The following is a 106,583-nucleotide window of genomic DNA, read 5'->3' as shown; positions in this document are numbered from 1 at the left end:
CCTACCTTTCTTTCGGGCCTTACTGGCCGAATCTCTCAGCGCCCCTCCGTAACGGGCACTGCTTGCTGACAGCTCTAGTTATATCCAAATTCCACTCGCAATTCCACATCGCCCCCGAACGGTCAACAAAGTACGATGAACGGTATATCACATGTGATTCCCCCATGATGTACTTCGGCGTTCTAAAGTAGATTTTCTAAGGTAAACGCTCTTTTTTCTCAAAAATCATTCGCAATGACAACTCCAATCTTTCGATTAATAATTGCATATCTACAACGCTTTTATGTATATAAATGACGCTTGTTCGTGTTACTGTCTGTCTTCGATGATATTCAGCTACCTATCATTCTTATTCACATATGCTCACCTGTTGAGTGAGGATATAGACCGTTTTTCACAACGCGACGGGCGTCAGCTCTATGGCTTGTCAGCGTAAGAAATAGGTAAAGATACCGTTCACGCGATACGTCCGTGCCATAGGTCGACTAAATTGAGACAATAGTGAATAGTGTTAGGCTACCGTCCCCTGTGGGGACTGAACGGACAGATGCATATGCCGAGCAAAATCGAAAAGAAGCAAGCCGCCGCAAAGCTGCGCAAACCGCCGCGGGACTTCTCGTACACGCAAAACCGAGAGCTCAGCTGGCTGCGCTTTGACAACCGCGTGCTCGACGAAGCTTTCGATGAGACCGTTCCGCTGTTCGAGCGTCTAAAGTTCGTGTCGATTTTCGAGTCTAACCTCGACGAATTTCTCATGGTGCGCGTGGGCGGCCTGTCCGATCTGGCAGAGCTCAAAATACAGCCTGTCGACAACAAGAGCAATATGACCGCCTCCGAACAGGTCGATGCTGTCATGGCCGAAATGCCTGGGCTCCTTACCCGATGGGAGTCCATCTTCAAGAGCATCGAGGGCAAGCTCGACACCCTGGGCGTTCACCGCGCCCGCATCGATTCGCTTACGCCCGAGGAGCGCACCTTTGTAGCCCGTTACTTTCAGGCCTACGTGTCGCCGGTCATCTCGCCGTTGGTGATCGACCCGCGCCACCCCTTCCCCAACCTGCGCAACGGTGCGCTCTACCTGGCTTGCGGCCTGGACGGCGTCACCGACGAGGAGAGCCTGCTGGGCCTGATCGAGATTCCCGCCTCGATGAACCGCGTGGTCGAGATCCCCTCGCCCACCGGCACCTACTCCTACATCTTGCTCGAGGACGTCATCCTCGCCTGCCTGGATAGCTGCTTTGGCTCTTATAAGCCGCTGGATCGCGCGCTCATCCGCGTCACCCGCAACGCCGACATCGATCCGGACGGCGAGGGCGTCGAAGAGGAAGAGGACTACCGCCAGCACATGAAGCGCATTCTCAAGAAGCGCCTGCGTCTGCAGCCGGTCGTGCTCGCAGTCTCGGGGTCGCTCGAGAAGGCGACGCTCAAGACCATCCGCAAGGCGCTCGAGCTTTCGCGCCGCTCTGTCTTTACCTGCGATATTCCGCTCGACCTAGGCTACGTCTTTGGCATTGAGGGCAAGATTCCCGAGCATCTGCGCAACGAGCTGCTCTTTACGCCGTTTAAGCCGCAGCCCAACCCCAACATCGACATGACCCGCTCCATCCGCGAGCAGGTGCTGCAGCACGACAAGCTGCTCTTTTATCCCTATGAGGCCATGAATCCGTTCTTGGACCTGGTGCACGAGGCCGCCTATGACCCCGAGTGCATCTCGTTGCGCATCACGCTCTACCGCGTGGCCAAGCAGAGCCGCCTGTGCGAGTCGCTGATCGATGCCGCCGAGAACGGCAAAGAGGTCACGGTGCTCATGGAGCTCCGCGCGCGCTTCGACGAGCAGAACAACATCGAGTGGGCCGAGCGCCTGGAAGAAGCGGGCTGCACCGTTATCTATGGCTCCGAGGGCTTTAAATGCCACTCAAAGATCTGCCAGCTCACCTATCGTGAGGGTATGGCGCTCACCCGCCTCACGCTGTTGGGCACCGGCAACTTTAACGAGAAGACGGCCAAGCTCTACAGCGACTTTATGCTCATGACCGCCCATCCCGGCATCGGCGAGGACGCCAACTTGTTCTTCCGCAACCTGTCGCTGGGCAACCTTCGCGGCGATTACCGATTCCTGGGCGTGGCGCCGGTCGGCCTGAAGCCGCTCATCATGCGCGGCCTGGATCGCGAGATCCAGCGCGCCCTCGCTGGCGAGCCCGCCCGTGTGTTCTTTAAGCTCAACTCGCTCACTGACCGCGAGGTCATCGACAAAATCGCCGAGGCATCGTGTGCAGGAGTCCGTGTGGACATGATCATCCGCGGCATCTCGTGCCTCAAGCCCGGCGTTCCGGGCAAGACCGAGAACGTACATGTCCGTTCTATCGTCGGACGCTTTTTGGAGCATGCGCGCGTTTACGCCTTTGGCGTGGACTCGGACATGATCTATCTGAGCTCGGCCGACATGATGACGCGCAACACCGAGCACCGCGTGGAGATCGCCTTCCCCGTGCTCGACCCCACCTGCCGCGCCATGGTGCACGAGTACATGGGCATGCAGCTGCGCGACAACGTGAAAGCCCGCAGCCTCACGAGCGACGGCACCTGGGTCCCCGTGGAGCGTGCAGAGGGCGAGAAACCCTTCAACTCGCAGGAAGCCCTGCTGGAGCGTGCCTATCGCAACGCCGAGGCCGCCGCGCAGCAGCGCGCACAGGAGAAGGAGCGTATGGTCGAAAAAGCTATTCAGGCCGAGGTTGAACATGGGGCAGTTGCCAAACCGGAAGCGGTTGCTGCTCCCCCGGTGAATGAGCCCGAGGCGGCCGCAGAGGACGGCGTGGAGAAAGCGACCGAGGCCGCTACCGCAACTCCGAAGCCCGCCGCCGAGGCAAAGCCCGCCCCTGCTCCTGAGCCGCAGCCGGCCACACCCGAGGTTCAGAAGGTCCAGGCGACCGTCATTGAGCCCGAGCCTGCACCTCAGCCCGAGCCGCAGGTCACCAAGCCCGCACCCGAGACGAGCGCCCGTCGCGATAAGCCCGCCGGCAAGACTAAGGCCATCGAGCGCCATCGCCCCGGTCGCGTGCGCATGGGCCTGGGCCTGATCGGTCTGGGTCTTAAGACGCTCATTACCGGCAAGACGAAATAGTCGTTTGTTGAAGCGGTTTGTAGAAGCGCCCCGTATTTGAGGAAAGCCTCGGATGCGGGGCGCTTTTCCCTGCTACCATGGTGCGAACAACAACGCGAATGACAGGCAGGAATATGAAGCTCACTATAGAATCGATGACCTACGGCACCGACGGGCTGGCGCACGCCGACAACGGCAAGGCCGTCTTTGTGCAGGGTGCCGTGGCAGGCGACACCGTCGAGGCCGAGGTCGTACAGGACGACAAGTCGTTCATGCGCGCCCGCACCACCGAGATTCTGGAGCCAAGCCCCGATCGCATTCAGCCTCCCTGCCCCTTCGTGGGCATCTGCGGCGGCTGCTCGTGGGGCAATCTCTCGCGCACGGCACAGCTCGCCGCCAAAGAGCAAAACCTGCGCTCCACACTCGAGCGCATCGGCAAGTTCGCTCCTGAGCAGGCAGATGAGTTGGTACAGCCCATCTGCCACACCAAGGACGACTGGGGCTACCGCAATAAAATCGAGCTCGAACCGACTGTCGTCAACGGTCGCGTGCGCCTTGGCATGCACGGTGTCGACCCCAGCAAAATCGTGACCGTCGATACGTGCCCGCTGTTCGACAAGCGCTTCCCGAAGGCGCTCAAATCGGTCGTCGGCGCACTCAACTATCTAAGCGGCAGCCATGACTTGGGCCTGGAGCGCGTGGGCATTCGCGCATCGCGCCGCACCAAGGCACTCGAAGTCGCACTCTGGACGCCCACAGGCTCTTTTCCGCGCTCGCAGGTCTCCCGCGTGCTGGCGGACGCCGTTCATCCCACGAGCATCGTGCGCGTGATGAGCAAGGGCGAAAAGAAGGCCCGCCGTGTCTCCAAGGTCGAAATGCTCGCCGGAGAGGGCTCATGGACCGAGAATATCGCCGAGGGTCAGATGCGCTTGTCTGCCCCGTCTTTTTTCCAGGTCAACACCAAGGGCGCCGAGATTTTGATTGAGCTCGTTATGGACGCACTCAATCCGCAGCAAGACGAGCTAGCCGTGGACCTGTACTGCGGCGCCGGACCCTTTACCCTTCCGCTCGCCCGCCGCTGCGATTATGTCGCCGCCGTCGAGGCCTACGGCCCGGCCGTGCGCGATCTACGCCGTAACCTGGAGATCAACAAGATCGATAACGTCGACGTCATCGGCGGCGACGCGGTGCGCGAGTTCCCCGATCAGGACGCCGATGTCCTGGTAGTCGATCCGCCGCGCGCAGGATTGGCGCCCGAGGCCGTCGACCTCATCGCGAGCACGAGTGCCCGCGATGTCGCCTACGTGAGCTGCGACCCGGCGACTCTGGCCCGCGACCTCAAGCGCTTTGTCGAGGAGGGCACCTTCTCCCCCGTCAAGATCACGCCGGTCGACCTATTCCCGCAAACCTTCCACTGCGAAACCGTCGTCCACCTCAAGCGCAACTAGACTGTTTGCCCAAGACCACGCCCGATGATTTTTCTAGGACGGGGATAAAATAATCAAATTTGTACCGATTGATTATTTTATCCCCGCCCCTTTTTAAACAATGGGAGATCGAGCGTGGCAAGCGGCGGTCTTCGGGGTATAAGACGGCTAATTGTATGCCGCCTATGAAAGGAACCCTTATGCCCAGCGTTGCCGTTCTTGCCGCCGATGGCTTTGAAACGATTGAATGCCTGACCATGGTCGATGTCATGCGTCGCGGTGGCGTGCGCGCCACGCTCGTCTCGATCATGCCCACGCGCGAGGTCGTAAGCTCGCTGCAGATTCCCGTAACTTGCGACGCACTCTTTGACGAGATCAACTTTGACGAGTATGACTGCATCGTGCTGCCCGGCGGTCTGCCCGGTGCCACCAACCTGCGCGCCGACCAGCGCGTCTGCGACGTAGTCTGCGAGTTCGCCGCGACCAAGCATGTTGCCGCCATCTGCGCCGCCCCGTTTATCCTGGGCGAGCTTGACCTGCTCAAGGGGCGCCACGCCACGTGCTTCCCCGGCTTTGAGAAGAGCTTCCCCGAGGGCGCCTATACCGGCGACAAGGTCACGCACGACGGCAACATCATCACCGCCAGCGGCATGGCCCAGTCGCTCCCCTTTGCGCTTGAGCTGCTGCGTACGCTCGCCGGCGACAAGGCTGTCGAGAAGGTTGCCGAGGGCATTCAGCTATGATTTTGGCTTCGCAATCACCGCGCCGCATCGAGTTGATGCGCGAAGCGGGCTACGACATCCGCGTCATTCCCGCTGACATCGACGAGACTCCTTTTGATGACGAGGCCCCGCTTACGCTTGTCGAGCGCTTAGCTCGCACTAAGGCTGCCGCCGTTGCCGCCGAGCACGCCGAGCCCAATGAGCTGACCATCGCGGCCGACACCATCGTCACCTTCGATGGCAAGATTTTGGGTAAGCCGGCAAGCGAGGATGAAGCCCGCACCATGCTCCACGAGCTCTCGGGGCGCACACACCAGGTCGCAACCGGCGTCTGCATCGTTAGAGCCGGAGACGCCACAGCCCCGCACGCCGCCGAGAGCCTGTCGTTTGTCGATGTGACCGACGTGACGTTCTATGAGCTCACCGACGAGCAGATTGAGCGCTACGTCGCCTCAGGCGAGCCCATGGACAAAGCCGGCGCCTACGGCATCCAGGGTGTCGGCGGGCGCATGCTCGTACATGATATTTCGGGCGACTTCTACAACGTGGTGGGCCTGCCCATCGCTCGCGTCGCGCGCGCGATTCAAAAACTATCATAATTGCATCTGGCGCTGGGTATCCCCCAGCGCCTACAATTTCGGCGTACCGTACGGATCCCGACCGGGCATAAGGCCCGGCGGAAAACCGATAGGAGTAAAACATGGATACACTGCTTGAGGCCATTGACGTTTGCGATGTCGATGGCTTTTGCTTTGGCAACTATACGGACGAGGAGGCCGGCACCGGTTGCACCGTAATCGTGGCACCCGAGGGCGCCACCGGCGGTGTTGACGTTCGCGGCGGTGCCCCGGCATCGCGCGAGACCGACCTGCTGCGTCCCGAGAACACCGTGGACAAGGTCCACGCCGTCTGCCTTTCGGGTGGATCGGCCTTTGGTCTGGAGGCCGCAAGCGGCGTCGCCCGCGAGCTCGAGAGCCGCGGCATCGGCCTTCCCGTCGGCCCCACGCAGGTGCCCATCGTGTGCTCCAGCTGCATCTTCGACCTCGCCTTTGGCGACGCCACCGTACGCCCCGACATTGAGGCTGGCATCTCCGCCGTGCGCGAGGCGCTCGACAACACCCCCACCACGCTCGAGCAGGGCAATGTAGGCGCCGGCACCGGTGCCACCGTGGGCAAGCTCATGGGCCCCGCCACCTGCATGAAGGCCGGCCTTGGCGCTGCCGCCGTGGCACTCGGCCCTGTTAAGGTGGGTGCCGTGGTCTCGGTCAACGCCTGCGGCAATGTCGTCGACCCCTTCACCGGCGAATGGGTCGCTGGTATGCGCGCTGCAGCAGATAGCGACCAGATCGTCGACATGGAGCTCGCAGCCTTTGCCGCCGCCGGCTCCATGCAAATGCCGCTCGACCGCACCAACACCACCATCAGCTGCATCGTCACCAACGTGGAGCTCACCAAGGCTCAGGCCACCAAGGTCTCCCAGATGGCAGCAGACGCCTATGCGCACACCATCCGCCCCACACACACCACCAACGACGGCGACACCATCTACACCCTCGCCAGCGGCAAACTAGACACTCAGACAAGCGCCGCCGTGCCCCTGGACCTGCTGGGTATGCTCGCCGTAAGGGCCCTACAGACCGCCATCGTCAACGGAGCAAAAAACGCCAAAACCTCCCACGGTGTTCCCGGCGCCGCGAAGTAATCTCACTCGACCGTCGGTCGGAGGCGGGCGGGCGTTACGTTTGCTGCTCTACAGTCCTATGCAAGACGAAGGCCACATTAAGTGGCCTTCTTTGCATGCGGAACTCGCGACAAACGTAACGCCCGCCCGCCTCCGGCCGACTACCAACCAAAATCTTTTCAGCCCAGGCCCCTGTGTACCGCGCGTCGAAGATCATCAAATTCAACTTGCTGACATAAAGCGAGACATAGCAGAGGACCCCTGGTCCTTAACTTGATACGAGTTCCGCACGCAAAGGAGGCGCCAGTGGCGCCTCCGTCTTGCGCAGGACTGTTCGAAGTAGCAAGTTAAGGACCAGGGGTCCCCGTTACCCGAGCGCTTCTGTGCTAGTTGAATTTGAAGATCTTTGAGGCAAGATGGTATAGGCCGAGTGTGGTTTTGTCTCCGGCCCGTCCACGCAGGTTGGTAAAGAATCCGATCACGCCGTAGCGAGCGCGACGATACATGCGCTCGTCGTATGCCTTCAGGTCCTTCCACAGCGTCTTCAGGCGCTCATCGGCACAATCTTCCTCAGAAAGCTTGGTGAGCACCGAGCAAATCGCCATCATCATGGTGAAGTAGCCCATCATGTACGAACGCAGACGCGAGGACTCAACGTCCTGGTACAGGTGGAACGATTCCATCATGATACGCGTTACGCGGAACTGCTGACCCAGGCGCTTGACCATCGTGGCCTCATTGACGCTCTGGCCCTCGCGACCGATAAAGTAGCGATAGAGGTCGATGTCGGCGTAGTACATGGTCTTGCAGCGCGGCAGCGGCACGTATGCGTAGATATTATCCACGTAGAACGTGTGTGCCGGCATAGGCAGATTGGACTCGCGCAGCACATCGGTGCGATAGCACAGGCTGTGCATGAGCAGGTTCTGATCGGGACGGAAGTGTCCGATCTGGTCCCAAGAGAAAATCTTTTTGCGCGGCAGGGCAAACTTGTAGCCAATAGCGGTATGCGTGCCCTCATAAACCTTCTCGTACACGTAGTTCGAGATAAACAGGTCGACGCGCTGGTCGCGCTCCTCAAAGCCACGCAGAATCGACAGCATGGTCGAAAGCGCCGCACCGTCGAGCCAGTCGTCCGAGTCAACGACCTTGTAGTACGTACCATGCGCCTCGCGCAGGCCCGAGAGGACGGCGATACCGTGGCCGCCATTCTCCTGGTGCACCGCGCGGATGATTCCAGGATAACGGGTCTCCCACTCGTCGGCCTTGGCGGCCGTCTCGTCCTTGGAGCCGTCATCGACGATGATGATCTCGATATCGGTGGCGTAATTGCTCCCCTTCAAGATGGAGGTGATGCAATGGTCCATGTCCTTGGCGGCGTTATACGAGGGAATACCGAATGTTATGACTTTATGCATGGCAGGCGATAATCTCATCCGAAAGATCGAGGGCGGAATTGGTCACGGCGTCCATATCGTAGTAACGATACTCGGCCAGACGACCCACCGGGTGGAAGTTCGTCAGGTTCTGGACGCGCTCAAGATAGCGCTCGTAGAGTTCACGGTTCTCGGGCTCCAGGATAGCGTAGTACGGCGTCTCGCCCGAGCCGGGCGTATAGGCCTTGGAGTACTCCTTCATGATGGTGGTCTTGCCGGGCAAAACCTGACCGGTCATGTTCTTGAACTCGGTGATGCGCGTATAGTCCTCGCTCGTGGTGTAGTTGACGGTGCCCACGGGCTGGAACTGATCCATATCGAGCGTCTCGAACTTCATATCGAGCGTGCGGTACGGCAGCGCGCCCAGGTCGAGGTTGAACAGCTCGTCGAGTGGACCGGTATAGACGATCTCGCCGCCATAGACCTTGCCGTCGATCTTGACGGTTGTCTCGTCGATTTCAAAGAGGTCACGGGCGTCTACGTCACAGAATACGTCGATCAGATCGTGATCGAGCATATGCTCGAACAGCGCGGTATAGCCGCACTGCGGCATGCCCTGAAAAGGAGCCTGCGGGAAGTAGCGATCGTCATCGCCCACAAAGACGGGAACGCGGCCGGTGATCGAGGAATCGATCTGGTCGGGCGTCTGACCCCACTGCTTCATGGTGTAATGCAAGAAGACGTTCTCGTAGACGTAATCGGCGACCTCGGCAAGATCCGGGTCATTCTTCTTGCGCAGCTCCATAATGGGCACCTTGACGTCCTTGCCAAAGGTCTCCACGAGCTTCTGATACAGTTCCTCGCCGCGCTCATCGCCAAAGGCAAGCTTAAGGCTCGCATGGTTAAAGGGCACGGGCATAAGGGTACCGTTGATGTTGGCGAGCACCTTGTGCTGGTAGTCCGTCCACTTGGTAAAGCGCGACAGGAAGTTATGCACGCGCTCGTTAAAGGTATGATAGATATGCGGACCATACTCGTGGACCAGGATTCCCGCCTCATCAGTGCAGTCGTAGGCGTTGCCCGCAATGTGGCTACGGCGCTCCAAAACGGCAACACGATAGCCGATGGTTTCGGCAAGACGGCGGGCGCAAACGGCACCGGCATAACCGGCGCCGACGACGATCATGTCGTACGCACCGGCATTAAAGCCTTCAGGCAGGCCTGAGGTAATCTGCATCGATACTCCTTGTCAAAAGCCACGGGCTCGTTAGCTGGGCTTTTCTCGAACATTCTTCGAGACATATTTATCAGAGCGATTATAGCGCTAATGCGTCCTATAATGAGCTTGCCACACAAGGAAAGCTCAAGCACCACGGCGTACATTATTGAAAGGTAAACCCGCTAGCAGCGGGTTTATTCGTGTGCAGCCGGGCGCCTGGAGCTTAGCGAAACGCTTGTAAGGAGTAACATGAGCGATTTCCTAAACCGTATGAAGTCTGCCGCCAAGGCCGACCTTAAGACGATCGTCCTGCCCGAGGGCGAGGACCCGCGCACCATCGTCGCGGCCACCAAGATCATCGAGGAGGGTCTGGCAAAGATCGTCATCCTTGGCCACCCCGACGAGATCGACGTTCCCGGCGCCACCGTCATCGACCCGCGCAATTCCGAGAAGCACGAGGAGTACGCGCAGAAGTTTGCCGAGCTCCGCGCCAAGAAGGGCGTCACCATCGAGCAGGCTCGCGCCCAGGTGATGGACGCCACCTACTTTGGCACCATGATGGTCAAGATGGGCGACGCCGACGGCCTGGTCTCCGGCGCCTGCCACTCCACTGCCGACACCCTGCGCCCTGCGCTTCAGATCCTCAAGACCGCCCCGGGCACCAAGCTGGTCTCGGCCTTCTTCGTGATGTGCACCGACACCCCGCAGTTCGGTACCGACGGCACGCTGATCTTCGCCGACTGCGGCCTCAACATCAACCCGTCCTCTGACGAGCTCTCCGAGATCGCCATCGCTTCGGCTCACTCCTGGTCCACCTTCATGGGCAACGTTGAGCCGCACGTTGCCATGCTCTCCTACTCCACCATGGGCTCCGCCGGTGGCGAGGTCGCCAAGAAGGTCCAGGAGGCCGTGAAGTTCTGCAAGGAGAAGGCTCCCGAGCTCGCCATCGATGGCGACCTGCAGCTCGATGCCGCTATCGTCCCCACCGTCGCCCAGCTCAAGGCCCCCGGCTCCTCCGTCGCCGGTAAGGCCAACGTGCTCGTGTTCCCCGACCTCGAGGCAGGCAACATCGGCTACAAGCTGGTCCAGCGCTTCGCCGGCGCCGACGCTTACGGCCCCATCCTGCAGGGCATCGCCAAGCCGGTTAACGACCTGTCACGCGGCTGCTCTGCCGACGACATCGTGGGTGTCGTGGCCATCACCGCCGTCCAGGCTCAGATGGCTGAGTAGCGGACGTATCCCCTCGGGACCCTACAGGGTAAACCTCTGAAAACGTCCTCGGACATGCATGAAGCCCCCGCTGCGCACTACGTGCGGCGGGGGCTTCATGCGTCCTGCGGAATGTTTTCAGAGGTTTACCCTGTAGGGTCCCTGCCGCCACGTGGCAATCAGGGCATCTGGGGTGGACGGCGGCTTGGCTACGAGCTGGGGTTGAGGATCTGAATGATTGGATGCCGTTGTTGGGAGCGCGGGCGTTGCTGGCGGTGATCACTTTGGGACCGAAATGGTGGCTGCGGTCTGATGTCTGGCCCACCGGAAAGTGAGTCCCGGTTTGGAGGCGGATTGTGGGATGTAGCTTCCGCTTGGGGGCTGTTTGGGAAACTGCGGGACGGAATTTTGCTCTATTGTGGGTTGCACTTTCCGCAACGCGCCTCAACCGGAAAGCGTGTCCCAGAATTTGCGATCAAAATGGGATGGAGTTTCCACCGTCCACCTGCCAGAAAAAAGGCCTCCGGAGCTGTTGCTCTGGAGGCCTTTCGTTTACACGCAAATGGGTGCGTTAGTTGTTCTTGGTTAGACGCTCGACGTCGTGGGCGATCATGTATTCCTCGTCGGTGGGGATGACCATGACCGTGACGGCGGAACCGGCCGCGCTGATGACCTGCGGGCCGTTGCCCACGGCTTCGCGGTTCTTGTTGTTGTCGATACGCACGCCCAGCCACTCAAAGCAGTCACAGAAGGCCTTGCGGATCGACCAGTCATTCTCGCCGATGCCGGCGGTAAAGGTAATGGTATCCACGCCCGCCATGGAGGCAATCATGGAACCGGCCTGCTGCATGGCCTTGTAGGCGAACATATCGAAGGCGAGCAGGCAGCGCTCGTCACCCTCGGAGGCGCGCGTTCGAATGTCACGGGCATCGTTGGAGATGCCCGAGATGGCAAGCAGACCGGACTGCTTGTTCATCATGTCGTCGACTTCCTGGTAGCTGTAGCCGCCCTCGCGCTGCAGGTAGCACACGGTAGCAGGATCGATGGAGCCGCAGCGGGTTCCCATCATCAGACCGTCAAGCGGCGTGAGGCCCATCGTGGTATCGCGGCAGACGCCGTCCTCGATAGCGGCAAGCGAGGCGCCGTTGCCCAGATGGCACGAGAGCAGGCGGTGGCAGCGCGAGCCCAGGATCTCCTTGGCCGTCATCCACTCGTAACGGTGGCTCGTACCGTGCGCACCGTACTTGCGCACGTGGTACTTGTCGCACACGTCCTTGGGCAGCGCGTAGGTGTAGGCGACCTCGGGCATGGTCATGTGGAACGAGGTGTCGAAGACGGCCACGTTGGGCAGCTCCGGATACTTCTCGCGGCAATACTCAATCGCCGCGGCCTCGCCGTAGTTGTGCAGCGGGGCGAGCGGGGCCACCTCAAGGATCTTAGCCATGACCTCATCGTCGACGACCGCGGAATCATCGAAGTGCCAGCCACCCTGAACGATACGGTGGCCGATGCCATCAATCGTAAAGTCGGTCTTCTCGAGCTCATCGAGCACGCGAGCGATAGCAGAGCGATGATCGGGGAAGGGCACCTCCTCGGTCTGCTTGGCGCCACCGTTCTCGGAGTGGCCAAAGATGCCCATCTCCGAGCCGATACGCTCGCAGTTGCCCTTGGCGAAAACCTCGCGGGTATCGGTATCCAAAAGCTGATATTTAAGGCTCGAGCTGCCGGCGTTGACAACAAGTACGTTCATGAGACTCCTTCGTGATTACAGTACGGTCGGCAAACCTATAAGGTGGCCGTACCCTTAATAAGAAGTTATCAGAATCCAATAAATATCTATCAAACTCTTCGCCCAAAGAGCGTAAGGGGGGGCTGAACGGCACAAGGCCATCCAGCCCCCTCCCCTTGCATCAATTACTTGGCGTTGACGATGCGCTCGACGTCGGAAGCGATCATGAACTCCTCGTCCGTGGGGATAACGAAGATCTTGACCTTGGAATCCTTGGCAGACAGGCACCAAGCGCCGTCGCCACGCAGAGCGTTGCGGGCATGATCCATCTTGACGCCCATAAAGGCCAGACGATCGGCCACGCCGGCGCGGACGGCCGGAGCGTGCTCGCCGATGCCGGCGGTAAAGACCAGGGTGTCCATGCCGCACATGGAGGTGGCCATCTCGGCGGCCTTGGCGGCAATCTTGTAGACGAACATATCGAAGGCGAGCTGGGCCTCGGGGTCGCCGGCAGCGGCGAGCTCCTCGACATTGCGGCAGTCGTTGGTCTTGCCGCCGGTCACGGCCAAAAGGCCGGACTTCTTGTTCATCATCTCGTCGACCTCGTCGAAGGTGTAGCCGCCTTCGCGCTGCAGGTAGCACACGGTAGCAGGGTCGATGGAGCCGCAGCGGGTGCCCATCATGACACCGTCGAGCGGCGTCAAGCCCATGGTGGTGTCCATGCACTTGCCGTCCTCGATGGCGCACAGGGAAGCACCGGAACCGATATGGCACACGACAACCTTGCGGGCCTCGCCGTTGGTCATCTCGGCGACCTTCTTGGAGATGTAGCGGTAGCTGGTGCCGTGGGCGCCGTACTTACGGATGTGCAGCTTGTCGCAGACGTCCTTGGGCAGGGCGTAGGTCTTGGCGACCTCGGGCATATTGAAGTGGAAAGCGGTGTCGTAGACCGTGACGTTGGGCAGGTCGGGATACTGCTCCAGGCAGTACTCGATAACGTTGGCCTCGGGGTTGTTGTGCAGCGGGGCAAGCGGAGCGACCTCGCGGATCTTGGCAAGAACGTCCGCATCGACGAGGGAGGAATCGCCGAAGTACCAACCGCCCTGAACGATACGGTGGCCGATGCCCTCAATCTTGACGCCGTTGGCCTCGAGGTCCTTCAGGACGACCTCGATGGCGACCTTGTGGTCGGGGAACTCGATGTTCTCGGTCACCTTCTTGGAACCGTTGGCAGCGTGGGTGAAGGTACCGCCGGTAAAGCAGACGCGCTCGCAGGAGCCCTTTGCGGACACCTTGTGGGACTTGGTATCGATGACCTGATACTTAAGGGTCGAAGATCCCGCGTTGACGACCAGAACGTTCATGTGTCTCCCTACTAACAGGCGGTGTGGCGCCGCCAGGTTACATACGCTTCAATAATAAACCCAAACGCCCTCGCGCTCGGGTTTATTGCGTTGATATATAAGTTATCGATGCCCGAATACTCATGTCCTTTGACTGGTAAGACGAAAGAGCGCGGGGATATACACCAAAGAAGAGGTCCCGAGTGCAACAAGCAATATGACTCGAATGCCCGCGATGCTGCTCGACGCAGCATTGAACAGATAGAAAAGGATGGCACCCACCGCCACCATCTGGCTTTGAACCGAAATCAGTGAACAGCGCATCGAAGAATCGGCAGCATTTTGAAAAATTGAGTATTTAATTGGAGCAAATAACGAGTAAGCGACCTCCTGCAGCACATAGAACACGGGTAGCAAATAGACCGGAGTAAAGGGAATCAAAAACAAAGCTGTCAATGCTAAGTGCATGATGCCGCAAATACGCGCAAAACGGCCCTTGTCGACACGAGCAATCACACTGGGCACAATAAACCCTATGGAGGCGGAGACAAGGAGCTGGATTGCAATGGTCACGCCCGAAGCGACGGCATTCATGCCGCGACCCGCAAGCAACAGTGAGAAAAAGTCTTCCAGGGCGACAAAGGCAAATGCCTGAGAACAGTCCATGATGAACGCTGACCGAAGAATGCCATTACACGCAATAGCAGCACCGATCATCTTCGGGCTAACCCCACGCTCAGGTGTCGCCACAATGCCCCCTCTTCGCATCTCAGGAATGCAGACAACGACAACCAACGTCAGCACCATTGCGATGATATCTGCCGAAAGACCAATGAGGTATGCACCGACGGACGAAATGAAACCGCCCACACAAGCGGAGATGGCATAAGAGGCATAGAAAACAAATCGCTCAACGACATTAAGCCTTACGAGCTGGTCCTGAGAGACGCTGTCAATGTAAATCGCTTCTATGGATCCGCTCACACATGCAACGGCAAAGCCTTTAAGAGCAAACGCGCCGATTAAAAGCAGAGGAGAACGGACGAGAAGCAGGGCGGCGTAATATCCAAGCATTCCCACGACGCCAACGAGACCGCTGGTCTTTCGTCCAAACCTATCAGCAATATAGCCAGTGGGAACTTCAAGGATGAACTTACTCACTTGGTAGGCAATCATCATGCTAGAAATCGCTACCATCGAAAGCCCAACGAATTCAAGGTAAACCGTCAGAAAATACAAGATGGTGCTGAAGTTCGACAGAAAAACGAACGTCATATAAAGCAAAACCGTACGGTTTTTCATGCTCCACCCTCCAAGAGTCAGCAATCTAAATCGGAATCTTGGAAAAGCATGAGGGCAAAACTGTCAGCTATGTGTTACAAGGCGTCAATAATCACTTGACGTCTCGAGGCCAATCAATCTCACGAAGCAAGATGACGCAAGAGGTGCAGAAATACCGTCTGGTGTCGATCGGTCCAGGCATTTTGTCGATAGCAAAAGTAGATGGGCAAGGTTACATCACGCGAACCTTCAATGGAGCACTCACTCACTTCTGACCCATCCGATGCGAGAGAGGACCCAGACAAACTCAATATCAATCCCCCGGCTTGAAGAAACTCAGTCTGAGCCCTGCTTCCGTATTCGACATCACGGAAGCGAAAATTGACGAGCTGGGCTTCGGGACATTGATTGATTGCATTGAGACAGGGTGACAAATTAATAGGAACAGCGAGCCTGCCGCCCAGTAACTCACGAATGGTCATAGCGTCAACAGATTGATGACCCGCTGGGCACGAAAGAACCTTGAGCTCCTTTTCACCCAAATATTTTGAAGAAAGGACGCTGTCCCGTGGTTCCTCAAACGAGATAGCCGCGTCCGAAATTCCAAGTATAAGTGATTCAAAGCATGTTGCCGTTGGCTGATGCCACACATCAAGATGAATCTGAGGGTGCGAGCTTTCAAACGAGTCGTACCAGTTTTCGGCAAAAAGGCGCCCCCGTCCGTGAAGACAGGGGGCGTAAAGACGAAAGTGGCCGTCGGGCGAGACGCCGCCGTTCCCCGATTGAGCGTACTTTTTGAGATCGTCGACTTGTGCCAGGATCACGCGTGCACGACGCGCAAATTCTCTGCCCGCCGAAGACAAAACAGCCTCCCCCGCCGATCGGTCGAGCAAAACAATCTGATACTCAGATTCCAACTTTTTGATTGCCGACGAAACGGCCTGCGGACTCACATGAACGGCGCGAGCCGCTTTACGCACGCCGCCATAGTTCGCTACCGCTTGAAGGTATTCGAGTTGGGAGAGCTGCATAGATTACTCCAAAGGCAGCCAAGTCGACGGGCTACGCGCCCTCAGATGAGGTTCTCGCCCAGGTTCTTGCCGCCGAGGACGTGCATGTGGAAGTGCATGACGGTCTGGCCGGCGTTGACGCCCTTGTTGGAGATGACGCGGAAACCGTCCTCCAGACCCTTGGCCTTGGCGACCTCCTGGACGGCGTGAGCCATGGCGCCCATGGTCTCGGCCGGCACGTTGTCGGCGATGTCTCTGTAGTGCTTCTTGGGGATCACGAGCGTGTGGATCGGCGCCTGGGGATTGAGGTCGTCGAAGGCGATGACCTGGTCGTCCTCATAGACAACGGTCGAGGGAATCTCGTGGCTGGCAATTTTGCAGAAAATGCAATCGCACATGGCTGGTTCCTTTCTCACAAACCAAGGTAGTCTTTTTGGGACGGGGCTTTTTTTGACTACTTTTTTGCAAGCGCAAACACTCGGCAAGCCATCGCGCAAGGGTAGTCAAAAAAGCCCCGTCCCAAAAAGACTACCCCAAAGTAGGCTGCGAGGTGGTTAGAACGAGAGGTTGTCGTCGGTGTTGGCGGCTTCGCCGTCGGCGAGCACATCGTTGCCGTCAACGTCCTTCAGGAGCACCGAGACCTTCTGCTCGGCATCGGACAAGCGAGTACGCAGGCTCTTGAGGAGCTCGACGCCGCGGGTATAGCTCTCGAGCGACTCCTCGAGCTCCATGTCGCCCGATTCCAGACTGCGGATGATGAGCTCCAACTCCTGCGAAGCCTGCTTGTACGTAAGCTGCTCGACCGGGGTCTTCTCTGCCATATCTGTTTCCTTTCCTAAAGGTTTATCACTATGAAACGCGGTCTATTCGACCGTATTGACCGTTGCTGCCACGTTGCCGTCTGCCATGCGCACGCGAATGGCGTCGCCGGGCTTAAAGGTCTTGGCGCTCGTAGCCACGCCGTCATCGCTATAGGCGATGGAGTAACCGCGGGCAAGCACCTTGAGCGGCGACAGGGCATCGAGCGAAGCCGCCGCACGGCCCAGATCGGACGCTGGCTTGCTGAGCATCGTGCGTCCCTGATGCTCCAGACGGGAACTCGCAAGCGTGAGCGCATGGCGCTTGCCGTCGAGTCCTGAGGTGCTTGCGATCAAGCGCTCGGGCAGGCGCTCAAAGTTGGAGTGGAAGGCCCCGACCGAGCGCGTTATGGCGCCAGACAGGCGATCGGCCGTCAAGGCGAGCTCAGACTCGCGACGCTCGACCATAAACGTGGGGTCGTTGAGGCACGGGCGGCACGCGGCTGCATCGAGCGCGTCGCCCAGACGAGCCGTATGGGCGTCCCAGGCACGACGACCGCGCTGGTCGAGCATCTCCAGATCAACCTGATTCGACCCGATCATCGATGCCATCGTGGCGCCCAGACGCTGATGGCGCGTCTCGAGCACGTCGGCCAACTCCGTCATAGCCGGCGCCACCGATTCTGCCGCTGCCGTTGGCGTGGAGGCGCGACGGTCGCTCACCATGTCGCAGATCGAAGTATCGGGCTCGTGGCCGATACCCGTCACCACGGGCACGGGACAGGCCGCCACCGCACGGGCGAGGTCTTCGTCATTGAAAGTCATAAGATCTTCGAAGGAGCCACCGCCACGCACCAGCAAGATGCAGTCCGGCGACGGTGTGATGGCGGCGGCGCGACGCAAGCCCTCAATGAGCTCCGCCGGCGCGCCCTCACCCTGAACCTTGGCGCCCACGCAGACAAGCTCAACGAGCGGGTTGCGTCGGCGCAGCGTACGCTTGACGTCGTCGATCACGGCGCCCGAAAGCGAGGTGACAACCGCCACACGCGAGCAAAACACCGGAATGTGACGTTTGCGCGCTTCGTCCATCAGGCCCTCGCGACGCAGCTTTTCGGCCAACTGAGCCACCTGCTGACGCAGCAGACCCTCCCCCGCCAGCGAGAACGAGCGGGCGACAAAGCTCATGCGACCCGTAGGCTTGTAGAGATTGAAGCTGCCCTTAAAGCTCACCTGCATGCCGTCGCGCAGATCGAAGGTGCGCTTAAGGTAGGCGCCCTTCCAGATGATGCAGTCGACGGCGGCCGAGTCGTCCTTGATCTGAAAGTAGCAGTGGCCGCTTCGGGCGTTGGGACCACGGAAACCTGTGACCTCGCCCAAAACGCTCAGCTGCGGAATGGCATCGAGCGCGCCGGCGGCGATCTCCACCGCCTGGCTCACGCTGAGCTCCTTGCGCCCCTGCTCGTCCGATCCATCGAACTCGGCGGAAACGGCATTGCCGGTTAGATTCCAGCCAGCCACGCAGCCTCCTTTCGTCATCGTGCACAGAGGCTTCGGCCCTGCGCAAATTCAAGTCCAACACATAGTACAGCGCCGCGGGGACACAAATCACCGCGGCGCCCAGCGACCCAATTTGTTATCGGTTGGAGTTTCTGTTGTAGCGAGCCATCAGATAGAGCAGCTGAATAATCGAGGTGAGCGCCGCAGCCACATAGGTGAGCGCGGCGGCCGTCAGCACCTTCTTGGCACCATTGACCTGCTTGGAGCTCATACCCGACTGCTCAATATACGCCACGGCGCGCCGACTGGCATCAATCTCAACCGGCAGCGTAACCAGTTGGAACAACACGCTAAACGAGAAGAAGACCAGCGCGAGGGTCGTGAGCCCCGCGATGTTCATGAACAGGCCCATGAGCAGCACGATCGTCCAGGTGTTCTGGGTAAAGTTGACGACGGGGACCAAAGCGGTGCGTACCTTCATCATGGCATAGCCGCTTTGACGCTGGGCGGCATGACCCGCCTCGTGGCAGGCGACGGCAACGCTTGCGACCGACCCGCCCGAACGGTTGGCGTCTGACAGATATAGGTTGTTGTCCTGCGGGTTGTAATGGTCGGTGAGCTCGCCAGCAACACCCTTGATACCCACGGCGTTGCAGCCGTTGGCGTCGAGCATGCGGCGAGCGACCGTGGCGCCCGTGGCGCCGTCCGAGCGGACCTTGGACCAGGTTTTGTACGTCGAGTTGATATAGTTCTGTGCGGCAAGGCCAAGCACCGTGCAGACAAGAACAACCAGCAGGTACAGCGGGTCGATGCCAAAGCCGTATCCATAGTAATAAGGCATGCGAATTCCTCCGAATCGAGTTACACGTTGGAGGCATTTTACCCACTCATGCGGCTAGGCTTCCTTACAGCAATTCAATTTTGCCGTCCTTCACCGTCAACCCCATATTGCCCGAGAGCAAATCGTCCAGGCGCGAGCCCACGAGCTCAAAGCGCCAGCCTTCGCGCAGGGGGCTCTGCTCGGGGTGCTCAATATAGTCGGCCAGGTCATCGCGCGAGGCAATGACCGAGGTCGCCACACCCGAGCGCTCGGCAACCAGGCGAATGAGCGCATACATAAGGTCGGTCACGCTCTCCAGCTCCGGCGAAATCTGGTGATGCCCGCGCACCAAGAGCGGCAGGCGATCGTGCGGACAGCTCGCACCGCGCTTGATGGCCATCAACGCGCCGTCCACGTCGCGCTCCCCCAGCTGGTCGGTACCGCGGATGCTGCGGAACTCCTCAACGCGCACGGGATTGCGCTTGACGAGCGCCAGCAGCGTATCGTCGGACATGACCCACTTGCGCGGGATGTTGCGGCGCTCGGCGCGATCCTCGCGCCAAGCGGCAAGCTCGCGAGCAATGCCCAGTTGATGGCGGCTGCAGGAGTTGATGCGCTTGACCTTACGGAATGCCTCGTGACGATCGGCACGGTAGTGCGACTCGTCGGCCAGAGGACGCAACTCGTCGAGCACCCAATCCACACGGCCCAGCTCGCGCAGGCGGCTCATCATCTCGGTATAGGCGACGATCAGATACTTGACGTCATCGATTGCGTACTCGATCTGCTTATCGGTCAGCGGGCGGCGCGACCAGTCGGTCAGCGACTCGGTCTTAGGCAACGAAACGCCGCAAAATGTCTGCACGAGCGCGCCGTAGGAAATCTGCTGGCGCTCGCCCAAAAAGGCGGCGGCGACCTGCGTGTCAAAAATCGGACGCGGCAGCGCGCCCACGGTGTGGAGCATGACCTCCATATCCTGCGAGCAGGCGTGGAAGACCTTAGTCACGCTCTCGTCGGCCATAAGCTCGGCCAGCGGCGATAGGTCGTCGATCACCAGGGGATCGACCGCGACGCTCTCGGCAGGGGTGGCAATCTGAACCAGGCACAGGCGCGGATGGAATGTGCGCTCGCGCAAAAACTCGGTATCGACGGCAATCGCGTCAAACTCACGGGCGCGCTGGCAAAAGTCGAGCAGAGCCTGATGTGTGGAAATGTACATATCAACCCATCGAATAAGGTTAGGCCCGAAAAACACGGGTAGGATAACGGCATTGCCCTACAACTATACTCGGTTAGTCACAGAACGGGAACGTAAGTATGCGCTGCCTTATCATCCACAACCCGGCATCGGGCCCCAGCTCAGATGAGATCTACGCGTTCACGCACGCCCTCGCGCAGGGCGGCGACGAGGTCGTGATGCGTTTTATCGGCGATGGTATGGAACCCGAGGACGCCGTGGCAGACGTGCGCAAGTTTGATCGTGTGGTGATTTCGGGCGGCGACGGCACCGTCTCCAACGTGCTCGACCAAATGCGTGGATGCGGCATCCCCACGCTCGTCTTCCCCTCCGGCACGGCCTGCCTGTTCTTCAACAACATTGGCAATGCCCCCGAGGCCGCGGCGCTCGCCAAGGCCTGCCGCGTCGGCCGTACCGTCAAGGCGGACATGGGCGAGCTCTTTTGGCTCGACGAGAATGGCAACGAAAAGCGCCACGGCTTTATTATCATCGCCGGATCGGGCTACGATGCCGAGATCATGATGAAGGCCGCCCCCACCAAAAACGACATCGGCGAGATCGCCTATTTCCTGTCGGCGCTCGCCACACCCAACCCCACGGTGGCGCACTTTACGATTGAGCATGACGGCATTGTCGAGGAGCTCGATGGCATCTGCTGCATGGCCGGCAACACCTCGGTCATTCAAAACGACATCAACCTGCTCCCCGATTGCCGCATGAACGACGGCATGGTCGACATCGCGGTCATCGAGCCCGTAAAAACCGTCCAGCTCCTGCCCACCGTGATCACCGCCGCGCTCGACCCCGCCGGCAAGGTGCTCGGCCGCCCGCAGTTCAAGATCATCCAGACCAAAGAAGCCAAGATCACCTGTACGCCGTCGCTGGGCATGCAGTTCGATGGCGAGATCATCTCCAGCAACTCGGGCGTCTTTGGTGCTCGCGCACTTCCGCAATGCCTCGACCTCATCGTCGACGAATTCTCCCCACTCGGAAAATAGGAGAACCCCATGAACGACAATCCCCTGCTCGGCTTTATCGTCATTGTTCTGGCCATGCTCGTCGGCTATGTGATTAACGTGATCCACCGCCGGAAGAAGTGAACGCAAGTCCAAAGCAATCCATTGGAACCTAGGCCCCTCGCCGTTATGCATCGCATGATGACAAGGGGCCTTCTTTTATGATGCTTTATCTCGCTGCATCATATGCAGGCATTATGTTGCTTTTTATACCTATTGAATGAGTATAATTAACCGCTCGTCGCATGTTTCATCACGCTTATCGAGTAAGTTTCTTTCATAGATGAACATTGTTTCCACTTCGTTACGCTATGGGAGATGTTTTTATTGGCTGAAGCCCTCTGGCGGCAGAGGACTTTCGCACGCTGGGAGGGAATATGAGGAAAACTCACCCCGTCAACGCGCTCAAAAAGCTTGGCATAGGCCTCGCCTTTGGAGCTGCAACCATCATGTCCATGCCGACATCTGCGCTCGCCTGCACGCAGATGTACATGGGCAAAAATCTTACTGCCGACGGCAATACGTATTATGGCCGCGCCGAGGACTATGGCAAACGCTACCTCAAGCACTTTGGCATCGAGGATTCGCACGCCCCCGGCTTCACCTACAGCTCCGATGAGTCCGGGTTCGTCTACACCTCGAACAAAACCACGTATCGCTACAGCTATGTGCGTGATCACCCCTCGCAGTGGGATGAGCGTTGGGATGCCTACTCCGAGGCAGGCATCAACGAGAAGGGCGTCTCCTGTTCCGCCACGCTAAGCACCAGCATGAATGCAGATGTCGAAGCTGTGGACCCCCTGACGAATGGCTTGGGTGAGTACAGCTACGCCAGCGTTATCCTGGGCGAAAGCGCCACGGCCCGTGAGGGCGTCAAGCTTATCGGCAGCCTGATCGACAAGCAGGGCGTCTGTTCCAACGACCAGATTGTCATCGCCGACAGCAACGAGACCTGGCTGTTCGCCGCACTTTCCGGGCATCAGTGGATTGCCATAAAGCTCGCTGACGACATCGCGTCGCTCAACCCTAATATCGGAAGCCTCAACTACGATGTCGACCTCGACGACACCGAGAACTGCCTCCACTCCGAGGCTATCCAGTCCATGCCCGAAGAGAAGGGCTTCGCCGAGTACACCGACGGCAAATTCGACGTTGCCAAGACCTATGGCGAGAGAATCGATAAAAGCGGCAGGAATCAGTGGACTCGCTATGTCCAAGGCCGAGACTACTTCATGAACCCGCTAATCAAGGACGAGGACTACACCATCGTTAAAGACGAGAACGGTACCGGCGCAGCCGTCAGCGAAATCCAGCCCTTGTTCTTCAAGCCTGGCAAGTCTGGCTGGAGCACCTTTGAGCTGATTCGTGCCTTTGGCAACCGCGGCGAAAATGTCCCCGGCCTTAACGCCAACACCGACGGCGCCTACGCCATCGGCACCGAGCGCAACACCGAGATCAACCTCTTCCAGATTCGTCGCGGCCTTGATCCCCAGGTTGCCACCATCCAGTGGGAGATGCTCTCCCGCGCCGCGTACTCCGTCGCCATCCCCTTCTACTCCGCGCTGCTCACTGAAGTCAGCCCGTATTTCAGCGATCAGACTGTCTCCTTCGACCACTGCAAAGAGACCGACATCGTGAACAACGAGGAGCCCAAGAACTCTATCAACTACGTCCTCATGGACATCAGCTCCCTCTGCTTCGAGCACCCCGAGCAGCTCGGCGCCAGCGTCCGCACCTACCTCGACGCTCTCCAAAACGAGCTCATCGAGCAGAACAAGGAAGTTGATGCCGCTATGCTGGCCGAAACGACCACCGAGGGCCGCACCGCTCTGGCCAACAAGGCTGGCAAGGCTGCTACCGAGAACACCTACGTCAAGTGCAAGGCCCTGCTCCAGGAGATGCGCGCCTATCAGAAGGCCGGAAACTTTGACGAGCCTTTCACCCCAAGCGACCTGAACACTGAGACCAACGGTCTCAAGGTGTCCATCACCTATGCCAAAGACGCTCTTGCCACCGACCCGGTGACCCCGGATCAGCCCGGAACTCCCGAGCAGCCTGGCACTCCTGAGCAGCCCAGTGTCCCCGAGCATCCCGCTAAGCCCGAGCATCCCGCTACCAAGCCCGAGAAGCCTGGCAAGTCGGACACCACGACCACGGTAACCACCAACAAGACGAACACCAAGGGCAGCCTGCCCACCGCTGGCGATCGTTTTGATGGCCGCATGGTGGCTGCATTCGCCATCGCTGGCGTTGCCGTCATCTCCGCAGGCGGTTACTTCCTCTACCGTCGCAATAAGGAGTAATGTCTTAGCTGAGCGGGCGGGGCACATGAGTCACCACGCCCGCTCAGCTATTCGACCGGTGGGAAACGTCACCGAAATCTTTTCAAAAAAGATTTCCCCGCACACACTTCGCTGTGCTATAGTGCAGCGCAACAGCAATGAGGTGCGACCGCACCACGGCATCACGAAAGGAGCCACCAACATGAAGAACACGATGAAGTCCCTCAGCAACTGGTGGTGGCGTGATGCGAATACGATCGGTCGACAGTGAGTCCCTCACGCCTGTTTTTGCGCTCTAGGTGATTGGAAGGCCTCCGGTTTCGACCGGGGGCCTTTTGCTATCTCGAGCCCGATCGCATTCGCATCACGCGCCTCCACTTTTCTCTTGCACTCCCATTCCGAAAGGATTTTCACCATGTCTCAGAACACCACCGCCGCCCAGCCCCGCACCGTCCAGACCGCCGACCGCGGCAAACTCGACGTCCGCGCCCTCGTCTTGCTCGCCATCCTGCTTGCCGCCGGCTTCATCCTCAACTTCACCGTCGGCAAGGCCATCTCAGGCATCTCGGGCGGCATGATCAGCCCCGAGTTCATCATCTCGGCCTTCTGCCTCACCATCCTGGTCGTTCGCCCCAACATCGGCCAGGCGCTCATCATCGGCCTGATCTCGGCTGCCGTGATCCAGATCACCACTACCTCGCCGTTTGTCGATTTTGCCGCCGAGGGCATCGCCGCCATGCTCATGGCCGGCATCGTCAACGCCGCGGGCAAGAACGGTCAGGTCAAGCCCGCCATCGCCATCGTCGCAACCTTCCTGACCACCTTTGTCTCGGGCGTCATCTTCATGGTCATCAAGATGGCCATGCTCGGCGTGGTGGGCGAGCTCGCCGCTGCCATGCTGCCCGTCGTCGCCATGACCGCCGTCTTTAACGCCATTCTGGTCGGTGCCCTCTACTTGCCCATCCAGAAGGCCCTTAAGCTCAACTAACCTGCTCGGCTTTACGAGCCACCCCATCTTGGCGTTCATTCGTCGCTCGCATACCCAAGTACGCTTCGTTCCTCTTTCGCGCCAACCTGGGGCCCTCGTAAGCCGTCTCCGTGCTCCATTATTCAAAATTGATCCCCTTTTCGATTTAACCCCTTTCGTGGGGGTTCAGGGCACTCTTATCTCAAATCTCACCTTAAGGAGAATAAGGAGAACATCATGGCTACCCAGAACGCCCAGGCGCGCACCGTCACTGCCGCCCCCGCCTCCAAGGGACTGGTAAATGTCAGCTCGCTCGTCCTGCTCGCTATCCTGCTTGCCGCCGGCTTTATCCTCAACATGACCGTCGGCAACGCTCTGTCGGTTACGGGCATTAAGCCTCAGTTCATCATAGCCGCCTATGCCTTGGCTATCGCGCTTACGCAAGCAAGTTTTGCCCAGGCTGCTATCTTTGGCATCCTGTCAGCCGCTGTCATCCAGATCACCACGTCCATCCCCGGTCTCAACTTTGTCACCGAGCTCGCCGGCGCACTGACCATGGCGGCCCTCGTCAAGTCCAATATCGGCGGTGACAAGACTAACCCCTTTATCGCCGGGCTCCTCACCACCCTGGTTTCGGGCGTTCTCTTCGCAGCCCTGGGCACCGTCATCATGGGTGCCGCGCTGCCCACGGCGCTCGCCAAGACGCCCATCGTGCTCGGCACCGCCGTCTTTAACGCCGTCGTGGTCCAGGCCCTCTTCTTCCCGCTGCGCAAGGTACTCGGCAAGTAGCCTGATATGATGGACGGGCCACACCCAAGCAGTCCCGCCATCAAAGACTGTCCCAAACAACTAGCTCTTGGGGACGTTCTTAAACGACTAGTCATGTAAGAACGTCCCCAATGACTCCGAAAGGTATCCATGGAAACGATCATCAACGTCGACGATGTCTCGTTCTCCTATGGCACGCAGACCGAGCAGGCGCTCAGCCACATCTCGCTCAGCGTGAACAAGGGAGATTTCATCGGCATCATCGGGCCCTCGGGCGCCGGCAAGTCCACGCTTGCCGCCTGCCTGTCGGGTGCCGTGCCCCACCACTATACCGGCACGTTCTTTGGGTCCGTCATGGTTGACGGCAACGACACCTGTGAAGTTTCGCTCACCGATGTGTCGCAGATCGTCGGCAGCGTGTTGCAGGACATCGACACGCAAATGGTTGCCTCGGTCGTCGAGGACGAGATGCTTTTTGGCCTGGAGAACTTTGGCGTTCCTCACGACCAGATCGAGCAACGTGTGAGCGAGACGCTCGAGACCGTCGGCATCAGCGACCTGCGCGACCGCGAGATCGCCACGCTTTCGGGCGGCCAAAAGCAAAAGGTTGCCATCGCCGCCATCCTCGCCATGCGTCCGCGCGTGCTCGTGCTCGACGAACCCACCGCGGCGCTCGACCCCGCCAGCTCCACGCTGGTCTTCGAGACCCTGCGCGAGGCAAACCGTGCGCTCGGCATCACCATCGTCGTCGTTGAGCAAAAAGTCGCCCTGCTTTCGGAGTATTGCAACCGCGTGCTCGTGCTCAATCATGGTGAAATCGCGCTACAGGGCGAGCCGCATGAGGTCTTCGCACACGCCGATGAGCTCCGCGCCATCGGCGTCGATTGCCCGCGTGTCACGCGCATTTTCAACAGCCTCGAGGCCGATGGCCTGGCCAGTGGCACTCCCTGTTTGGATGTTGATGAGGCCGAGCGCCTGATTACGGGCATCGTCGACCCCGCACACGCAAGCAGTGACATTCAGGCACCCGCCGGCTCACCGCACGCACCGTCGTTGCGCCCGCACGCCAAGGACGCCGAGCCTGTGCTCACCTTCGATCACGTTGAGTTTGCCTATCCCAATGGCGGCGCCGCCGTCCACGACCTCAATCTAACCCTCTATCCCGGCGAGCTCGTGGGCATCGTCGGCCAAAACGGCGCCGGCAAGACCACGCTCACCAAGCTGCTCACAGGCTTGCTTAAGCCCGCCTCGGGCAGCGTGCGCGTCACAGGATTGGACACCGCAGCCGTTCCCACGAGTCGCATCGCCCGCGAAGTCGCAACCCTCTTCCAAAACCCCGACCGCCAGATCTGCAAGGACACCGTGCTCGATGAGGTCGCCTTTGGACTGGAGCTTGCCGGCATCGACCGTGCCGAGGCGCTGCGTCGCGCCCAGCTCGTCATCGACCGCTTTGGCTTGCCGGCCGACGAGGCGCCCTTCTCGCTCTCGCGCGGTCAGCGCCAGATGGTGGCACTCGCCTCCGTCGTGGTCGTAGAGCCCAAAATCGTGGTACTCGACGAGCCCACGAGCGGCCTTGACTACCGTGAGTGCATGACCGTCATGGAAACCGTGCGCACCATGGCCGAACGCGGCTGCGCCGTCATCATGGTCTGCCACGACATGGAAGTCGTATCCGACTTTGCCGAGCGCATCGTGGTGATGGCCGACGGCCGCATCCTCGAGCGCGGCCGCACGCACGAGCTGTTCTCGAACATCGAGCTCATGCAGCGAGCCTACGTTGAGCCACCCCAAGTCATAGAGCTTTCTCGTCGTCTGGCATCCTCCGTCTCTCCCGCCTTTGCACAGGTGAGCGAGGTCACCGATATCGTTCGCATTACCGAGGAGATGGTCCACCGTGGTTAACGTCATCGACTATATGCCGGGCGATACACTGCTGCACCGCTTGAACCCGGTCGTCAAACTGGGCCTTGCCGCCGCCATCATCATCGGCATCTTCCTGTCCGATACCTACGTGGCGCTGTTGGGCTTTTTGGCGCTCACCCTTGCACTGGGCGTCTACGCCGGCGTCGTCGACCGTCTGTTCTCGCTACTCAAGCTGCTGATTCCGCTCGCGCTTATCATGCTGGTGCTTCAGCTGGCCTTCATGCGCGACGGCAACATAGTGTGGGGCTTTATCACCGACACGGGCCTCATTACCGGATCGAAGGCCTGCCTACGCCTGTTGGGCGTGGCGCTGCCACTCATCCTCATGCTTATGGTGACCAAGCTCAACGACCTTGCCAACGCCTGCGTCGAGGTGCTGCACGTGCCATATCGCTATGCCTTTACCTTTACCACGGCGCTGCGCTTTGTGCCGGTATTTGGCCAGGAAATGAACGCCATCATGGAGGCGCAGACCGCGCGCGGCGTTGAGTACGACACTAAGAATCCCGTCAAGAAACTCAAGCTCATGCTGCCACTGTGCGTGCCACTGCTTATTTCGAGCGTGGGCAAGACCGATGCCACCGCGCTTGCCGCCGAGCAGCGCGGCTTCTACCTGCGCACACGTGCGAGTTCGTATAAGCGCTACCCCATCAAAGGCCTGGATATCGCCGTACTTATCGTCAGCATCGCCCTTGTCGCCATCGGCTTCCTGTTCTAGCAATCGCTGGCAGCAAACGGCAAATGCAAAAGGCCTCGGCTCGCACCAAACGAGCCGAGGCCTTACTGTTTTCCCAGATAAAACCTACCAAAATTAACCTGTCCCTTTTTGGCAGGGGGAGAACTAGAGGCGGTAGGGGGCGCCGCTGCGAATGATGGACTCGCGTACCAGGACATCCATCGCATCGAGGGTGATCTCGGGCATCTCGCGATACTTCTGCAACACCGATAGCTCGGTGCAGGCCAGGATGACGCGGTCGCAGCCGCTACGGGCGAACTCCCACATCACACGGTCGAACTTATCCATATCCGGCTCGCGCCCGGCCTTTACATCATCGTAGATAAGCGACATCACGTCGGCCTGACGCTTTTCGCTGGGATAGACAACCTCAACACCCGCAGCCTTACATTCACGGCCGTAGACGCCCGCGCCCACGGTTCCGTCGGTGCCCATGATGCCGATCTTGCGCACCGGCTCGGCCGGCATGCTCAGGTTGGGATCGAACTCGCACTCCCCCATCACCGCGCCGGCCAGAGCATAGCGCACCGACTCGCGCGGCATGTGGATAATCGGCACCTTCGTAAACGACTGGATCTGGTCGTAGAAGTAGTGTGACGTGTTGCAGGGAATCGCTATGTGCGCGCAGCCCAGCGACTCAAGCGCTTGAGCACACTCCTTCATGGTCGCCAGCAGCTCGGTATGCTCACCGGTCTTGATGGCCAGCGTGCGGTCGGGCATGGTCGACTTGGAAAGCACCACCATGTCGATATGCTCCTGGTCGCACGTAGCCGCCGTATGGCGCACCACCTGGTCGTAGTAATACGACGTGGCCTCGGCGCCCATGCCGCCGATAACTCCCAGCTTTTCCATCGCCGCCTCCTTGGTGACGCCCGCGCAATTGCGCGTATCATACCCGCGCCCGCCCGATGCAAACCGGACGGGCGCCGCACTCATCTACTTGTAATACGTCTTGAACAGCTTGAAGTGGCGCAGCTTGGTGTGCCACATGCGCAGCCAGCGGTTAAAGACAAAGTCGCCCTTCATAAACGAGGGATCGGCGCCCTTGCCCTCCTTGGCAAGACGATGCACCTTCGCGCGCAGCTCGGGAGCCTTGACGTATTTGTCGACGACGCCCATGGGAACGACCATCCACAGCGCCTCGTCCTGCGCCGTCACAAACTCCGGCTCAAACGGGCGATTGAGCACATACTCGTCCACCACATACTTGGCAACGTTAAAGCCGCTGTTGGTGACGTAGTAGTTGCTGCGGCCTTGGCGCGTGTTGAAATCGAAGAACTTAAACGAGTCGTCGCGCTCGTCGTACTTAACGTCAAAGTTGGAATAGCCCACAAAGTGAAGGTCCTCGAGCAACTTGCGCACACCACCCATAAGCTCATCATTGGGCTCGGTGATGATGCAGGCATGATTACCGACGCCATGGGGCTGATGCTCCTCGAGCAGCACGTGACCCAGGCACATCATGCGAACCTTGCCGTTGCGGTCAGAATAGCTGGTGAGCACACGCATGTACTCGTCGTTGCCGGGCACGCGGTCCTGCAAGATTAGGTCGTCGGTGTAGCCACTGGCATAGGAATCGCGGATAACCTGCTCCAGCTCGGCGCGGTCGGCAATCTCATAAGCCTTCTTCTGACCCTCGAACTCATGCTGCCACCACATGATACCGTCGGAAGGCTTCAGGATCATCGGGTAGGGGAAGTCAATCTGGTCGAGCACCTCGGCAGGTGCCTCTCCCTGCGTGTTGAGCATCTGCGCAGTAAAGGTAAACGTATGCGGATAGGGCACACCGTGCTTCTCGCACAGCTCGTAGAAGATCTCCTTCTTCTGGCACTGCTCAAGCATGCTATAGGGCGCGTAAGGCGCAACGATGTTATCCGCCAGCCCGTTGGCATCCTTGGCCTGAGCCACCAGGGCAACATAGTTATCGCCGCAGCCCATCAGGACAATCGTCTTGTCAGCATGTGCCCGAGCGATACCGTTGACGGTCTTAAGCATCACGGGCATGGTGTCGATATCCACGTTAGGCGTGTAGTCGATAATCTGGCTGCGATACGCAGGCCCCGTCTGATACTTGCCAAAGACTAGGCTCTTGACCTGATACTCCTCGTAGAAGGCGCGCGCCACCGAATACGCGTTGATGTCGCCGCCGAGCAGCACGGGAATAAACTCGCGCTCTGTAAACTGCAATGCCATGGAAACTTCCTATCATGAACTGCCCACACGACGGGCGGTCTTTGTGCAACTGATTTATTTTAGCGTGCCAAGCCGGCGGCACCCAAAGCTCCACCGTATCTATGGCAATCGGTGTAATTATCCAGCACGAAGGCGGCAATCACCAGTGTACGACAACGGGCAATGAACCCACCGTTGTTGTAGGATTCAACATGTTGCCCGCCCCGTCGAAAGGTGCACCGTGCCCCAGGCTCATCCGATCAACAACCCCATCATTGACGCCGCAAAGCGCGAACTTGCGGATCGTGCCCAGACGGCAGCTCCCCTACGTACCGCAAACGATGCTTACAACGGGCCTGCCCGCATCGTCTCAATCAACACGTCGGAGCACAAAGGCACGCGTAAGTCACCCGTCGCCGACGGACACGACACCGTCATCGAGCAGTTTGGCCTCGCCTCCGATGCGCACGCCGGGCATTGGCACCGCCAGGTTTCCTTTTTAGCTGCAGAGTCTATCCAGACGGCGCAGGCGCGCGGGCTCGATGTGCACGAGGGCGACTTTGGCGAGAACTTCACAACCCAGGGCATCAGCCTGCTCTCGCTCCCTCTGGGAACGCAGCTCAAGATTGGCGACGAAGTACTCGTCGAAATCAGCCAGATCGGCAAAGTCTGCCACACCCGCTGTGCCATCTACTATCTCGCCGGCGATTGCATCTTTCCCCACGAGGGCATTTTTGGCGTCGTGTTGCAGGGCGGAAAAGTCCATATCGGTGACGACATACAGGTGGTCAGGCTCGGCGATGGCACCTGTTCCTTCACTCCCGCCGAGGCGCTCAAAGAGGTGGAGCAGGCTCGTCGCGAAGGAACCCTGTAGTTGCAAAACCCCACGTTGAGATAGCTTTTACAACTAAGAATCCCGTTGCAACAGGGTGCCGTAACGTTAAAGTTGAACTCTATGGTTTCTCAACAATTCACCGTTCCCGCAGGTCAAGGCCAAAGCCTCAAGTTCAACTTGACCCTTTAGAACCTTTAAGGTTCAAGTTGAGGTCGAAAGCAGTAGTAGAATACACCTCGACCAATTAACCTACGATTGATTGCAGAGGGACTGGATGCAGCATTCGAACCATCGCATCGCAGCGCTCGTCGCGTCGAAGCCGGCTCGTATCATCACGAGCGCCGCGCTCGCCGTCACGCTGACGGCCACGCCGATGCTCTCCCCCGTCGCGGCCTATGCCGCCTCGCAGGCAACGCAGGATCAGCTTTCCGCCGCCCAAAAGAAAATCGAGGACGCTACGAGCGCCTACAACGACGCCCGAACCAAGCTCGAGGATCTGCAAAAGCAGATCGACTCCAATGAGGCGAACATCGATAAGATTGAGGCCGAGCTACCCGAGCAGCAGGCCAAGGCGAGCTCCGCCATGCGCGATCTGTATAAGTACCAGAAGGGCACCAGCCCCATCGTGAGCTTCCTGGTGAACACGCAGAGCTTGGGGGACTTTATCACCACCTGCAAATACACCAACCAGATTACAAGCTCGAGCGTCGACGAGATCGAAGAGCTTAACAAGATGCAGACCGAGCTCGAGCAGAACAAAACCGAGCTCGAACAGGCCAAGTCTCAGCTCGAGGGCGAGCAAAAGAATGCCGAGGACGCGCTGGTGCAGGCACAGCAGCTCCGCAACGAGGCGCAAGCGAAGGCCGAGCAGGAAAATGCCGCCGAACTGGCTAAGCTCGAAGCCGACAAAGCCGCTGCCGCCGAGAAGCTCTCGGGTACCGGCGTGAGTGGCAATAACTCCAATAGCCAAGCAAATAACGCCAACACCACCATCGACACTACGCCGAGCAACTCCAATACCGGCAATTCCGATTACGACTCGTTCGTTAACGAGTGGACGAGCCGCATCGACAGCTACCTCGCCGGTTCCCCTATGGCAGGTCAGGGCTATAACTTTGCCGTCGCCGCCTGGAATACCGGCGTCGATCCCCGTTGGTCCCCCGCCATCGCCTGCATCGAGAGCAGCAAGGGCCTCTATTGCGCCGGCTCCTATAACGCCTGGGGCTGGAGTGCCCGCGGCGGTGGTTGGCGTAGCTTTGGCAGCTGGAGCGAGGCTGTCTCCGCCCACGTTGCCTACCTGGGTGCCAACTATGGCTCCACGCTTACCCCGGCAGCCGCCAAGAAGTACTGCCCGCCCACGTGGCAGGACTGGTACAACAAGGTCGCCAATCAAATGAACCGTATTTAAGTGCACCTGCAAAGGGGCCCCAAACGGGGCCCCTTTTCTTTTAGGCAGTGGAGGTGTCAACGACACCGGTCGCATTGGCGACCGCAACTATGACGATCATGCATAGGAGCAGCACACCCAATGCCTTGAGCCAGAGTTTCGCGAATTTCTTGCCGCGATAGCTGTCGAGCAGCATAAATCGCCGGCGAAGGCGACGCTTGTCGAGCAGCGCAAAATGCATAAGCACCATAAGGCCATCGACGAAGAAAAAGTACTCGATTATGAGAAGCCACATCGGGTAGCTTTGATTTGCTCCCGTGGGGTGAAAGACGGCAAAGTGGCTTCCGGCAAAGAATACAAGCAGCGAGAGGCAGACGAGCGAATTCCAAATGCGCCCCAAAGGCTCCGGAATGCGAGAAAGCAGAGCGAATGCAGCGGAGGCGGCAGGCCTAGGAATCCCTGCGGGGTTCTGGAGCCCTTGGGGCGCTAACACCGTCTCCGAGGCCGGAGTACAAACAGGCACAGGCGCAGGAGGCCGCATAGGGCAACTCAGGTCGTATGCCGCGCGCGCCGCCCGTCCCAATGCCTCCGCACTCGCAAAACGCTTGGCCGGGTCGCGCGCCATCGCCATGAAAACCGCATCGGTCAGCGGTGCGGGGACGTCGCACGCCTCGCATTGCTCGCGCATATTCTGGACCCGGCTTAGGGTCAGTTCTCGTCAGGCAAAAGAACAGCAGCGCGCCAAGCGCGTCAATATCGCTGCGGACGCTCGTCTGCCCAAACCCATACTGCTCGGGTGGCGCGTAGGGCCGCGTGCCAAACTTGACGGTATCGGCATCAGCACCTTCGCGCCAAGCACGCGCGATTCCCAGGTCAATAATCACCAGCGACGAGAAGGTCATGCCGGCATCGGCGGCATATCTCACACCCGACACGATGATGTTCGAAGGTTTAAGGTCGCGATGGATTACCGGTACCCCGGCTCCCCCGCAGCTGCAAAACCAGCATGCAGCTCGCCCACCGCTTTACACAAAACGGGATACAGCCCGCGGGCATAATCGGGCGTCGCCCCCAAGCGTCCCACCAACGCCTCGAGTGTCTCGCCCTCGACATACTCCATCACCACGTCAAGCTCGTCGCCCATACGGCGGCAATCGACGATTCGGGGCAAGTGCTCAAAACGACGACCGGCGCGTTGGGCCGCAAACAGGCGCTCATATGCTCCGCCAATCTGCACCGAGGCATTGATGCACTTGCGGACAAAGGGCCCGAGAGACCCGCCACCAGAGCCCTCAAAATAGACGAGTTCGGTCGTCTCGACATCCGAGAGCTTGAGCACGCGCTCCACACGATAGCTCTCATCGCGGTCGAGCGATGCCAAATGCTCGACGAGTGAAGCAGTCAGCTCGTCATTGACCTTTTGGAGGCTACAGCCACGGTCGATGCAAAAGATAATGATTGCATCGCGACGATCTTTGCAGTTAAGGACGCTCACTCCGGCAGCCGTCAGGGCGCGGTTGGTCTCCTTCATCGACAGCGCCATTGCAAAGGCAATCTGCAGCACCTTATTGCGGCTCGGATTGCGCGAACCGGTAAAGATCTGATAGCCAAAGGTCTCGTTGAGGTCGGCCATACGCACCACGCGCGAACGCTCAAGCCCCTTCTCTTGCAGCAACTGCTTTAAGTAATCCGAAAGTGACGGGGCGGCAAAGTCGTGTTCCTTGCAGCCCATGCAGTTATCCAAACGTCGAGCAAACGCACTTTGCACGACCGTCTGCTAGCAGTGCAACGAGCCACACCCGCATCCACCCGGACCATAAACGGCAGATTGTCGGCATCGCCTCATCTTCACCCCAGCCTCAACATCTTTGAACCCTACAATGCGATAGCCTGCTGGACAGGAACGATCTTATCCAGTTCCGGTTCGATGCGCATCTTCTCCGCCTCGAGATCAAACGCCATCTGGGCGCGCAGCCAATAACCATCCGTCAGGCCAAAGTAGCGGCAAAGGCGAAGGTCGGTGTCGGCCGTCACACGACGCCTCCCCAAGATAATCTGCCCAATGCGTTGAGCCGGAATCCCAGTCTCCTTAGCAAGGCGATATTGAGAAATACCCATAGGGACAAGAAATTCCTCTTTGAGAAGCTCACCAGGAGTCACCGGCGGCAGCAAATCGGACGCAGTCTCATCACTTGTGATAATCGACGTTTTCGACATTCCAAGCCGTCCCCTGTCTCCACTCAAAACAGACCCGATAGCGCTCATTACGATGCAATTATCGTATCGCCTTACGTTAATAACGTTAAACGTTTCTATAGACTTATATCTCTATTATATCGTACGTCTGTTCGTGTTTTTTAGAGCAGGTGTTCTTCGCCAATTAACCAAGCAAAAGCAATCGTTTGTAGGCGTCGAGGCCTTTGAGCAGGATTTCCTCGTCAAAGAGCATGGTATCGGTATGCAGAGCGCTCGTGGCATAGGCGGGACAGCCATCCGAATCGCTCGGGTTTTCTTGACCCTCCGGCACGCCCGTGCCCAGCAAGAAGAACACGCCCGGCAGATGGCGCTGATAGAACGCGAAATCCTCGGCGATTAGCAGCGGCTCGTCCACAAGTTGCAACTCGGGCAAGGCAGGCGCAATATGAGCGAACAGCTCGGGGTCGTTGTCGACCGGCGGATAGCCCTCGGCAAAGTCGAGATCGTACGTACAGCCTGTTGCGGCGCAGGCCTCGTCCAACACGCGGCGCACGCCCTCGCGCGCACGGTCGAACATACCGTCCGTAAACACGCGCAGGCTGCCGGCAACATGGGCCTCCCCCGCCACCGCGTTGCAAACCGTACCGGCCTGCAGCAGGCCGAACTTACCAATGCAGGGCTCGTCGGCACCCAACTCGTCCATGAGCTCGCGCTCGGAAACCAAGAACTTGGCAGCCGCCAATGCCGCATCGTGCGATTCGCCAACGGGAACGCCGTAGGTCTTGGCAATATGGGTACTCGTCCCGTGAATGTGCACATGTGTCTCGCTCGAACGTGCTAGCAGCGGACCGGGGCAGCTCGCCAACATACCGGCAGGCAAATCGGGCCACACATGGAAGCCGAAGATGCGGTCGGCACCATAGCACTCGAATACACCGCTCTCGCATACCGTCTTGGCGCCACCGGTCGTCTCCTCGGCAGGCTGGAACACAAAGAGCACGTTGCGCTTGATGGCACCTGGCTGCTCGCGAATCGTACGGTCGACGTACGTCGCGGCGGCAAGTGCCATGGCCATGTGTCCATCGTGCCCGCACGCGTGCATCTTTCCGGAATGCGTCGAGGCAAAGGCCGCACCCGTCGCCTCCGCGATGGGCAGGGCGTCCATGTCGGCGCGAATCGCCGTAGCACGCGCGGCGCCCGTACCGGCATCGAAGAAAGCGCAGACGCAGCTGGGACACGGATGGGTCACCTCGCAGGCGAGCGGCGCCAACACGCCCTCAATATAGGTGATAGTCTGCGGAAGATCGAAGTCGAGCTCCGGGATCCTGTGCAAGTCGCGCCGATAGCGGCGGAGTTCTTGGAGCTCGGTCATAAAGGTTCCTTTCATAGGTGCGCGCCAGTTGCCATCTTATTGTGCCGCAAGATTGCCACACCCTTATTTCCAGCATATCCCTGCATTTTTTAAACGTTATATACGAATACTCTTGTTTGGTAAAGTGCAACGTGGTAGGGTCTTTACCACTTGATAGAGGCGCGGGCACGAAGAGCCGCGGGCGAGTCGGCAGACTTTGACCCCGCGGGGAGGCGAAACCCGCCGAACTGGGTTTTTCGGGCACGAACAGCCTGGTGGGCCTGCGGGAAACACCCACAGGACTGTCTGCAGCAATGCGGGAGCGCTATCCGGACATTGGGTCCACGCTATGCGGATTCGATGCGCCGATGGCGCCGTCTGGATAGCGAGGTTTACGGGACATGGCATTGACCCCCAACGAGGCATATGCGGCTAAGCAGCCGTTTGTGGACAAGGAGACGCTCGAGCATATCGTCGAGCAGTTCCCCACGCCGTTTCATCTATACGACGAGGCGGGCATCCGCCGCAACATGCAAGAGGTGCGCGATGCCTTTGCATGGAACCCGGGCTTTAAGGAATACTTTGCCGTCAAGGCCAATCCCAACCCGGCACTCGTCTCCATTCTCAACGAATACGGCTGCGGCTGCGATTGCTCGAGCTATACCGAGCTCATGATTGCCCGCTCGCTGGGCATCACGGGACACGACATCATGTTCTCGTCTAACGACACGCCAGCTGCCGACTTTGAGCTCGCCGACAAGCTGGGTGCCATCGTCAACTTTGACGACATCAGCCACATCGAGTTCTTTGAGCGCGTCGCGGGGCCCATCCCCAAGACGGTCAGCTGCCGCTTTAATCCGGGCGGCCTGTTCCAGCTCTCCAACGGCATCATGGATAACCCCGGCGACTCCAAGTACGGCATGACCACCGAGCAGCTCTTCGAGGCCTTCCGCATGCTCAAGGCCAAGGGCGCCGAGGACTTTGGCATCCATGCCTTCCTTGCCAGCAACACCGTCACGAACGACTACTACCCCAAGCTTGCGCGCATCCTCTTTGAGCTTGCCGTGCGCCTGGAGCGCGAGACCGGCGCACATGTCGCCTTTATCAATCTGTCCGGCGGTGTGGGTATCCCCTACCTACCCGAGCAGCAGGCTAACGACATCCACGCCATCGGCGAGGGCGTACACGCAGCCTACGACGAGATTCTGGTCCCCGCCGGCATGAGCGATGTGGCCATCTGCACCGAGATGGGTCGCTTTATGATAGGCCCCTACGGCTGCCTGGTCACCAAGGCCATCCACGAGAAGCAGATCTACAAGGACTATATCGGCGTGGACGCAAGCGCCGTCGACCTCATTCGTCCCGCTATGTATGGTGCCTACCACCACATTACGGTGATGGGACAGCCGGGTGGCCCTGACAAGACCGCAGCACCGGTCACGAACACGTATGACATCACGGGCAACTTGTGCGAGAACAACGATAAGTTCGCCATCGACCGCGAGATGCCGCAGATTGACATGGGTGATGTGCTCGTGATCCACGATACCGGCGCGCATGGCTACTCCATGGGCTACAACTACAACGGCCGCCTGCGCTCCGCCGAGGTATTGCTGCGCCCCGACGGCTCGGCAGACCTCATTCGTCGCGCCGAGCGCCCGGGCGACTACTTTGCCACGCTCGACGTGTTGCCGTGCGGCCGCGAGCTGCTGGCAAAGTCGCGCGCCGAAAGCGCCCGTCGTCGCGCCCAGGACGAACGCCTGGCCATTGCCGCCCAATGGAACAAACGCATCCAGATCGCAGAAGCGAAGGAGAAGAATATGGATGTCCGCAACCTCGAGGGCTCTATCGTCGCCCTCGTCACACCATTTAAAAAGGACGGCAGTGTCGACTTTGACGCGCTCGAGCGCCTTATCGATTTCCACCTGCAAAACGGCACCGACGCCATCCTCACCCTGGGCACCACCGGCGAGAGCGCCACGATGACCGATGACGAGGACAACTCCGTTGTCGCCGCCGTGGTCAAGCAGGTTGCAGGCCGCGTCCCCGTCATTGCCGGCTCGGGCTCCAACTCGACGCAGACCATGCTCACCAAGTCGCTCACCTACCAGGGCCTGGGAGCCGACGGCCTACTGCTCATCACCCCCTACTACAACAAGTCCAATGAAGAGGGTATCTATCGGCACTTTAAGACCGTCGCCGACGCCGTGGACATCCCCTGCATCCTGTACAACATCCCCGGCCGCTGCGGCTGCAGCATCAGCGAGCGCAACGTAGAGCGCTTGGCCGCACACCCCAACATCATGGGTATCAAGGAAGCCTCGGGCAACGTCGCCTACGCGGCCAAGATTGCCCACCTGCTGTCCGACGACTTCCGCATGTACTCGGGCGAGGACGCGCTCACCGTGCCGCTCATGAGCCTGGGCGCCTCGGGCACCATCAGCGTGTGGGCCGACGTTCAGCCGCAGCTCGTGCATGACATGTGCCGTGCCTATCTGGACGGTGACGTGGCACGTGCCCGCGACATCCAAATTGCCGGCCAGCCGCTCATCAACGCCCTCTTTAGTGAGGTCAACCCCATCCCCGTTAAAGAAGCGCTCGCTCAGATGGGTATGATCGAGGCAAACTACCGCATGCCGCTATGCCCCATGGCCAACGACACGCGCGCTGCACTTACCGATGCTCTGAAGGGAGCTGGTCTGCTTGATTAAGACCGTCATTATGGGAACGGGCCGCATGGGCTCGCTCATCCGCACCACCGCCGAGGGCGTTGTCGACGCCGCCGGTCAGCCCGTTTTTGATATCGTCACCCAGATCGGTTTTGATCTGTCCGAGCTCGAGAGCGCACCGGCAGCCGACGTCATCATCGACTTCTCGAACGTTGCGGCCTTCGATGCCGTCGTCGCCTATGTCGAGCGCACGGGTGCCGCACTCGTTTCCGGCACCACGGGCTACACACCCGATCAGATGGACCGCCTGCGTGAGCTGGGTCAGAACGCCCGCGTCATGCACTCCGGCAATTACTCCATCGGTATCGCAGCCCTGCGTCATCTGGTAGCACAGACCACACGCGAGCTGCCCGGCTTTGACTGCGAGATTGTCGAGACGCACCACAACCAAAAGGTTGACGCCCCCAGCGGCACTGCCAAGTTGCTGCTCGACGCCGTAGTTGAGGCCGAGCCCGAGGCAGGTTACCACCCCGTCTATGGCCGCGAGGGCATGTGCGGCGCGCGCGACCCCAAGGAGATCGGTATGCACTCGCTGCGCGGCGGCACCGTCGCCGGCGTGCACGAGGTGAGCTTCTTTGGCCAGGACGAGGAGGTCACGCTCACACACCGTGCCACGAGCCGCCAGATCTTTGTCAACGGCGCCCTGGCCGCCGCCCAGAAGCTCGTCACCCGCGACCCCGGCTTCTACACCTTCGACCAGGTCATGTTTGCCTAACCAGGTATCAACCGTATCCACGCAAAGGAGAAACAGCATATGAGTAACGCAGCCGAGATGGATGCACAGGAGATTATCAACTACATCGCCACCGCGCCCAAAAAGACGCCCGTCAAGCTGTACGTGCGCGAGAAGCCGGGCATGAAGGTCCAGTGGGGCAATGCACACGTCTACGGCGGTCGTCGTGGCAAGACCGTCTTTGGTGACTGGGATGAGCTCAAGGCAATCCTCGACGCCAACGCCGACTCCATCGACTACTACGACGTCGAGAATGACTGCCGCAACTCCGCCGTGCCCATGCTCGACCTCAAGGGCATCAACGCCCGCATCGAACCGGGCGCGATCATCCGTGACCGCGTCGAGATCGGCGATCGCGCCGTCATCATGATGGGCGCCATCATCAACATCGGCTCCGTCATTGGCGAAGGCTCCATGATCGACATGGGCGCCGTCCTGGGCGGCCGCGCCACCGTGGGTAAGAACTGCCACATCGGCGCCGGCACCGTGCTGGCAGGTGTCGTGGAGCCCGCCAGCGCCACGCCCGTCATCATCGAGGACGATGTCATGATCGGCGCCAACGCCGTGGTCCTGGAGGGCGTGCACGTGGGTAAGGGTGCTGTCGTTGCCGCCGGCGCCGTGTGCGTCGAGGACGTCCCCGCCGGCGCCGTAGTGGCCGGTGTCCCCGCCCGCGTCATCAAGATGCGCGACGAGAAGACCGACAGCAAGACTGGCCTCGAAGAGGGCTTACGCCAGCTTTAATAGTTACGCGGTTTTGACAAACCGCGTTTTCGCTGACGTATGCTCAACCTGTAGCGCAATGTCAGCAACCAAGCCGAAAACAAAAAAAGGCCGAAGCACCATCGGAGCTTCGGCCTTCATCATCTCAGGGCTCCGTCGTATTCAACCATGGCAGGCCGCTTTGACAGGCGCTCCGCGGCCGTCCTATAGACCTCGGAACGGTCGCGCCGCCCTATTGCCACGATCTCGGCAATCTCAACCGTTCCGTCCTCCCGGATCCGAAAAACCATTCGGAGTCCTGCATTGCGCCATTTGATCTTTTTGCAGCCGGCAAGCTCGCCGTGAAGCGGCGTTCCAATTTCATCAGCGCGCGTCTTTAATTTCGCGACTGCAATACGGACAAGTCTTCGCTGAGATCCATCTAGTTTTTGATATTCCTTCTCGACGTCTCGATTCAAAAAGCCGACGACAAAATGCCCACTCATTCGAAAAGATCCTCATCGGGGATCGCGTCCGGATCCATCGATTCAAACTCCGCGAGCTCCTCGGCAGTTAGGGCGTCCTCAAACGGAACAAATTCATGCGGACCATGCTTGACTCGATCCGCGGCGATGCGATTTATCTCAAGTTCACGCAGATACTGCAGCGCGCCGTACATTTCCTCATAGGCAGCATAGTCGATAATCACGGTATCGATATCATTATGATCGGCAATGAACTGAGGCGCGCGTTTTGCGCGTTTACGAATGGCGGACAAAGACTTGCTTGCTTCGGTAGCAGAAACAACCTGGTCTTTTGTAAACACCGGTTTTTCCAGAACAAGTGGGGACATTTTGACCTCCAAAAAATAATCTGGATTATATTTCAAATTATACTTCAAAACATAATCCAGACTTTTATTCAAAAAAAAGCCTTATCGATTCTCGATGCTGCCAATATTCTTGAGCTCGATGGAGATGAGGCCGTTGGGTTCGTTGACGAACTCGATGTACTCGGAGTTCGAACCCATCTCGGCCGGGAAGCTGATCTCGATACCCGTGTCGGTACGGATCTTGTGATTGCGCACGGCAGCGCGCTCGACCTGCTTGCGCTCCACGGGCACGCGCTCGGGCACTTTCTCCTCGGTCAGCGCCGCGCGCACGTTTTCCTTGATGACCGGTTCGTCCTCAAAGACCTCATCGACGATATCCCAAGGCGGCAGTTCCTCGTCATCCTCAACCTTCTCGGCCACAGCGGCCTTAACCTTGGCGAGCGCCACGGCCGTGTTGGCGCCGTGCTCCTCGGCGACTTCCTCGACCACACGCGTCACGGTGTCGATGACCTCCTTGCCCGATACGCCCGTGTCGCACTGCAGCAGGCCATCGGGAATAAGCATACGGTCCTCGCCGGCAATCTTGCGTTTCTTGTCCACGTAGCCGATCTCCATGGTGCTCGCGCGCACGATGGCATAGCTTGGCACCTTTTGCGAGGGGTTTGGCAGAATAGCGTAATGGCGCGCGATGTCATTGCGCACCTCCCCCTCCTCGCGGCCCACTTCGTGCATAAAAGCCTGCTTGGAGCCCAGCAGCATCACGGCAAACCAGCGGGCATCCTCATCGTCGTCAAAATCGGCCACGAGCACGTCGGTGGACTCGGCTTTCTCGGCTTTGGTGAGCTCGGAGGAGATAAACTCCGCAATCTGCTGCGACAGGTCCACAAACTCGCGATCGCCAAAGAAATAGCCCTTGAGCTCGCCGCCAAACGCAGAGTTCTCGGCAAACGTGGCGCGCTTATTGTCGGCCGAGGTACGCGCGCGGCGCAGATGCGTGGTCACGAAGTTGCGCACGGTACGGCTCTCGATATCGAGCTCGCGCTGGCTCATGACGTTGACGGCAGAGTCAAAGTCCAGGATATGCAGAATCGCGTGATTGATTTTCATATACGGCATTCCGTTCTAGATCGATTTCGGCACGAACCAGTATAGCGGTCGAGCCCGCCCCAGGCGCATCGAAGAATGGTGCATCGGGGACAGGTTGCTCTGCACCAATGGCTAGCACAGGAGCTAGGACTGCCAAGCCTCGAGCTGTTCTGCCAAACTCTTGCCGGCAGCGGGCATGTCGATTTGGGGTCGTTTGGGCAGCAGTGCGCATTTAAGGATTGCCACGATGGTCTGCGAGACAAGGCGTCGCGTATCCTTGTCAAAGCCTTGCGCAGCCTGGAGCATCACGGGCAGGCTCTCGCGCAGATTCCCAGCGATATCCGCAAACCGCTCAGCACCCGTAGCCTCAAACACGGAGAACAAGGCATCTACAAAACGCTCGCGCTCGCCAGGTGACACCGCAAGCAGCATCTCGCGAATGGAACCGTCAACATATCGCGCGCCAGCAGACAGGTGTTCGCAATACACAAAGTCGCGACCATCAATCACCCAGCTAAAGGGATTGTGTTGCAGCAAACTAAACTCGGTGCTTTCGACGATAGCATAGTCTTCCTGCGTCTCGAACATCATGCCGAATATCGACGACTGGGGCAGGGTTTTATCGATACGACCGGAAAGACTCGCAAAAGCGTCTCCGCTCAGAAACTCCTCGACGAAGCCCGGACCATCATGGGAATACGCCCGTTCGATTCGCTCACGGGCGACATCGGAGCACATCGCCGCACCGTACACCGCAAGGTTTCCACCCTTGGAATGACCTCCGCACAAAAGCGGCCCGTCAATCGCATCCGCCGCCTCGCCTACATAGCGCGCTGCGGATTCCTGGGCCGGCACAGGGCACCGGAACGCCATGTTAAAGTCCTCTTTCCAGCCCACGATCGTGCTGTCGGTCCCCCGGAAGGAAAGATAACTAAACCCCGCCGGAAACCGGAACGTCATGGCTGCAAACTGCTCTGTCGCCACCATATCGCTCACGGCACGATAGCCGCAAACGTGCACGCCACGGTAGCGAGGGCTTGCTGCCACGGCCTCCAACAAGGCCCTGCTCCCCTCTGGGTCCCACAAGTCGTCAATCATGTCCCGGTAGCACTCGGCACGCAGCAGCTCGCGTACGTCTAGGCCCTGCCAGTTCGTCAGCTCCGCCATATCACCCGGCAAACGCAAATAGGACAACCACGCAAAGACCAGGCTATCCACCGCGCAGAACGACCGCTCCTCAAACGAATCAAACGCCGTCTGGGCATAGGTCAAGAAATTAGGCGTATCCGACATGGCCCTCCCATCAACTAAGGTGCATTGGGATGGTGCATTGGGGTCAGGTTACTTTGCACCAAAAAGGCGCCCGGGCCGTGTGGACCCGAACGCCTTCATTGTAGCTTTTCGCTCGAGCGAGCTTGATTTAGCAGGAGAAATCGACGCTGTCGATGATGTCCTTGAGAGCCTTTGCAGAGGCGGTGAGCTCATGCTGCTCACCATCGTTCAGCGGCACGGGAACGCGGCAGACAACGCCGTCGCGACCAACGACCGTCGGCATGGAGATGGCCAGATCGGACAGGCCATACTCGCCCACCATGAGCGAAGAGACCGGCAAAACGGTCTGCTCGTCACGCATGACGGCAGTGCAGATGCGCTTGACAGCCATGGCGACGCCGTAGTAGGTAGCGTGCTTCTTCTCGATGATGGTGTAGGCGGAGTTCTTGACGTCGTCGGCGATGCGCTTCTCGGCGGCTTCGTGCTCCAGGTGGCCGTGAAGCTCGCAGAAGGTGCTCAGCGGAACGCCGGCAACCTGAGCGCTGGACCAAGCGACAAACTCGGAGTCACCGTGCTCACCCATGACATAGGCCTGGACATCGCGCGGGTCAACCTCGACATGAGCACCAAGCATCTGCTGCAGGCGGCCAGTGTCGAGCACGGTGCCGGAACCGATGACGTGGCCCTCGGGCAGGCCGGACATCTTGATGGCGGCGTAGGTCAGAACATCGACCGGGTTGGAGACGATGAGCAGAATGCCGTCGAAGCCGGACTTCTTAATCTCGGGGATAATGGACTTAAAGATTCTGACGTTCTTGTTGACCAGGTCCAGGCGGGTCTCACCGGGCTTCTGGGCAGCGCCAGCGGTGACGACGATCATGGCGGCGTCGGCGACATCGGAATAATCGCCGGCGTAGATCTTCATCGGCTCGGCAAACGTCATGCCGTGCGCGATATCCAAGGCCTCACCCTCGGCGCGGTTCTTGTCCACGTCGATGAGGACCATCTCGGAGAACAGACCACTCTGCATCAGCGCGAACGCCGAAGACGAACCGACGAAACCGCAACCGACAATAGCGACTTTCTTCTCGTTAACCATTAGAAACTCCCATCTCTCTCCACAAACAAGCCGCCCGGGAACGACCCGAGCGGCTTGCCGTAATCCCAATACATCCAATCGGGACTTTGATTATGCTCCTATTCGAGGCCAAAAATCGACCGTTTACCGAAAATGTTTGCAGGATTCGTAAAAGAACTGTACGAAATCGGTTTTGATCTATTGACGAGCCGAAATATCTTTTTAATAGAGACCCGCCTCGCGAATGGCCTCGACAGCCAAAGCAATCTGATTGGGCGGCAGGACCAGCGCCATGCGCACGTGTCCCTCGCCCGAAGGGCCAAAGCTCGCGCCCGGCGTCACCACAACGCCGGCCTTCTCCATGAGCTCCTCGCAAAACGCCATAGAATCGGTGCGACCACCGGGAAGCTTGGCCCACACAAACATAGAACCATGCGCGTTGGGACGCTCCCAGCCCAGGTCCTCAAGACCGTCGCACAGGGCATCGCGGCGTTCCTGGTACTTCAGACGCTGTGCCTCGACCTCATCGCGCGGGCCATTAAGGCACGCGATTGCAGCCTTCTGGATCGGGAAGAACATGCCAAAGTCAATCTGACTGCGCAGCTTGGCAAAGGCAGAGACCACATCCTCGCGGCCGACCAAAAAGCCGATACGCGCACCGGTGACGTTAAACGACTTGGAGAGCGAGAAGAACTCAACGCCCACCTCGAGCGCGCCAGGGTACTGCAAGAAGCTTCCGCCCGGATCGCCGTCGAACACGATGTCGGAGTACGCGTTGTCATGGACGATGAGCAGGTCGTGCTCGCGGGCGAAAGCGATGATCTCCTCGTAGACCTCGGGCGTGCCCACCGAGCCCACCGGGTTCGCGGGCAGCGACACGATCATGTACTTGGCACGATCGGCCACCTCGGGATCGATACCCGCCACATAGGGCAGGTAATTGTGCTCGGCAATCAGCGGATAGTACTCGAGCTTGGCATCGGCGATCTTGGCACCCGCCTCAAAGACCGGGTAGCACGGATCGGGAACCAGAATGGTGTCGCCCGGATCGAGCAGGGCCAGGCCCAAATGGCCCACGCCCTCCTGAGTGCCGTTGCACGACTGCACCATGGACGGCGTAATGCCCGAAACGCCAAAGCGACGCTCATAGTAATCGCACACGGCTTGCTTGAGTTCGGGCAGGTCGCGCAGGGCATACTTCCACATCTCGGGATCTTGGGCTGCTCGCGTGAGCGCCTCGACCACGTGGTCGTACGGCTTAAAGTCGGGCGTGCCCACGCTCATGTTGTAAATGGTCTTGCCCTGAGCCTTCAGCGCGAGGAGCTTGTTGTTGAGCGAGGCGAAAACCTCCACGCCAAAGCGGTCGAGACGCTGCGATGCCTGCATGGTGCCACCTTTCGATATAAAAAACGCGGCGCTCCGACAAGAGCGCCGCGCGATACGGGCCATCAGATTGCAAAAGTGTAACGCTTACAAACCCCGCATTGGTTCAATTTAGCCAACCTTAGTCAATTGCGTTGAGCGCGTCGATCTGTGCAAGCCATAGACGCGAGCTGGCGTCACTCGGCATACGCCAATCGCCGCGCGGGCTGAGCGTCACCGAGCCCACCTTGGGACCATCGGGCAGGCAGCTGCGCTTAAACTGCTGGGCAAAAAAGCGACGATAGAACGTACGCAACCACGTGTGGACGGTCTTGGCGTTGTAGACGCCCTCGAAGCTCTTGAGCGCCATGCGGTAGATCTTGCCCGGCTCAAAGCCAAAACGAAGCAGGAAGTAGAGAAAGTAGTCGTGCAGCTCATACGGGCCCACCAAATCCTCGGTCTTCTGCGCAATCTCGCCATCGCCCGTGGGTGGCAGAAGCTCGGGGGACACCGGCGTATCGAGGATATCGAGCAGCACCTCGGCAATACGCCCGCCAAAGACATCAGCCGCATAACGCACCAGATGGCGCACAAGCGTCTTGGGCACGCTCGCGTTGACGGCGTACATGCTCATGTGGTCGCCGTTATAGGTGGCCCAGCCGAGCGCCAGCTCCGACAGATCGCCCGTGCCGATGACAAAACCGCCAGCCTGGTTGGCCAGATCCATCAAAATCTGCGTACGCTCGCGAGCCTGGCTGTTCTCGTAGGTCACGTCCTGCACGGCCGAATCGTGCTCAATGTCCTTGAAGTGCTGCTCCACGGCCGCGTGGATCGAAACCTCGCGGAAGCTCACACCCAAGTCGCGGGCGAGCGACTCGGCATTCGACTTGGTGCGATGCGTCGTGCCAAAACCGGGCATGGAGACCGCCGTGATACCCGTGCGCGGCAGCCCCAGCGCATCGAAGGCACGCACGGTCACAAGCAGTGCCAGCGTGGAGTCCAAGCCACCCGAAAGGCCGATGACCGCAGCCTTGGTGCCCGTGTGGGCAAGGCGGGTCTTGAGGCCGGCGGTCTGCAGGTCGAGGATGGTCTCGCAGCGCTCGGCCAGGTCACCGTGGTCGGCCGGCACAAAGGGCGCGCGGGGGAAGACACGGTCGATGTCGCAGGCGTTGCGCAGGACAGGTTCGTCTGTCAGCACGCCCTCAAACGAAAACTCAACGGTCGTGGCCTCCGGCGCATCGTCCGTGCGCGCCCACGTCGTCGAGCGACGGCGCTCGGCAACCAGGCGGTCAAGGTCAACGTCGGCGATGGCCATATCGCAGGTAAGCAGTTTGGTGGCGGCGAGCTTGGAGCCGTTTTCGTAGATAAGGTTCTCGCCCGCAAAGACCATGTCGGTCGTGGACTCGCCCTCGCTCGCGTCTGCATAGGCATAGGCGCAGTACAGGCGCGCGCTTTGGTTAGAGATAAGGCCGCGGCGGTAATCTGCCTTGCCGATGATCTCGTCCGAGGCCGACGGGTTGAGAATCACCGTCGCACCGTCAAGCGCCATCTCGGTCGAAGGGGGTGCCGGCACCCACAGGTCTTCACAGACCTCAACGCCCAGCACCAGGTCCTCGGCACCCTCATCGCAGCAGCGGTAGACAAGCCCCGAGCCAAGCGGAACCGGACCCTGACCGGCAAATTCAACCCACACGGGATCCGCAGGCGCCGGAGCAAACCAACGGCGCTCATAGAACTCGCCATAGTTAGGCAGATACTTTTTGGCCGTGAGGCCCAAAAGCTCGCCCGCGCAGCACACGGCGGCGCAGTTGTAGATATTCTCGGCAACCGCAACGGGAAGACCGACGGTAAAGACAATCGGCAGCTCGCGGGTTTCATCGAGGATGTGCACAAGTGCCGCCTCGCAGGTATGCAGTAATGTGCGGTTATGGAACAGATCGGCCGCGGTATAGCCGCACAAGTTGAGCTCGGGCAGCACCAGAGCACGAACACCGTGCTCGGCAGCCTCGCGAACGGCCGCCAACGCAACCTCGGCATTGCCCTCGACATCGGCAACGCGAATCTTGGGCGAGGCCGCCGCCACACGCAAAAAGCCGTCGTTCTTAACTTGACCGTTTAGAAAATCGTTCATGCGAGCTCCAACACATCCGTTTAGCCGCAACGAGCAGCGGCAATAAAGTCCGCCTCCATTGTACTGTCAAGTTCAATCCGCGCTGATGGGCAGTCTCATGATTAAAAATGAAAAAGAGAAGTCAGAATAGCGTTTAGCAGTAGAACGAGATCTCGTCCACAAGGAAAAATGCCTTCCATTTAGAACAAATCAATTCATGCTGCGCGGCGATAATTTCACAGAGGTCGTCAAGTGTGCTCCGGGGGATCTGCGCTTTGTTATTAGCGACAATGCAACCTCCCCTGCGAGTCAGCCAGATTTTGGCCGAGCTATCTGAAGGCGCTCCCTTGCAAACATGGACATGGATTGGCTCGCCCGCTTCGTTGGACCAAAAGAAGACCCGATAGCCGCCAATAAGAAATAGGCTAGGCAACTTTGGCTCCTCCGTTTGCGGCGTAGCGATACAGCAAATGGGCGTTATTGCTCAGAAAAGTCTCAAATCCTCGCTTCTCCTCATCGGTGAAGCGCCCCTCCCACATAGTCCAATTGTAAGTAGGTAACTCACAACGAGCGGAGTCGAAGCCCTCTGCCGTCGGTCGTTCAAAATGCACGACAACCTTTTCGATATCGCCATCCGTAATCAGGTCAGAATGAATGACCTCAGTACCATCTTCGAATGTCATATACGGGTACATCACGTAAACCACCTCGCAATCGTAAATCCAGTTTAGCATCAAGCTATCGCACCAAAGACAGCAAGCCCCCTTGATGAGTTGATGGTATCTGTTACCGACTTAAGCCAGACAACCGATGGCTCGCAACCGAGCACGGACGACAAGGCAAACGGCAATGCGTCGGAAACGGCACAGCCGACAGTAGCAACAGTAGCTCGAGCGGTTCTGCATCTGGCACGGCATCCGACAGCTCAAACCAGGGCACGGCATCGGGTAACTAGGCGCCACATCCCCCAAATAGGCAACCTGGATAACAGACGTGAACCGGGCGACAATATTTGAAAATCTCTCTTAAAGAATCTCGCTTAAACACTAAAATGTAATGAATAGTCCTCTGTTTAGTTCTCGCAAAGTGGATTAGTCCATTGTAGTTTTCCAATAGACAATTCAACAATTCAATTTAAGTCGTTTAAAACGACAAGTCCGTTCGGCACGACTATGATAGCCCCCCCCACAGAGCGGTTTATTATGTTGACTGATGATTTGCGCTCCATTTTGTCTAAATACGGAATCGATGCATCCGCTTCTCTTTTAAATAACGCTCCCGGAGCTTCTTATGCCAAAAAGCATAAGTGCAAGCGGGATTTGGCTCTCATCCGCTACTAACCTCTTAGCCCAAATAGCCGCTCATGCAATCTAAGTCAATTGTCGTCACGCCCCATTACGGGAGGCGTCATGAAACTGTTATGTTCATTGATGGGCATCCGAAACAAATCGATGCTCGGAGACAAGCTAAGACCTTCTATCAATTCGTTGATTGCGGACAAGCGGTCGCTCGAATACTCAAGCTCTTGGAGTCCGGTTATCCAGAAAAGAGCTGCGACGTGGTTCTCTTAGATGAGTGGGACGCCAACCTTGACAAAATAGCGCGAGCAGACCAGGACAAATTAATCGATGATCTTGCCCAATCAAAATGCATAATCGAAGTGCTCCGCAACTCTCGCCAAACGAGGGGGATTGACAGCCCTCGTCAGCCTTTGAAAAACGGAACGCCTATGGAGCTGGGGGCATGAACGCACAAGGAGCTTCCCGAGTCCATACGCACGGTCAAAGGCGTCAAGGTCCAAGGCACGACGGGCGAGAAAAATGCTTGCCGTTATTGCCCCAACATGCCCCACGCTGGGCACTTTGATATCAACTCTGACAAGCTCGTACTGGTCGGCACCCTTCAAGCGGGTACACCGCGGTGAGCGCCACATCGTGAATCAGCAAGACGGCGTGCCCGCCTCCGCGACCATTGTCTCGGCATCATTGACCCCTACGACGGCATGTGCTTTATGCATGAGGACAGCTATCCCAACACAGTCGACAGCGGCCCGCGTATGAGTCCCGATGGCTTACTCGTGGGTGATGTCAACTTGCACGAACACTCCGAGCTCTGCTGTGCAGGGAGCGACGCCGCCAACATCACCGCCGATACGCCCCCCTGCCACCGACGCTCGTCGCACACGGCACCAAGAACCGCACCGTCAAATGCGAACTATCGGCCGAGTGCTTCGAACACCTGCACACAACCGGCTACGATGCGGAGCTCATACTGGCAAAGGACGCCGACCACGGAGACTCAGATTTCGGATTCCTCAGATAATCGACCGCTACGAGGCGTTCATCCAGCGTCGCGTGGAGCGGCAGGACACAGGCGAGCGATAAACAGGGCTCACCGGTAGGCGGATTTAAAGTACTAACTGACCAACAGCAATCATCAACGGCATAGAAAGCATGGATAGAAGCGTGGTTATGCAGACCGTTCCGCATGCATATCGATAGTCTTTATCAAGCTGTTGAGAAAAGATCGCCACATTCGCACCAGTGGGCGTCGCCGCCGCTATCAATAAGGCCAGTTTTATGCCCTTATCGCAGAGGACGATACTTAAAAGAAGCAGGGAGAGGAGAGGAATGATAAACAGTCGCACAGCCGAGACCCGATACAGGCTCCTTGTCCCCGCGAGCGCACGTAAATCGGATTGAGCCAAATAGATTCCGAGCGTCAGCATCGCCAGCGGGGTATTGAGGGCCGCAATCAGAGAAAGCAGGGAGTCGGCGATCGGGATCATCGGTATACGTGCAACAAAAACGACAACGCCGGCTATAAGGGCGAGGACCATCGGACTCGTCATGATAGCTCGGAGGTTTACGCAGTCCTTCGAGCCCGACAAGAGATACTGCCCATATGTCCACTGCGCGGCATTGAGCAGCGCAATCATGCACGCAATTAAAAAAACGGCGTCTTCCCCAAGGACAGCCCCAACAAGAGGAATGCCGATAAAGCCCGCATTTGAAAACGCGGAGGCGAAGTTATCGATTGGCCACTTTCTCAACAGCACATGAGAAACCACAGCGGCGAGCAGAAGCAACGTGGCAGACAGAGAGAATGTCACGGCCAACTCGTTCAGCTTGGCAAAAGAAAACTCAGTCCAAAACGATTTAAAGATAATGACGGGAAGCACGATATTTATCAGCAGCTTGCCAAAATCCCTTGCTGAGCGCGCATCCAATATCTTTCCCCGGGTAAGGCAAAACCCCACGCCCATGAGCAAAAACATGACAAGAACTTGTTGAATAAGAGGTCCCACAATTGACAAATTAGACACCCCAAAAAATCATCCAGTGCGCCCGACACCACAACCAAAGTCGGCCCCACAGCACCAACCGACCGACGGTTTCACCTACTTCCTACAGCAGTGCCCCCACCGCACGAATGACCCTTGAGACAAACTCGTCAGCAAGCCCTCGCGGCGTTCTGGAGTTAAACGTCTCAAAATACTTGCCGTAATCTTCTCGAGGGACCAAATAATTGCAGTATGAATTTGCATAGCCAATAATAAAAACGTTATAGCCAACAAAGGCCCTCTTAAAGTCAAGGCCCAAAGCGCTACAAGTGTCGCAAGGCATAGTAATAAAAATACAGTTTCCGATCACAGCGAATTGGCTCGGCAATTCGAGCTCGATTTTGCCCATGGAACGCTTAAGCTGCTGGCGTTTAAGGAGAAAATCCTTCATGGGATTTGCCTCGCTGTTTTCTACCCGGTCCGTCATCCATTTCCAATCTGGATCGCTGGCCGCATCGTAGACGCTCCGCATGGCAATCGAGCCCCATCTAGGGGTATCTACGAGCAAGTCAAGCTTCTTGCGCTTTACTTCGATTTGATTGTAGAGCTCGTCGGCTGTCCGCATGAGCTCCGCAGCCCCATCGCCCTGACGGTAAAAACGAGTCGAAACATCACCGCAGGCTCCGTTTATACAGAGCACGGGGCACCCGCGCTTGCTTTCCAAGCGTAATCTAACCTGGCCGATTAAGTCTGCAGACAAAGCCCTGCTCTTCCCGTTGAGAATGGTTGGATGGACCGAGATGAACATGGCACCGCCAAGAGGCGTCCCTCCGTCTGCAGACAGAAAGGAGAACAGTGTCACGCTCTTGTCTGCGGGCCCGTTTTTAACGTTGCGATTTCCGTACAGTCCGTCAACCTCGAGCGTCTCCATGGAAACGGTCGCGTTTTCCCTGTTGACCCATGCAGATACAGCAGCATCCACCGCGGAGATAGCGAGACGTTCCGTCAGCTGAGCCTCGGGCAAGGTTTCCTCAAAGGCAAGCTTGAAGTAGCAGGGGGCGGAGTGCGTATGGATACAGGCGACGGTAATATTGCCTGCATCGACGCCTGTCTTAGCCGAAACGGAGGCTTTAACCGAAAGTGCAAACTCCCTTGATAACATGATCGAGTCAAGCTCAATAAGAATGAACGGGACAGCATCGATGCGAAGAGAGCATGCATTGACCTCGATATCGTCTAGAACATCCGTCCATGTTCCACTTCTGTTGTAACCCCCCATACGACAGGACGCCTCAGGCGTCACGTTTACCTTCTCGATCCCAAACTCGACCTTCATGTAGCCATAATCCTTTCCCAGAAGACGCCTGTTTTCCCAATCGGTATCAGGGCGAGAGCGAGCGCCCCTATAGACGCTCACCCATCAGCACCAAACGCCATGTGACCGTCAACAGCTATTGATAACAGGAGGGACGCCCAGTTAACGCCCCTCCCGTTTCGCACCTTTATCAGGTGCCACACATCTAAGCATTAGCGCTCCGAAACGGGACCGTTCTCGAGCTCGTCTTCAGTAAAGCCAAGGAAATACGTGCCCAAGGCGCTTACAAGGAAGCCTGCAGCTGCGGCAATTCCAAAGTTGATGAGGTTCTGGGTCCCACCGCCCGCAAACGCGAGGAACTCTAGGAAGTTTGATGCCGCGCCGGCAGTATAAACCGTGGCCCCGAGAGCGATTGCAAGTGCACCGGCAACAAAGGAGCCGATAATCTTCCAGACAAACACGCGGCGATAGCGTAGCATCATGCCGTAGATGAAAGGCTCACCGACGCCTCCGACAATATTTGCAACCAAATAACCGAATGCCATATTCTTCTCGTCTTTATCACGCAGTTTGAGCCACGTCGCCACCTCGCAACCGAAGGTCGCCCAAAGACTGACGCCCGTCGCGACCAAAACAAAGCCGTCGGACCCCACGGTCATATAGTTAGCAATGGCAATCATCACAACCGCCACATGCATGCCAGTAATAATCATTGGGCACCAAAGACCCGCCAGAATACCTCCTCCGATAATGGCGGCGACACCACCGGAAGTTCCAAGAAGCTCAAAACCAGCTGCGAGGGCATCGCCCGCCCATGAACCAACAGGGGCGAGAGCGCAGAGAGAGACAGGGACGGCAACGACCATAGTGAGGAAAGGCGCAAAAACCGTTGAAAGAGTATCTGGCACATATTTGCGGAAGAAGCGCTCGATATAGCTCATCGCCCAAACAGAGAGAAGAATGGGCAAAACTGTCTTGGTGTAGTTTGCCGCAACGCAGGGGATGCCGTATACGGAGAACTGCACCCCGTTCGCCGCCATCTGGATCATGGTCGGGTCGATGAGAATGCCGCCCATAAAAGCACCGAGAACCGGCGTTACACCGATATTCTTAGCCGCGTTGTAACCGAGATAAACTGGAATGAAGTAGAACGCAGCGTCGTAGACCATGTTCATGAGAACGTAGAGGTCGCTCGTCTCGATCAGCACGCCCGCCATCGTGGGGCCCAGCACCACGGCGACGGTCTTGAAGAGACCGGCGCACATGAGCACGGGGATCATAGGCACCATGGAGCTCGAGAGATAGTTAAGGATGTTATTGCCTATGACCTTAGGTGTGAGCTTTTGCTTAGGGGTGTCGAGGTTCTCATCGATGGCATCCTGCTTGGCAAACCCACCAAGCTTACAGAGCTCATCGTAGACCTTGGGCACGTTTTGGCCCACGATCACCTGAAACTGCGTTCCCGAAATCTGGGCGCCCAGCACGCCGTTAATCTTCTTTATCTCCTTGATATCGGGCATATCGATATCCTTAAGATTAAAGCGCAGACGCGTCATGCAATGCGCCACAAACGTCACGTTTTCCTTGCCTCCGACGGCTTCGAGCACATCGGCTGCGATTTTCTTGTTATCAGCCATAGCTGAACTCCCTTGCTTTTCCGCCTCGCGTCTGCGCATGCACGAGGTCCGATTACGGCAGGCCTGGCACAAGGCGAATCGAGGGGGCGGGAAGGGCAACATAAACAGAAGAGTCCCGAAGCACAATGCGGACAAGGGAACTGTCTACGTCATGCTTCGAGGCTCTTCTCGAATAACACCTTATGTGACTATGAAACTACATCCAACGGACGCCTTTACGAAAGTCAAAACCGGCAAACGGTCGAATCTCAGCGGCGAGCGGTCGATTAAGGCCTGGATCCCGCACAGACGCGATTAACGTGAAGCATCAGGTAGACTTTCTCTTCATCGGCAAGCGCGGCGCCAAAACGCTCTGCGATAAGCGCAGCCATGCGATCGACGCACACAGCCACATCGGGATGCTGCTCACAGAGCGGCCCATAGAGCGCGCCGTTATCCGTGTTGAGGGGCTCTCCTGTCTGTACGCGTTCCAGCAGGTAGCGGACGTGCGTGGCATAGCGGCAAAAGTCAAAACCGTCGCGGTCCACGCAAACTCCCAGCTCGGACTCGATGATCTTGGTGAACTTCTCGAGCATCGCATCGTCCTTGCGCACCGTATTGGATTTGGCCTTTGAAGACGAGGCGACCACGCTGTTGACGATGCAGAGCGCGATACCGCTCGCCTCCCCTGGCGGCATCTTGATGTTGAAGCCGCGATTGATGCCCTCGAGCGCGAACTTGGCGATCTTATACTCGATGGGATACATCTGCTGCACGTCATAGGAGAGCGGCATCTGCACAAACATATGCTCGCGGCAGCGCTTGATGGCAAAAGCGACATGGTCGGCCATGGTAAAGGGAAGGTTGGGTGAAAGCTCACGCGAGATGTTAGAGCGGGCGATATCGGCGATCTGGGCGGAAAACTCCATCACCTGAGGATCGATCTCGTCCAGAAGTGCCAGGTAACGGGCATCCACGCCGTAAAAGGTGCGCTCGACCCTATCGAGCGTGAGCTCATCGGGGCTGTTGGGGAAACCGATTCCACGGCCAAGCGCAACGAGCTCACGGCCCTTGGCGTTTACGCAGATAACCGTATTGTTGTTAATCCGCTTGAGGATTTTCATGACGCTCCCTACCCGGCGCAAGCAACAGCGCCGCGAGCTCGATTATTCCATGGGACTTCAAATCCGGTCAACCTTCCTTCCGACACCCGACGATTCTCCCCGTCTTCATTTGACCAGCTTGAGAAAAAGCTTCGCGGATTTGGTGAGTTGGTGGTGTTGCGGGCGAGTCCATCTTCGGTCCACACGAGATGGGTACCCTTGGGGCCAAACAACCTGTTGTAGCACCAAACGAACCGGGAGGACCCCGTATGACAACCAAGTACACCGACGCACCGCGCACGCGCGTCATGACACCGGCATCGCTCAACAACGGCGCACACGAGAACCATTCCATCGGACAGACCATGGCCATCGCACCCAAAAAGGGCCTGTTCGACGACATTTCTATTCCCCAGATCATCGCCGGCGCCGCAGCTGCCGCCACGAGCGTCGCGCTTGCCTCCAAGATTGGTATCGCTGGTTCAGTAATTGGTGCCGCCGTGAGCTCGGTCATCACCGTTGTGTCCTCGCAGGTCTACCGCCACTTTATCTCTGCCAGCGCCGAAGCCCTCAAAGGTACGCACGCCGCCGTCGACTACCCCGCCGGCGCCTATGAGCCCGTTGAGCTTAATGCCGAGGAGCACCTGGGCGGCGCCGCGACTACACAGGAGATGCGCCAGGTCGCGGGACACGCGACCACGGCGCGCGTCGCCCCCAACAGCCTACGCGCCAAGGCGGCGGAAGAGCGCAGCCAGACGCAAAAGAAGGTCATCATCTTCTCGATCGCCATCGCCATCGTCGCGGTTATCGCCTGCGCCGGCGCCATCCTTATAACCACCGCCGGTGAGGGTCTGGGCGAGCGCCCCGAGCCAATCCTTTCGTCGCGTACGACCGAGAGCGATGCAAATGACAACACCCAGTCTCAAGATCAGCAGACGCAGACGGACGACACGCAAGACAGTTCCACCTCTGCCAGTTCGTCCTCGAACACCCAAGACCAATCGCAGGGCACCGATTCCTCTACGGCCAACAGTGGCACGACATCCGGCACGACCGACTCAAGCCAAACGACTGACGGTTCGCAGCCGAGCACGGGCGGCCAGACGAGCGACACCACGTCGGGAACGGGCACAGCAGGCAGCAGCAACACCAACAGCTCGAACAGCTCGAGCGGAACCGCGTCCGGCACGGCATCTAACAGCTCAAGCCAAGGCACGACATCGGGCAACTAGGCGCTGCATCCCCAGATAGGCAACCTGTACAACGGGCGCGAATCGACAGCGGTTCGCGCCCGTTTGCCTTGGGCGCCGCCATGGCGAACGCTCTGCGATGGTAAGATGCTTTACATATGTAAAGAGGAGATTTGCCATGAGCAAGACAATAGTTAGGCCCACGCTTTCGCTGGGCAACCACATCTATCTGTATCGCCTGCTGCGCGATGCGATTGGATGCGGCAAGCAAACGTTTATGACACAGGTCGAGGAGGCGCTCGCCGCAGGCGACATGACTGCTTATGACCTGGGCTTTGAGTCCACGCGCGAGCTGCTCGAGGAGCTTAACGACTGCATTAAGCTGACCGTCTTTAAAGGCGGCCGCCTGTATGCCACCGTCATCGCCAACGAGGTATGGGATGCCGCCCTTGTCAAGGGCGAGGACAAGTGCAAGGCTACCAAGGGCACCAAGCAATCCTACAAAAAGAAGAAGCGCGGCAAGAAGGACCTGAAGGCCGTGCGCCCCAAGCACGTTAAGCGTCCCGAGCCCGAAGCCATGGTTGGAGCCGTGCCGGAACCCGAGCCCGAGGCAGAGATCGAAGTCGCTATTGAGGTAACAGCAGAAACCGAAATCGCCGCCACGACCGATCCCGAAGTCATATCCGAGCAGGAAGCCACTGCGGAGCTCAACAAGGCCCCCAAGTCGACAACCGAAGAAGCCGCTAACCAATCCGAGACGCCTGCGTTCCAAAACAGCGATGTCTTTGGCGACGAGACCGATAACGATCAGCCCGACGAGCCCGACGATCAAGACGCCACCGAGTCGACACCGGAGCCCGAGGTGCCGCAGCCTGCCATCTCGCTCACGGTCGTCTATGACCCCGAGAACGCCAACGCCGGCATCACCACCATGGCTTCCACGCCCATCGAGGCAAAGCCATCTGTCGAGGCAGAGAACGCCCCGCAAGCCGATGCCAAAACCGAGACTGAAGACACATCCGTCTCCGTGGAACCGACAGATTTCGCAGTTAAGCCGGAACCGGTGCCTGAGTCTGCACCCGTCATCGAGTCCACATCCGCACCTGTCTATGACCAGATTCCTGTGCCTACAGCGGCTCCGGCCCCCGCTGCAGCACCGGCCCCCGCACCCGCAGCGCCCGCCATCCCCGAGGACTTCCCCGTCGATTTCGCGACCGAGGTCTTCTGCCCCGGCCCGTTTCTGCACCAGCTGTCGACCTATCTCCCCTACGGCGCCGACACGCTCGGCATCGTCGGCGAGTACTACTGGATCGCCCGCGAGCGCGGTACCATCGAGGCCGCGCGCAACCGCGCAAGCTTCCCCCTGCGCTACACGCAGGCCGGCGAGCGCCACGAAGTCACCGTGCGCATCCGACGCAACACCACCGGCGGTCTCGGAGCCGCCTGGGTCATCGATAAAGTCGAAGAACCCGAGCAGTAACGACAAACGGCTCAAATCCAAATCAGGATTTGAGCCGTTTTATTTGTTGATGCTGCATAACCAACAGCGAGCGGGTCGCAAGTGCCCCAGGTTGCCGTGAAAGAGGAGCGACACGTACTTCGGTACGCGAGCGACGGCTTGAACGGCAAGATGGGGTGCTTGCGGCCCGCGCAGCGTCGAGCAGTTACGCGGTTTGGAAAACGCGTAACGATCTAGTCGCGCGTGAGCTTGCGGTGGATGCGATGCGGCTGAGCTGCGTCCTCGCCCAGACGCTCGATACGGTTGGCCTGGTAGGCCTCAAAGTTGCCCTCGAACCAATACCAGTTGCCCGGATTCTCGTCGGTGCCCTCCCACGCCAGAATGTGCGTGGCGACGCGGTCCAGGAACATACGGTCGTGGCTAATGACCACCGAGCAGCCCGGGAACTCGAGCAGCGCCGCCTCGAGCGAGGACAGCGTCTCGACATCGAGGTCGTTCGTGGGCTCGTCGAGGAGCAGCAGGTTGCCGCCCTGCTTGAGCGTAAGCGCCAAGTTCAGACGGTTGCGCTCGCCACCGGAGAGTACGCCGGCGCGCTTCTGCTGGTCCTGGCCCTTAAAGCCAAAGCTCGCCACGTACGCGCGGCTCGGAACCTCGGTCTCGCCGACCATCATGTGATCCAGACCGTCCGAGACGACCTCCCACAGGTTCTTGTCGGGGTCGATGCCGGAACGGTTCTGATCGACATAGGAGATCTTGACGGTCTCGCCCACCTCGAGCTCGCCCGAAGTCAGCGGCTCCAGACCCACAATCGTCTTGAACAGCGTGGTCTTACCGACACCGTTGGGGCCGATGACGCCCACGATGCCGTTGCGCGGCAGGGTGAACGAAAGGTCATCGATGAGCACGCGGCCATCGAACTCCTTGTGCAGGTGATGGGCCTCGAGCACCTTGTTGCCCAGACGCGGGCCCACAGGGATGCGGATATCGGTCCAGTCGAGTTTCTGGCTTGCGCGGGCCTCGGCCTCCATCTCCTCGTAGCGAGCCAGACGGGCTTTGTTCTTGGCCTGACGGGCCTTGGGCGAGCTGCGCACCCACTCGAGCTCGGCCTCCATGCGCTTGGCGAGCTTGGCGTCGCGGTTGCCCTGTGCCTCGATACGCGCGGCCTTGGTCTCCAGATACGTGGAGTAGTTGCCCTTGTAGGGATAGAGGTGGCCGCGGTCGACCTCGCAGATCCACTCGGCGACGTTATCAAGGAAGTAACGGTCGTGCGTGACGGCAAGTACCGCGCCCTGGTAATTGTGCAGGAAGTGCTCGAGCCACAGGATCGATTCGGCGTCCAGGTGGTTCGTGGGCTCGTCGAGCAGCAGCAGGTCGGGAGCCTCGAGCAGCAGCTTGCACAGGGCCACGCGACGGCGCTCGCCGCCAGAGAGCACGTTGACCGGCATGTCGGAATCGGGCAGCTGCAGGGCGTCCATGGCCTGTCCGAGCTTGGAATCGATATCCCAGCCGTCGGCGGCGTCGATCTCGTCCTGGAGCTTGCCCATCTCGGCCATGAGGGCGTCCATGTCGCAGTCCGGGTCGCACATCTCCTCGCCGATCTTATTGAAGCGATCGACCTTGGCGATCATATCGCCAAACGCCATGCGCACGTTCTCGATGACGGTCTTGTCGTCGTCGAGCGGCGGCTCCTGCTGCAGGATGCCCACGGTGTAGCCGGGAGTGAGCCTGGCATCGCCGTTGGAGACCTCCTCGATACCGGCCATGATCTTGAGCAGGGTCGACTTGCCCATGCCGTTGGGACCCACAACGCCGATCTTGGCACCGGGGTAGAAGCTCAGGGTCACGTCGTCAAGGATCACCTTGTCGCCATGGGCCTTGCGAGCCTGATACATCTGGTAGATAAACTCTGCCATTTGCCTGTTTTATCCTTTCTACCTGCTGTTTCCCTATTCTTGTTTCGCTTTAGTGGAAACGAAATGAGAAAACCAGCTCTGAAACTTAACAAAAAAGGGGCGTGGTTGCCCACACCCCCTAATACTACCTGGGAAAAGTCCCCCAGAACATGCTATGAACTGCGTACGCTAGTTTTCCGCAACCTTAGCGAACGGCCCGCTGCGATTTACGCCACAGCAGATACGAGTAGACGTAGGCAGCTCCGCCCGAACCAAACGCCAGAACCGCAATCACCGCGGCGACGACTTCACTCGAAAGCACGCTACCCGCCACGCCCATCACAATCACACCAACACCCAGCACCATAAAGCAGGCGCCGCCAAAACGCTGCGTACGGCGCCAGTTCTCGGGGTCAGCAAGCGCCCAGGGCGTCTTGATGCCAAGCGTGTAGTTCTGCTTTACGCGCGGCAAGTAGTTGCCTACGCCGATGAGCAGCAAGCCGACAGCACCGGAAGTCAGCACGTTGACCGAACCGACCGCCGGCACCACGCCCCAGACCGTAAGCTCTCCCAGCCAGCTTATGGCGCACATGAACAAGGTAAAGGCGATTACGAAGCCCTGATAGAACTTGCCCGAGGTCCGATACGCCTCGCCCTTGGGGTCAATGCGTGGCACCACGTAGAACATCGCGAGAAGCACCAGCGGCAATGCGCCGAGCGCCGATGCCATCCAGCTGGGACCCCAGCCGTTAACGGCGCCGCTCGCTCCCCAGTGCGTGGGAATCTGCGCCGGCAGGCTCGGCATCACCATAAGGTGCGCTGCGACGTTGGCGACGCACAGAGCGATCAGCGCAATCCACACGCGTGGCGATACCCCCGTGGCGTGAATGCCCTTGTTTTCGTTATTCATCCTTATCACCTTCAGTGTCTGTAAAGCCCATAAACCAGCCGATCAAGTCCTGCATGACGGTGGTGTTTAAGCTGTATACGATGTTTTGGCCATGGCGTTCGTCGGTCACCAAGCCGGCGTTTTTGAGTGTCGCCAAGTGATGGCTCAGTGACGGCTTGCTAATGTCAAAATGCTCGGCAAGCTCCCCGGCCGTGCAATTGCCCTCGCGCAGCAGTTCCAAAATACGTCGCCGCGTAGGATCGGCCAGCGCCTTAAAACCCTCTCCCGGCATAGAACCTCCTCTCACTGGCTCGTTCGACGCGTACACTATACTCTATATTTAGATGTTTGTCTAACTATCTAATACAGGAACATATATGGAACATTTGTTCGTATTTAGCTACAATGGAAGTTGAAGCAGATGGACCAGCTCCCTCTACCCAAGAAGGAGATGGACTATGAGTATTGACGATGTCCTGACGTTGTTATTGCTTGTAATCGCGGCCGTGGAGCTCGGCATCCACATTGGAGGTCGAATGAAATAGCCGCCCCCGCGTAATGCGAAGACGGCCACTTCTCACGCCAAAAACGTGTTTCGGAGTTGGCTAACCCGCGGCAACGGGTGCCATCTGCTTCATCTTATGAGAATCCCCGTCTCATTTCAACAAGCCCCAAGGGTTCAAATGGAATCGCGATAATACCTATAATGGCGATAGCTAAAACACGATTCGCTTCCCCATCGGAGGATGTTTATGACCGAAACCGTAGACGCTTCACCCATCGAGACGCGCGACACCAAGCTCGAAATCATCATGGGCCGCGAGGCACTCGACAAGCTCGCTGACGCCACGGTGCTGGTACTCGGCTGCGGCGGCGTGGGCTCCAACTGCTGTGAAGCACTTGCCCGCGGCGGCATTGGCCATTTCGTAATTCTGGATAAAGACATCATCGCGCCCAGCAACATTAACCGTCAGGCCATTGCCTTTCATAGCACCATCGGCAAGCGCAAGGTAGACGTGATGGAAGCCATGATCCACGACATCAACCCTGCCGCCACCGTCATCAAACGCACCGAATACCTGTTGAGCGACAACATTGACGGGTTCTTCGCGAGCGTTTTTGAGCAGACAGGTGGCAAGCTCGACTACGTCGTCGACGCCATTGACACCATCTCCGCCAAGCTCACCGTTGCCAGATATGCTCAGGACCACGACATTCACCTGGTGAGCTCCATGGGCGGCGGCAACAAGCTGCATCCCGAATGCCTGCGCTTTGCCGACATTTTCGAAACGGTCCGCGATCCCATGAGCCGCATCATGCGCAAAGAATGTAAGAAGCGCGGCATCAAAAGTCTTCATGTACTGTTTAGCTGCGAGGAGTCGGTCAAGACCCAGCGCCGTGACCCCTCCAACATCCACGAGCGCACCGAGCTCGGAACCGCCAGTTATATGCCGCCCATCATGGGTCAGATGATTGCCGGCGAGGTCATTCGCCAGATCAGTGGGCGCGGCACTGAGCGCGTGCGTGCTGACGGCCAGCGCCTGGACTAGCGAGGCGCACCGCGATGGAGCCCCGGTTAATTGACGCACACTGCCATCTTGATTTGATGGCTTACCCGAATACTGTTGCCGACGAAGCTGCGGCTATAGGGCTGGGGGTCTTTGATTGTGGGGTCGACCCACGCGACTTCGCGGCAGCAAAAAAGCGTGCCAGCCGCTACCCAAACATTATCGCGGGCGTTGGCCTCCATCCCTGGTGGCTCGTCGACGGCCGATGTGGAACTGCCGAGGTTGACCTACTTTGCAAGCTCGCCAGCCGGGAATGTTTTATCAGCGAGGTCGGGCTCGATTTCTCGCCACGCTTTACGGGCACCGAGGGGATGCAGACGCAGGTATTCGAGCGGCTTTGTCAGACGCTATCGCAGCGCCCACTCCCCGATCGTGTTCTATCCATCCATGCTGTTCGAGCGGCAGGAATTGCACTGGATACCCTAAAGTCACATGAGCTACTCACCCCAAGCCCCAACTCCCCCGCCATCATCTTCCACTGGTTTAGCGGTACCTCGGACGAACTCATCCGCGCGCGCAATGCGGGTTGCTATTTTTCCGTCAACGAACGCATGCTCGCGTCTAAGCGAGGACGCGAATACGTACGACAGATTCCACTCGACCGCCTGCTGCTTGAAACCGACGCCCCAGCCGAAGCAAATACGGAAACCTCAGCGCGACAGCTCGCCGACTCACTCACGAGAGCTTCCAAAGTCATCACCCAACTTAAAACCCGCGATGCAGGGAGCATCGAGTCGATCATTTTAGAAAACTCACGCTCCATTTTTGGTCTTTGCTAACCCAGGTGGGCAAAAAACACCAAATATGAGTACTGTTGCAAAGCTAGTCACATTATTTAGCGACTAAACAACACCCCGTTAATGCACAGGCGTTCATTAACGGGGTGTTTTAGCATGTCTTAAGCCGTAAAAAACAAGCTTTAATCGCCCCCGGGCGCTCAACTAGAGCCTCGAAGGCTTGTTTTTGCTGTTACTAAAATAGTGACAGTACTCATATTTGGCATTTTTTTGCCCACCGAGTCACAAGGAAGCGCGGAACACGCGCCTCGTACTCCACAAATTACTGAATCCTCCTGTACCCGAGCAGTATCGAATACCAGTTCTGTAAAACTACGCCAGTTCGTGCACAAGATCGCAGTTACGCGCATACAGTTCATCGAAAATATGACGACGCGACGTATATAACTCGTGGGCAGCCATATCGGGCACGATTGTTTGCGCAACGCCAAGGACTTGGGCGAGCTCATCCCATGATGCATAGGTGCCACCTGCGAGAGCTGCCATGATGGCATCGCCGAAGCATGCGCCCACCGCAACCTTGGCAACCGAGACCTCGCGCCCACATACGTCGGCGATAGCCTGCATCCAAACTGGATTCTTGGTTCCACCTCCGACAAGCATAATGCGCCCAATTGGCAGTCCATGCTCTCGCTCGATAATGTCGACATGGGATGCAACGGTATACGCGACGCCTTCCAAGGCGGCGCGAACCATATGGGCTCGCGTATGCCTTCCGGTCAGGCCAAAGAAGACGCCACGCGCCTCGGGATCGTTGAGCGGAGTACGCTCCCCTGCAAAGTACGGCAGGCACAGGAGCCCATCGGCACCCGGCGCCACATCGGCGGCATCATGCGCCATAACCGAATAAGCATCGGGGCCACCGTGGCCCTCGGCCTCTACGGCGTCGCGATACAGCTATTGGCGCAGCCACGATGTGAGCGCACCCGCCGTATTGGTCCCCGCGCAGATCCCGTAAGTTCCGGGAATGATAAACGTCCCTGGCCACAGGCGGGCATCATCGATCATATGATCAGCTAGGTAGATGAAATACGCCGTGCTCCCCAACTGAACCATCATATCGCCGGGACGGAATACACCCGTCGAAATGGCCTCGGCACCAGAGTCGCCCGTTCCCACTAAGACAGGTGTCCCTGCCGCGAGCCCCGTCGCCTCAGCCGCACGCTGCGACGCTCGCGGACCTCATCGGCAAGCTCGCCCGAGGCGCCACGACCGGCAGCCGAACCGCCGATGACCATCGCATCCGGTAGGCAATTAAGGAGAAGTGAATCGGCAACGTCCACAGTCGAGCGGTCGTTGAGATACCCCCCCCCCGCTCGTGATGAAGTGAAAAAGCTTAAGGTCGTCCAAGCGCAGCGCCGCCTTGCGACGCATGTTGTTAGCATAATCTCGGTTAATCAGCCCGAGATCACCGGCCCAGGCACCGCAAAAAATGCAGCGCGTGAACTGCGCTTGGCGGCTCCCACAACTTGCGACACGCTTCCGCCCGGATAATACAACGAATCACCTGACAGAGGACGCAGACTAAACTGAAGGGACTGACCCCGGAGGAGTTCCGGAGCCAGTCCCTTGCGGCGTAGTTCTTATTTAAGCCGTCCAAGTTTTGGGGTGCAGTTCATTATTGCAGGAACGTTATTCCCCCAGCACCTCGACGTACACTTTTCGCTTCTGCGGACCGTCAAACTCCGCAAGATAGATGTTTTGGGCACCTCCGCACACGATGTGGCCATCTTGGACGGGAAAGAAGCAACTGTTTCCACAAATCATGCTCTTGATATGCCCACAGGAGTTGTTGCTGGTGGCTCCATAGCTCGGCAGGAAGCGTGCATGCGCATAGGGGGCATCGAGCGGGGCGATGCGATCAAGCGTCTCCATAAGATCCGTCTCCACGCAGGGCAGCCCCTCGTTTACCACGATTCCACAAGTCGTATGCGACAAAATAATCGCTGCCAAGCCATTGGTCACCGAGCTGCGTTCGATGGCGGCGTGCACGTCTTCGGTAATATCGATGAACTGGTCCGGAGCAGTCGATAGATAGCTCAATGTCTCGAGCGTCACCATGTTTACTCATCCCCTTCAAGAAAGCGCAGGGCATTACCCCAGTAGAGCCTTTCTCGTGCATCATCGCGCATGGACACGGTATCGAGCGCCCGCTTGAGTTTGAACGCACGGAAGCGCGGCGTATTGCTGGCGAACATCACTTGATGCGATAGCGCGCGGTCATACCACAGGGGCCCCATATCGACCGTGAAAAGACGCTGCATCATCTCCTCGGGCGAATCGATGTAAGTGATAGAGGTGTCCGTGTAGCAGTTGGGATACTTGAGCAGCATCGCCACGGTCTCGCGCACCCAGGGCCAGCCAAAGTGGGTCAAACTAAAACGCACATTTGGATGCGTTGCGATTGTGTGCTCAAATGCAAGCGGGTTGCTGCGCGAGAGTTCTGCACCCGGCTCCCAAGACATACCGGCATGGAAAACCACCGGCTTGTTATAGCGCTCGCACAGCTCGTAAAGCGGCTCGGCCACAGCATCATCGGGGGCAAAACCCTGTTTTGCCGGATGCAGGCAAAGCCCCTTTGCCCCCAACTCGGTAAAGGTGCGCTCCAATTCGCCTGCGGCACCGCTCACCTGCGGATCTACGCTCGCAAATCCCCACAGGCGATCGGGATGCGCGGCAACCAGCATGGCAATCTGGTCATTGGTGCCAAAATGCCCTCCGCATGCCGTGGTTACATCAAGCGGCATGAGCACGCTCTTCTGCACATCGCAGACGTCCATCTCGACTTGAAGCTCATCCCAATCCATGGGGCCCATATGCCCCATACCAAATTCTCGTGACCAAAAACCAAATCCATCAGGCTCATCACCCGGCGTATAGATCTCGCCGTAGAGCATAGGATGAACCAACATGTCGATAACCATTTCGTACTCCTTTCCAGGCATTTGACCCTAGTACGGCTCAAACGAACCAATCACTCGGGACGATAGTTCAGCGCCTGCCTTCATACACGCGGGAATATCAAGGCCATCGATCACGCCCTTGGTAAACCCGGCAATATACGAGTCGCCGGCACCCACGGTGTTAACGACCTTCTCCGCCGGTACGATCTCGCACTCATAGAAGCGCTCACCGTCATAGGCAATGCTTCCCTTCTCGCCAAGCGTGGCAACCGCAACGCGCGGCCCCAACTCCTGTACGTGACGCACCCAATCACGTAGCTCCGGAGTGTCATCTTCAAACGACATAAATGCGTAGTCAACGTAGGGAAAATGATTATCGCAGGCATATTCGGGATCCTGGCTGAACACCGAGAAGTCCATAACCACCGTCTTGCCCGCATCATGCCATTCGGGCAGGAGGTCCAAACAATTGCCAAACAGATCGGTATGAATGATGTCATGTTCTAGGATAAACGCCCGGTCATCTTCATTCGGTCGATATGTCTCCATTACGCCATCGATTGCCTCGAGATGCACGCGATCGACGCCGTCTTTCAATTCCATGAGCATCACCGAGGTGTCGCCATCCTCCACCCGCAGATGTGAGATATCGAACCCCTCAGCGGCCAGTGCCTCTCTCATCTTGTCTCCGTACTCGTCCTTGCCGACAACCGAAACGGCGGATACCGAAACGCCCATTCGCGCAAGATGGATACCCCAGTCAATGCCATTACCAGTCGGATAGAACACGCCGATGTTTTGATAGACGTCCGCGCAGCAAAAACCAGCCGCACACGCTTTAATACCCATAGTCTTCTCCAATGTTCAAAAGGGGACCCACCGCATTGCGAGCCCCCTTTTCGCGTTTCGCTTATTGTTTTGCATCGGCTGTCCAAGGCCTCATAGCCAGACCGCCGCACGCTTTCTTAAGCTATTCAGCGATTGGTGCTCCGTGGCCCCAAGAGCCTTCCATGCCGCACACGGTCGAGGCAAACCCGGCGGCAAAGTCGAGCGCGCGCTCGATGGCCTCGGCGCCATCCTCACCACGCTTGGCGGAATCGAGATAGCACATTAAAACCGAGGTGAGGAACGAGTCGCCCGCCCCCATGGTGTCCTTCATGTCCGTTACCGGTTTAGCCAGCTGGCGGTAATAACGCTCGCCGTCGTAAGCAATGCAGCCCTCGGCGCCCGCCGTAGCCGACACAAAACGCGGACCCAGGCCCTTCACCCATGCCAGACGCTCGCGAATCTCGTCCTCACTCGCGGCATCCGCCGCACTAAAGAAAGCAAAATCGACGTAGGGCGCAATCTGCTCGTAGTACTCGTCGGTGGAGTCGTCCGAAAAGTCAAAAGAGACCGTGACGCCCGCAGCCTTCAGCTTGGGCAGCTCGCGCTCGGTAAAGCAATAGTTGCCCGAATGAACCACATCGAACTGCTTCATGTACGAAAGGTCAAAGCGATCGAGGACATAGCGCGCATCGCCACGGATACCGCCCTCGTTGGAGCCAAGGAAGACACGGTCACCGTCAACGACGGTGACGCGAGCCGCTCCGTTCTCGCCAATCATCTGCTCGCACTTGTCAAGCTCGATACCCTCATCCTCGAGGCTTGCAATGACATGCTCGGCAGCGGCGTCATTGCCAAAAATGCCCATGTATGCGGAGCGTGCGGCACCGCATTTCTTGGCATAAACGGCGAAGTTCACCGCATTGCCGCCAGGATACATGGTATGGATATGCTCGTAGCGATCGACGACGTTGTCGCCAAATCCGAGCGCGTTAACGTTAAATGCCATGGCCTTTGTCCCTTCTAGTACTCGACAACACCCATATAGCGACGGAAATCGGGATCGTGATCAAACACCTTGCCGCGTGCAGCACGCAGCTCGCAGTTCATGGCATAGAACAGCACCGGGTCCAGATAGGCACGGACGCTCGCCGGCACGGCTTCCATACCGTACTCCTTGGCATCGAGCACCATCAGCGTATCGGTATGCGTCTTAAGGAACGCCAGGGCGCGCTCGTCCATAGCACGGCACTCGCTGGAGCCCATCTGCAGGAAGTAAAAAACGCCATCCTGAGTAGCCTCGAAGGGGCCATGGAAGTACTCGGCAGAGTGGATGTAGCTGCAGTGCTGCCACTGCATCTCCATAAGAGAGCAGATAGCGAAACCGTAGGTCTGGCTAAAGTTGGGACCGCTGCCCAGAATATAGAAGAACTCGTGCTCCTGGCAAAGCTTGGCAAAGCGATCGCCCAGCTCGGCATTTACCTTCTCGCGTGCCGGGGGAAGAATCTTATCCATCTCGGCGATACCGGCATACATATCGGCAAGATCGGCGTAGCCCTCCTGCTGATCGAGCAGCTCTGCCGCAAGCGACAGCGAAATACCAGCGGGGACCTCGGCCTGCGGCACACCCTCGCCCCACGGGTAGACCCACGTGGTCCACTTGCCGGAGTCGATCTTAGATCCAGCGTTGTCGGTCTGGGCGATCACCGTAGCGCCGGCAGCAAGGGCAATCTCGCAGCCCTCGACGACCTCGGGGGTGTTGCCACTGTGGCTACAAGCGATGACCAGGGACTTCTCGCCCAGACGACGCGGACGCATAATGTCGAATTCACGCGCGGTATAGATATACGAAGTGAAGGTGGTTGCCTCGCGCTGCAGAAGCTCATGAGCCGGGATCAAATCGATCATGGAGCCACCGCAAGCAATCCAGTAGACGCTGTCGAACTTGCCCTTCTCGGCAATTGCCTCTTTGATCAGATCGTGTGCGTTCATATCCAGTTCCTTTCTTGTTTGGTCCGCAATCAATGAGATTGGCTGCGTGGCCGATAGTTGTTTTAGTCAATCAGATATTTCTCGAATGCGGCCATGTTCTTGGCATCTGCCGCCGCCGGGTCATCGTAGTAACGACCGTCCGTGATTTCCTGGCCCAGCATGCCGTCAAAACCATGGGCGTTGAGCGTGGCGACGAAGGCGTCCATATCGTGCTTGCCATCGCCCCACACCAGATGGCCATACGGGTCACCGTCGATAAAGTGCATCTCGTGAATTGCCCCATCACCAAAGGCGGCAAACCAGTCCTCGAGCGTCTCGCCTGCAACGCCCATCGCGGTTGTATCAACCATGGGCTGTAAGTACGGGCTCGCGACCTCGTCAATCATGCGCTTCGCATCGGAAACCGTCGTCACAAGGTTGCTCTCCTCGGGACGCAGGCTTTCCATCGTAAGCACCAGACTGTGCTCGCCGGCATACTCCGCCAGAATGGACAAGTGCTCGCGGCTGCGCTTCCAGGCCTCCTCGCGATCCTCGTCCCAGTCGCCCCAGCCCGAGTTGACGGACATACGGTCGCACCCAAGTACCTCGGCAAGCTCAATGCCGTGCTTAAAGTACGCCAGGCTGCGCTGTTCATGCAGCGGCTTGCGTGCGCAGTATTGCCAAGGATAGACAACATTCTCGGGGCACAGAGTACGATACCTAAGCCCACGGTCTGCAGCCTTTTTCGCCAGGACCTCAGCCTCAAAGTAGCCCGTGTGGTCGAGCGTCACATGCGGCTCCGCACACCACAGCTCAATGGACTCAAAGCCCAAACGCTGCTGCGCGTCAAGGAAGTAATCGAGCGACCACATGATGTAGTGGATATTCATGCCCGCAATCTGTTCGCGGCGCAGCGTCGGTTTGGATTCAGACACCTTATGCCTCCTTATTTCGATCGAACACGATTTGTCCGTCCGACATCGTCATATCAACCGCAAGATCGCGTGCGTCGCGATAATCGAGGTCGAACACATCCCGATCGAGCACGCAGATATCGGCAAGCTTGCCAACCTCAAGCGTACCCAGCTCGTCTTCGCGCATCAGATCGTACGCGCCCCCGGCAGTCCAAGCGCGCAAGAGCTCGACAAGCGTCAGCACGTTGGCCTCATTCACGGGCAGTCCATCGTCGAAGTATCCGCCGCACGCGCTGTAGATTGACTCACCCAGGCTCGGAATCAGCAGCGGCAAATCCGTACCACAGCACACCGTGCATCCGGAATCTTCCATGCCGCGGCGATTCCAGCTGTGTAAAAGTCGCGTCTCGCCAATTTGTCGACGCATCATCGATAGGCAATCCTCGCGCCGGTCCAGCGTCAGAATCTGCGGATAGACCTCGCAAATTCCACCTAACTTGCCAAACTCGACAAGATCGGTCGGGTCAGAGTTCTCGAGATCGGTAATCGCATGGCGGCGAAGCATCCGTCCATGTTCGTCTCGAGGCAGCGAGGCATAGAGCGCCACGGTGCGACGAACGGCGCCATCTCCCTGGCAATGCAAGGAATATCGGAAGCCGTCAGCATCAATTGCACGTAGCTCGTTCTCAATCAGATCCCACTCGGGCTCCTCGACGACCGTCTTGCCGGCGGCTCCCGCATCGGCCGTGTCCTCATAGGGGTCAATCATCTCGGCAAGCCCCGCCCATACGCCGCGATCGGCCATACGGTTGAAGCCAGAAAAACGAACGAACGGTCCCCGGAAGCGCTCTCGTGCCTCGCGGGCATATGCCAGATTTGCACCAGCGCCCACCGGCTGCGACATCATAGAGACGCGAACCGTCAGCTCACCAGATTCCTCACGGCGAGCCATTTCGTCGGCAAAGCCGTAGTAGTCATCAAACGCCATCTCCTTGATGGCGGTAACGCCGCGCTCGTTAAGCATGCTCATGTAGTCCGAATACCCCGCACGTACCTCGGGCAGCGCGAGGAAATCGCTCATCATGCGCCAGATCTTCTCGGCATAGCACGCCTGGGGTGTAAAGCCGTATCGTGCACTGGCGGCTGCATTGAGAACGCAGGTCTCCGCACCCGGTGTAAAGCAGACGACAGGGATATCGCCAAAACAATCGTCAAACACGGCTGCCGTATTTGCGTTCTCGGCATCCGATGCCAACGTTTCGGGTAGGTTGTGGCCAAAAGCCGCCGCGCAATCCGAATGATCTTCTATCCATGCACGCAAGAGCGACACGGCCCCTTTGGCATCAGCGATGCCGGACAGATCAGGCCCCAACGTCCGCAGTGCCCAGCCCGTATAGAAGGTATGCACATCGATCAGGCCAGGCATGACGGTGCGGTCGCCCAGGTCAACTACCTCGTCCGCTTGGGTCAAATACGAAGCTACCTCACACTTGGTGCCAACAGCCTCAATTCGATTGCCACGGACCGCTACGAAACCTTCAAACGGCAGGTCCCCCGTACCGGTAAAGACGCTCTTAGACGTCAGGACCGTCAAACGATCAGACATCACAACCACCTACACCGGAAGCATGCCAGAGATTGCCGTTACGATCAGGCCAAAGACGACCATGAAAATGAAGAACTTCCAAATGGTCTTCCACCATTGGCCAAACGAGATCTTTGCCACGGCAAGGCCGGCGACCGTCATGCCCGCCACGGGACTGATGGTGTTGATGGTCTGATTAGCAAACTGGAGCGCGGTAACAGCTGCCTCGGGATTGAGGCCCATAAGCTCGGTCAGGGGGCCCATAACAGGCATGGTGAGCGCCGCCAGGCCAGAACTCGAGGGAACCAGCAAAGAGAGCAGGCCAAGGACGATATACATAAACGTGGTGTAGACGGCGGCGGGTGCACCGGCGAGCGCAGTAGCGAGCGCCTGGAGAATGGTGTCGATGATCATGCCGCCCTCGGCGATGACCAGAATACCGCGAGCGATACCAATAACGATGGCGGCGTACGCAAAGTCGGCGAGACCTTTAACGAACTCCTCAGCAATCGTCTGCTGGTCAAGACCGCCCAGGATACCGGCAAGCAAGCCCATGCCAAGGAACACGGCGGAAATCTCATTCATGTACCAACCCTGGGTAACAAGACCCCAGACGATAATGCCCATACCGCAAGCAAAATCGATAAGCACGAGCTTCTGACGGATAGTGAACTCTTCCTCGATGGAGGCGTCGGTCACGGAAAACTCGATACGCTTGAGCTTATCGTCCTCGTACGTAATGGACGACTCGGGGTTTTTCTTGACGCGCATGGCGTAGCGCATGGCCCATGCGATACCGACGGCAGTGAAGATGACCCAAGAAACGGCGCGCAGCCACAGTTGCGGATTGCCCTCGATGCCGATAATGCCCTGTGCGATCAAGACGTTAAACGGGTCGATGGTCGAAGCACAATATCCCAGGTTAGGACCAAGGAAGCAGATGATGAATGCCGTCATCGAGTCATAACCGATACCCATCATGATGGGAATGAAGATGGCATAGAACGGCAGGGCTTCCTCAGACATACCAAACGTAGTGCCGCAAATGGACAGCAACGTCATCGTAATGGGAATGATGAGGATGTCCTTGTTCTTGAGCTTTTTAATCACACGGCTCATGCCGGCATTCAAAGCGTTGGTCTTGGTGATGATTGCGAACGATCCGCCAATCAATAAGACGAACGCAACGACGTCGGCAGCCTCTTGGATGCCCTTAGTGGGCGCTTGCAGGACCGCGAAGATATCCTGACCCAGATTGATGGTCTCGCCGGTCTCGGAATCGGTGTAGTTCTTATCGACCTGTTCATAGGTTCCAGCAACGGCGACTTCACGCTCGCCCGCCGCTGTCGAAATCGTCTTGCGCTGATACTGACCAGAGGGAACGATCCAAGTCAGGACCGCAAAGACAACGATCAGCAAGAACATGATCGTATAGACATGCGGTAATTTGAACTTAAAACGTCTGTTTGTCTTCTTCGCCTTCGTATCTGACATAGATACCTCCAAAGAACTCGAGATTGCATCGCATCTCGCTTCAACGTTTGCACAAGGCAAACGTTCTATGACGTTCTATAGATTACCAGCAGCTTTTCTCGTCATCAAGATAATTTCAAACTGATTGCCGCAACGCGGTTGAACGGTTGCGTTTGTGCCGTGAACGGTATGGAAACGCCCGGTGAGATGATCCACCGGGCGTCTCCATTCGCAATGTCCTAGATGTCAAAAACGTAGCGAGACCCAACGATCCGCTGACGACCGATGATAAACGGCCGCCGCTGCTCATCAAAGAAGAAGGCTTCCATATAAAACAAGGGTTCGCCAACGGGAACCGCCAGCAACCGAGCGACCTCGGGCGATGCGCACGCGATCTCGAGCGTGCACGGGTCGGTAAACGCAGGCGTCCGCCCCGTCCGGTTGCGCACGAACTCAAAAATGGATTGGTTAGATAGAGGCGCCGTTGATAGATAGGCGTTGTCCTCGTAAACGTATATGTTGTTCTCAAGCATGACAGGGACGCCATCGGCAGTACGCACGCGCTCAACGCAAATCAAGTCAGTTCCAACGGGAACACCAAAGAACTGTGCTTCGGTGAAATCCGCTGGCAGTATCTTTCTCGAAATGACACACGCCCCCGGTTCCATTCCGTTAGCGCGGCATGCGTCCGAAAAACTCTGGACGTCATCCTTCTGGCGAATCTTGCGCTTGAGCTTGGGGGCATTGACAAACGTGCCTTTCCCCTGTCGCTTCGTTAGATAGCCCTGTTGGACGAGCTCCTCAATAGCGCGTCGCACGGTAACGCGGCCAACTTTATAGCTCTCAGCCAATTCGAATTCGTTGGGTATCCGCGCACCTGCCTTGTAGGCACCGGAGTTGATTTCGTTTTTAATGATATCAATGACCTGTTGGTACAGCGGTATCGCTGCTTTACCGTCAGTTAGCCCTTCAGTCGGTGGCATATACCCTCTCCCAGCACAATTAAGTCAAAAGCGGGCTCAAGGGCATTCAACAAGCCCTTGAGCCCGCATTAGCATTAATTATGATTGCTGCCGCGCCAAAATGTCGGGTATTTACTCATCAGACCCGAAAAACGCGCAACTACCGCGCTCCTAAGAAAGCGTGAGCAGCTCCGGCAGCTGGTCGATAATCTTGTCCGCGGCATCCTGGCTAAAGCCAAAGCGCTCCTCGCGCTTGGCAACGACCGTCAGGCCGGCTCGCTTGCCGGCAGTGATGCCAGGCACCGAATCCTCGACGCAGCAGCAGCGATTCGCGGGCAGCCCCAGCAGGTCCAGCGCATGCAGGTAGATGTCGGGCTCGGGCTTGCTCTCCTTAAACTGCTCGCCACTCACCACATACTCAAAGGCATCCGACAGCCCGCATGCGTTGAGCACTTCTTCGATGCTATCCATGGGAGATGAGCTGGCAAGCGCCACGCGAACGCCACGGCGCGGCAGCTCTCGAATCGTATCCACGGCGCCCGGGTTAATCAAAGCCTGATAGTCGCGCGGACGCTTATGCGCCCACTCATCCCAACGGGCCAACGCTTCCTCGCCAGTGAAATGCCCCTTACCGGCGCGCTCAAACCAATCGACCAGCATATGCAGGAAGAACTGATGCGAGGTACCGACTTGCCCATTCAACTCCTCTTGAGTCAGGTTAAGCCCAAGCTCCTTGGCAAACGCGGCAGTCTCGCCCAGGTAGTAATACTCGGTATCGACAATGACACCGTCCATGTCAAAGATAACGGCGTCGAACGGAAATGCGGACACGGCACCCTCCCTAACAAAAGGGCGCCCGCAAGCAGGCGCCCAAACCATGCATTAATCGGCGATTCTAACCCAGCAGCTTATCCAGCGCCACTGCAATACCGTCTTCGTTGTTATTGGCGGTTACCATCTGGGCAACTGCCTTAACCTCATCGACGGCGTTGCCCATGGCAACACCGGTGCCGGCCCACTCAATCATGGACTTGTCGTTCTGGCCGTCGCCAAACGAGACGACCTCGCTGGCATCGATACCGAGCTTGGGCAGGGCACCCTCGAGCGCACGGGCTTTGTCGATACCGGGCGCCGTGTACTCAAAGTACCAGTCGGCCGTAAACATGCCCGAAAGCGTCTGGGTAAAGGGCGCATACATCTCCTCGTAATGCGCCTGCAGGTAGGTCGGATCACCCGCCGTCAGCAGCTTGTCCACGGGATAAGTGTCCACGACCTCATGCAGGCTCTCGACCTCGCGAATCTTAAGATCGCACGCATCGCGCTCATACTTGACGATATTCTTCTGCAAGCCGTCAGGCAGCGTGATCATGCAATGGTACGAGTCCTCGACGTGCAAATCGCGACCGAGCGAAATCATAGGGATCACGTCGAAATTGCGCAGATGATCAATCAGACGGTGCAGTTCGTCAGCCGGCATGGCCTGGTCAAAAAGGACCTCATCGGTCTGAGCGTCGACCACGTGCGCGCCATTAAAGGCAACTAGCAGACCGTCATGGTTTTGAAGGTCGAGCTCCTGCGCCAAGGCGTGCAACCCCCATGCGGGACGGCCCGAAGCCAAGATGAGCTTAATGCCCGACTCCTGCGCCGCGAGCAGCTTCTCGCGCGTACGCGGGCTAATTACCTTCTGGTCGTTGGTGAGCGTACCGTCGATATCCATTGCGATGGCTTTGATTGCCATATATGCCTCCCTGTCATTGAACAACCTTGTCTGAGTCATCATACAGAATGCCCGCCACGCCTTCGTTTGCAACGAGTAAAAAGCTATATTGTCCCGAACATGAACGGCGTGCAGTCGTTGAGCTCAATCGCTCGGGTCAAATACGTCTGCTAGCGACTCTCATCCGTCGGTGCGCCCTCGACGATTACGATTGCCGCCGAGGCACCCAGTGCGCTGGCGCCGACCTCGATAAACGCACGATTCTCCTCATAGGTATGAATGCCGCCCGCTGCCTTATTCATCCAAATAGCAAAGGGCCCGCATCCCAACGGATACGGGCCCTTGTCAGCTATGCGTTACTTATCGCAGCGAATCCTACTTGCGGTGAGCACGGTAGAACTCGATGAGCGCCTGGGTCGAAGCGTCCTGCTCGGCCTTGGCGGCGTCGTCGTGGAAGGCCGGGGTGATCTGCTTGGCAAGCTGCTTGCCCAGCTCGACGCCCCACTGGTCGTAGGAGTCGATGCCCCAGACCGTACCCTCGACAAACACGATGTGCTCGTACAGGGCGATGAGCTCGCCGAGCGCAAACGGGCTCAGCGTGTCACCGAAGATAGAGGTCGTCGGACGGTTGCCCTCAAAGCAGCGGGCCGGGACGATCTGCTCGGGCGTGCCCTCGGCGCGCACCTCATCGGCCGTCTTGCCAAAGGCGAGCGCCTTGGTCTGAGCCAGGAAGTTGCCCAGGAACAGCTCGTGGACGTCCTGACCGTTGTCGGTCGCGGGGTTGGCGGTGTTGGCGAAAGCGATAAAGTCGGCCGGAACAACCACGGTGCCCTGGTGCAGCAGCTGATAGAAGGCGTGCTGGCCATTGGTGCCGGGCTCGCCCCAGAAGATCTCACCGGTGTCGGAGGTCACGGCGCTGCCATCCCAGCGGACATGCTTGCCGTTGGACTCCATGGTGAGCTGCTGCAGGTAGGCCGGGAAGCGGTGCAGGTACTGGCTGTACGGAAGCACGGCGTGGCTCTTGGAGCCGAAGAAGTTGACGTACCAGACGTTGAGCAGGCCCATCAGCGCGACGGCGTTGCTCTCGAGCGGCGTGTTGCAGAAGTACTCGTCGATGGCGTGGAAGCCCTCGAGGAACTGCTGGAAGTGCTCGGGGCCGAGCACGACGATCAGCGACAGGCCCACGGCGGAGTCAACGGAATAGCGGCCGCCGACCCAGTTCCAGAAACCGAAGGCGTTGGCGGGGTCGATACCGAAGGCCTCGACCTTCTCGAGTGCGGTGGAAACGGCGACGAAGTGCTTTGTCACGGCCTCGGCGTTCTGCTCATCGGAGCCGTCGATGGCGCCCTGAGCCTTGAGCTGCTCGAGCATCCAAGTCTTGACCTCGCGGGCGTTGGTGAGGGTCTCGAGCGTGGTGAAAGTCTTGGAGACGATGATCACGAGCGTGGTCTCGGGATCCAAACCCTTGAGCTTCTCGGCCTGGTCGTTGGGGTCGATGTTGGAGATGTAGCGGCAGTCGATACCGGCGTCGGCATAGGGACGCAGGGCCTCGTAGGCCATGACCGGACCCAGATCGGAGCCGCCGATGCCGATGGACACCAGGTGCTCGATCTTCTTGCCGGTAACGCCCCTCCACTCACCGGAGCGCACGCGCTCGGCGAAGGCATACATGCGGTCGAGAACCTCGTGCACGTCGGCGACGACGTCCTGGCCGTCGACGATGAGCTGGCCCTTCTCGCTTGCCGGGCGGCGCAGCGCGGTGTGCAGGACGGCGCGGTCCTCGGTGGTGTTGATGTGCTCGCCGGAGAACATGGCGTCGCGGCGCTCCTCGAGCTTCACCTCGCGGGCAAGATCGCACAGCAGCTTGACGGTCTCATCAGTCACCAGGTTCTTGGACAGGTCGAAGTGCAGGTCGCCGGCGTCAAAGCTCAGCTTGTTCACGCGCTCGGCATCGGCGGCGAACCAGGCCTTGAGGTCGATACCCTCGGCCTCGAGCTTCTCCTGATGGGCCTCGAGCGCCTTCCAAGCGGCAGTCGACGTAGCATCGATAGGTGCGGCAACAGTTGCCATAGAGTCCTCCTCAGCATACGGGCGCACGCCTCCATGCGCCCGGACATTCAGATGCCACTATTCTAGCGCAGGTCAAGACTATAATCAGCGAGCGTTGCCAATCGGCCCCCAAACGGCAACCGACCAAAAAGGGACAGGTTTAATTTGGCAGGTCAAACGCTTTACCAATCAAAAATAACCTATCCCTTTATGCCAAATATTAGGCCGCAGCGCAGACGCTACCGAGCAACTCACGCAGAGGAGACCCGATGCCCTCCAGCAGTTCGGGCGCGATGATGGCAAAAACGGGAACCTCGCCGGCCCCCACGACGGCAGGCACCTTGCCCTCCGAGACGATACATCCATAAGGGACAAAACCGTCTTCGCCGACATCGAGCGCCGCCATGCGACGGGCGAGCTCGCGCGCAAAGCCGGCAGTATCGGCATCGCCAATCGCCAAGACAAAGTCCACGCCTTCGTCGGTCGCCAGGGCCACGGCTTCGTCGATCAGCTCGTCTCCTCCGTCGCCTTCAACCGAGCCGCAGCGGAAAAGCACGCGCTCGAGCAGAGCTCGATCAACCGAGCCCAGCGCCGCCGAAACGAGCTCATCACGCGTGTGCTTGTCGCCTCCCAGCACGACCAGTGCCTTGGTGCCGCCATAGTGGGCAACCAATCGCCCGCACCAGCGAGCCACATCCCCATCCGCAACCAAGCGCGTCGGCATACCAAACCCATAGTTGACCATTGTCCCCACAACCCTTCCGTGCTTTATGGTGGTATCGATCGTTAGGCTCATGCTACGAAGCGAGCTTTTCCGAGCTGTTTCGCGCTCTTTAGGGCTGCGTTAAAATCAGATTCGATCCGACATGGCGTCCAGTTGCGACAATTAGACGGTCAAAATCCAAGGGCCAAGACGCACGAACAGGATGAGCCAGACAAAAGACAGGCAAAACCCGCCCAGCACATCCGAAACGTAGTGCACGCCCAGATAGACACGGCTGACGCCCACCGCAAGGATGACGCACGCGAGTGCAACCTCGATGGCGGCGCCGAACGGAAGGCCACACACGCCACACCGCACCAACCATATACCATAGCCATAAAACGCCATGGCCGCCATCGAGTGGCCCGAGGGGAAGCTCAGCCCCGGCGCCTCGACAAGCCGAAATCCCTGTGGACGAGGTCGATGCACAAGGACCTTTAACAGCTGGTCGATTGCGCTGATAGCACCGACATTGAAGGCGGCCCAGACAACATGGGGCCAATTGGGCGCCCACAGCATCGCCGCGGCTAGCACACCGACGACAAACGGCAGCGACGCCAAACTCGAGGCGGCTTTCATCGCGGCCGTCAACACCGGCGACCGAAGCCTCTCGACAAGCAGCAAGTAACCCACCTCATCGATTCTTATAGCCCGTCCTTTGAGTACCTTGATCAGCAGGCAAACAAAGATCGCAAGGCACAGCACGAACAGTATCAGAAGTGCAAGATCACCCATATCGATGGTCATCCATACCCCCTCAGCGTATTCAACACATTAAGGCTACCGGCTCACTGTAAACACTCGGTAAACCTGCCAAAATAAACCTGTCCCTTTTTGGTAGGTTTTGACGGTGTCCGGTCGAGCGAGTATTATCGAACAGGTATTCGATAAGAACATGTGTTTGATGAAAGGGCACGGATGGCGCACGAGCAGCACACCTACATCTGTATCGACCTCAAGACGTTTTATGCCAGCGTCGAGTGCGTCGATCGTGGGCTCGATCCGCTCACCACCAACCTGGTCGTTGCCGACGAATCGCGCGGACGCACGACCATCTGTCTCGCTATCACGCAGGCCATGAAGGATCTAGGGATTCACAATCGCTGCCGCCTGTTCGAGATTCCCGATGGCATCGACTACATCAAGGCCGTACCGCGCATGCAGCACTACATGGAGGTGTCGGCGCAGATCTACGGTATCTACCTGAAATACGTCAGTCCGCAAGACGTTCACGTCTACTCAATTGACGAGTGCTTTATCGACGTGACACCCTATCTGGACCTCTATCACACCGATGCGGAAGGCTTCGCCTGCATGTTGCGCGACGAGGTCCTGGTGCGCACCGGCATCACGGCGACGGTCGGCATCGGCCCCAACCTATTCCAGGCCAAGGTTGCACTCGATATTACCGCCAAGCACGTGCCCAGCCGTATCGGCATACTCGACGACGAGATCTTTCGCAAGGAGATCTGGCCCCATCGCCCCATCACCGACATCTGGGGCATCGGCCCCGGCGTGGCAGCCCGTCTCGAGAAATACGGCGTCTACGACCTGATGGGCGTCGCCGCACTCGACGAGAACCTGCTCTACGACGAACTCGGCGTCAATGCCGAATATCTTATCGACCACGCCTTCGGGCGTGAGCCGACAACCATCGCCGATATCCAAGCTTATCGCCCGCAAGCGACCTCGACCACCACAGGGCAGGTGCTCTCGAGGGGCTATGCCTACGAGCAGGCCTACACCGTCTTGCGCGAAATGGTCGATGCCGCCGTGCTGGATTTGATCGACAAGCACGTGGTGTGCGACAGCATCTCGCTCTTTGTGGGCTATGCAAGCGAGCGCGCCGACATACGCCGGCTCAACGCCAGCGGCACGGCGCAGTATATAGACGGCTGCGGACACCTGCGCTCGAGTACTTCGGGCATCGAGCCCGCAGCGACCGACGGCCCCGAGCTCGCGCACCGCGCACCGAAACCCGTCCAGCGAGATGACGAACGCCGACGTTTGGTGCGAGAGGCACAGGCGATTGACGGCATCTTTGTGGGCGAACACGGCGGCAAGCCGCGTGGTGGCAATGCCGCGCTCTTTGCGCACTCCAACGCCTCGCGCAAGCTGCCCGAGAGCACTAATTCGTTTAAGAAGATCATGGGGTATTTCGATGATCTTTGGGCACAAACGGTCGACCCCAAGCGACCGGTCAAGCGTATCAATCTGGGCTTTGGCAATCTGGTGCCCGAAGAATTTGCCACCATCGATCTGTTTAGCGACGTCGAGGCCGATGAGCGCGAGCGCGACCTGGCACGCGCCGTGTTAGCCGTTAAAGGCAAATATGGCAAGAACGCCCTGGTCAAAGGATTGAGCTTTACCGTCGGCGCCACCGCACGCGAACGCAACGATCAGGTAGGAGGACATCGTGCCTAAGTCCCAACAACGGCCGATGCGGCCACCGACGCCTTTTGAACGTCTAGCGGACCCCGAGGGAAGACGTCGATCCGCCGACCCCAGACTCACCGCCAACGGTGCCGTGCGCGCCAACCGCGCCGCACAGTTTATGCCCTTTGCCGCCCTCACGGGATACTACGAGCTCGTGCGCAAGCAAGAGATCGCCGTCGAACCAAAATGTGAGCTAACGGAAGAGAAAGCCCTCGAGCTTTCGCATAAGCTCGAGGGCCTCAAACGTGGCGACCTGGTCCGCGTCACCTATTACGATACGTACGGCTATCGCTCCCGCACCGGCATCCTCGACGAGGTACTCCCCGCCTTCAAGTTCCTCAAGCTCAAAGACATCGTCATCGATTTCGATGACATTCAAGATATCGAACTGCGCGGACGTGCCTAGACAAGAAAATACATCCAAGGCGGCGCTTACAGTGTCATGACGTAGTAGCCCGCATCCCTCACGGCCGCCTCGAGTACCTCGCGGTCGATCGGGTTTTTAGAATGGATGCGCGCCGTGTGGTCCGCATACGTCACCGTGGCCCAAATGCCATCCAGGGCATTGAGGGCATTGGCCACGTTCTGAGCGCAGCCGTCGCAACTCATGCCGCCGATGAGCAGCTCATCGCTATAGGGATAGTGCGACGCATCGGTATCCGTCACAACAACCTTTTTGGCCTTCTTGCCGCTCGCACCATCGCTGCAACAACTCTTCCCGTGTGTCGAAGCGGCAATGCGACGCAGTCCAAAAAACATGCCGACGGCAATGACGGCCAGCACGATGAGATTCGCAGGGTTGAGCAAGTCACTCATGCGTTCCCCTTTCAAGTAGCCCTATCTAGATACCCCCATGGGGTGTCCCCATCTTAACCCAAAATCATGTCCGTTCGATCAATTAGTTTCCCTCTTCAAACTTTTTTGTTGACCATGGCTTACTTTTGTGTATAAGTTTTCCTAGGCTAACAGTTTAGATCCGTAAGGAGCGCCGTGACTCGAACCATAGACATCCCAACGTTTCAGGCAGCAGTCGTGCGCAACTGCTCTCCCACGCTCGCGGGCATCAAGCCGGCATCGCTCTTTACCTATCCAGGCGCCTACGCCCACGGGGACGGCTCGACCGCGACCGAAACCATCGCAGAACGCCGAGCACACCTGCTCAACGTTATCGCCCAGTGCAATCGCGAGCTTGACCCGCTCGGCATCCACCTGAGTGTTCTGGTCTGGCGGCCCTGTGGAGCACTCGTGTACGTGTACCGAGCCAAAAGCCTCACCACCTATTTCGCAGACCCTCGCGCCCAAACAGCGCTCGCCTCGGAAGGCTACGACACGAGAGACCTTTCGACATGCCTTGTGCATTTGGCATCACGCATCACGCTCGCGAGCAATAACGTCGCGGAATGCGCCTGCAGCCAGACTCGATGCGCACTGCCCCAGCAAGCTCGCTGCAGCGAAGACTGCGCCTGCGAGTTTCCGCACGAAATAGGTTACTTCCTGGGATACCCCTACGACGACGTGCACGAGTTTATCGTCCAGCGCGGCGAGAACTACAAGGTCTTTGGGGCTTGGAAGGTCTACGCGAATGTCGAGCAGGCGCTTGTGACGTTTGATGCCTACCGTGCCTGCACCCAATACTTCACTTTTATCTATCAGCAGGGCTGCAGCCTGGCGCAACTTGCCCAGGCAACCCGATAGAACGTACAAGCCGCGGCCAGCGCCGCACGACCGAAAGGACACAACATGAGCAAGATCGCCGTCGTCTATTGGAGCGGCACGGGCAATACCGAGGCCATGGCGGACCTCGTCGCCGAAGGCGCCACGTCCGCGGGTGCCGAGACTGAGGTCATCCCCTGCGCCGACTTCTCTGCCGACAGGGCCGCCGACTACGACGCCTTCGCCTTCGGCTGCCCCGCCATGGGCTCCGAGGAACTCGAGTACGATGAGTTCCAGCCGATGTGGGACGAGGTCAAGGAGACTCTCGGCGACAAGAAGGTCGTCCTCTTTGGCTCCTATTCGTGGGCCGAGGGCGAGTGGATGGACAATTGGAAGGCCGACGCCGACGACGCCGGCGTCAACGTCGTGGACTCCACCATCTGCTACGACGCGCCCGACGACGAGGGCGAGGCGGCCTGCCGCGCCCTTGGAGCCGAGCTCGCCTAGCGGCAATGAGCTCCGCCCGTAACGCGCTCTGCACCAAAACACATTCGCGTCCCAACAAAAACGGGAGCCGGATCACATCCAGCTCCCGTTTTCTGTTATGTCAGTCATATAAAGCGGCTACGAGATATTGCCCAAGAACGCCTTGGTGCGCTCGCTCTTGGGGTGGTCGAAGACCTCGCTCGGCGTACCCTCTTCCACGATAACGCCACCGTCCATAAAGACGACGCGGTCGGCGACGTCGCGGGCAAAGCCCATCTCGTGCGTCACGACGATCATGGTCATGCCGTCGCGTGCCAGGTCGCGCATGACACCCAGAACGTCGCGAACCAGCTCGGGATCGAGCGCCGACGTGGCCTCGTCAAAGAGCATGACGTGAGGGTTCATCGACAGGGCGCGGGCGATGGCAACGCGCTGCTGCTGGCCGCCCGAGAGCTGGCTCGGCATAAAGTCGATACGCTCGGCAAGACCGACCTTGGTCAGCTCCTCGACGGCAATCTTCTCGGCTTCTTCCTTGCTGCGCTTGAGTACCTTTTGCTGCGCGAGCATGACGTTCTTTTTGACTGACAGGTGCGGGAACAAATTGAACTGCTGGAACACCATACCCAGATGCGTACGCACCTTGTTAAGGTCGACGCCCTTGGCGCACACGTCCACGCCCTCAACGACAATCGAGCCGCTCGTGGGATGCTCCAGACGATTGATGCAGCGAAGCATCGTCGACTTGCCCGAACCCGAAGGGCCTAGGACTACGACGACCTCGCCCTTGTGCACATCCAAATCGATATCGCGCAGGACCACGTTATCGCCAAAGGCCTTCTGGAGGTTCTTGATGCTGACGACGACCTCGTTCGAGTTATTGGTTTCGCTCATGATAGGACCTCCTTACAGACCGGCGATGTGATCGGCGGGCGTCGCGACGACCTGTCCGGCGCTCTTGGCGGGATGCTTCTTCTTGGTTTCGGCCGTACCCAACAGCCTCGCCTCAAGACCGCTCACCAAGCGAGCAAGCGGCAGGGTGATGACCAGGTAGAACAGGGCGGCAACCACATACGGCGTGATGGACCCCGTCGTGGCCACGATGGTGCGGGCGTTCATGACGATCTCGACCACGCCCACGGCCGCAAGCAGCGACGTATCCTTGTAAAGCAGGATGAACTCACTGGTCAATGTAGGCAAAACATTGCGGAACGTCTGCGGAATCATAACGTAGAGCAGTGTCTGGAAGGCGTTCATGCCCAGCGAGCGCGCGGCCTCGTTCTGGCCCTTGGGGATCGACTGAATACCGGCGCGGAAGATCTCGCACAGGTAGGCGGACGAGTTCATGGCCATGACGATGACGCCCAGCACATAGTCGTCAACCTTGACGCCGGCCAGCGGCAGGCCAAAAAACGCGATGTAGATCTGCAGGAACGCCGGCGTACCACGGATGATATTCACATAGATGCCGGCAAGGCAACGCAGGATGCGCGACTTGGAGATGCGCATGAGCGACAAGGCAAAGCCAAAGGGAATTGCCAGCGGAAACGCCACGAGCACGATCGAGAGCGACATGAGGAAGCCTTTGAAGACGATCGGCAGGCTCTGGACCAAAATGACCGGGTTCAGGAACAGGCGAAGGAACATGTTGGAATTCCATGCCTTGACCCACGGCTGCCCCTTAAGGTCGGCCAGGAAGCTATCGAATGCCGTCACGCCCTTGATCTCCACCGACGGAATCTTGGAGATCTTCTTGATCGAACCATCGGCCAAAGTGCAGGTGCCGCTAAAGGCCTCGTCGCCACCCTCGACGGGGAAGGTCACGCCGTAGACCTCGACGCGGAAATAGCCGCCGGCGGGCGCCGTCTCGCCAAAATCGATCTTGAGCGTCTGGCCGTCGACCTTGCACGTAGGCTTCATGGGCGTACGGTCCATAAGGTCATCGCCCGAGAGCATCGTCAGACGCGTGCCGTCCGCACCAAAGGTCGTACCATCGGCAAACGTCAGCGAAAGGCCGCTCAGTTCCTCATCGGCATCGGCCTGGACCTCCCAGGTGATGCGGGTCTCGGTGCCACCGACCACGTCGCTGCCCGAACCGGTATTGGGTCGGGCGGTGATCTTTGCGGTCTCAAGCGCCTGAGCAGTCGAGGGCACGCAGGCCCCCGCGCATACCAGGGCGAGCGCCACAGCCAGGGCACAGGCCAGCTTTTGGAGCATCGAGGGCAGTGGATAGCTCTGGCCCATAGCTCCTTGGTTCAATCGAGACAAGGTGGCTCCTAACGTTTAAGTTGCCGACATAACGGGGCGGTATCGTGCCCATTCAAGAACCGCAAAGGCCCTCTCCGCCAAAACGGAAAGGGCCCGCGCGCAATCAAGTGACTATTTTACTTGATGTTGTACTTAGCCATGAGGGCGTCAACGGTACCGTCGTCGGTCAGGTCCTTGATGGCCTGGTTGATGTCGCCCTTGAGCTTGGTGTTGCCCTGGTTGATGGCGATAGCATACTCCTCACCGGTGCTGATCTGCTTAACCGTATGGCAGGTATTGAACTGCTCGGCGGTCAGCTGGCTGGCAACGGAGCGATTGGTAACCACGGCGTCGCCCTTGTCGGACTGCAGGGCGCTGAAGCACTCGGTGGCGTCCTTATAGGGGACGATCTTGGCCTTGGGGAAGTTCTCCTGGGCAAAGGCCTCGGCGGTCGAACCGGACTGGACGATGATCGTGGCGTCAGCATTGTTGAGCTTCTCACTGTAGTTATCGGCCGTAATGTCGGCGTTATCGACCTTGGTCACGATAGCCTGATCGTCCATGTAGTAAGAGTCGGAGAACGCGACTTCCTTCTCACGCTCGGGCGTGTCCGTGATGGCCGCGATGGCGACGTCATACTTGGCGCCCGAAGCAACGCCGGGGACGAGCGTGTCGAAGTCGTTGTTGACGTACTCGACATCCAGACCCAGCTTGTCAGCGATAGCCTTGATAAGCTCAAGGTCAAAGCCCTGGTAGTCGCCGTTATCATCCTTATACTCAAACGGCGCATACTCGGCAGAGGTGCCGACGGTCAGCGTGCCGTCCTTGACGAGCGCATATTCCTTGGAGCCGTCGACCTTCTCGACCTTCGCGTTGTCAGAGCTGCTGGAACCGGCATCGGAACCAGAGGTGGCGTTGGACGAGCCGCAGCCCGTCAGTGCGAGGGCGAGCGCCATGGCGCCCGTGGCGGCAAATGCGCCAAGCTTCTTGAGCTTCATAATCAGTCTCCTTCCGGTGACCTCGTTTGATTCAGAGGTCTGCAAAAACTGTTGGATATTATGCACCCGTAAGTGCGAATCTGCAATTAGAAAACTGATTGAAACAAACGCATAACGTGCATGGAATACTCCACTTTGTGACAGTCGTTACTGGTGCAACGACCTTAATAGTGTAATTTCCATCGCATAACCTGCAAGTTCGTTAGGCGTCTCCAAAATAAATGGAAGTGCACGCAAGCGGTTATTCGATACAATATTCTGCATAACCTGCATACCGCCGCCAAACTCCTCGCTGCCAAGGTATCCCTTGCCGATGCACTCGTGACGATCTTTATGGGCGCCACAGGGGTTTTTCGAATCGTTGATGTGTACGGCATGCAAGCGGTCGATACCCACCACGCGGTCGAACTCGTCGAGTACGCCGTCCAGATCATGGATGATGTCATAGCCGGCATCGCTCACATGGCAGGTGTCCAGACACACGCCTAGCTTGTCCGATAGCTCTGGACGCCTGGCGGCAGCACCCTCGATAATGCGCGCCAGCTCTTCAAAGCTACGGCCCACCTCGGTACCCTTTCCCGCCATGGTCTCGAGCAGCACCGTCGTCTGCTGCCCCTCAAACATCACCTGGCACAAGGTGTCGACGATCATCTGAATGCCAGCATCAGTCCCCTGCCCCACATGCGCGCCGGGGTGGAAGTTGTAGTAGTTGCCGGGCAGCGCTTCCAGACGCTGCAAGTCCTCGGCCATTGCCTCCAACGCAAACTCGCGCGCCCGCTCTTTGGCAGAACAGGGGTTGTAGGTATAGGGGGCATGCGCCACGAGTGGGCCAAAATCATTTTGCGCCATAAGGTCACGCAGGGCCGCCACATCATCCATGTCAAGGTCTTTCGCCTTGCCGCCGCGCGGATTGCGCGTAAAGAATGCAAAGGTGTTGGCGCCGATGGATAGCGCCGTCTCCCCCATCGCCCGATAGCCCTTCGTCGTCGAAAGGTGGCACCCAATCGTCAGCATCTCCAGCTCCCCCTCATCAGTTGCGGTGAAATAGTTCCTGTTTAAGCCCTATTCTGCCGCAAACAGGAACTATTCCACCGCAAGTTATAAAAGAGTCACGAGGAGCGCGTTTTGCCGAAGGCCTTAAGCACCGCCGTCACGGGTCCAGGCTGAAAACGGCGGCGTACGTCGTCCAAGCGCCCGGGAATATCGATGTGCTGTGGGCAGTGCCGCGCGCATTTGCCGCATTTGACGCAATTGCTCACCAACTTGGGCTCGCTTGTGCGCACGGCGCTCGCCGTAAAGTACTGCGATAGACCCGTAAACCAGCTGTGCGCATAACTTGCGTTGTAGGCGGCGAAACACCCAGGGATATTGATGCCTTTAGGACACGGCATGCAATAGCCACATCCCGTGCAGGGCACGCGATTCGATTTTTCAAACTCTGCCAGCACGCGTGCGATGGCATCGAGCTGAGCAGCCGTCATCGAATCCGGCAGGGCCCGATCGGCCAACGCCGCGTTCTCATCCACCTGCGCGGTATCGGTCATACCCGAAAGCAGCATTGTCACCTGAGGATGATTCCACACCCACGAAAGCCCCCAAGCAGCCGGCGTCTTCAGGTACGGATCGCATACGCCATCGAGCACGGCGCGGGCCCGCGGAGGCAGCTTGCCCGCCAGGCGTCCACCCAAAAGCGGTTCCATCACAAACACCGCGAGCCCGCGCTCGGCGGCTGCCATGAGCCCCGCCGTTCCCGCTTGGTAGCGCTCTCCAGCGTAGTTGTACTGGATCTGACAAAAGTCCCAGTCATACGCGTCAAGCATCGTGAAGAAGTCCGCCGCACTACCGTGGTACGAAAAACCTATCTGCCGAATGCGCCCCGCCGCCTTTTGACGCGCGATCCAGTCCTCGATACCCAACGCCGCCACGCGCTCCCACTGCGCGGGCGAGGTGATGTTGTGCATGAGATAGTAGTCGATATGATCAGTCCGCAAACGGTGCAGCTGCTCGTCAAAAAAGCGGTCGAAATCCTCCGCACATTTGCACGAAGCGTGCGGCAACTTGGTCGCAAGAAAAATCTGGTCGCGCAGACCCAAGCGCTCAAGCGAAGCTCCCACACAAGCCTCGTTACCGGGGTAGAGATAGGCCGTGTCCAGATAGGTTATCCCTTGCTCCACCGCACGGGAAATGATGGCATCGGCCGTCTTCGCATCGGGGTGTCCCGGCGCACCGGGAAACCTCATGCAACCCAGCCCCAGCGCCGAGATACGGTTTCCGCTTTTGGGGTCAACGCGATATTGCACTGCCCCTCCTCTCCCCTCGAAGCCCTAATGAGGCGAAACACAACGGCCACATCATCGAAACACATTGGAATCACAATCGAGAACGTATCGTAACGTAGCAGAAATCGAGCTGTCACGACACCGCTCTAACATCAGCAAAAAGCCCGATGAAAGGAGTCACCCATGCCCGCACTCAATCTTTGGAACCTCGCATCCCAGCTCAAAAGCACCGATTATCGCTGGGTCGACCTCACCCACACGCTCTCGTGCGACACCCCGCACTGGTTTGGCTTTAAGCCATTTGAGTCCACCAAGCTCTTCGACTACCTGCCCGGCACGCCCGAGGATATGCTCGCGCCCATGCGTTGCTTCCAGTATTCGGTCGCCTCGCAGTACGGCACCCACGTCGATGCACCGCGCCACTTCCATGTTGACGGCCGTTCCCTTGGCGAGATCGAACCCATCGAGTTTATGCATCCGCTCTGCGTAATCGACAAGCACGAGGAGTGCGCCGCCAACCCCGACTTTATCCTGACCGTCGATGACCTCAAAGCTTGGGAGGACGAGCACGGTCGTATTCCCGAGGACGCTTTCGTCGCCTTCCGCTCCGACTGGTCCAAGCTCGCCGACCTGGAGAACAAAGACGAGGACGGCCAGCCCCACTACCCCGGCTGGGACCTCGACGCCATCAAATGGCTCGTAGAAGAGCGCAATATCGGCGCCATCGGCCACGAACCGGCAGACACCGACCCCGCGACCGTGACCACACGCGAGAATGCCTACCCCTACCCCGGCGAACAGTACATCCTCTCGGTCGACCGTTACCAGATCGAGGTCATGGACCATCTGGACGAGCTTCCCGCCACGGGCGCCGTCATTTTCTGCACCTTCCCCAAGGTCCGCGATGGCGTCGGATATCCCGCACGCGTTTTCGCGGTCTGCCCCGCGGCATAAGCGCACAACGCAATAGTTTCTTTTTCATAACAGCAGCCCCGCGCGCTCACCAAACGCCCCGGCGACATACAATCCATCAGGCGCCCCTTACGCGGGCGCCTTTTATATGGGGAGATGATTCATATGCAGATCAACAAAGTCGCCTTTATCGGCAAGGGCGGCGTCGGCCTGCTCTACGGCAGTATGATCGCCAAGGCCCTCGGCAATGGCGCCGTCGAATACGTTATGGATGACGCCCGTTTCGAGCGTCACGCGGGCGATGCGCTCACCGTCAACGGCATGCCCTGTGCGCTCAAATCTGTCCGCACCAGCGAGGCAACGCCCGCCGATCTGGTCATTCTTACGGTCAAGACGACTGGACTCGATGTGGCACTCAAGACTATGGAGCGCGTCGTGGGGCCCAATACGCTCATCGCCTCGCTGTGCAACGGCATTACGAGCGAGCAAAAGATCGCCGAGCGCTTTGGCTGGAAGCATACCGTTCTTGGTATTTGCCAGGGCATGGACGCCGTGTTCCTCAACGGAGAGCTCACCTTCACCAACACGGGAGAAATCCGCTTTGGCGCGGCAGCCGGTACGGATCCCGCAACCATCACCGCAATCGACGAGCTCTACACGCGTTGCGGCATCGCACACACCGTCGAGGCAGACATCGCGCACCGCATGTGGGCCAAGCTTATGCTCAACGACGGCATCAACCAGACCTGCATGGCTTACGGCGGCACGTACGGAAGCGCCACGAAACAGGGCTCCGAGCAGCGCCGTTGCTTTGTTTCCGCCATGCGCGAGACACTTGCAGTCGCCAATGTCGAAGGCATCGAGCTGACCGAGGCGGACCTGACGCAGATGGTGCGCCTCATCGAGGGACTCGACCCTGCCGGCATGCCGTCGATGGCGCAAGACCGCGTCGCGCGACGCAAAACCGAGGTCGAGGAGTTCGCTGGCACCATCTGCCGTCTGGCGGCCAAGCACGATATCCAGACACCGCAGAACGAATGGCTCTATCAGCGCATTCGCGATATCGAGGCAAGCTGGTAGCGCCCGGCTCACCACGTCAACAGACTCAACAGCAAAGCCGCCGCAAGGAGCACTCCCCTTACGGCGGCTTTCATCTTCATCTATAACCAGTAGTCGATGTCCCGACGGTTAGAGCTGCAACTCCGACGCCTGGTCCTCATCGTCGCGACAAAGGACCACACCCGCACTTCCCAGCAGCGCGGCCGCGATCAACGCGCCGACCACGATAGAGGCAGCCCCACAAGACCCCTGCATACCCGCGACGAGCGCGGCCGTAGGACCAAGGCAACCAAGCGTCAAAGCAACGGCGGCAACGGCGATATCTCGAGCGTTCACAAGACCACTTCCTCCAAGAGAAAGACTCTATTTCTCATGAACTAGTGTGCCCCGCGCCCATATGCGCGACGTACCGTCACGGTAAGGGCTCTGTTAGCTCAAACGCATACACAGAACGGGCGTCCCCACGTTGCCCAAAAGCTCGGTAAAGACGCCCGTCCGCCAAATATCCGTGATGCAGAATAATTACCAGCCAGTGTAGTAGTCGGTGGTTCCGGCAGCGCAGCCGGAGTCATAGACCTTGCACTCGCCCTTGGATCCGGTAAACGTGGAGCCTTGGGCCTTATCGCCCGCGGCCACGACGTAGTAGCCATCGGAATCTCGCCAAAAGCCCTCGGCGTCCTGCGTCCATTCGCCCGTGCGGTGGTGATACAACACGTTGCTGCTGTAATAAGTCTCGCGGCGGCCGTTGTAGTTATTGACACCCGCAGAGCGCGTCAGGCCCGATTCGTTCGCGTAGGACGCAGCAGACGCGTAAGACGAGCCGGAGTCGGCGTTGTAGTACGAAGCCTGGGCGGCCTCGGCAGCCTCGGCCTCGGCAGCGGCGGCCTCGAGCGCCTCGCGCTTGGCATCCTCAAGCGCGGAGCGAAGCTCGTCGAGCTCGGTCGACTTGGCGTCGACCTCCCCCATCGTCAACAGGCTACCCGCACCGTCGATGCAGCCCTGCAACACAGCGCGCTCGTCATCGGTAGCATAGTCGCCATACATATTCATAATGATCTGAGCGCGCATCTCCAGGGAATCGCGCTTTGCCCCCATCGAGGCGTTCCACTCCTGCATAGAGCCATAACCGTCGCCGCGGTAGTCGACGGGCTGTACCAGCGTCGCCTCGGACGGCGTAGATCCGACCGTATCGGATAGTGTTACCGCGTGGGCATCAGTTGCGCCGGCGCCCGCCAAAAGTGCCACGGTCAGAGCGGCGGAAAGGGCGGCGGCTTTCGGTTTTCGTGAATCAATCCTCATGTAGCTGGAAACCTCCGTAGTGCGTTTTTGCTGCGTTTGAGCTGTGTGCGATTCGATCGCGCTGCATAGTACCCCGATCAAATCGCGACCTGCGTTTTTACTCAAAAGGCGCACGTCAATTGCGTAGAACTCACATCCTCTCAACAGGAGTTTTCCACAACTCGAATGCATAAAGCGTGTCAAAAACCCTGTTTTTGCACCCTCTCTATGCAAAAAAGGGCGCCTGTGCAACCATTGTTCGCACAGGCGCCTTGAGCAGGCATTTTATGCAGTTATACCTATCGAGTCGCAAGGGTTCCTTGCACAAGTCGCCCTACTCGTCCAGCGCGGCGAAGGCCTGCTTCAGATCCCAAATGATATCCTCGGCGTTCTCGGTACCGATGGAAAGACGAATCGTGGAAGGCGTGATGTTCTGCTCGGCGAGCTCCTCGGCAGAAAGCTGGGAGTGCGTGGTGGTAGCCGGGTGCACGACGAGCGACTTGACGTCGGCCACGTTGGCGAGCAGCGAGAACACCTGCAGATGATCGATGAACTTCCAAGCCGCCTCCTGGCCACCCTTAATCTCAAAGGTAAAGATCGAGGCACCGCCATGGGGGAAGTACTTCTGATAGAGCTCGTGATCGGGGTGCTCAGGCAGGCTCGGGTGGTTCACCTTGGCGACGTGGCTGTCACCAGCCAGGAACTCAACGACCTTCTTGGTATTCTCGACATGACGGTCAACGCGCAGCGACAGAGTCTCGGTGCCCTGAAGCAGGACCCAGGCGTTGAACGGGCTGATGCAGGCGCCCTCGTCACGCAGCAGGATAGCGCGGACATAGGTTGCGAAGGCGGCGGGACCGGCAGCCTCGGCAAACGAAACACCGTGGTAGGAGGGGTTGGGCTCAGCAATCTGGGCGTACTTTCCGCCCGCCTTCCAATCGAAGTTACCGCCGTCGACGATCACACCGCCCAGCGAGGTGCCGTGGCCGCCAATGAACTTGGTTGCGGAGTGGACGACGATGTTGGCACCATGCTCCAGCGGACGGAACAGATACGGGGTGCCGAAGGTGTTGTCGACGACAACCGGCAGACCGTGCTTCTTGGCGATCGCGGAGATGGCGTCGATGTTGGGAATGTCGGAGTTGGGGTTGCCGAGCGTCTCGAGATAGATGACCGTGGTGTTGTCCTTGATGGCACCCTCAACCTCTTCCAGGTTATGGGCATCGACAAACGTGGTCTCGACGCCAAACTGGGAGAGCGTATGCTCCAGCAGGTTGTAGGAGCCACCGTAGATGGTCTTCTGAGCCACCACGTGGTCACCGGCCTGGGCAAGAGCCTGCAGGGTATAGGTGATGGCAGCGGCACCGGAGGCGACGGCAAGACCTGCCACGCCACCCTCGAGCGCGGCGATACGGTCCTCGAAGACGCCCTGGGTGGAGTTGGTCAGACGGCCGTAGATGTTACCGGCGTCGGCAAGACCAAAGCGGTCGGCGGCGTGTTGGGAGTTACGGAACACATAGCTCGTGGTCTGGTAGATAGGCACGGCACGGGAGTCGGATGCGGGATCGGCGCTCTCCTGGCCAACGTGCAGCTGCAGGGTGTCGAAACCAAAGGTGTGCTCGGGGTTGTTGATGAACTGGCTCATGATGATCTCCTTGATCGAACGAAAGTAAATAAAAAGAGAGAAGTAAGTCGCTGTCTCCTGATCACGCCAACGGGCGCAAACAGGAGCCCGGCATTCGTCTTGGTAAGCAATTCATATGCGGGCCTCCTTTCGCATCCCGGTTCCGTGGTTGGCTTAATTACCTACCGCCTTTGTGTGTTTTGAATAGTACGAGCATTGTTTTCCTCGGTCAATCACTTAAAAGCGCTAACCTGTTATCTGTTTTATAGATATCAATCGAAAGGATGGCGTCGATGACCCTTCAGCAGCTTCGTTTTCTGATCGCCGTGGCAGAGTCCGGCTCAATCAACGCCGCAGCCCAGCGCCTCTATACCGCTCAATCCAACATCTCAAACGCCGTCAAAAGCCTGGAACAGGAGCTCCATCTGGAGATCTTTACGCGCTCCAGCCGCGGCGTCACGCTCACCAACGACGGCACCGAGCTTTTGGGCTATGCGCGCCAGGTCGTAGAGCAGGCCGACATGCTCGAGGCACGCTACGAGGACGGCGGCACCCCGCAAGCCCGCCTCGCCATTTCCGCCCAGCACTACGCCTTTTCGGTCGAGGCCTTTGTCAACGTGGTCGAGCGCTGCCGCGACAGCAAGTTCGAGTTCATCATGCGCGAGACCACCACATCGCAGATCATCGATGACGTCCGCGCGTTTCGCAGCGACATTGGCATCCTGTATCTGGACGACTTTAACGCCCGCGTTTTGCAGAAGGCTTTTGCCGATGCGCGCGCGAGCTTCCATCCCCTCTTTGACGCAAAGGTCCACGTATTCGTAAGCGAACGCCACCCGCTCGCCCGCCGCCCGCAACTGTCCCTTGCCGACCTTACACCCTACACCCGCTACAGCTTTGAGCAGGGCACCTCGAACTCCTTCTATTACGCCGAGGAACCCTTTAGCTACATTCCCTGTGACCGCAACATCCGCGTGTCCGACCGCGGCACGCTCACCAACCTGCTTATCACCTCGAACGGCTACACGCTATCGACCGGTGTCCTCTCTAACGAAATGCAATGGGGCATGGCGTCGATCCCGCTGGCAGACGCCCCGACGATGCACGTGGGTTATATCATGCACGACGAGCGCAGGCCCTCTACCCTGCTGCAGCAATATCTCGATGAGCTCGACCGCATCATCCGCGAAAGCCAGCCATCTGGGGACGGGGCAGAAACGGTAGATTGCTAGCCCTCGGCGAACGCGGCGCTACAATGGACACCCACACGAGAAGCGTCCAACGAAAGGAACCATGTGAAGGTCATCATCTACACCGACGGCTCGGCCCGATCAAATCCGGGACGCGGCGGCTACGGCGCCGTGCTCAAATACACCAACCCCGCCGGCAAGACCTTTACCTCCGAGCTTTCGCGCGGTTACGCCAAGACCACCAACAACCGCATGGAGCTCATGGCCGTTATCGTGGCGCTCGAGGCACTCAACCGCCCCTGCGAGGTCGAAGTCCATTCCGATTCGCAGTACGTCGTCAATGCCTTTAACAAGCACTGGATCGACGGCTGGAAAAAGCGCGGATGGAAAACCGCCAACAAGCAGCCCGTCAAGAACCGCGACCTGTGGGAGCGCCTACTCACCGCCAAAAGCAAGCATAAGGTTGAATTCATCTGGGTTAAGGGTCACGCCGGTCACGAGCTCAACGAGCGCTGCGATGAGCTCGCCACCACGGCGGCCGACGGCGGCAACCTCGATATCGACACCGGCTTTAACGAGAGCGACCTGTAATATCGTTTTCGCGCAGTTTTATATCCCCACGCGCTACACTCATCCTGTAGACCAAACAACGCAAGGGGGACGTATGCTGCGCATCGCGACCATCGGCACATCCATGATCACCGACGACTTTATCCAAGTCGTCAACGCCAACGACCAAGCCGCGTTTGTGGGCACGCTTTCACGCGATGCCAATCGCGGTGCCGCCTTTACCGCCGAGCGCGGTGGCGAGCGAAACTTTACTTCACTCGATGAGCTTGCGGCGGCCGCCGACGTCGACGCCGTCTATATCGGCAGCCCTAACGCACTTCACTACGAGCAGGCCCTTGCCTGCATCGCCGGTGGCAAGCACGTCATCGTCGAGAAGCCCTTCTGCGCCACCGAAGCGCAGGCGCTGGAAGTCTTCCGCACTGCCGAGGCAGCAGGTGTCGTGGCCCTCGAGGCCATGCGTCCCCTCCACGATCCCGCCTTCCACGCCATCGAGGACGCCCTGGGCGAGATCGCCCCCATCCGCCGCGCCTCATTGCGCTTTGGCAAATATTCCTCGCGCTACAACGAGATCCTCGCGGGACGCGCCACCAATATCTTCGACTGCAATATGGCATCGGGTTCCCTCATGGACATTGGCGTCTACACCGTCGAGCCCATGGTTGAGATTTTCGGCATGCCCTCCGGCCTTACGAGCATGACTACCCTGCTCGACCCCACCACGCGACAGCTCACGCACGGCCCCATCGACGGTTGCGGTTCCATCCTCGCCAGCTACGGCGGTGGCCGTATCTCCGTCGAGCTCGCGCACTCCAAAATTACGAATGACCTGCTACCCTCGCAGATCGAAGGCGAGCGTGGCACTATCCAGATCGACCATCTGTCCACGCCCCGCAACGTCCGCATCGACTATCGCGGCGACGTCGTACGCGGCTCGGCGACCGAGGCACCGCGCGAGCAAGGCGGCAACGGCCGTGTGCTCGACCTGCCCAAATCGAGCAACACGATGGAATACGAACTCACGGACTTTATCACCGCCATCGGCGGCATCGATAACGTAAAGGAAGAGATTTGGGAGACACCGGCGGGACGCCACGAGCTTGGCCACTACCGCGATGTCACGCTCGTGTCGCTGCGTATCATGGATGCCGTGCGTCAGCAGGCGGGCATCACCTTCCCCGCCGACTCTAACAAGCAGGCATAGCGATGGGTTTTTTCGACAAGCTTTTCTCGGGCGTCACCGGCGGCAGTCGAGAACCCCAAAAGCCCTCTGGCGTCGAGCTCGAGCTGCGCCGCAGACTTACTGTGTTCGCAAGCGACGAGGCCACTCAAGACACTCCCCTGCGCTATTTCCTACGCTGGGCGGGACAAGTCCAGGGCGTCGGTTTCCGCTTTACCAACACCAACCTCGCGCAGGCGCGCTCCCTCACCGGCTGGGTGCGCAATATGGAAGACGGCTCGGTTGAGATGGAGATACAGGGGGCTCCGGCAAACATCCTATCTCATCTCGAGGCGCTTCATGCCTCCTACGAGCGCATAGGGACACGTTTTCGCCTCGTAGACGCCCAGGCCCGAGCCCCACTTGCCAATGAAGACGGTTTCAGTCCTCGTTATTAGTATTGTGTGCTAAATACGGTATCATTTACCTACGACCGTTGATAGAAAAGAGGCGAGGCGCATGGCGGTGCAAAGAAGGAATACCAGGCAGCGAAAGCTGGTTCTTGACGCCGTGCGCCAAAGCTATAACCATCCCACCGCCGACGAAATCTACAACGTCGTGCGCGCGCAGGATGACAAGATCAGCCGCGGCACGGTCTACCGCAACCTCAACCTCTTGGCCGACGCCGGCGAGATTCTCTCCATCAAGACGCCGGGCGGCAGCCGCTTCGATCGCACGATTGATCCGCATGCGCATATCATCTGCGCCTCGTGCAGCCGCGTCATCGACGTACCACTTCCCTTCGATGCCCAGCTCAACGCCAAGGCGTCCGAGCAAATCGGCTGGCACGTCACGTCGCACTACACCATCTTCGAGGGTCTCTGCCCCGACTGCCGGTAGATGTTTGGGATATGCCTTAAAAAAACACCTTTCCGCACTCTGCAGCAAAAAGTAGATTTCTAGGCATGTCCCAAATATCTACTCGGCGAGCAGGCGACGGAGTTCTTCTTCGACCGTGTGCACGTAGCGGACGCGGTCGTTGACGCCGCGCATGGTGGGGTTGCAGCTCTCCATCAGATAGGGATGGCCCACGACGTTGAGCATGTCGCGATCGTTCTCATTGTCGCCAAACGCCATCATCTCATCGGGCGAAATCCCCAGGGCACGACCGTAATCGGCAAGCGCGGAGCCCTTGCCCGAACCGAAACCGATCAAGTCCGTCCATGCGGCTCCCGACGTCATCACGTCGACACGGTCGCTAAAAAGGCGCTCGAAATACTCCCGGGCCGCCGGATAATCCACCTTGGGCGTCTGGAAGCCAATCTTAATGACATCCTCATCGATGTCCTCGGGACGGTCGACCACCGCCACATCGCAGTGGACCTCATGGCGCAAATGGTCGACGAACGCATCGTTGCCGCTCATGGCGTAGAGGTGCCCCTCACACGAAAGGGTCACGTCGGCATGGGGATACGCAACCACGGCATTCGCGATAACCATAGCAAGGCTACGCTCCATGGAACGCTTGACAACGGCACGCCCCTCGCTCATCACCAGGGTTCCGTTTTCGCATACATAGGCGAGCTCATCGGCCACCGGGGCAAACAGGTAGCGCAAGCTCGCATATTGACGGCCACTCGCCGGCATAAACACGATACCGCGACGATGCAGCTCATCGATAAGCTCAAAGGCCTCGGAACGCAGTTCGCGCTCCCCCGGATGCAGTAAAGTGCCGTCCAAATCGCATGCAATCAGCTTGATTCCCTCAAGACCCATAGCTTCCCCCAAAGCCTTCTATCAACAGCAAGACGGACCTTGATTGGTCGCCCCTCAAAGCCCATCTTGCGCATACGTGCGCTTAGCCGCGCGTCTTTTTTACGATGGTAAAGTCGGGAGCCATGCTCACGACGACCTCCGCCGCACTCGACGCAAAGCGCCGGTCCGCATCGAGTTCACGGGTAACCACCGAGAGCCGAACACCCTCGACACCCCGGAGCATGCGGCCCAAAACAGGCTGCAACGGCGTATACATGCGCACGGTATGCTCGTCCGAGTCGCCCCGGAAGAGCGGCGCATGCATGTTGCCAATCTCCCAGCACGCATGCGCGAGCGCAATCGGATCCATGCGGTCGACTTCGACCAAATAAACCTCGGCGCTGCGCAGGCGCACGACAACCGCCACGGGTATCATGCCCGAACGGTCAATGGCGAGCACGTCGCCATCGGCAAGACGACCGCCATCGGTAGTATCCAGCCGAACATCGATCGTGCGCCCCAGCCCCGTCACGCCCCCAAACGCGCACACGTCAGCCTGGTCCCAATCGAGCAGTAGCTCGTCAACTTCAAAGACGCCGCCCAACTTCCGGCGAAGCAGGAGTTCATAGGACGGATCGTTGAGATTTCCCAAGCATGTCGTCGAAACCAAGCGTTCAGGCATACTCTAACCCTCGACCTCAACGAGCTCGATATCAAAGTTGAGGTCCTTGCCGGCCAACTCGTGGTTGGCATCGAGCGTCACGGCCTCGGGCGTTACGTCGATAACCACGGCGGGGACGGGCATACCACTTGGCGTGGACAGGAAAAGCTTCATGCCCTTCTCGATCTGCTCGATGTTGGGAACCTGTTCGGCCGGGAAGGTAATAACCATCTCGGGATTGTGCTCGCCGTAGGCATCGGCAGCAGGAATGTGCACGGTCTTCTTCTCGCCCACCTGCATGTCGACAACAGCGGCGTCGAAGCCCTTGATCATCTGGCCGGCGCCGCAGGTGAACTCCAGCGGCTCACCGCGATCGTAGGAGCTATCGAACTGCGTGCCGTCGTCGAGCGTGCCACGATAATGGGTCTTAACCTTCTTGCCCTGGTTGGACATGGTAACCTCCGTGATAAGGGCGGCGCACAACGCGGGCCGCCGTGAACATATGGCGCTAACTATACCCTAGTCATACAATTCAAAGACAGTTTGCAAAGAAACGCTGCAACCGGAGGAACCATGGCATATCCCGTATTTGACCTACACTGCGACACCGCCGACCGCATCGGCTGGGCCACGCTCGATCTCGACCTGCGCTTTACCGCCGGCACCGACGGTTATTTCCCCGGCGATGAAACGCATCCGCAGGATTTCGACCTCATCGAGGGCAACGCCTGCGCCATCTCGCTCGCAAAGATCGGCAATACGCCGTGGGCACAGTGCTTCGCCACGTTTGTCCCCGACGAGATTCCCACCGCCCACGCTGCGCGCTTCCAGGCGCAGATCATGGCGCACATGAGCGGCCAGGCAATGCTCAACCACGACCGCATGGTCAACGTACGCAGCGCCGCTGACATTCGCCCTGCACTCAAAGACGGCAAGGTCGCCTGCATCCACACCATCGAAAACGCCACGTTCTTTGCCGAGGACCCCGCGCTGATCGAGGTGCTCAAGAGCCTGGGCGTACTCATGTCATCACTCAGCTGGAACGCGCAGGGACCGCTCGCGAGCGGACACGACACCCATGCCGGCCTCACCGCCGCCGGCATCGAGGCGCTTACGCAGATGGAGCACGCCGGCATGGTGCTCGACGTCTCCCACCTCAACGATGAGTGCTTTGACGAGGTTGTCGCCCACGCCACGCGCCCCTTCGTCGCCAGCCACTCCAACTCCCGCACCGTCTGCGGCGTCAAGCGCAACCTCACCGACGACCAGTTCCGCACCATCCGCGACATGGGCGGTATCGTCGGCCTCAACTACTGCAGCAAGTTCCTATCCAACGACGCAACCGACAAGACCGCCGCAGATGTCACCTTCGACCAGCTGGCAGCCCATATCGAACACTGGCTTGACCTGGGTGGCGAAAATATCATCGCGCTCGGCGGCGACTGGGACGGTGCCGCGGTGCCCACTTTCCTCTCCGATGCCAGCAAAATGCCCGAATTCCAGAACATGCTCTCCAGGCACTTTGGCAAGACCGTGATGCAGAAGCTCTGCAGCGACAACGCGCTTGCCTTCTTTGAGCGTTATTAATTTCACATCCCTTGAGCGGGCCGGTATGCCGAACGGTCGACATGCCGGCCCATCCCCAATCTGAAGGACCGCTTTTGACGCAGCAATTTACGTTTTTCCTATCCCGACCGGATGGGACGCCCATCCCCGTCGTCGTTGCCAAAAAGCGCGTCAAAAACTTCAACCTACGCGTCACATCGAGCGGCGAGGTCCACGCCAGCGCACCGCTCGGCGCCAGCCGCGAGCGTATCGAAGCGTTTGTGAAGCGCAACAGCGCCTGGATTACCAGCCGACTTGCCCAGCGCGAGCAACGTCAGGCAACGGCGCGAGAGCCACTCAGCCCCTCGTCCATCATTGCACTTTGGGGCAAGCCCATCACGGTGCAGGATGCACTCGATCACAACTTTGCGTCACCCGTACCACGGCCCAAACAGGCTACCTTTGCAAGTTTTATAGGTACCGACGAGCCAGACGAACGCCCACGGGCCAAGCGGCACGCAATCCTCGACGGCCTAACGCCCGATGAGCTCCAAGCCAACATCAACCAGCTCTATACGTCAGAAGTCACATCGGCACTGCGCGATATGGTGCACGCGCACGAAATCGCAATGGGCGTCACCGTGGCCCGCGTCTCTGTGCGCAGCATGAAAACGCGCTGGGGATCATGCACGCCCAAGACCGGCGCCGTTCGCATCGCACGCGAACTTGCCGCCTATCCCATCGAGTGTCTCGACATGGTTGTCGCCCACGAGCTTGTCCATCTGCTTGAGCCAAGCCACAACCAGCGGTTCCACGCCCTGCTCGACACATACTGCCCCAACAATGGAGCACTGTCTCAGCGGCTCAAGCAACCACCCATAGAGACGTATTAGAACCGGTTAGCGCACACGCTCGATCTCGACACCGCAGCTTGCCAGGGGAAGACCGACAGGCGCCCAAGGCTTATCGAGCTTAACGCGCACACCAAGCAACGAGGGGTGACGGCGCAGCAGCATCTGGGCTGTCCCCTCGGCTGCCGCCTCGATGAGTTTAAACGTATGCTCGCGCAGATAGCCATCAACATCGTGGCACACCGAGCCATAGTCAATCGAGGCGTCCAAACTATCGTGCTCCCCCGCCGCACGCAGGTCGGCATAGAGCACCAGAGAAACGATGAACTTCTGACCCAGCGCGTTCTCCTCGGGATACACGCCATGGTTGGCAAAAACCTCGAGGCCGTCAATGACGATACGGTCGGCATGGCGAAGGTCGTCATAGCTCACATGGGGTACCGCCGTCGCAGCAGAAATTTCACCCCTACCACGACGGGCGAGCTCAGCACCCTCAGTCTTGGTGGCATTCTCAGGCAGTTTTTTATTACTCATCGCGATCGTCTCCCTCGTTTAGAACCCCGATCGCGCATACCGGCTACACGCGAATCGACAGGTTCTTTTTATCGTCGCTCCAGTTGCAAGCATTGCGCGCGGGGCATGCAAAGCAGGCGCGTGACGCTTTGTCGGCCGCATAGAGCAGACGCTCAAGCGGTTGGCTGTTCACGCGCAGCTTTCGATGGCCCAGAATGGCCGTCTTAATGGCTGCGGCATCGGCCGGCTCAAACGCCACGTCATCGGGCATGCCGCCGAGGATCGCATCAGCGACGCGTTCGCTTGCAACATCATGGGATATACCCGATTCATACTGTTCATCTTTGCCGATATCGTGAAGAAGTGCCGTGGCGTAGATGACCTCGCGGTCAAATTCGAGCTGTTCCTCGAGATTCTTGATCCACATAATACGGGCAACATCCAGCAGGTGGTCAATACCGTGGCGGCAAAAGATGCGCCCCGATTCCAACCGTGCAATGTTGCCCAGGTGCCGCCGGAACAGCCCGTTGGCACAAATATAATCAATGCGAGGCATGGCACCAAAGGGAGTCAGGCCCGAAGCCATAAAACCGCGACGCAGTGTTCCCTCGTCCGTATTCGATGTAAAGTCGTTAACGACTCTCATAGTTAGCGTCCCAGCATCCTAAAGAATCGCTCCTCGAGCGCCGGATCGGTCTCAAAGACGCCGCGGCGAGCGAGCGTTACAGTCTTGGTGCCGGGCTTTTGCACGCCGCGCATGGTCATGCACATATGCTCAGCTTCCATGAGCACAATCGCTCCCTGGGGAGCGAGATAATCCATGAGAGCGTCGGCAACCTGCGCACACAGCTGCTCCTGCAGCTGCAGACGGCGGGCATAAACCTCAACCGTGCGAGCAAGCTTAGACAGGCCCGCCACCCGACCGTTAGGGATATAACCAATGGCGGCCTTGCCATAAAACGGCAGCAGATGGTGCTCGCACAACGAGTAAAACGTAATGTCACGCTCGATAACCAAATCGTTCGAAGCGACGGCAAAAGTTTTGGACAGATGCTCCTCGGCACTCTGGTCCATACCGCCGGCAATCTCGCTATACATACGGGCAACGCGTGCCGGCGTCTCCAGCAGCCCCTCACGAGACGGCTCCTCGCCTATACCTTCAAGCAGCAGCTTAATGGCAGTCTCGACTTTTTCCTGATCGACCATCTGGGCCTCACTTTTTTCGATTTCGCGTTCGCGCTATGGTACCACGGCGGCACGCAACCTCTGCCAGCTACATAGTATGGGTCGAATAGACCGGATCATCACGCCAAAGCTCCACGGCGTCGCAAAGCGCAACGTTTTCACGCTCGGCACGGGCACGCGTGGCATTCATATCGATCACGCGCTGATTGCTCGAGCCCCTAAAGCGCAACGAGATATCGTACAAATCCTGAACGAACGGACCGTCCACCAACATATCGAGGCAGGCGAGAATGCGGCCCGTCACCTCGGTATGATGGTGCCCGCCCGGCATAAGCTCCTCGAGTACGTCGCCAGTAAAGCACCAAATGGTCTTCCCCGACCCCACAGGATAAGTGGCGCGAACGCGCTCAATGAAATCAACGAGCCCCGCCTGGTTCTCGGGTTCCATGGGCTCCCCGCCCAGAATTGTCAGGCCATCAATAAAGGGATGGTCGAGACTCTCGATAATCTTGTCCTCGACGGCACGATCGAACGGCTCGCCCGCAGCAAAATCCCACGCGGCAGAGTTAAAGCAGTTCTTGCACCCACGACGGCATCCACTCACAAACAGAGAAGTACGAACGCCTTCCCCATCGGCAATGTCGAAATACTTAATGTTCGCGTAGTTCATAGGTAACCTTCCTGGGGGTCTGGAGTATATCATCCCGTCCTCAAACAGCTTCGCTCGCTGTGCTCGCTGCAGAACTGCGGGCGGGACGATATACTCCAGACCCCTCGCGAGCGATACTCGGTGAACGGAGCGAACATCGAGTATAGGGTTCGAGGTCCAATAAAAACTGGGTTGCGGCTCAACCGTCATCGCAAGTACATCGCAGCTGCAGCTCGAACTATTTCCGCTAAGAACTTCGAGGGGCGAGCAGACCGCATGCTGCATCTCAGCTACATCAACTTGGCTGAACCGAGAGGGCCGCTTGGGCTTTTGCTCGATATGAGTTCCGCACGCAAAGAAGGCCACTTAATGTGGCCTTCGTCTTGCGCAGGACTGTCCGAAATAGCGAGCAAATGCCCAAGCGGCCCTCTCGGTTCAGCCCCGGAGCGGTATTAGAGATGCAGCACGCGGTCGCGGATCTCCTCGGTTCGACCCTGGTTCCAGAACTGGGTACCGATGTAGCCGCACGTGCGACGGGCGACATTCATCTTCTCCTGGTCACGATTGCCGCAGTTGGGGCACTCCCACACCAGCTTACCGTCGTCCTCGATAATGCGGATCTCGCCATCGTAGCCGCACACCTGGCAGTAGTCGCTCTTGGTGTTGAGCTCGGCGTACATGATGTTGTCGTAGATGTACTGCATCACGCGAATGACAGCCTTGAGGTTGTCCTGCATGTTGGGAACCTCGACGTAGGAGATGGCACCGCCCGGCGAAAGCTGCTGGAACATGCCCTCGAACTTGAGCTTGTCGAATGCGTCGATCTCCTCGGACACGTGGACATGGTAGCTGTTGGTGATGTAGCCCTTGTCCGTCACGCCCGGGATGATGCCAAAACGACGCTGCAGGCACTTGGCAAACTTGTAGGTCGTCGACTCAAGCGGGGTACCGTACAGTGAGAAGTCAATATCGCTTTCGGCCTTCCACTCGGCGCACTTGTCGTTCATGCGCTGCATGACGGCCATGGCAAACGGCGTGCCCTCCTTCTCGGTGTGGCTGTGGCCCGTCATGTACTTGACGCACTCATACAGGCCAGCATAGCCCAGGCTGATGGTGGAGTATCCGCCCACGAGCAGCTTGTCGATCGTCTCACCCTTCTTCAGACGGGCGAGGGCGCCGTACTGCCACAGAATCGGGGCGGCATCAGAAAGCGTACCCATCAGGCGCTCATGACGGCACAGCAGGGCACGGTGGCACAGCTCAAGGCGTTCATCGAAGATTTTCCAGAACTTGTCCATGTCCTGATGCGAGCTCAGCGCGACATCGGGCAGGTTGATGGTCACAACGCCCTGGTTAAAGCGACCATAGTACTTAGGCTTGGTCGGATCATAGTTCAGCGCGTTGGCGACATTGTTAAAGCCGTTGCCCGAACGGTCGGGCGTCAGGAAACTGCGGCAACCCATGCAGGTGTAGCAATCGCCGTTGCCGGCGGTCTCGCCCTTCGACAACTTGAGCTCGCGCATCTTCTTCTCGGAGATGTAGTCGGGCACCATGCGCTTGGCGGTGCACTTCGCAGCCAGCTGAGTCAGGTAGAAGTACGGGGAATCCTCGTAAACGTTATCGTCCTCGAGCACGTAGATGAGCTTGGGGAACGCCGGGGTGATCCACACGCCAGCTTCGTTCTTAACGCCCTCATAGCGCTGACGAAGCGTCTCCTCCACAATCATGGCAAGGTCATGCTTCTCCTGGGGCGTACGGGCCTCATTGAGATACATAAAGACCGTCACGAACGGCGCCTGGCCATTCGTGGTCATAAGGGTCACGACCTGATACTGAATCGTCTGGACGCCGCGACGAATCTCATCGCGCAGGCGGTCCTCAACGACCTCACGGACCTTCTTGGCAGACGCAGAGACGCCAAGCTCCTCGAGCTCGCGGGCAACCTCGCCACGAATCTTCTGACGGCTCACCTCGACAAACGGAGCCAGATGGGTCAGCGAAATCGACTGACCGCCGTACTGGGAAGATGCGACCTGGGCGATAATCTGCGTCGCGATATTGCAGGCAGTCGAGAAGCTGTGCGGCTTCTCGATCAGCGTGCCCGAGATAACGGTGCCGTTCTGGAGCATATCCTCCAGGTTCACCAGGTCGCAGTTGTGCATGTGCTGGGCGAAGTAGTCCGAATCGTGGAAGTGAATCAGGCCCTCGTTGTGGGCATCCACGATCTCCTGGGGCAGCAGCACGCGCTGCGTCAGGTCCTTGGAGATCTCGCCGGCCATGTAGTCGCGCTGAACGGAGTTGACGGTCGGGTTTTTGTTAGAGTTCTCCTGCTTGACCTCTTCGTTGTTGCATTCGATCAGCGACAGGATCTTGTCGTCGGTCGTGTTCTTTTGGCGCTTCAGGCTCTGAACATAGCGATAAATGATGTAGTGGCGAGCGACCTCATAGCAGTCGAGACGCATGATCTCGTCCTCGACCAGATCCTGGATCTCCTCGACCGATACGGTGTGCCCGGCATTTTCACATGCCTCGGCAACGTTTTGTGCCGCGTAAACCACCTGACGGTCGGTTAGACGAGAGCTCTCCTCGACCTCCAAGTTTGCGGCGCGGATGGCATTGACGATCTTATCGATGTCAAAGACAACCTCGGTGCCGCTGCGCTTGATGATCTTCATCCTCTTGCCTCTTTCGCATCGTAGTCTCATTGCGCTTCAGAGCCAAACGATGCCCGGCAGGGCTTGCCCCTGTCTTGCGGCGCCGTCGCGCAATCTGTGTTCTCGATAAACCATACGCCTCCATGCGGACATTCCCAGGAGCCGATCAAGCGGCTCAAGGACACGTTCAAAAGAGGCAGTTAAGGTCTTCGTTCTCTGTCCGCCATCTATCATACGACAAAGATGCATCTATATCCTGTATTCTTTTTTTAGGTCAAACACAACATATAGTGTTTCAGCAGGTCAAAGCAATTAGTCATTTTGCAGACGCATTAAAAATGAGGGGTATTTGACAAGTCGGTAAAACGTTACCAACACGACTACCTGCATGGCAGCTATAAAACCCCCTTAGTCAAGCCGCCGACAAATCCTACCAAAACTAAGCCACTCACGCCAAAAGAATCCAAAAGATAATGCTTGACCAACATGTTGCGGTCACGATCGGCCAGGACGTATGCAATCTGCCGGTACCCCTACGGGATGAGAAGATCATCGCGTACAGACCTTGAATCAATAATTGGTGGCTTATTTGGCGGCGAGCTTGGTGACAAAAAAACAGCTCAGAGGCT

101 protein-coding genes, 2 pseudogenes and 1 riboswitch are annotated in these 106,583 nt (G+C 58.5%); of the genes and pseudogenes, 35 read left to right on the top strand and 68 right to left on the bottom strand.

The features are described 5' to 3' along the window. Positions 1-553: 553 nt before the first annotated feature. From ppk1 to SFLMC1_RS06395, 5 genes are all read left to right on the top strand, one after another. A complete protein-coding gene (gene ppk1 / locus SFLMC1_RS06415; RefSeq protein WP_226814301.1) occupies positions 554-3,121 on the top strand; it encodes a polyphosphate kinase 1 in 2,568 nt (855 codons plus the stop codon). Positions 3,122-3,219: 98 nt separating this feature from the next. Next, complete coding sequence (gene rlmD, locus SFLMC1_RS06410; protein ID WP_154063915.1) at positions 3,220-4,548, top strand: 23S rRNA (uracil(1939)-C(5))-methyltransferase RlmD; 1,329 nt, start codon at positions 3,220-3,222, stop codon at positions 4,546-4,548. 179 nt (positions 4,549-4,727) lie between these two features. After that, complete coding sequence (locus SFLMC1_RS06405; RefSeq protein WP_152074796.1) at positions 4,728-5,270, top strand: DJ-1 family glyoxalase III; 543 nt, start codon at positions 4,728-4,730, stop codon at positions 5,268-5,270. Continuing rightward, positions 5,267-5,848 (top strand): Maf family protein, encoded by a 582-nt coding sequence (locus SFLMC1_RS06400; RefSeq protein WP_152074797.1) that lies wholly within the window; start codon positions 5,267-5,269, stop codon positions 5,846-5,848. Before SFLMC1_RS06405 ends, SFLMC1_RS06400 begins: the two co-directional genes overlap by 4 nt. 101 nt (positions 5,849-5,949) lie before the next feature. Beyond that, positions 5,950-6,951 (top strand): P1 family peptidase, encoded by a 1,002-nt coding sequence (locus SFLMC1_RS06395; RefSeq protein WP_152074798.1) that lies wholly within the window; start codon positions 5,950-5,952, stop codon positions 6,949-6,951. 365 nt (positions 6,952-7,316) lie between these two features. On the opposite strand, the gene SFLMC1_RS06390 is transcribed toward SFLMC1_RS06395, so the two are convergent. Further along, positions 7,317-8,348, bottom strand: coding sequence for a glycosyltransferase family 2 protein (locus tag SFLMC1_RS06390; protein WP_152074799.1), 1,032 nt, complete (start codon positions 8,346-8,348; stop codon positions 7,317-7,319). Continuing rightward, positions 8,341-9,543: a UDP-galactopyranose mutase gene (gene glf, locus SFLMC1_RS06385; protein WP_152074800.1), complete on the bottom strand. Its 1,203-nt coding sequence runs from the start codon at positions 9,541-9,543 to the stop codon at positions 8,341-8,343. Before glf ends, SFLMC1_RS06390 begins: the two co-directional genes overlap by 8 nt. Before the next feature lie 231 nt (positions 9,544-9,774). Here glf and pta point away from each other — a divergent pair, with 231 nt between their 5' ends. Next, positions 9,775-10,755 (top strand): phosphate acetyltransferase, encoded by a 981-nt coding sequence (pta, locus tag SFLMC1_RS06380; RefSeq protein ID WP_152074801.1) that lies wholly within the window; start codon positions 9,775-9,777, stop codon positions 10,753-10,755. A gap of 550 nt (positions 10,756-11,305) precedes the next feature. Here the strand turns inward: pta and SFLMC1_RS06375 are convergent. From SFLMC1_RS06375 to rnd, 9 genes are all read right to left on the bottom strand, one after another. After that, complete coding sequence (locus SFLMC1_RS06375) at positions 11,306-12,484, bottom strand: acetate/propionate family kinase (RefSeq protein ID WP_152074802.1); 1,179 nt, start codon at positions 12,482-12,484, stop codon at positions 11,306-11,308. A gap of 164 nt (positions 12,485-12,648) precedes the next feature. After that, a complete protein-coding gene (locus SFLMC1_RS06370; protein WP_152074803.1) occupies positions 12,649-13,827 on the bottom strand; it encodes an acetate/propionate family kinase in 1,179 nt (392 codons plus the stop codon). Positions 13,828-13,947: 120 nt separating this feature from the next. Beyond that, positions 13,948-15,108 (bottom strand): MFS transporter, encoded by a 1,161-nt coding sequence (locus tag SFLMC1_RS06365; protein WP_152074804.1) that lies wholly within the window; start codon positions 15,106-15,108, stop codon positions 13,948-13,950. A gap of 119 nt (positions 15,109-15,227) precedes the next feature. After that, complete coding sequence (locus SFLMC1_RS06360) at positions 15,228-16,118, bottom strand: LysR family transcriptional regulator (protein WP_152074805.1); 891 nt, start codon at positions 16,116-16,118, stop codon at positions 15,228-15,230. A gap of 41 nt (positions 16,119-16,159) precedes the next feature. Continuing rightward, the gene (locus SFLMC1_RS06355; protein ID WP_152074806.1) at positions 16,160-16,495 is read right to left on the bottom strand and encodes a histidine triad nucleotide-binding protein; all 336 of its coding nucleotides are present in this window, start codon (positions 16,493-16,495) and stop codon (positions 16,160-16,162) included. A gap of 156 nt (positions 16,496-16,651) precedes the next feature. After that, positions 16,652-16,918, bottom strand: a complete 267-nt coding sequence (xseB, locus tag SFLMC1_RS06350) for an exodeoxyribonuclease VII small subunit (protein WP_006234311.1) — start codon at positions 16,916-16,918, stop codon at positions 16,652-16,654. Positions 16,919-16,960: 42 nt separating this feature from the next. Next, positions 16,961-18,412: an exodeoxyribonuclease VII large subunit gene (gene xseA, locus SFLMC1_RS06345; RefSeq protein WP_373422700.1), complete on the bottom strand. Its 1,452-nt coding sequence runs from the start codon at positions 18,410-18,412 to the stop codon at positions 16,961-16,963. 115 nt (positions 18,413-18,527) lie between these two features. Next, positions 18,528-19,232, bottom strand: a complete 705-nt coding sequence (locus tag SFLMC1_RS06340) for a zinc metallopeptidase (protein WP_152074807.1) — start codon at positions 19,230-19,232, stop codon at positions 18,528-18,530. A gap of 64 nt (positions 19,233-19,296) precedes the next feature. After that, positions 19,297-20,430 (bottom strand): ribonuclease D, encoded by a 1,134-nt coding sequence (gene rnd / locus SFLMC1_RS06335; protein WP_152074808.1) that lies wholly within the window; start codon positions 20,428-20,430, stop codon positions 19,297-19,299. 98 nt (positions 20,431-20,528) lie between these two features. On the opposite strand from rnd, the gene SFLMC1_RS06330 reads away from it, so the two are divergent. The 6 genes from SFLMC1_RS06330 to SFLMC1_RS06305 all read left to right on the top strand — a co-directional run bounded on the left by SFLMC1_RS06330 (position 20,529) and on the right by SFLMC1_RS06305 (position 28,122). Further along, entirely contained in the window at positions 20,529-21,446 is a 918-nt protein-coding gene (locus SFLMC1_RS06330; protein WP_152074809.1) for a diacylglycerol/lipid kinase family protein, read from the top strand. 395 nt (positions 21,447-21,841) lie between these two features. Further along, positions 21,842-23,767, top strand: coding sequence for a C69 family dipeptidase (locus SFLMC1_RS06325; protein WP_152074810.1), 1,926 nt, complete (start codon positions 21,842-21,844; stop codon positions 23,765-23,767). A gap of 394 nt (positions 23,768-24,161) precedes the next feature. Further along, positions 24,162-24,734, top strand: a complete 573-nt coding sequence (locus tag SFLMC1_RS06320; RefSeq protein WP_152074811.1) for a hypothetical protein — start codon at positions 24,162-24,164, stop codon at positions 24,732-24,734. Positions 24,735-24,950: 216 nt separating this feature from the next. Then, positions 24,951-25,502, top strand: a complete 552-nt coding sequence (locus tag SFLMC1_RS06315; RefSeq protein ID WP_152074812.1) for a hypothetical protein — start codon at positions 24,951-24,953, stop codon at positions 25,500-25,502. A gap of 129 nt (positions 25,503-25,631) precedes the next feature. Next, entirely contained in the window at positions 25,632-27,383 is a 1,752-nt protein-coding gene (locus SFLMC1_RS06310) for an ABC transporter ATP-binding protein (RefSeq protein ID WP_152074813.1), read from the top strand. Further along, positions 27,376-28,122 carry an energy-coupling factor transporter transmembrane component T family protein gene (locus SFLMC1_RS06305; protein ID WP_152074814.1) on the top strand — a complete coding sequence of 249 codons (747 nt, stop codon included), beginning with the start codon at positions 27,376-27,378 and terminating at the stop codon, positions 28,120-28,122. Before SFLMC1_RS06310 ends, SFLMC1_RS06305 begins: the two co-directional genes overlap by 8 nt. 123 nt (positions 28,123-28,245) lie before the next feature. Here the strand turns inward: SFLMC1_RS06305 and SFLMC1_RS06300 are convergent, their stop codons facing one another. Continuing rightward, positions 28,246-28,992: an aspartate/glutamate racemase family protein gene (locus tag SFLMC1_RS06300; protein ID WP_226798300.1), complete on the bottom strand. Its 747-nt coding sequence runs from the start codon at positions 28,990-28,992 to the stop codon at positions 28,246-28,248. An 84-nt stretch (positions 28,993-29,076) separates the two neighbouring features. Continuing rightward, positions 29,077-30,333, bottom strand: a complete 1,257-nt coding sequence (locus tag SFLMC1_RS06295) for an ATP-grasp domain-containing protein (RefSeq protein ID WP_152074816.1) — start codon at positions 30,331-30,333, stop codon at positions 29,077-29,079. 220 nt (positions 30,334-30,553) lie between these two features. Between SFLMC1_RS06295 and SFLMC1_RS06290 the strand changes: the two genes are divergently transcribed. Together SFLMC1_RS06290 and SFLMC1_RS06285 are read left to right on the top strand one after the other, a co-directional pair. Next, positions 30,554-31,186, top strand: a complete 633-nt coding sequence (locus SFLMC1_RS06290) for an MOSC domain-containing protein (protein ID WP_222838043.1) — start codon at positions 30,554-30,556, stop codon at positions 31,184-31,186. A gap of 235 nt (positions 31,187-31,421) precedes the next feature. Next, entirely contained in the window at positions 31,422-32,555 is a 1,134-nt protein-coding gene (locus SFLMC1_RS06285; protein ID WP_152074817.1) for a coiled-coil domain-containing protein, read from the top strand. Between the two features lie 40 nt (positions 32,556-32,595). Here SFLMC1_RS06285 and SFLMC1_RS11305 read toward each other — a convergent pair whose 3' ends face one another. The 5 genes and pseudogenes from SFLMC1_RS11305 to SFLMC1_RS06260 form a co-directional block, all read right to left on the bottom strand. Beyond that, positions 32,596-33,222 carry a hypothetical protein gene (locus tag SFLMC1_RS11305; RefSeq protein WP_261981430.1) on the bottom strand — a complete coding sequence of 209 codons (627 nt, stop codon included), beginning with the start codon at positions 33,220-33,222 and terminating at the stop codon, positions 32,596-32,598. A 67-nt stretch (positions 33,223-33,289) separates the two neighbouring features. After that, a pseudogene (locus tag SFLMC1_RS11435) lies at positions 33,290-33,460 on the bottom strand (hypothetical protein); the annotation flags it as partial. A gap of 41 nt (positions 33,461-33,501) precedes the next feature. Continuing rightward, a complete protein-coding gene (locus tag SFLMC1_RS11300) occupies positions 33,502-34,266 on the bottom strand; it encodes a hypothetical protein (RefSeq protein WP_226814302.1) in 765 nt (254 codons plus the stop codon). 143 nt (positions 34,267-34,409) lie between these two features. After that, positions 34,410-34,751 (bottom strand): HigA family addiction module antitoxin, encoded by a 342-nt coding sequence (locus SFLMC1_RS06265; RefSeq protein WP_152074818.1) that lies wholly within the window; start codon positions 34,749-34,751, stop codon positions 34,410-34,412. Between the two features lie 163 nt (positions 34,752-34,914). Further along, the gene (locus tag SFLMC1_RS06260; protein ID WP_152074819.1) at positions 34,915-36,102 is read right to left on the bottom strand and encodes an amidohydrolase; all 1,188 of its coding nucleotides are present in this window, start codon (positions 36,100-36,102) and stop codon (positions 34,915-34,917) included. A 146-nt stretch (positions 36,103-36,248) separates the two neighbouring features. After that, a riboswitch (Lysine riboswitch) is annotated at positions 36,249-36,417 on the top strand. A 65-nt stretch (positions 36,418-36,482) separates the two neighbouring features. Between SFLMC1_RS06260 and dapA the strand changes: the two genes are divergently transcribed. Genes dapA through dapD form a run of 3 tightly spaced genes read left to right on the top strand, consistent with a single transcriptional unit; the run spans position 36,483 to position 40,284 of the window. Next, positions 36,483-38,792, top strand: coding sequence for a 4-hydroxy-tetrahydrodipicolinate synthase (gene dapA, locus SFLMC1_RS11295; RefSeq protein WP_152074820.1), 2,310 nt, complete (start codon positions 36,483-36,485; stop codon positions 38,790-38,792). After that, positions 38,785-39,525 carry a 4-hydroxy-tetrahydrodipicolinate reductase gene (dapB, locus tag SFLMC1_RS06245; RefSeq protein WP_222838040.1) on the top strand — a complete coding sequence of 247 codons (741 nt, stop codon included), beginning with the start codon at positions 38,785-38,787 and terminating at the stop codon, positions 39,523-39,525. Before dapA ends, dapB begins: the two co-directional genes overlap by 8 nt. Before the next feature lie 39 nt (positions 39,526-39,564). After that, complete coding sequence (dapD, locus tag SFLMC1_RS06240) at positions 39,565-40,284, top strand: 2,3,4,5-tetrahydropyridine-2,6-dicarboxylate N-acetyltransferase (RefSeq protein ID WP_117564410.1); 720 nt, start codon at positions 39,565-39,567, stop codon at positions 40,282-40,284. A gap of 119 nt (positions 40,285-40,403) precedes the next feature. Here dapD and SFLMC1_RS06235 read toward each other — a convergent pair whose 3' ends face one another. The 13 genes from SFLMC1_RS06235 to SFLMC1_RS06175 all read right to left on the bottom strand — a co-directional run bounded on the left by SFLMC1_RS06235 (position 40,404) and on the right by SFLMC1_RS06175 (position 55,320). Continuing rightward, entirely contained in the window at positions 40,404-40,748 is a 345-nt protein-coding gene (locus tag SFLMC1_RS06235) for a type II toxin-antitoxin system RelE family toxin (protein WP_152074821.1), read from the bottom strand. Beyond that, positions 40,745-41,167: a hypothetical protein gene (locus tag SFLMC1_RS06230; protein WP_152074822.1), complete on the bottom strand. Its 423-nt coding sequence runs from the start codon at positions 41,165-41,167 to the stop codon at positions 40,745-40,747. The genes SFLMC1_RS06235 and SFLMC1_RS06230 overlap by 4 nt, the downstream gene beginning before the upstream one ends. 9 nt (positions 41,168-41,176) lie before the next feature. Further along, positions 41,177-42,181: a nucleoid-associated protein gene (locus SFLMC1_RS06225; protein WP_152074823.1), complete on the bottom strand. Its 1,005-nt coding sequence runs from the start codon at positions 42,179-42,181 to the stop codon at positions 41,177-41,179. Between the two features lie 123 nt (positions 42,182-42,304). Then, on the bottom strand, positions 42,305-43,453 hold the full coding sequence (locus tag SFLMC1_RS06220; RefSeq protein WP_152074824.1) for an Mbeg1-like protein: 1,149 nt from the start codon (positions 43,451-43,453) through the stop codon (positions 42,305-42,307). A 127-nt stretch (positions 43,454-43,580) separates the two neighbouring features. Beyond that, positions 43,581-44,531, bottom strand: a complete 951-nt coding sequence (locus SFLMC1_RS06215; protein WP_152074825.1) for an L-lactate dehydrogenase — start codon at positions 44,529-44,531, stop codon at positions 43,581-43,583. A gap of 201 nt (positions 44,532-44,732) precedes the next feature. After that, on the bottom strand, positions 44,733-45,896 hold the full coding sequence (locus tag SFLMC1_RS06210; protein WP_152074826.1) for a pyridoxal phosphate-dependent aminotransferase: 1,164 nt from the start codon (positions 45,894-45,896) through the stop codon (positions 44,733-44,735). A 118-nt stretch (positions 45,897-46,014) separates the two neighbouring features. Further along, the gene (locus SFLMC1_RS06205) at positions 46,015-48,003 is read right to left on the bottom strand and encodes an NAD(+) synthase (RefSeq protein ID WP_152074827.1); all 1,989 of its coding nucleotides are present in this window, start codon (positions 48,001-48,003) and stop codon (positions 46,015-46,017) included. Positions 48,004-48,136: 133 nt separating this feature from the next. After that, positions 48,137-48,415, bottom strand: a complete 279-nt coding sequence (locus SFLMC1_RS11430; RefSeq protein ID WP_152074828.1) for a DUF4160 domain-containing protein — start codon at positions 48,413-48,415, stop codon at positions 48,137-48,139. Continuing rightward, the gene (locus tag SFLMC1_RS06195) at positions 48,408-48,677 is read right to left on the bottom strand and encodes a hypothetical protein (RefSeq protein ID WP_152074906.1); all 270 of its coding nucleotides are present in this window, start codon (positions 48,675-48,677) and stop codon (positions 48,408-48,410) included. The genes SFLMC1_RS11430 and SFLMC1_RS06195 overlap by 8 nt, the downstream gene beginning before the upstream one ends. Before the next feature lie 1,712 nt (positions 48,678-50,389). Beyond that, positions 50,390-51,289 carry an AEC family transporter gene (locus SFLMC1_RS06190; protein ID WP_226814310.1) on the bottom strand — a complete coding sequence of 300 codons (900 nt, stop codon included), beginning with the start codon at positions 51,287-51,289 and terminating at the stop codon, positions 50,390-50,392. A 100-nt stretch (positions 51,290-51,389) separates the two neighbouring features. Further along, entirely contained in the window at positions 51,390-52,601 is a 1,212-nt protein-coding gene (locus SFLMC1_RS06185; protein ID WP_152074830.1) for a hypothetical protein, read from the bottom strand. Positions 52,602-52,792: 191 nt separating this feature from the next. Next, the gene (locus SFLMC1_RS06180; protein WP_187323882.1) at positions 52,793-54,217 is read right to left on the bottom strand and encodes a PTS transporter subunit EIIC; all 1,425 of its coding nucleotides are present in this window, start codon (positions 54,215-54,217) and stop codon (positions 52,793-52,795) included. A 266-nt stretch (positions 54,218-54,483) separates the two neighbouring features. Continuing rightward, a complete protein-coding gene (locus SFLMC1_RS06175; protein WP_152074832.1) occupies positions 54,484-55,320 on the bottom strand; it encodes a PRD domain-containing protein in 837 nt (278 codons plus the stop codon). 248 nt (positions 55,321-55,568) lie between these two features. On the opposite strand from SFLMC1_RS06175, the gene SFLMC1_RS06170 reads away from it, so the two are divergent. Together SFLMC1_RS06170 and SFLMC1_RS06165 are read left to right on the top strand one after the other, a co-directional pair. After that, on the top strand, positions 55,569-56,531 hold the full coding sequence (locus SFLMC1_RS06170; protein WP_152074833.1) for a hypothetical protein: 963 nt from the start codon (positions 55,569-55,571) through the stop codon (positions 56,529-56,531). Between the two features lie 136 nt (positions 56,532-56,667). After that, positions 56,668-57,969, top strand: a complete 1,302-nt coding sequence (locus tag SFLMC1_RS06165; protein ID WP_152074834.1) for a hypothetical protein — start codon at positions 56,668-56,670, stop codon at positions 57,967-57,969. A gap of 212 nt (positions 57,970-58,181) precedes the next feature. Here SFLMC1_RS06165 and ettA read toward each other — a convergent pair whose 3' ends face one another. From ettA to SFLMC1_RS06150, 3 genes are all read right to left on the bottom strand, one after another. After that, entirely contained in the window at positions 58,182-59,861 is a 1,680-nt protein-coding gene (gene ettA, locus SFLMC1_RS06160) for an energy-dependent translational throttle protein EttA (RefSeq protein ID WP_055251458.1), read from the bottom strand. Positions 59,862-60,045: 184 nt separating this feature from the next. Further along, positions 60,046-60,750, bottom strand: a complete 705-nt coding sequence (locus SFLMC1_RS06155) for an SdpI family protein (RefSeq protein WP_152074835.1) — start codon at positions 60,748-60,750, stop codon at positions 60,046-60,048. Then, positions 60,743-61,021 carry an autorepressor SdpR family transcription factor gene (locus tag SFLMC1_RS06150; protein ID WP_152074836.1) on the bottom strand — a complete coding sequence of 93 codons (279 nt, stop codon included), beginning with the start codon at positions 61,019-61,021 and terminating at the stop codon, positions 60,743-60,745. Before SFLMC1_RS06150 ends, SFLMC1_RS06155 begins: the two co-directional genes overlap by 8 nt. A gap of 460 nt (positions 61,022-61,481) precedes the next feature. Here SFLMC1_RS06150 and SFLMC1_RS06145 point away from each other — a divergent pair, with 460 nt between their 5' ends. Next, complete coding sequence (locus SFLMC1_RS06145) at positions 61,482-62,279, top strand: ThiF family adenylyltransferase (RefSeq protein ID WP_152074837.1); 798 nt, start codon at positions 61,482-61,484, stop codon at positions 62,277-62,279. Between the two features lie 14 nt (positions 62,280-62,293). Further along, entirely contained in the window at positions 62,294-63,076 is a 783-nt protein-coding gene (locus tag SFLMC1_RS06140; protein WP_152074838.1) for a TatD family hydrolase, read from the top strand. A gap of 330 nt (positions 63,077-63,406) precedes the next feature. Here SFLMC1_RS06140 and SFLMC1_RS11290 read toward each other — a convergent pair whose 3' ends face one another. After that, a complete protein-coding gene (locus SFLMC1_RS11290; RefSeq protein WP_226814304.1) occupies positions 63,407-63,934 on the bottom strand; it encodes a xylulokinase in 528 nt (175 codons plus the stop codon). A 278-nt stretch (positions 63,935-64,212) separates the two neighbouring features. Then, the gene (locus SFLMC1_RS06130) at positions 64,213-64,377 is read right to left on the bottom strand and encodes a hypothetical protein (protein WP_187323881.1); all 165 of its coding nucleotides are present in this window, start codon (positions 64,375-64,377) and stop codon (positions 64,213-64,215) included. 231 nt (positions 64,378-64,608) lie between these two features. Between SFLMC1_RS06130 and SFLMC1_RS11425 the strand changes: the two are divergent. After that, positions 64,609-64,674: pseudogene (locus SFLMC1_RS11425) on the top strand (IS3 family transposase); the annotation flags it as partial. Positions 64,675-64,726: 52 nt separating this feature from the next. Here the strand turns inward: SFLMC1_RS11425 and SFLMC1_RS06125 are convergent. The 15 genes from SFLMC1_RS06125 to SFLMC1_RS06060 all read right to left on the bottom strand — a co-directional run bounded on the left by SFLMC1_RS06125 (position 64,727) and on the right by SFLMC1_RS06060 (position 79,003). Further along, the gene (locus SFLMC1_RS06125) at positions 64,727-65,155 is read right to left on the bottom strand and encodes a secondary thiamine-phosphate synthase enzyme YjbQ (protein WP_152074839.1); all 429 of its coding nucleotides are present in this window, start codon (positions 65,153-65,155) and stop codon (positions 64,727-64,729) included. Between the two features lie 2 nt (positions 65,156-65,157). Then, positions 65,158-66,018: an amidohydrolase family protein gene (locus SFLMC1_RS06120; protein WP_226814305.1), complete on the bottom strand. Its 861-nt coding sequence runs from the start codon at positions 66,016-66,018 to the stop codon at positions 65,158-65,160. Between the two features lie 27 nt (positions 66,019-66,045). Beyond that, entirely contained in the window at positions 66,046-66,846 is an 801-nt protein-coding gene (gene frlD / locus SFLMC1_RS06115; RefSeq protein ID WP_152074841.1) for a fructoselysine 6-kinase, read from the bottom strand. Positions 66,847-66,967: 121 nt separating this feature from the next. Further along, complete coding sequence (locus tag SFLMC1_RS06110; RefSeq protein WP_152074842.1) at positions 66,968-67,831, bottom strand: PfkB family carbohydrate kinase; 864 nt, start codon at positions 67,829-67,831, stop codon at positions 66,968-66,970. A 14-nt stretch (positions 67,832-67,845) separates the two neighbouring features. Next, complete coding sequence (locus tag SFLMC1_RS06105; RefSeq protein WP_022094440.1) at positions 67,846-68,814, bottom strand: SIS domain-containing protein; 969 nt, start codon at positions 68,812-68,814, stop codon at positions 67,846-67,848. Between the two features lie 62 nt (positions 68,815-68,876). Then, positions 68,877-69,728 carry a sugar phosphate isomerase/epimerase family protein gene (locus SFLMC1_RS06100; protein WP_152074843.1) on the bottom strand — a complete coding sequence of 284 codons (852 nt, stop codon included), beginning with the start codon at positions 69,726-69,728 and terminating at the stop codon, positions 68,877-68,879. A 1-nt stretch (position 69,729) separates the two neighbouring features. Further along, positions 69,730-71,313, bottom strand: coding sequence for an amidohydrolase (locus SFLMC1_RS06095; protein WP_152074844.1), 1,584 nt, complete (start codon positions 71,311-71,313; stop codon positions 69,730-69,732). A 9-nt stretch (positions 71,314-71,322) separates the two neighbouring features. Then, positions 71,323-72,786, bottom strand: a complete 1,464-nt coding sequence (locus SFLMC1_RS06090) for a YfcC family protein (RefSeq protein WP_118205965.1) — start codon at positions 72,784-72,786, stop codon at positions 71,323-71,325. Positions 72,787-73,004: 218 nt separating this feature from the next. Beyond that, positions 73,005-73,748 (bottom strand): GntR family transcriptional regulator, encoded by a 744-nt coding sequence (locus SFLMC1_RS06085; protein ID WP_152074845.1) that lies wholly within the window; start codon positions 73,746-73,748, stop codon positions 73,005-73,007. Between the two features lie 150 nt (positions 73,749-73,898). Then, the gene (locus tag SFLMC1_RS06080) at positions 73,899-74,558 is read right to left on the bottom strand and encodes an HAD family hydrolase (RefSeq protein WP_306437775.1); all 660 of its coding nucleotides are present in this window, start codon (positions 74,556-74,558) and stop codon (positions 73,899-73,901) included. 64 nt (positions 74,559-74,622) lie between these two features. Then, complete coding sequence (locus tag SFLMC1_RS06075) at positions 74,623-75,465, bottom strand: Cof-type HAD-IIB family hydrolase (protein WP_187323880.1); 843 nt, start codon at positions 75,463-75,465, stop codon at positions 74,623-74,625. A gap of 149 nt (positions 75,466-75,614) precedes the next feature. Further along, positions 75,615-75,746 (bottom strand): hypothetical protein, encoded by a 132-nt coding sequence (locus SFLMC1_RS11285; protein WP_261981429.1) that lies wholly within the window; start codon positions 75,744-75,746, stop codon positions 75,615-75,617. A gap of 73 nt (positions 75,747-75,819) precedes the next feature. Then, entirely contained in the window at positions 75,820-77,514 is a 1,695-nt protein-coding gene (pgi, locus tag SFLMC1_RS06070; RefSeq protein WP_152074848.1) for a glucose-6-phosphate isomerase, read from the bottom strand. 199 nt (positions 77,515-77,713) lie between these two features. Beyond that, complete coding sequence (locus tag SFLMC1_RS06065) at positions 77,714-78,217, bottom strand: iron-containing alcohol dehydrogenase (RefSeq protein WP_187323879.1); 504 nt, start codon at positions 78,215-78,217, stop codon at positions 77,714-77,716. A gap of 162 nt (positions 78,218-78,379) precedes the next feature. Further along, the gene (locus SFLMC1_RS06060) at positions 78,380-79,003 is read right to left on the bottom strand and encodes a phosphatase PAP2 family protein (RefSeq protein WP_152074850.1); all 624 of its coding nucleotides are present in this window, start codon (positions 79,001-79,003) and stop codon (positions 78,380-78,382) included. Between the two features lie 171 nt (positions 79,004-79,174). On the opposite strand from SFLMC1_RS06060, the gene SFLMC1_RS06055 reads away from it, so the two are divergent. Continuing rightward, a complete protein-coding gene (locus SFLMC1_RS06055; RefSeq protein ID WP_152074851.1) occupies positions 79,175-80,680 on the top strand; it encodes a DNA repair protein in 1,506 nt (501 codons plus the stop codon). Continuing rightward, positions 80,673-81,098, top strand: a complete 426-nt coding sequence (locus tag SFLMC1_RS06050; RefSeq protein WP_226814306.1) for a hypothetical protein — start codon at positions 80,673-80,675, stop codon at positions 81,096-81,098. Before SFLMC1_RS06055 ends, SFLMC1_RS06050 begins: the two co-directional genes overlap by 8 nt. 26 nt (positions 81,099-81,124) lie before the next feature. Here the strand turns inward: SFLMC1_RS06050 and SFLMC1_RS06045 are convergent, their stop codons facing one another. Then, entirely contained in the window at positions 81,125-81,508 is a 384-nt protein-coding gene (locus SFLMC1_RS06045; RefSeq protein ID WP_152074852.1) for a heavy-metal-associated domain-containing protein, read from the bottom strand. Positions 81,509-81,682: 174 nt separating this feature from the next. Between SFLMC1_RS06045 and SFLMC1_RS06040 the strand changes: the two genes are divergently transcribed. Both SFLMC1_RS06040 and SFLMC1_RS06035 read left to right on the top strand, forming a co-directional pair. Then, positions 81,683-82,387, top strand: a complete 705-nt coding sequence (locus SFLMC1_RS06040) for a DUF3793 family protein (protein WP_152074853.1) — start codon at positions 81,683-81,685, stop codon at positions 82,385-82,387. A 45-nt stretch (positions 82,388-82,432) separates the two neighbouring features. Further along, positions 82,433-82,852: a flavodoxin gene (locus SFLMC1_RS06035; RefSeq protein ID WP_152074854.1), complete on the top strand. Its 420-nt coding sequence runs from the start codon at positions 82,433-82,435 to the stop codon at positions 82,850-82,852. A 117-nt stretch (positions 82,853-82,969) separates the two neighbouring features. Here SFLMC1_RS06035 and SFLMC1_RS06030 read toward each other — a convergent pair whose 3' ends face one another. The 5 genes from SFLMC1_RS06030 to SFLMC1_RS06010 form a co-directional block, all read right to left on the bottom strand. Next, positions 82,970-83,722 carry an amino acid ABC transporter ATP-binding protein gene (locus SFLMC1_RS06030; protein ID WP_055251428.1) on the bottom strand — a complete coding sequence of 251 codons (753 nt, stop codon included), beginning with the start codon at positions 83,720-83,722 and terminating at the stop codon, positions 82,970-82,972. A 12-nt stretch (positions 83,723-83,734) separates the two neighbouring features. Then, a complete protein-coding gene (locus SFLMC1_RS06025) occupies positions 83,735-85,072 on the bottom strand; it encodes an ABC transporter permease subunit (protein ID WP_226814307.1) in 1,338 nt (445 codons plus the stop codon). A gap of 140 nt (positions 85,073-85,212) precedes the next feature. After that, positions 85,213-86,073 (bottom strand): ABC transporter substrate-binding protein, encoded by an 861-nt coding sequence (locus SFLMC1_RS06020; protein WP_152074855.1) that lies wholly within the window; start codon positions 86,071-86,073, stop codon positions 85,213-85,215. Positions 86,074-86,220: 147 nt separating this feature from the next. Further along, entirely contained in the window at positions 86,221-87,087 is an 867-nt protein-coding gene (locus SFLMC1_RS06015) for a deoxyribonuclease IV (protein WP_152074856.1), read from the bottom strand. Between the two features lie 95 nt (positions 87,088-87,182). Further along, on the bottom strand, positions 87,183-88,373 hold the full coding sequence (locus tag SFLMC1_RS06010; RefSeq protein WP_152074857.1) for an aldo/keto reductase: 1,191 nt from the start codon (positions 88,371-88,373) through the stop codon (positions 87,183-87,185). A 162-nt stretch (positions 88,374-88,535) separates the two neighbouring features. Between SFLMC1_RS06010 and SFLMC1_RS06005 the strand changes: the two genes are divergently transcribed. Together SFLMC1_RS06005 and SFLMC1_RS06000 are read left to right on the top strand one after the other, a co-directional pair. After that, the gene (locus tag SFLMC1_RS06005; protein ID WP_152074858.1) at positions 88,536-89,306 is read left to right on the top strand and encodes a cyclase family protein; all 771 of its coding nucleotides are present in this window, start codon (positions 88,536-88,538) and stop codon (positions 89,304-89,306) included. Positions 89,307-89,429: 123 nt separating this feature from the next. Next, positions 89,430-90,344, top strand: coding sequence for a ketopantoate reductase family protein (locus SFLMC1_RS06000; RefSeq protein WP_226814308.1), 915 nt, complete (start codon positions 89,430-89,432; stop codon positions 90,342-90,344). Between the two features lie 108 nt (positions 90,345-90,452). On the opposite strand, the gene SFLMC1_RS05995 is transcribed toward SFLMC1_RS06000, so the two are convergent. The 3 genes from SFLMC1_RS05995 to SFLMC1_RS05985 form a co-directional block, all read right to left on the bottom strand. After that, positions 90,453-90,659, bottom strand: a complete 207-nt coding sequence (locus tag SFLMC1_RS05995) for a hypothetical protein (protein WP_152074860.1) — start codon at positions 90,657-90,659, stop codon at positions 90,453-90,455. A 186-nt stretch (positions 90,660-90,845) separates the two neighbouring features. Further along, positions 90,846-91,622: a hypothetical protein gene (locus SFLMC1_RS05990; protein ID WP_152074861.1), complete on the bottom strand. Its 777-nt coding sequence runs from the start codon at positions 91,620-91,622 to the stop codon at positions 90,846-90,848. Between the two features lie 313 nt (positions 91,623-91,935). Next, a complete protein-coding gene (locus SFLMC1_RS05985; protein WP_152074862.1) occupies positions 91,936-93,246 on the bottom strand; it encodes an O-acetylhomoserine aminocarboxypropyltransferase/cysteine synthase family protein in 1,311 nt (436 codons plus the stop codon). Positions 93,247-93,518: 272 nt separating this feature from the next. Here SFLMC1_RS05985 and SFLMC1_RS05980 point away from each other — a divergent pair, with 272 nt between their 5' ends. The 5 genes from SFLMC1_RS05980 (at position 93,519) to SFLMC1_RS05960 (ending at position 97,041) form a co-directional block, all read left to right on the top strand. Then, the gene (locus tag SFLMC1_RS05980; RefSeq protein ID WP_152074863.1) at positions 93,519-94,457 is read left to right on the top strand and encodes a LysR family transcriptional regulator; all 939 of its coding nucleotides are present in this window, start codon (positions 93,519-93,521) and stop codon (positions 94,455-94,457) included. 63 nt (positions 94,458-94,520) lie between these two features. Further along, the gene (gene rnhA, locus SFLMC1_RS05975; protein WP_152074864.1) at positions 94,521-95,006 is read left to right on the top strand and encodes a ribonuclease HI; all 486 of its coding nucleotides are present in this window, start codon (positions 94,521-94,523) and stop codon (positions 95,004-95,006) included. A 73-nt stretch (positions 95,007-95,079) separates the two neighbouring features. Next, positions 95,080-96,186, top strand: a complete 1,107-nt coding sequence (locus SFLMC1_RS05970; protein WP_152074865.1) for a Gfo/Idh/MocA family protein — start codon at positions 95,080-95,082, stop codon at positions 96,184-96,186. 2 nt (positions 96,187-96,188) lie between these two features. Further along, positions 96,189-96,599, top strand: coding sequence for an acylphosphatase (locus SFLMC1_RS05965; RefSeq protein WP_152074866.1), 411 nt, complete (start codon positions 96,189-96,191; stop codon positions 96,597-96,599). Positions 96,600-96,660: 61 nt separating this feature from the next. After that, positions 96,661-97,041 carry a Fur family transcriptional regulator gene (locus SFLMC1_RS05960; RefSeq protein WP_187323878.1) on the top strand — a complete coding sequence of 127 codons (381 nt, stop codon included), beginning with the start codon at positions 96,661-96,663 and terminating at the stop codon, positions 97,039-97,041. Positions 97,042-97,119: 78 nt separating this feature from the next. On the opposite strand, the gene SFLMC1_RS05955 is transcribed toward SFLMC1_RS05960, so the two are convergent. The 3 genes from SFLMC1_RS05955 to SFLMC1_RS05945 form a co-directional block, all read right to left on the bottom strand. Then, entirely contained in the window at positions 97,120-97,917 is a 798-nt protein-coding gene (locus tag SFLMC1_RS05955; protein WP_152074867.1) for an HAD-IIB family hydrolase, read from the bottom strand. Positions 97,918-97,999: 82 nt separating this feature from the next. Then, positions 98,000-98,578 carry an urease accessory protein UreE gene (locus SFLMC1_RS05950; RefSeq protein ID WP_152074868.1) on the bottom strand — a complete coding sequence of 193 codons (579 nt, stop codon included), beginning with the start codon at positions 98,576-98,578 and terminating at the stop codon, positions 98,000-98,002. Between the two features lie 3 nt (positions 98,579-98,581). Beyond that, complete coding sequence (locus SFLMC1_RS05945; protein WP_055286916.1) at positions 98,582-99,010, bottom strand: peptidylprolyl isomerase; 429 nt, start codon at positions 99,008-99,010, stop codon at positions 98,582-98,584. 120 nt (positions 99,011-99,130) lie between these two features. Here SFLMC1_RS05945 and SFLMC1_RS05940 point away from each other — a divergent pair, with 120 nt between their 5' ends. Next, positions 99,131-100,144 (top strand): dipeptidase, encoded by a 1,014-nt coding sequence (locus SFLMC1_RS05940; RefSeq protein ID WP_152074869.1) that lies wholly within the window; start codon positions 99,131-99,133, stop codon positions 100,142-100,144. A 74-nt stretch (positions 100,145-100,218) separates the two neighbouring features. Continuing rightward, positions 100,219-100,995 carry a M48 family metallopeptidase gene (locus SFLMC1_RS05935; RefSeq protein WP_187323877.1) on the top strand — a complete coding sequence of 259 codons (777 nt, stop codon included), beginning with the start codon at positions 100,219-100,221 and terminating at the stop codon, positions 100,993-100,995. Between the two features lie 6 nt (positions 100,996-101,001). Here the strand turns inward: SFLMC1_RS05935 and folB are convergent, their stop codons facing one another. The 5 genes from folB to nrdD all read right to left on the bottom strand — a co-directional run bounded on the left by folB (position 101,002) and on the right by nrdD (position 105,975). Beyond that, positions 101,002-101,487: a dihydroneopterin aldolase gene (gene folB, locus SFLMC1_RS05930; RefSeq protein ID WP_152074871.1), complete on the bottom strand. Its 486-nt coding sequence runs from the start codon at positions 101,485-101,487 to the stop codon at positions 101,002-101,004. Positions 101,488-101,530: 43 nt separating this feature from the next. Continuing rightward, positions 101,531-102,112, bottom strand: coding sequence for an HD domain-containing protein (locus tag SFLMC1_RS05925; protein ID WP_187323876.1), 582 nt, complete (start codon positions 102,110-102,112; stop codon positions 101,531-101,533). A 2-nt stretch (positions 102,113-102,114) separates the two neighbouring features. Then, positions 102,115-102,672: a GTP cyclohydrolase I FolE gene (gene folE, locus SFLMC1_RS05920; protein ID WP_152074872.1), complete on the bottom strand. Its 558-nt coding sequence runs from the start codon at positions 102,670-102,672 to the stop codon at positions 102,115-102,117. Between the two features lie 67 nt (positions 102,673-102,739). Continuing rightward, a complete protein-coding gene (gene nrdG, locus SFLMC1_RS05915) occupies positions 102,740-103,321 on the bottom strand; it encodes an anaerobic ribonucleoside-triphosphate reductase activating protein (RefSeq protein ID WP_152074873.1) in 582 nt (193 codons plus the stop codon). A 431-nt stretch (positions 103,322-103,752) separates the two neighbouring features. Then, positions 103,753-105,975, bottom strand: a complete 2,223-nt coding sequence (nrdD, locus tag SFLMC1_RS05910) for an anaerobic ribonucleoside-triphosphate reductase (protein WP_152074874.1) — start codon at positions 105,973-105,975, stop codon at positions 103,753-103,755. Positions 105,976-106,583 lie beyond the last annotated feature (608 nt).

This window comes from Collinsella aerofaciens (assembly GCF_901212495.1).
GTDB lineage: Bacteria > Actinomycetota > Coriobacteriia > Coriobacteriales > Coriobacteriaceae > Collinsella > Collinsella aerofaciens_H.
This window is presented reverse-complemented; position numbering and strand designations above follow the sequence as displayed.

Excerpts from the sequence above, each read along its gene's own strand:
- SFLMC1_RS11285 (WP_261981429.1), bottom strand. The coding sequence starts at position 75,746 with ATGAATAAGGCAGCGGGCGGCATTCATACCTATGAGGAGAATCGTGCG.
- SFLMC1_RS06155 (WP_152074835.1), bottom strand. The coding sequence starts at position 60,750 with ATGAATAACGAAAACAAGGGCATTCACGCCACGGGGGTATCGCCACGC.
- SFLMC1_RS06375 (WP_152074802.1), bottom strand. The coding sequence starts at position 12,484 with ATGAACGTACTTGTTGTCAACGCCGGCAGCTCGAGCCTTAAATATCAG.
- dapA (WP_152074820.1), top strand. The coding sequence starts at position 36,483 with ATGGCATTGACCCCCAACGAGGCATATGCGGCTAAGCAGCCGTTTGTG.
- pgi (WP_152074848.1), bottom strand. The coding sequence starts at position 77,514 with ATGGCAACTGTTGCCGCACCTATCGATGCTACGTCGACTGCCGCTTGG.
- SFLMC1_RS06220 (WP_152074824.1), bottom strand. The coding sequence starts at position 43,453 with ATGTCGGATACGCCTAATTTCTTGACCTATGCCCAGACGGCGTTTGAT.
- SFLMC1_RS06180 (WP_187323882.1), bottom strand. The coding sequence starts at position 54,217 with ATGGCTGATAACAAGAAAATCGCAGCCGATGTGCTCGAAGCCGTCGGA.
- SFLMC1_RS06315 (WP_152074812.1), top strand. The coding sequence starts at position 24,951 with ATGGCTACCCAGAACGCCCAGGCGCGCACCGTCACTGCCGCCCCCGCC.
- SFLMC1_RS06005 (WP_152074858.1), top strand. The coding sequence starts at position 88,536 with ATGCCCGCACTCAATCTTTGGAACCTCGCATCCCAGCTCAAAAGCACC.
- SFLMC1_RS06400 (WP_152074797.1), top strand. The coding sequence starts at position 5,267 with ATGATTTTGGCTTCGCAATCACCGCGCCGCATCGAGTTGATGCGCGAA.
- SFLMC1_RS06125 (WP_152074839.1), bottom strand. The coding sequence starts at position 65,155 with ATGGTGACGCTCGAGACATTGAGCTATCTATCGACTGCTCCGGACCAG.
- SFLMC1_RS05950 (WP_152074868.1), bottom strand. The coding sequence starts at position 98,578 with ATGCCTGAACGCTTGGTTTCGACGACATGCTTGGGAAATCTCAACGAT.
- SFLMC1_RS06175 (WP_152074832.1), bottom strand. The coding sequence starts at position 55,320 with ATGAAAATCCTCAAGCGGATTAACAACAATACGGTTATCTGCGTAAAC.
- SFLMC1_RS06060 (WP_152074850.1), bottom strand. The coding sequence starts at position 79,003 with ATGACCATCGATATGGGTGATCTTGCACTTCTGATACTGTTCGTGCTG.
- SFLMC1_RS06325 (WP_152074810.1), top strand. The coding sequence starts at position 21,842 with ATGAGGAAAACTCACCCCGTCAACGCGCTCAAAAAGCTTGGCATAGGC.
- ettA (WP_055251458.1), bottom strand. The coding sequence starts at position 59,861 with ATGGCAGAGTTTATCTACCAGATGTATCAGGCTCGCAAGGCCCATGGC.
- SFLMC1_RS06000 (WP_226814308.1), top strand. The coding sequence starts at position 89,430 with ATGCAGATCAACAAAGTCGCCTTTATCGGCAAGGGCGGCGTCGGCCTG.
- SFLMC1_RS06265 (WP_152074818.1), bottom strand. The coding sequence starts at position 34,751 with ATGTCGAAAACGTCGATTATCACAAGTGATGAGACTGCGTCCGATTTG.
- SFLMC1_RS06140 (WP_152074838.1), top strand. The coding sequence starts at position 62,294 with ATGGAGCCCCGGTTAATTGACGCACACTGCCATCTTGATTTGATGGCT.
- SFLMC1_RS05925 (WP_187323876.1), bottom strand. The coding sequence starts at position 102,112 with ATGAGAGTCGTTAACGACTTTACATCGAATACGGACGAGGGAACACTG.
- SFLMC1_RS06320 (WP_152074811.1), top strand. The coding sequence starts at position 24,162 with ATGTCTCAGAACACCACCGCCGCCCAGCCCCGCACCGTCCAGACCGCC.
- SFLMC1_RS05940 (WP_152074869.1), top strand. The coding sequence starts at position 99,131 with ATGGCATATCCCGTATTTGACCTACACTGCGACACCGCCGACCGCATC.
- SFLMC1_RS06225 (WP_152074823.1), bottom strand. The coding sequence starts at position 42,181 with ATGAAAATCAATCACGCGATTCTGCATATCCTGGACTTTGACTCTGCC.
- SFLMC1_RS06405 (WP_152074796.1), top strand. The coding sequence starts at position 4,728 with ATGCCCAGCGTTGCCGTTCTTGCCGCCGATGGCTTTGAAACGATTGAA.
- nrdD (WP_152074874.1), bottom strand. The coding sequence starts at position 105,975 with ATGAAGATCATCAAGCGCAGCGGCACCGAGGTTGTCTTTGACATCGAT.
- SFLMC1_RS06360 (WP_152074805.1), bottom strand. The coding sequence starts at position 16,118 with ATGCAGCTCTCCCAACTCGAATACCTTCAAGCGGTAGCGAACTATGGC.
- SFLMC1_RS06355 (WP_152074806.1), bottom strand. The coding sequence starts at position 16,495 with ATGTGCGATTGCATTTTCTGCAAAATTGCCAGCCACGAGATTCCCTCG.
- nrdG (WP_152074873.1), bottom strand. The coding sequence starts at position 103,321 with ATGAACTACGCGAACATTAAGTATTTCGACATTGCCGATGGGGAAGGC.
- SFLMC1_RS05990 (WP_152074861.1), bottom strand. The coding sequence starts at position 91,622 with ATGAGGATTGATTCACGAAAACCGAAAGCCGCCGCCCTTTCCGCCGCT.
- SFLMC1_RS06065 (WP_187323879.1), bottom strand. The coding sequence starts at position 78,217 with ATGCCGACGCGCTTGGTTGCGGATGGGGATGTGGCTCGCTGGTGCGGG.
- SFLMC1_RS06370 (WP_152074803.1), bottom strand. The coding sequence starts at position 13,827 with ATGAACGTTCTGGTCGTCAACGCGGGATCTTCGACCCTTAAGTATCAG.
- SFLMC1_RS06285 (WP_152074817.1), top strand. The coding sequence starts at position 31,422 with ATGCAGCATTCGAACCATCGCATCGCAGCGCTCGTCGCGTCGAAGCCG.
- SFLMC1_RS05960 (WP_187323878.1), top strand. The coding sequence starts at position 96,661 with ATGGCGGTGCAAAGAAGGAATACCAGGCAGCGAAAGCTGGTTCTTGAC.
- SFLMC1_RS06185 (WP_152074830.1), bottom strand. The coding sequence starts at position 52,601 with ATGAAGGTCGAGTTTGGGATCGAGAAGGTAAACGTGACGCCTGAGGCG.
- SFLMC1_RS06020 (WP_152074855.1), bottom strand. The coding sequence starts at position 86,073 with ATGAAGCTCAAGAAGCTTGGCGCATTTGCCGCCACGGGCGCCATGGCG.
- SFLMC1_RS05965 (WP_152074866.1), top strand. The coding sequence starts at position 96,189 with ATGGGTTTTTTCGACAAGCTTTTCTCGGGCGTCACCGGCGGCAGTCGA.
- SFLMC1_RS06205 (WP_152074827.1), bottom strand. The coding sequence starts at position 48,003 with ATGAACGATTTTCTAAACGGTCAAGTTAAGAACGACGGCTTTTTGCGT.
- SFLMC1_RS06195 (WP_152074906.1), bottom strand. The coding sequence starts at position 48,677 with ATGTACCCGTATATGACATTCGAAGATGGTACTGAGGTCATTCATTCT.
- xseB (WP_006234311.1), bottom strand. The coding sequence starts at position 16,918 with ATGGCAGAGAAGACCCCGGTCGAGCAGCTTACGTACAAGCAGGCTTCG.
- SFLMC1_RS06170 (WP_152074833.1), top strand. The coding sequence starts at position 55,569 with ATGACAACCAAGTACACCGACGCACCGCGCACGCGCGTCATGACACCG.
- SFLMC1_RS05985 (WP_152074862.1), bottom strand. The coding sequence starts at position 93,246 with ATGAGCCAGTTCATCAACAACCCCGAGCACACCTTTGGTTTCGACACC.
- SFLMC1_RS06215 (WP_152074825.1), bottom strand. The coding sequence starts at position 44,531 with ATGGTTAACGAGAAGAAAGTCGCTATTGTCGGTTGCGGTTTCGTCGGT.
- SFLMC1_RS06310 (WP_152074813.1), top strand. The coding sequence starts at position 25,632 with ATGGAAACGATCATCAACGTCGACGATGTCTCGTTCTCCTATGGCACG.
- SFLMC1_RS06145 (WP_152074837.1), top strand. The coding sequence starts at position 61,482 with ATGACCGAAACCGTAGACGCTTCACCCATCGAGACGCGCGACACCAAG.
- SFLMC1_RS05980 (WP_152074863.1), top strand. The coding sequence starts at position 93,519 with ATGACCCTTCAGCAGCTTCGTTTTCTGATCGCCGTGGCAGAGTCCGGC.
- SFLMC1_RS06015 (WP_152074856.1), bottom strand. The coding sequence starts at position 87,087 with ATGCTGACGATTGGGTGCCACCTTTCGACGACGAAGGGCTATCGGGCG.
- frlD (WP_152074841.1), bottom strand. The coding sequence starts at position 66,846 with ATGGGTATTAAAGCGTGTGCGGCTGGTTTTTGCTGCGCGGACGTCTAT.
- folE (WP_152074872.1), bottom strand. The coding sequence starts at position 102,672 with ATGGTCGATCAGGAAAAAGTCGAGACTGCCATTAAGCTGCTGCTTGAA.
- SFLMC1_RS06390 (WP_152074799.1), bottom strand. The coding sequence starts at position 8,348 with ATGCATAAAGTCATAACATTCGGTATTCCCTCGTATAACGCCGCCAAG.
- rnd (WP_152074808.1), bottom strand. The coding sequence starts at position 20,430 with ATGTACATTTCCACACATCAGGCTCTGCTCGACTTTTGCCAGCGCGCC.
- rlmD (WP_154063915.1), top strand. The coding sequence starts at position 3,220 with ATGACAGGCAGGAATATGAAGCTCACTATAGAATCGATGACCTACGGC.
- SFLMC1_RS06045 (WP_152074852.1), bottom strand. The coding sequence starts at position 81,508 with ATGAGTGACTTGCTCAACCCTGCGAATCTCATCGTGCTGGCCGTCATT.
- ppk1 (WP_226814301.1), top strand. The coding sequence starts at position 554 with ATGCCGAGCAAAATCGAAAAGAAGCAAGCCGCCGCAAAGCTGCGCAAA.
- SFLMC1_RS06030 (WP_055251428.1), bottom strand. The coding sequence starts at position 83,722 with ATGAGCGAAACCAATAACTCGAACGAGGTCGTCGTCAGCATCAAGAAC.
- SFLMC1_RS06120 (WP_226814305.1), bottom strand. The coding sequence starts at position 66,018 with ATGGTTATCGACATGTTGGTTCATCCTATGCTCTACGGCGAGATCTAT.
- SFLMC1_RS11305 (WP_261981430.1), bottom strand. The coding sequence starts at position 33,222 with ATGCGCGAGCAATGCGAGGCGTGCGACGTCCCCGCACCGCTGACCGAT.
- SFLMC1_RS06085 (WP_152074845.1), bottom strand. The coding sequence starts at position 73,748 with ATGCCACCGACTGAAGGGCTAACTGACGGTAAAGCAGCGATACCGCTG.
- glf (WP_152074800.1), bottom strand. The coding sequence starts at position 9,543 with ATGCAGATTACCTCAGGCCTGCCTGAAGGCTTTAATGCCGGTGCGTAC.
- dapD (WP_117564410.1), top strand. The coding sequence starts at position 39,565 with ATGAGTAACGCAGCCGAGATGGATGCACAGGAGATTATCAACTACATC.
- SFLMC1_RS06235 (WP_152074821.1), bottom strand. The coding sequence starts at position 40,748 with ATGAGTGGGCATTTTGTCGTCGGCTTTTTGAATCGAGACGTCGAGAAG.
- SFLMC1_RS06260 (WP_152074819.1), bottom strand. The coding sequence starts at position 36,102 with ATGACCGAGCTCCAAGAACTCCGCCGCTATCGGCGCGACTTGCACAGG.
- SFLMC1_RS06095 (WP_152074844.1), bottom strand. The coding sequence starts at position 71,313 with ATGTCTGATCGTTTGACGGTCCTGACGTCTAAGAGCGTCTTTACCGGT.
- SFLMC1_RS06150 (WP_152074836.1), bottom strand. The coding sequence starts at position 61,021 with ATGCCGGGAGAGGGTTTTAAGGCGCTGGCCGATCCTACGCGGCGACGT.
- SFLMC1_RS06300 (WP_226798300.1), bottom strand. The coding sequence starts at position 28,992 with ATGGAAAAGCTGGGAGTTATCGGCGGCATGGGCGCCGAGGCCACGTCG.
- SFLMC1_RS05955 (WP_152074867.1), bottom strand. The coding sequence starts at position 97,917 with ATGGGTCTTGAGGGAATCAAGCTGATTGCATGCGATTTGGACGGCACT.
- folB (WP_152074871.1), bottom strand. The coding sequence starts at position 101,487 with ATGAGTAATAAAAAACTGCCTGAGAATGCCACCAAGACTGAGGGTGCT.
- SFLMC1_RS06295 (WP_152074816.1), bottom strand. The coding sequence starts at position 30,333 with ATGGCATTGCAGTTTACAGAGCGCGAGTTTATTCCCGTGCTGCTCGGC.
- SFLMC1_RS06165 (WP_152074834.1), top strand. The coding sequence starts at position 56,668 with ATGAGCAAGACAATAGTTAGGCCCACGCTTTCGCTGGGCAACCACATC.
- SFLMC1_RS06105 (WP_022094440.1), bottom strand. The coding sequence starts at position 68,814 with ATGAACGCACACGATCTGATCAAAGAGGCAATTGCCGAGAAGGGCAAG.
- SFLMC1_RS06210 (WP_152074826.1), bottom strand. The coding sequence starts at position 45,896 with ATGCAGGCATCGCAGCGTCTCGACCGCTTTGGCGTGGAGGTTTTCGCC.
- SFLMC1_RS05945 (WP_055286916.1), bottom strand. The coding sequence starts at position 99,010 with ATGTCCAACCAGGGCAAGAAGGTTAAGACCCATTATCGTGGCACGCTC.
- SFLMC1_RS11300 (WP_226814302.1), bottom strand. The coding sequence starts at position 34,266 with ATGGGCTGCAAGGAACACGACTTTGCCGCCCCGTCACTTTCGGATTAC.
- SFLMC1_RS06075 (WP_187323880.1), bottom strand. The coding sequence starts at position 75,465 with ATGGCAATCAAAGCCATCGCAATGGATATCGACGGTACGCTCACCAAC.
- SFLMC1_RS06025 (WP_226814307.1), bottom strand. The coding sequence starts at position 85,072 with ATGGGCCAGAGCTATCCACTGCCCTCGATGCTCCAAAAGCTGGCCTGT.
- SFLMC1_RS06330 (WP_152074809.1), top strand. The coding sequence starts at position 20,529 with ATGCGCTGCCTTATCATCCACAACCCGGCATCGGGCCCCAGCTCAGAT.
- SFLMC1_RS06055 (WP_152074851.1), top strand. The coding sequence starts at position 79,175 with ATGGCGCACGAGCAGCACACCTACATCTGTATCGACCTCAAGACGTTT.
- SFLMC1_RS05970 (WP_152074865.1), top strand. The coding sequence starts at position 95,080 with ATGCTGCGCATCGCGACCATCGGCACATCCATGATCACCGACGACTTT.
- SFLMC1_RS06035 (WP_152074854.1), top strand. The coding sequence starts at position 82,433 with ATGAGCAAGATCGCCGTCGTCTATTGGAGCGGCACGGGCAATACCGAG.
- SFLMC1_RS06395 (WP_152074798.1), top strand. The coding sequence starts at position 5,950 with ATGGATACACTGCTTGAGGCCATTGACGTTTGCGATGTCGATGGCTTT.
- SFLMC1_RS06340 (WP_152074807.1), bottom strand. The coding sequence starts at position 19,232 with ATGCCTTATTACTATGGATACGGCTTTGGCATCGACCCGCTGTACCTG.
- pta (WP_152074801.1), top strand. The coding sequence starts at position 9,775 with ATGAGCGATTTCCTAAACCGTATGAAGTCTGCCGCCAAGGCCGACCTT.
- SFLMC1_RS06365 (WP_152074804.1), bottom strand. The coding sequence starts at position 15,108 with ATGAAAAACCGTACGGTTTTGCTTTATATGACGTTCGTTTTTCTGTCG.
- SFLMC1_RS11290 (WP_226814304.1), bottom strand. The coding sequence starts at position 63,934 with ATGGCGCATGATGCCGCCGATGTGGCGCCGGGTGCCGATGGGCTCCTG.
- SFLMC1_RS06110 (WP_152074842.1), bottom strand. The coding sequence starts at position 67,831 with ATGGCATTTAACGTTAACGCGCTCGGATTTGGCGACAACGTCGTCGAT.
- SFLMC1_RS06090 (WP_118205965.1), bottom strand. The coding sequence starts at position 72,786 with ATGTCAGATACGAAGGCGAAGAAGACAAACAGACGTTTTAAGTTCAAA.